Origin of the sequence: Mesorhizobium sp. B2-4-14, assembly GCF_006442155.1 — a bacterium.
In the GTDB taxonomy this organism is placed as follows: domain Bacteria; phylum Pseudomonadota; class Alphaproteobacteria; order Rhizobiales; family Rhizobiaceae; genus Mesorhizobium.
In genome coordinates, this window is record NZ_VFVA01000010.1 from 55,766 (window position 1) to 169,307 (window position 113,542).

94 protein-coding genes and 3 pseudogenes (1 of these 97 only partly in view) are annotated in these 113,542 nt (G+C 62.8%); 62 read left to right on the forward strand and 35 right to left on the reverse strand.

Annotated features, from left to right (window positions below):
* The 8 genes from FJ938_RS11475 to FJ938_RS11510 form a co-directional block, all read left to right on the forward strand.
* Positions 1 to 743 carry the 3' portion of a DUF3095 domain-containing protein gene (locus FJ938_RS11475; protein WP_140610437.1) on the forward strand. It extends 418 nt beyond the left edge of the window, so only the last 743 of its 1,161 coding nucleotides appear in the window; its start codon lies beyond the left edge, outside the window; it ends in the stop codon at positions 741 to 743.
* A gap of 133 nt (positions 744 to 876) precedes the next feature.
* Positions 877 to 2,220, forward strand: a complete 1,344-nt coding sequence (locus FJ938_RS11480; RefSeq protein ID WP_140610395.1) for a nucleotide sugar dehydrogenase — start codon at positions 877 to 879, stop codon at positions 2,218 to 2,220.
* Positions 2,221 to 2,480: 260 nt separating this feature from the next.
* The gene (locus tag FJ938_RS11485; protein WP_140693735.1) at positions 2,481 to 3,821 is read left to right on the forward strand and encodes an adenylate/guanylate cyclase domain-containing protein; all 1,341 of its coding nucleotides are present in this window, start codon (positions 2,481 to 2,483) and stop codon (positions 3,819 to 3,821) included.
* 158 nt (positions 3,822 to 3,979) lie between these two features.
* On the forward strand, positions 3,980 to 5,875 hold the full coding sequence (locus tag FJ938_RS11490) for an ABC transporter ATP-binding protein (RefSeq protein ID WP_140693738.1): 1,896 nt from the start codon (positions 3,980 to 3,982) through the stop codon (positions 5,873 to 5,875).
* Positions 5,872 to 7,770 (forward strand): ABC transporter substrate-binding protein, encoded by a 1,899-nt coding sequence (locus FJ938_RS11495; protein ID WP_140693740.1) that lies wholly within the window; start codon positions 5,872 to 5,874, stop codon positions 7,768 to 7,770. Before FJ938_RS11490 ends, FJ938_RS11495 begins: the two co-directional genes overlap by 4 nt.
* Positions 7,771 to 7,772: 2 nt before the next feature.
* Positions 7,773 to 8,771, forward strand: coding sequence for an ABC transporter permease (locus FJ938_RS11500; RefSeq protein ID WP_140693743.1), 999 nt, complete (start codon positions 7,773 to 7,775; stop codon positions 8,769 to 8,771).
* Positions 8,768 to 9,949 (forward strand): ABC transporter permease, encoded by a 1,182-nt coding sequence (locus FJ938_RS11505; protein WP_140693745.1) that lies wholly within the window; start codon positions 8,768 to 8,770, stop codon positions 9,947 to 9,949. Before FJ938_RS11500 ends, FJ938_RS11505 begins: the two co-directional genes overlap by 4 nt.
* A 209-nt stretch (positions 9,950 to 10,158) precedes the next feature.
* Positions 10,159 to 10,638 (forward strand): class I SAM-dependent methyltransferase, encoded by a 480-nt coding sequence (locus FJ938_RS11510; protein ID WP_140693748.1) that lies wholly within the window; start codon positions 10,159 to 10,161, stop codon positions 10,636 to 10,638.
* A 21-nt stretch (positions 10,639 to 10,659) separates the two neighbouring features.
* Here FJ938_RS11510 and FJ938_RS11515 read toward each other — a convergent pair whose 3' ends face one another.
* Positions 10,660 to 12,075, reverse strand: coding sequence for an adenylate/guanylate cyclase domain-containing protein (locus FJ938_RS11515; protein WP_140610402.1), 1,416 nt, complete (start codon positions 12,073 to 12,075; stop codon positions 10,660 to 10,662).
* Positions 12,076 to 12,366: 291 nt separating this feature from the next.
* Between FJ938_RS11515 and FJ938_RS11520 the strand changes: the two genes are divergently transcribed.
* The gene (locus tag FJ938_RS11520; RefSeq protein WP_140693751.1) at positions 12,367 to 12,891 is read left to right on the forward strand and encodes a GNAT family N-acetyltransferase; all 525 of its coding nucleotides are present in this window, start codon (positions 12,367 to 12,369) and stop codon (positions 12,889 to 12,891) included.
* A 50-nt stretch (positions 12,892 to 12,941) separates the two neighbouring features.
* Complete coding sequence (locus tag FJ938_RS11525) at positions 12,942 to 14,345, forward strand: hypothetical protein (protein ID WP_140610404.1); 1,404 nt, start codon at positions 12,942 to 12,944, stop codon at positions 14,343 to 14,345.
* Between the two features lie 9 nt (positions 14,346 to 14,354).
* On the opposite strand, the gene FJ938_RS11530 is transcribed toward FJ938_RS11525, so the two are convergent.
* Positions 14,355 to 16,127, reverse strand: a complete 1,773-nt coding sequence (locus FJ938_RS11530) for an adenylate/guanylate cyclase domain-containing protein (protein WP_140693753.1) — start codon at positions 16,125 to 16,127, stop codon at positions 14,355 to 14,357.
* A gap of 239 nt (positions 16,128 to 16,366) precedes the next feature.
* On the opposite strand from FJ938_RS11530, the gene FJ938_RS11535 reads away from it, so the two are divergent.
* Both FJ938_RS11535 and FJ938_RS11540 read left to right on the forward strand, forming a co-directional pair.
* Complete coding sequence (locus tag FJ938_RS11535) at positions 16,367 to 19,666, forward strand: adenylate/guanylate cyclase domain-containing protein (protein ID WP_140610406.1); 3,300 nt, start codon at positions 16,367 to 16,369, stop codon at positions 19,664 to 19,666.
* A gap of 19 nt (positions 19,667 to 19,685) precedes the next feature.
* The gene (locus FJ938_RS11540; protein ID WP_140610407.1) at positions 19,686 to 20,366 is read left to right on the forward strand and encodes a redoxin domain-containing protein; all 681 of its coding nucleotides are present in this window, start codon (positions 19,686 to 19,688) and stop codon (positions 20,364 to 20,366) included.
* A gap of 82 nt (positions 20,367 to 20,448) precedes the next feature.
* Here FJ938_RS11540 and FJ938_RS29875 read toward each other — a convergent pair whose 3' ends face one another.
* The 5 genes and pseudogenes from FJ938_RS29875 to FJ938_RS11560 form a co-directional block, all read right to left on the reverse strand.
* Positions 20,449 to 20,808 (reverse strand): polysaccharide deacetylase family protein, encoded by a 360-nt coding sequence (locus FJ938_RS29875; protein WP_246673275.1) that lies wholly within the window; start codon positions 20,806 to 20,808, stop codon positions 20,449 to 20,451.
* 86 nt (positions 20,809 to 20,894) lie between these two features.
* Positions 20,895 to 20,963, reverse strand: a pseudogene (locus FJ938_RS29880) (hypothetical protein); the annotation flags it as partial.
* A gap of 498 nt (positions 20,964 to 21,461) precedes the next feature.
* A complete protein-coding gene (locus FJ938_RS11550; RefSeq protein ID WP_140610408.1) occupies positions 21,462 to 22,433 on the reverse strand; it encodes an SDR family oxidoreductase in 972 nt (323 codons plus the stop codon).
* Between the two features lie 125 nt (positions 22,434 to 22,558).
* On the reverse strand, positions 22,559 to 23,686 hold the full coding sequence (locus tag FJ938_RS11555) for an FAD-binding oxidoreductase (protein WP_140693756.1): 1,128 nt from the start codon (positions 23,684 to 23,686) through the stop codon (positions 22,559 to 22,561).
* A gap of 62 nt (positions 23,687 to 23,748) precedes the next feature.
* Positions 23,749 to 24,756 (reverse strand): SIS domain-containing protein, encoded by a 1,008-nt coding sequence (locus FJ938_RS11560; RefSeq protein ID WP_246671520.1) that lies wholly within the window; start codon positions 24,754 to 24,756, stop codon positions 23,749 to 23,751.
* 95 nt (positions 24,757 to 24,851) lie between these two features.
* Between FJ938_RS11560 and FJ938_RS11565 the strand changes: the two genes are divergently transcribed.
* From FJ938_RS11565 to FJ938_RS11595, 7 genes and pseudogenes are all read left to right on the forward strand, one after another.
* Entirely contained in the window at positions 24,852 to 25,715 is an 864-nt protein-coding gene (locus FJ938_RS11565) for a PfkB family carbohydrate kinase (protein ID WP_140610410.1), read from the forward strand.
* A gap of 158 nt (positions 25,716 to 25,873) precedes the next feature.
* The gene (locus FJ938_RS11570; RefSeq protein WP_140610411.1) at positions 25,874 to 26,710 is read left to right on the forward strand and encodes an ABC transporter substrate-binding protein; all 837 of its coding nucleotides are present in this window, start codon (positions 25,874 to 25,876) and stop codon (positions 26,708 to 26,710) included.
* Between the two features lie 80 nt (positions 26,711 to 26,790).
* The gene (locus FJ938_RS30250) at positions 26,791 to 28,320 is read left to right on the forward strand and encodes an amino acid ABC transporter permease/ATP-binding protein (protein ID WP_140610412.1); all 1,530 of its coding nucleotides are present in this window, start codon (positions 26,791 to 26,793) and stop codon (positions 28,318 to 28,320) included.
* 112 nt (positions 28,321 to 28,432) lie between these two features.
* Positions 28,433 to 29,530 (forward strand): LacI family DNA-binding transcriptional regulator, encoded by a 1,098-nt coding sequence (locus FJ938_RS11580; RefSeq protein WP_140610413.1) that lies wholly within the window; start codon positions 28,433 to 28,435, stop codon positions 29,528 to 29,530.
* Between the two features lie 55 nt (positions 29,531 to 29,585).
* Positions 29,586 to 30,181, forward strand: a pseudogene (locus FJ938_RS11585) (N-acyl homoserine lactonase family protein); the annotation flags it as partial.
* Between the two features lie 24 nt (positions 30,182 to 30,205).
* Entirely contained in the window at positions 30,206 to 31,384 is a 1,179-nt protein-coding gene (locus FJ938_RS11590; RefSeq protein WP_140693759.1) for an alanine--glyoxylate aminotransferase family protein, read from the forward strand.
* A gap of 35 nt (positions 31,385 to 31,419) precedes the next feature.
* Positions 31,420 to 31,677 carry an SDR family NAD(P)-dependent oxidoreductase gene (locus FJ938_RS11595; protein WP_281407040.1) on the forward strand — a complete coding sequence of 86 codons (258 nt, stop codon included), beginning with the start codon at positions 31,420 to 31,422 and terminating at the stop codon, positions 31,675 to 31,677.
* Positions 31,678 to 31,680: 3 nt separating this feature from the next.
* On the opposite strand, the gene FJ938_RS11600 is transcribed toward FJ938_RS11595, so the two are convergent.
* The 5 genes from FJ938_RS11600 to FJ938_RS11620 form a co-directional block, all read right to left on the reverse strand.
* Positions 31,681 to 32,601 carry an ABC transporter permease gene (locus FJ938_RS11600; RefSeq protein WP_140610415.1) on the reverse strand — a complete coding sequence of 307 codons (921 nt, stop codon included), beginning with the start codon at positions 32,599 to 32,601 and terminating at the stop codon, positions 31,681 to 31,683.
* A gap of 31 nt (positions 32,602 to 32,632) precedes the next feature.
* The gene (locus FJ938_RS11605) at positions 32,633 to 33,727 is read right to left on the reverse strand and encodes an ABC transporter permease (RefSeq protein WP_140610416.1); all 1,095 of its coding nucleotides are present in this window, start codon (positions 33,725 to 33,727) and stop codon (positions 32,633 to 32,635) included.
* A complete protein-coding gene (locus tag FJ938_RS11610) occupies positions 33,711 to 35,258 on the reverse strand; it encodes an ABC transporter ATP-binding protein (RefSeq protein ID WP_140610417.1) in 1,548 nt (515 codons plus the stop codon). The genes FJ938_RS11605 and FJ938_RS11610 overlap by 17 nt, the downstream gene beginning before the upstream one ends.
* Before the next feature lie 97 nt (positions 35,259 to 35,355).
* Positions 35,356 to 36,450 (reverse strand): BMP family ABC transporter substrate-binding protein, encoded by a 1,095-nt coding sequence (locus tag FJ938_RS11615; RefSeq protein ID WP_140610418.1) that lies wholly within the window; start codon positions 36,448 to 36,450, stop codon positions 35,356 to 35,358.
* On the reverse strand, positions 36,447 to 37,283 hold the full coding sequence (locus FJ938_RS11620; RefSeq protein WP_140693761.1) for a GntR family transcriptional regulator: 837 nt from the start codon (positions 37,281 to 37,283) through the stop codon (positions 36,447 to 36,449). Before FJ938_RS11620 ends, FJ938_RS11615 begins: the two co-directional genes overlap by 4 nt.
* 251 nt (positions 37,284 to 37,534) lie before the next feature.
* On the opposite strand from FJ938_RS11620, the gene FJ938_RS11625 reads away from it, so the two are divergent.
* The 5 genes from FJ938_RS11625 to FJ938_RS11645 are packed head-to-tail and all read left to right on the forward strand — an operon-like array spanning position 37,535 to position 42,948.
* Positions 37,535 to 38,392, forward strand: coding sequence for an aromatic ring-hydroxylating dioxygenase subunit alpha (locus tag FJ938_RS11625; RefSeq protein WP_140693764.1), 858 nt, complete (start codon positions 37,535 to 37,537; stop codon positions 38,390 to 38,392).
* A gap of 30 nt (positions 38,393 to 38,422) precedes the next feature.
* Positions 38,423 to 39,313 (forward strand): aromatic ring-hydroxylating dioxygenase subunit alpha, encoded by an 891-nt coding sequence (locus FJ938_RS11630; protein ID WP_140693766.1) that lies wholly within the window; start codon positions 38,423 to 38,425, stop codon positions 39,311 to 39,313.
* A 24-nt stretch (positions 39,314 to 39,337) separates the two neighbouring features.
* The gene (locus tag FJ938_RS11635; RefSeq protein WP_140693769.1) at positions 39,338 to 41,104 is read left to right on the forward strand and encodes a Rieske 2Fe-2S domain-containing protein; all 1,767 of its coding nucleotides are present in this window, start codon (positions 39,338 to 39,340) and stop codon (positions 41,102 to 41,104) included.
* Positions 41,105 to 41,113: 9 nt separating this feature from the next.
* On the forward strand, positions 41,114 to 41,764 hold the full coding sequence (locus FJ938_RS11640; protein WP_140693771.1) for a glutathione S-transferase: 651 nt from the start codon (positions 41,114 to 41,116) through the stop codon (positions 41,762 to 41,764).
* 56 nt (positions 41,765 to 41,820) lie between these two features.
* On the forward strand, positions 41,821 to 42,948 hold the full coding sequence (locus FJ938_RS11645; RefSeq protein ID WP_140693774.1) for an S-(hydroxymethyl)glutathione dehydrogenase/class III alcohol dehydrogenase: 1,128 nt from the start codon (positions 41,821 to 41,823) through the stop codon (positions 42,946 to 42,948).
* A 231-nt stretch (positions 42,949 to 43,179) separates the two neighbouring features.
* Here the strand turns inward: FJ938_RS11645 and FJ938_RS11650 are convergent, their stop codons facing one another.
* From FJ938_RS11650 to FJ938_RS11660, 3 genes are all read right to left on the reverse strand, one after another.
* Positions 43,180 to 44,778, reverse strand: a complete 1,599-nt coding sequence (locus FJ938_RS11650; RefSeq protein ID WP_140693776.1) for a DHA2 family efflux MFS transporter permease subunit — start codon at positions 44,776 to 44,778, stop codon at positions 43,180 to 43,182.
* Positions 44,775 to 45,938: an HlyD family secretion protein gene (locus FJ938_RS11655; protein WP_246673277.1), complete on the reverse strand. Its 1,164-nt coding sequence runs from the start codon at positions 45,936 to 45,938 to the stop codon at positions 44,775 to 44,777. Before FJ938_RS11655 ends, FJ938_RS11650 begins: the two co-directional genes overlap by 4 nt.
* 110 nt (positions 45,939 to 46,048) lie before the next feature.
* Positions 46,049 to 46,216, reverse strand: a complete 168-nt coding sequence (locus FJ938_RS11660; RefSeq protein WP_140693779.1) for a peptide ABC transporter permease — start codon at positions 46,214 to 46,216, stop codon at positions 46,049 to 46,051.
* 162 nt (positions 46,217 to 46,378) lie between these two features.
* Here FJ938_RS11660 and FJ938_RS11665 point away from each other — a divergent pair, with 162 nt between their 5' ends.
* Genes FJ938_RS11665 through FJ938_RS11675 form a run of 3 tightly spaced genes read left to right on the forward strand, consistent with a single transcriptional unit; the run spans position 46,379 to position 50,317 of the window.
* Complete coding sequence (locus FJ938_RS11665) at positions 46,379 to 47,011, forward strand: (2Fe-2S)-binding protein (protein ID WP_246671555.1); 633 nt, start codon at positions 46,379 to 46,381, stop codon at positions 47,009 to 47,011.
* Position 47,012: 1 nt separating this feature from the next.
* Positions 47,013 to 48,035: a xanthine dehydrogenase family protein subunit M gene (locus tag FJ938_RS11670; protein ID WP_140610970.1), complete on the forward strand. Its 1,023-nt coding sequence runs from the start codon at positions 47,013 to 47,015 to the stop codon at positions 48,033 to 48,035.
* A 2-nt stretch (positions 48,036 to 48,037) separates the two neighbouring features.
* Entirely contained in the window at positions 48,038 to 50,317 is a 2,280-nt protein-coding gene (locus FJ938_RS11675) for a xanthine dehydrogenase family protein molybdopterin-binding subunit (RefSeq protein WP_140693782.1), read from the forward strand.
* A gap of 67 nt (positions 50,318 to 50,384) precedes the next feature.
* On the opposite strand, the gene FJ938_RS11680 is transcribed toward FJ938_RS11675, so the two are convergent.
* The 3 genes from FJ938_RS11680 to FJ938_RS11690 all read right to left on the reverse strand — a co-directional run bounded on the left by FJ938_RS11680 (position 50,385) and on the right by FJ938_RS11690 (position 54,456).
* A complete protein-coding gene (locus FJ938_RS11680; RefSeq protein WP_140610967.1) occupies positions 50,385 to 52,097 on the reverse strand; it encodes an HAD family hydrolase in 1,713 nt (570 codons plus the stop codon).
* A gap of 255 nt (positions 52,098 to 52,352) precedes the next feature.
* Complete coding sequence (locus FJ938_RS11685; RefSeq protein WP_246671554.1) at positions 52,353 to 53,303, reverse strand: DUF5996 family protein; 951 nt, start codon at positions 53,301 to 53,303, stop codon at positions 52,353 to 52,355.
* A 262-nt stretch (positions 53,304 to 53,565) separates the two neighbouring features.
* Positions 53,566 to 54,456, reverse strand: a complete 891-nt coding sequence (locus tag FJ938_RS11690; protein ID WP_140610966.1) for a LysR family transcriptional regulator — start codon at positions 54,454 to 54,456, stop codon at positions 53,566 to 53,568.
* A 112-nt stretch (positions 54,457 to 54,568) separates the two neighbouring features.
* Between FJ938_RS11690 and FJ938_RS11695 the strand changes: the two genes are divergently transcribed.
* Both FJ938_RS11695 and FJ938_RS11700 read left to right on the forward strand, forming a co-directional pair.
* Entirely contained in the window at positions 54,569 to 55,315 is a 747-nt protein-coding gene (locus FJ938_RS11695; protein ID WP_140610965.1) for a glucose 1-dehydrogenase, read from the forward strand.
* A gap of 113 nt (positions 55,316 to 55,428) precedes the next feature.
* Positions 55,429 to 56,838: a mercuric reductase gene (locus tag FJ938_RS11700; protein ID WP_140693784.1), complete on the forward strand. Its 1,410-nt coding sequence runs from the start codon at positions 55,429 to 55,431 to the stop codon at positions 56,836 to 56,838.
* 426 nt (positions 56,839 to 57,264) lie between these two features.
* Here the strand turns inward: FJ938_RS11700 and FJ938_RS11705 are convergent, their stop codons facing one another.
* Positions 57,265 to 58,593 (reverse strand): aspartate aminotransferase family protein, encoded by a 1,329-nt coding sequence (locus FJ938_RS11705; protein WP_140693787.1) that lies wholly within the window; start codon positions 58,591 to 58,593, stop codon positions 57,265 to 57,267.
* 97 nt (positions 58,594 to 58,690) lie between these two features.
* Complete coding sequence (locus tag FJ938_RS11710; protein WP_181169066.1) at positions 58,691 to 59,668, reverse strand: LysR family transcriptional regulator; 978 nt, start codon at positions 59,666 to 59,668, stop codon at positions 58,691 to 58,693.
* A 121-nt stretch (positions 59,669 to 59,789) separates the two neighbouring features.
* Between FJ938_RS11710 and FJ938_RS11715 the strand changes: the two genes are divergently transcribed.
* The 7 genes from FJ938_RS11715 to fghA all read left to right on the forward strand — a co-directional run bounded on the left by FJ938_RS11715 (position 59,790) and on the right by fghA (position 71,167).
* Complete coding sequence (locus FJ938_RS11715; RefSeq protein WP_140693792.1) at positions 59,790 to 62,246, forward strand: FAD-dependent oxidoreductase; 2,457 nt, start codon at positions 59,790 to 59,792, stop codon at positions 62,244 to 62,246.
* Entirely contained in the window at positions 62,243 to 64,708 is a 2,466-nt protein-coding gene (locus FJ938_RS11720; protein WP_140693794.1) for an FAD-dependent oxidoreductase, read from the forward strand. The genes FJ938_RS11715 and FJ938_RS11720 overlap by 4 nt, the downstream gene beginning before the upstream one ends.
* Before the next feature lie 14 nt (positions 64,709 to 64,722).
* Entirely contained in the window at positions 64,723 to 66,285 is a 1,563-nt protein-coding gene (locus tag FJ938_RS11725; protein WP_140610959.1) for a trimethylamine methyltransferase family protein, read from the forward strand.
* Between the two features lie 243 nt (positions 66,286 to 66,528).
* Complete coding sequence (locus FJ938_RS11730; RefSeq protein WP_181165668.1) at positions 66,529 to 67,494, forward strand: glycine betaine ABC transporter substrate-binding protein; 966 nt, start codon at positions 66,529 to 66,531, stop codon at positions 67,492 to 67,494.
* 97 nt (positions 67,495 to 67,591) lie between these two features.
* Complete coding sequence (locus tag FJ938_RS11735) at positions 67,592 to 68,626, forward strand: betaine/proline/choline family ABC transporter ATP-binding protein (protein WP_140693899.1); 1,035 nt, start codon at positions 67,592 to 67,594, stop codon at positions 68,624 to 68,626.
* Positions 68,623 to 70,152 carry an ABC transporter permease subunit gene (locus FJ938_RS11740; RefSeq protein ID WP_210241966.1) on the forward strand — a complete coding sequence of 510 codons (1,530 nt, stop codon included), beginning with the start codon at positions 68,623 to 68,625 and terminating at the stop codon, positions 70,150 to 70,152. The genes FJ938_RS11735 and FJ938_RS11740 overlap by 4 nt, the downstream gene beginning before the upstream one ends.
* A 172-nt stretch (positions 70,153 to 70,324) precedes the next feature.
* A complete protein-coding gene (fghA, locus tag FJ938_RS11745; protein ID WP_140693797.1) occupies positions 70,325 to 71,167 on the forward strand; it encodes an S-formylglutathione hydrolase in 843 nt (280 codons plus the stop codon).
* A 30-nt stretch (positions 71,168 to 71,197) separates the two neighbouring features.
* Here the strand turns inward: fghA and FJ938_RS11750 are convergent, their stop codons facing one another.
* Positions 71,198 to 72,520, reverse strand: coding sequence for an MFS transporter (locus tag FJ938_RS11750; RefSeq protein ID WP_140693799.1), 1,323 nt, complete (start codon positions 72,518 to 72,520; stop codon positions 71,198 to 71,200).
* Between the two features lie 201 nt (positions 72,521 to 72,721).
* Between FJ938_RS11750 and cyoA the strand changes: the two genes are divergently transcribed.
* The 8 genes from cyoA (at position 72,722) to FJ938_RS11790 (ending at position 81,014) form a co-directional block, all read left to right on the forward strand.
* Positions 72,722 to 73,903, forward strand: coding sequence for a ubiquinol oxidase subunit II (gene cyoA, locus FJ938_RS11755; RefSeq protein WP_140693802.1), 1,182 nt, complete (start codon positions 72,722 to 72,724; stop codon positions 73,901 to 73,903).
* 10 nt (positions 73,904 to 73,913) lie between these two features.
* Positions 73,914 to 75,911: a cytochrome o ubiquinol oxidase subunit I gene (gene cyoB, locus FJ938_RS11760; RefSeq protein ID WP_140693804.1), complete on the forward strand. Its 1,998-nt coding sequence runs from the start codon at positions 73,914 to 73,916 to the stop codon at positions 75,909 to 75,911.
* A 9-nt stretch (positions 75,912 to 75,920) separates the two neighbouring features.
* Positions 75,921 to 76,547, forward strand: coding sequence for a cytochrome o ubiquinol oxidase subunit III (gene cyoC / locus FJ938_RS11765; protein ID WP_140693807.1), 627 nt, complete (start codon positions 75,921 to 75,923; stop codon positions 76,545 to 76,547).
* Positions 76,544 to 76,921: a cytochrome o ubiquinol oxidase subunit IV gene (gene cyoD, locus FJ938_RS11770; protein WP_140693809.1), complete on the forward strand. Its 378-nt coding sequence runs from the start codon at positions 76,544 to 76,546 to the stop codon at positions 76,919 to 76,921. The genes cyoC and cyoD overlap by 4 nt, the downstream gene beginning before the upstream one ends.
* The gene (locus FJ938_RS11775; RefSeq protein WP_140693812.1) at positions 76,918 to 77,739 is read left to right on the forward strand and encodes an SURF1 family protein; all 822 of its coding nucleotides are present in this window, start codon (positions 76,918 to 76,920) and stop codon (positions 77,737 to 77,739) included. Before cyoD ends, FJ938_RS11775 begins: the two co-directional genes overlap by 4 nt.
* A complete protein-coding gene (locus FJ938_RS11780) occupies positions 77,736 to 79,088 on the forward strand; it encodes an ATP-binding protein (protein WP_140693814.1) in 1,353 nt (450 codons plus the stop codon). The genes FJ938_RS11775 and FJ938_RS11780 overlap by 4 nt, the downstream gene beginning before the upstream one ends.
* The gene (locus FJ938_RS11785; protein WP_181169067.1) at positions 79,078 to 79,614 is read left to right on the forward strand and encodes a response regulator transcription factor; all 537 of its coding nucleotides are present in this window, start codon (positions 79,078 to 79,080) and stop codon (positions 79,612 to 79,614) included. Before FJ938_RS11780 ends, FJ938_RS11785 begins: the two co-directional genes overlap by 11 nt.
* Positions 79,615 to 79,748: 134 nt before the next feature.
* Positions 79,749 to 81,014, forward strand: coding sequence for a DUF763 domain-containing protein (locus tag FJ938_RS11790; RefSeq protein WP_140693901.1), 1,266 nt, complete (start codon positions 79,749 to 79,751; stop codon positions 81,012 to 81,014).
* A 16-nt stretch (positions 81,015 to 81,030) separates the two neighbouring features.
* Here the strand turns inward: FJ938_RS11790 and FJ938_RS11795 are convergent, their stop codons facing one another.
* Positions 81,031 to 81,273, reverse strand: coding sequence for a KTSC domain-containing protein (locus tag FJ938_RS11795; protein WP_348642278.1), 243 nt, complete (start codon positions 81,271 to 81,273; stop codon positions 81,031 to 81,033).
* 96 nt (positions 81,274 to 81,369) lie between these two features.
* Between FJ938_RS11795 and FJ938_RS11800 the strand changes: the two genes are divergently transcribed.
* A complete protein-coding gene (locus tag FJ938_RS11800) occupies positions 81,370 to 81,984 on the forward strand; it encodes an alpha-ketoglutarate-dependent dioxygenase AlkB (RefSeq protein ID WP_140693819.1) in 615 nt (204 codons plus the stop codon).
* A gap of 66 nt (positions 81,985 to 82,050) precedes the next feature.
* Here FJ938_RS11800 and FJ938_RS11805 read toward each other — a convergent pair.
* A pseudogene (locus FJ938_RS11805) lies at positions 82,051 to 82,832 on the reverse strand (SDR family oxidoreductase).
* Between the two features lie 101 nt (positions 82,833 to 82,933).
* On the opposite strand from FJ938_RS11805, the gene uxuA reads away from it, so the two are divergent.
* The 5 genes from uxuA (at position 82,934) to FJ938_RS29895 (ending at position 87,602) form a co-directional block, all read left to right on the forward strand.
* Positions 82,934 to 84,118: a mannonate dehydratase gene (gene uxuA / locus FJ938_RS11810; RefSeq protein WP_140610946.1), complete on the forward strand. Its 1,185-nt coding sequence runs from the start codon at positions 82,934 to 82,936 to the stop codon at positions 84,116 to 84,118.
* 260 nt (positions 84,119 to 84,378) lie between these two features.
* Positions 84,379 to 85,725 (forward strand): FAD-binding oxidoreductase, encoded by a 1,347-nt coding sequence (locus FJ938_RS11815; RefSeq protein WP_140693822.1) that lies wholly within the window; start codon positions 84,379 to 84,381, stop codon positions 85,723 to 85,725.
* Between the two features lie 37 nt (positions 85,726 to 85,762).
* A complete protein-coding gene (locus FJ938_RS30255; RefSeq protein WP_281407039.1) occupies positions 85,763 to 85,891 on the forward strand; it encodes a hypothetical protein in 129 nt (42 codons plus the stop codon).
* Between the two features lie 371 nt (positions 85,892 to 86,262).
* Positions 86,263 to 86,952 (forward strand): SDR family NAD(P)-dependent oxidoreductase, encoded by a 690-nt coding sequence (locus FJ938_RS11820; RefSeq protein WP_140610943.1) that lies wholly within the window; start codon positions 86,263 to 86,265, stop codon positions 86,950 to 86,952.
* Between the two features lie 65 nt (positions 86,953 to 87,017).
* On the forward strand, positions 87,018 to 87,602 hold the full coding sequence (locus tag FJ938_RS29895; protein ID WP_246671552.1) for a hypothetical protein: 585 nt from the start codon (positions 87,018 to 87,020) through the stop codon (positions 87,600 to 87,602).
* A 52-nt stretch (positions 87,603 to 87,654) separates the two neighbouring features.
* On the opposite strand, the gene FJ938_RS11830 is transcribed toward FJ938_RS29895, so the two are convergent.
* The 3 genes from FJ938_RS11830 to FJ938_RS11840 form a co-directional block, all read right to left on the reverse strand.
* Positions 87,655 to 88,776: a P1 family peptidase gene (locus FJ938_RS11830; RefSeq protein WP_140693824.1), complete on the reverse strand. Its 1,122-nt coding sequence runs from the start codon at positions 88,774 to 88,776 to the stop codon at positions 87,655 to 87,657.
* A gap of 4 nt (positions 88,777 to 88,780) precedes the next feature.
* The gene (xseA, locus tag FJ938_RS11835; protein WP_140693827.1) at positions 88,781 to 90,412 is read right to left on the reverse strand and encodes an exodeoxyribonuclease VII large subunit; all 1,632 of its coding nucleotides are present in this window, start codon (positions 90,410 to 90,412) and stop codon (positions 88,781 to 88,783) included.
* Positions 90,413 to 90,494: 82 nt separating this feature from the next.
* Positions 90,495 to 91,451 carry a LysR substrate-binding domain-containing protein gene (locus FJ938_RS11840; RefSeq protein WP_140693829.1) on the reverse strand — a complete coding sequence of 319 codons (957 nt, stop codon included), beginning with the start codon at positions 91,449 to 91,451 and terminating at the stop codon, positions 90,495 to 90,497.
* A gap of 177 nt (positions 91,452 to 91,628) precedes the next feature.
* On the opposite strand from FJ938_RS11840, the gene FJ938_RS11845 reads away from it, so the two are divergent.
* Positions 91,629 to 91,919, forward strand: coding sequence for a DUF1127 domain-containing protein (locus tag FJ938_RS11845; protein WP_140693832.1), 291 nt, complete (start codon positions 91,629 to 91,631; stop codon positions 91,917 to 91,919).
* Positions 91,920 to 92,094: 175 nt separating this feature from the next.
* Here the strand turns inward: FJ938_RS11845 and FJ938_RS11850 are convergent, their stop codons facing one another.
* The 4 genes from FJ938_RS11850 to FJ938_RS11865 all read right to left on the reverse strand — a co-directional run bounded on the left by FJ938_RS11850 (position 92,095) and on the right by FJ938_RS11865 (position 96,107).
* Positions 92,095 to 93,087, reverse strand: coding sequence for a DUF937 domain-containing protein (locus tag FJ938_RS11850; RefSeq protein WP_140693834.1), 993 nt, complete (start codon positions 93,085 to 93,087; stop codon positions 92,095 to 92,097).
* A 90-nt stretch (positions 93,088 to 93,177) separates the two neighbouring features.
* A complete protein-coding gene (locus FJ938_RS11855; protein WP_140693837.1) occupies positions 93,178 to 94,551 on the reverse strand; it encodes a glutamate--cysteine ligase in 1,374 nt (457 codons plus the stop codon).
* Positions 94,552 to 94,693: 142 nt separating this feature from the next.
* Complete coding sequence (locus tag FJ938_RS11860) at positions 94,694 to 95,428, reverse strand: 16S rRNA (uracil(1498)-N(3))-methyltransferase (protein ID WP_140693904.1); 735 nt, start codon at positions 95,426 to 95,428, stop codon at positions 94,694 to 94,696.
* A 31-nt stretch (positions 95,429 to 95,459) separates the two neighbouring features.
* Entirely contained in the window at positions 95,460 to 96,107 is a 648-nt protein-coding gene (locus FJ938_RS11865) for a hypothetical protein (protein WP_140693839.1), read from the reverse strand.
* An 88-nt stretch (positions 96,108 to 96,195) separates the two neighbouring features.
* Here FJ938_RS11865 and FJ938_RS11870 point away from each other — a divergent pair, with 88 nt between their 5' ends.
* Complete coding sequence (locus tag FJ938_RS11870) at positions 96,196 to 96,894, forward strand: type 1 glutamine amidotransferase (RefSeq protein ID WP_140693841.1); 699 nt, start codon at positions 96,196 to 96,198, stop codon at positions 96,892 to 96,894.
* Between the two features lie 293 nt (positions 96,895 to 97,187).
* Positions 97,188 to 97,319 carry a hypothetical protein gene (locus tag FJ938_RS30260; RefSeq protein ID WP_013893872.1) on the forward strand — a complete coding sequence of 44 codons (132 nt, stop codon included), beginning with the start codon at positions 97,188 to 97,190 and terminating at the stop codon, positions 97,317 to 97,319.
* Positions 97,320 to 97,356: 37 nt separating this feature from the next.
* On the opposite strand, the gene FJ938_RS11880 is transcribed toward FJ938_RS30260, so the two are convergent.
* The 3 genes from FJ938_RS11880 to FJ938_RS11890 form a co-directional block, all read right to left on the reverse strand.
* Positions 97,357 to 98,127, reverse strand: coding sequence for a metallophosphoesterase (locus FJ938_RS11880; RefSeq protein WP_140610980.1), 771 nt, complete (start codon positions 98,125 to 98,127; stop codon positions 97,357 to 97,359).
* 62 nt (positions 98,128 to 98,189) lie between these two features.
* The gene (locus FJ938_RS11885; RefSeq protein ID WP_140693844.1) at positions 98,190 to 99,326 is read right to left on the reverse strand and encodes an alpha-hydroxy acid oxidase; all 1,137 of its coding nucleotides are present in this window, start codon (positions 99,324 to 99,326) and stop codon (positions 98,190 to 98,192) included.
* Between the two features lie 26 nt (positions 99,327 to 99,352).
* Positions 99,353 to 100,156 (reverse strand): FCD domain-containing protein, encoded by an 804-nt coding sequence (locus FJ938_RS11890; protein ID WP_140693846.1) that lies wholly within the window; start codon positions 100,154 to 100,156, stop codon positions 99,353 to 99,355.
* 209 nt (positions 100,157 to 100,365) lie between these two features.
* On the opposite strand from FJ938_RS11890, the gene FJ938_RS11895 reads away from it, so the two are divergent.
* The 5 genes from FJ938_RS11895 to glcF all read left to right on the forward strand — a co-directional run bounded on the left by FJ938_RS11895 (position 100,366) and on the right by glcF (position 106,705).
* A complete protein-coding gene (locus FJ938_RS11895; RefSeq protein ID WP_140693849.1) occupies positions 100,366 to 101,688 on the forward strand; it encodes a DUF3422 family protein in 1,323 nt (440 codons plus the stop codon).
* A 285-nt stretch (positions 101,689 to 101,973) separates the two neighbouring features.
* Positions 101,974 to 103,470, forward strand: a complete 1,497-nt coding sequence (locus tag FJ938_RS11900) for an FAD-linked oxidase C-terminal domain-containing protein (RefSeq protein WP_140693851.1) — start codon at positions 101,974 to 101,976, stop codon at positions 103,468 to 103,470.
* Positions 103,471 to 103,474: 4 nt separating this feature from the next.
* The gene (locus FJ938_RS11905) at positions 103,475 to 103,984 is read left to right on the forward strand and encodes a DUF559 domain-containing protein (protein ID WP_140693854.1); all 510 of its coding nucleotides are present in this window, start codon (positions 103,475 to 103,477) and stop codon (positions 103,982 to 103,984) included.
* A 181-nt stretch (positions 103,985 to 104,165) separates the two neighbouring features.
* On the forward strand, positions 104,166 to 105,371 hold the full coding sequence (locus FJ938_RS11910; RefSeq protein ID WP_140610928.1) for an FAD-binding protein: 1,206 nt from the start codon (positions 104,166 to 104,168) through the stop codon (positions 105,369 to 105,371).
* Positions 105,372 to 105,379: 8 nt separating this feature from the next.
* Complete coding sequence (gene glcF, locus FJ938_RS11915) at positions 105,380 to 106,705, forward strand: glycolate oxidase subunit GlcF (RefSeq protein ID WP_140693858.1); 1,326 nt, start codon at positions 105,380 to 105,382, stop codon at positions 106,703 to 106,705.
* Between the two features lie 11 nt (positions 106,706 to 106,716).
* Here glcF and FJ938_RS11920 read toward each other — a convergent pair whose 3' ends face one another.
* Together FJ938_RS11920 and FJ938_RS11925 are read right to left on the reverse strand one after the other, a co-directional pair.
* A complete protein-coding gene (locus FJ938_RS11920; RefSeq protein WP_140610926.1) occupies positions 106,717 to 107,637 on the reverse strand; it encodes a bifunctional 5,10-methylenetetrahydrofolate dehydrogenase/5,10-methenyltetrahydrofolate cyclohydrolase in 921 nt (306 codons plus the stop codon).
* 249 nt (positions 107,638 to 107,886) lie between these two features.
* Positions 107,887 to 108,636 carry a L,D-transpeptidase gene (locus tag FJ938_RS11925; protein WP_140693860.1) on the reverse strand — a complete coding sequence of 250 codons (750 nt, stop codon included), beginning with the start codon at positions 108,634 to 108,636 and terminating at the stop codon, positions 107,887 to 107,889.
* A 212-nt stretch (positions 108,637 to 108,848) separates the two neighbouring features.
* Here FJ938_RS11925 and FJ938_RS11930 point away from each other — a divergent pair, with 212 nt between their 5' ends.
* The 4 genes from FJ938_RS11930 (at position 108,849) to hisG (ending at position 113,400) form a co-directional block, all read left to right on the forward strand.
* Positions 108,849 to 109,487, forward strand: coding sequence for a DNA-3-methyladenine glycosylase I (locus FJ938_RS11930; protein WP_140693863.1), 639 nt, complete (start codon positions 108,849 to 108,851; stop codon positions 109,485 to 109,487).
* 503 nt (positions 109,488 to 109,990) lie between these two features.
* Positions 109,991 to 111,490, forward strand: coding sequence for a histidine--tRNA ligase (hisS, locus tag FJ938_RS11940; RefSeq protein WP_140693868.1), 1,500 nt, complete (start codon positions 109,991 to 109,993; stop codon positions 111,488 to 111,490).
* Between the two features lie 90 nt (positions 111,491 to 111,580).
* Positions 111,581 to 112,702, forward strand: coding sequence for an ATP phosphoribosyltransferase regulatory subunit (locus tag FJ938_RS11945; RefSeq protein ID WP_140693871.1), 1,122 nt, complete (start codon positions 111,581 to 111,583; stop codon positions 112,700 to 112,702).
* Positions 112,699 to 113,400: an ATP phosphoribosyltransferase gene (hisG, locus tag FJ938_RS11950; RefSeq protein WP_140693873.1), complete on the forward strand. Its 702-nt coding sequence runs from the start codon at positions 112,699 to 112,701 to the stop codon at positions 113,398 to 113,400. Before FJ938_RS11945 ends, hisG begins: the two co-directional genes overlap by 4 nt.
* Positions 113,401 to 113,542 lie beyond the last annotated feature (142 nt).

Below are 113,542 nucleotides of genomic sequence, written 5' to 3' on the forward strand. Positions count from 1 at the left end.
TCCAGGCCTCCGAAGCGGTCTTCTATGCCATGTTCGCCGGCGGTGGCGGCAGTTGGGCGGAAACCGAGATGAAAGCAGGGCGCTACCGCATCGATCCCGCGCCGGCCGGCGCTCGGCCCGATCTGACCGGCCTCTCCTGCCGCTGGAACCCGATCGAAGCCCGGCATGGCGAAATCGTCTCGATCATAGCTGTACCGGGGCCGTCGCGCGACTTGCGCGGTTTTCAGCTTCTGGCCTCCGATATCATCGCCCTTACCGGCAGGCAGGAACGCGATGGCCACCCGGTGCCGCCGAACGGGCCGAGCTACAGTTTTCCGCCCGCCGGTCTCGATATCGAGGCGCGGGCGATGGCGCCGGCAGGATGGCGGTGGCTACCGAAGCTGTGGATATTGTTCTTGATGACGCTCACGGCGGTCAGCGATCGATATGGCTGGACGATCGGCAGTTTCGATCCGAAGATCTATAAACGCGACGTGGCCAGCAATTCGGATTTCCGGAAGTTCGACGACGGCTTGAAGATGACGGTCGACGTTGACGCGGATGTGTCGCAACGGATCGAGAACCGGCTGAAACAGGCGGAAGAGGCGGGCATCTGCAACTATGGCCTGCACCGCCAGAAATCGGCCTTGATGACATGCCTCGTCGCCTCGCCGCTGCAGCGCGATCACCTTCATTTCATCGATGGCGCGGCCGGCGGCTATGCGATGGCTGCCGCAAGCCTGAAGGCGAAGGTGCTGGTTTGATGACGGCTTGCGGAAATCGATCTTCCGCAATATGCCTCGGCCATTGTTCTTAGGACGAAGTGAGGTTCTCGGGACCAAGTGAGCCTCTCCATAGGAACGGACAGCCTGTCCGAATTGACGGGAAAGCAGATTTTTGGACGCCTCACAATCGATATATGACCGACTTCTGAACCGGATTTCGACGCGCGCCGCGCAAGTCGGCGTAATCGGACTGGGCTATGTCGGCTTGCCGCTGGCGGTTGCGGTCGCACGCGCCGGCTTCCCGGTTTCCGGTTTCGACATCGAAGCCCGGAAGGTCGAGAGCCTGAACAACGGCCGATCCTACATCGAGGCGGTAACGTCGACAGCCCTTGCCAGCCAGGTGGCGAGCGGACGGTTCCGCGCCACTGCGGATTTTGCCGAGCTGGCCGTCTGCGATGTCATCATCATCTGCGTTCCGACACCGCTGACGAAACACCGTGAGCCGGATCTCTCTTTTGTCAGGAACACGGCAGGCACGATCGCGAAACATCTGCGTCTCGGCCAGATGATCGTGCTGGAATCGACCACCTATCCCGGCACCACCGACGATGTGATCAAGCCGATACTGGAAGAAACCGGCTTGCAGTCGAAGACAGACTTCTTCCTCGGCTTCTCGCCCGAACGCGAGGATCCCGGCAATCGCAGCTTTGAAGTCGCGACGATCCCCAAGGTCGTGGCGGGCGACGGCATGGAAGCGGCGACGCTCGTGCAGGCTTTCTACCAAAGCGTGGTCAAGACCGTCGTTCCGGTTTCCACCACGGCGACCGCCGAGGCGGTCAAGCTGACGGAAAACATCTTCCGCTCGGTCAACATAGCTCTCGTCAACGAGCTGAAAGTCGTGCTCGGCGCGATGGGCATCGACATTTGGGAGGTGATCGAGGCGGCAAAGAGCAAGCCCTTCGGCTACATGCCTTTCTATCCTGGCCCCGGACTTGGCGGGCACTGCGTTCCGATCGATCCGTTCTACCTGACGTGGAAGGCGCGCGAGTACGAACTGCCGACCCGCTTCATCGAACTGGCGGCAGAGATCAACACGGCCATGCCGCGTCATGTGGTCGATGAACTGGCGAAGGCGCTGGACCGGCGCTGCGGCAAGGCGCTCAGCCGCTCCCGCATTCTCATCATCGGGCTCGCCTATAAGAAGAATGTGCCTGACATCCGTGAAAGTCCCTCATTGCGGCTCATTGAACTCATCGAGGAGTGGGGCGGCAAGGCGGAATTCCACGACCCGCATGTTACCGAGATCCCGACCACACGGGAGCATATGGCGATCAAGGGGCGCCGCTCGGTCGAATTGACAGAGACGGCCTTGAAGGATTTCGATGCTGTCGTCATCGCAACCGACCACGACGCGATCGACTATCAGACGATCGCTGATCATGCCCTTCTGATCGTCGACACACGCAATGTTTTTGGCCGCCTCGCGCTGGCCCGAGAGACGGTGGTGAAAGCCTGAGGGCGTCTTAGCCGGCGAATTTTTTGCCCGATGTCGGGATAGTGATTGCACTCCGCCGGCAGCTTCGCCACATATGCCACGGGATAGGTGCAGTACGCCTGCTCCTGGCCGCAAGGACAGTCATCCGGGAAATTCTTCGCCGCTTTTGCCGCCGTAGTCGGCCCTGTTGACTTCGAGGGTCTTATCTTTGGGTCGTTGGCGGACTGTGATATGGCGGATCAAAGCATAATGGGTTCGTTTTCGACAGGTTTCGAGATAGCATGAGCACAGCACAAGCAGAAATCTCCACTATTCTCATGGATAAGGTTGCCGATTGGCTGACCCAGTCGGCGCTGGCGGGCAACGACCTGGAAACGTTGATAAAAGGCTTTTGCGAACGGCTGGCTGCTGCCGGCCTGCCGTTGAAGCGGGTGCATTTGAGCTTTTCGATGCTTCATCCGCTTTATGACGCGCTTGGCTTCACCTGGCTTCGCGGCCAGGGCATGGAAGTGGAAGGCTTTCGCAACAAGGCCGGCGCGCCGTCCGACAGATTTCTGACCAGCCCATACTATTATCTGCTCAGCAATAAGCTCGAGCATCTGCGACGTCGGCTCGACCCTTCGGTGCCGTCGGAGTTTCCTGTTTTCGATGAACTCAGGCTTATGGGCATCACCGATTACATGGCTTTCGTCCATCCCTTCAGCGGCAACGCCAGTCAGGGCATGCTGGGGTCTTGGTCCACCGACAGTGCCGCGGGCTTCAGCGACAGCATGATTTCGGCGCTGCTGCGCATCCAGAGCCATCTCGCGATCGCAACCAAGATGGCGGTGCTCACCAAGCTCGCCGACAACATGATGACCACTTATCTCGGCGGCGACGCCGGCAGGCGCGTGCTTGACGGTCAGATCAGGCGAGGCGAGGGCGATACAATCCGGGCCGCACTTGTGATGGCCGATATGCGTGGGTCGTCTAGGCTTGCCGAAACCTCGGGCCGCGAAATCTATATTGATACGCTGAACCAATTTTTCGACGCCGTTGCTGCACCTTTCAATCGCAGAGGTGGGCAGATCATGAGTTTCATAGGTGACGGCTTCATTGCCGTCTACCCTTGCGAAAGACACCGCTCGCAGTCCGAGGTCGCCTGCCAAGCCGCTCTTGCGGCCGCGCACAAGGCCTCCGCGCGCATGATGGATCTCAATCTGCGCAGAAAGGAGCGAGGGTTGAGCGACATACAGTTTGGTATCGGCCTGCATATCGGTAATGTGATGTTCGGCAATGTCGGGCTTACCGACCGGCTCACATTCTCTGTCTTCGGCTCGGCTGTAAACGAGGTCCAGCGCCTCCAGACCCTGACCAAGAAATATCCGCACAGCGTTCTCGCCAGCGAAGACTTCGCCGGCTACTGCGGCGCCAACAGTTGGTTGACGCTCGGCAAGGAGCAGTTGCCGGGCATCAAGCATAAGCTGACGGTGCTTGCCCCCGATCTGTCGGGTGCTCTTGCGCTCGATGAGGACGGTGCGCTGGAGACGATTTACGACCGAATGTCGGACGCCGAGCAGGTCATGCTGCTTCATCGCGATGCCGCGCGGATGTCGACGGGTGACACCAGGAAGATCCAGTAGCCGCACTCTGATCCGAACGCCTTTGGCATGCAGTCCGGTCACGGTTCCGCCAGGGAACTGGCGATCGTTTCGAATCCAAGTTGCTCTAGGCTGGCAATGCGATAGTCTCGTTTACTGGCCCTGCCGCCCGGCAGGCCGCCAGAGTGGGCCTGGTGCGCATGAATTCGGGTGTTGATCTGCTGCGGATCGAAGATGTTGGCATCTCTTTTGCCATTATCGGTGGGCCGTTGCGTGCCGTCAGGCGCGCGAATCTTCGTGTCCTGCCCGGCAGGGTTACCGCGCTTGTGGGCGAGTCAGGTTCCGGAAAATCGGTTCTCAGCCAGGCAGTGATGGGCATTTTGCCGAACACTGCCCATGTTCGCGGCCGTATCCTGTTTTCCGATCCTGAAAAGCCGGGCACGACGCAGGATATCCTGCAGATGTCGCGTGATGGACCCGAAATCCGGGCGTTGAGAGGCAGCCGTATCGGCAAGATCTTTCAGGAGCCGATGACATCGCTGTCGCCGCTGCACACGATCGGCAACCAGGTCAGCGAATCCCTGCAAATTCATACGCCTCTAGCTCGGGCGGAGCGCAAGGCGCGGACCGAGGAAATGCTCAGCCTTGTCGGCTTTCCCAATCCCAAGCGCGCCTACGACATGTATCCCTTTGAACTTTCAGGAGGATTGCGTCAACGCGCCATGATCGCCATGGCTCTTATCTGCAGGCCCGCCCTGTTGATCGCCGATGAGCCGACGACCGCGCTGGACGTCACCATCCAGGCGCAAATCCTGCAATTGCTGCGCGGGCTTCAGACCAAGCTGAACATGGCGATGCTGCTGATCACGCACGACCTCGGCGTGGTCGCCAATGTCGCCGACGAGGTGGTGGTCATGTACCATGGCGAGATCATGGAAGCGGGACCTGTCGAGGCGATATTCCGCCGCCCGGGTCACCCTTACCTGAAGGGTCTGATGGCAGCCGTTCCGCATTTTGACCTGAAGCCCGGCGAAAGACTGAAGGCGCTTCGCGAGGTGCCGGTGAATGTCGGGAACCTGCTCGGCAAGCAGCCGGCGCCGGCATCGAAAGGGCCGGACGACATCCTATTGTCGGTGAGGGACCTGAAAAAGGTCTTCACCATCCGCAAGTCCGGATGGTTCGGCGGGGATCATCAAACCTCTGTTCGCGCCGTGGACGGTGTGAGCTTCGATATCAGGCGGGGAGAGTGCTTGGGTCTGGTCGGCGAAAGCGGCTCCGGCAAAACCACTGTCAGCAAGATTCTCATGCGGGCCGTCACCCCCAGCGGCGGCTCTGTGACCTTCAACGGCCGCGATGGGCCGATCGACGTCTTAAAGGCAGAGGAGGACGCGTTGCGCACACTGCGCGCGAAAATCCAGATGATCTTCCAGGACCCGGTTTCGTCGCTTTCACCCCGCATGACGGTGGAGAACATTTTGAGCGAGCCGCTGGAAATCCATCAACGTGGCAATGCCGCGTCCCGACTCGCCACGGTCAAGAGCCTGATGCAGGCAATCGGGCTCGATCCGCGCTTCATCAAGCGCTATCCGCACAGTTTCTCCGGCGGGCAGCGGCAGCGTATCGGCATCGCGCGCGCGTTGGCGCTGGGGCCTGAACTCCTGATCTGCGACGAGCCGGTTTCGGCGCTCGATGTCTCTGTCCAGGCGCAGATCCTGAACCTTCTGAAGGACCTGCAGAAGGAACTGGGCCTGACCTATCTGTTCATATCCCACAACCTGGCGGTGGTGGACTACATGGCGGACCGCATCGCGGTGATGTGCGGCGGGCGTATCGTCGAGCTTGCGCCGCGCGAAATCCTGCTCAGGAAACCGGTCCACCCCTACACGCGCTCACTGGTCGCCGCGGTGCCTTTCCCCGATCTCGACAGGCCGATGGATTTCAAGACGCTGAAGCTCGGCGGCGCGTCCGACACCAGCGCTTGGGGACCGCAATTCCGCGACGAGGGCGAGGAGAATACGCTGTCGCCGCTCGATCTTGGCGGCGGCCATCTCGTGCTGGCCCGTCGTTCGGCTGATGTCAGCGAGCTGCGCCATTGATCAGCCGGCGCACCGTCCTTGGACTCATGGCTTCGGCGTTTCTGCCGAGCACGTCGCGCGCCGGCGATCTGGAGCCGGAATTTCTTCAGCCCCAGCTGAAGGCCAAGGCGCTGCCGGCACTTGCCGAACGCTTGCCCAAGAGCCCGCGCGCGCTGAATCTCGCCGCGATGGGCCGGCAGCCCGGCCAGTATGGCGGCACACTGCGCACGATCATCGGTAGCCAGAAAGACATCCGGCTGATGACGATCTATGGATATGCTCGCTTGGTCGGCTATGACGAAAAGCTTGAACTGCAAGCCGACATTCTCGAAAGTTTCAACGTATCGAATGGTCGCGTCTTCACTTTCAAGATACGGGAAGGACATAAATGGTCTGACGGCAGCCTGCTGACGCCGGAGGATTTTCGCTATTGCTGGGAAGATGTCTGGCTGAACAAAGAGCTTTCGCAAGGCGGGCTCCCCCCGGCCCTGATGGCCGACGGCAAGCCGCCACGCTTCGAGATCGTCGATCCGTTAACGGTCCGCTATAGTTGGGACGCTCCCAATCCCGATTTCCTGCCCAAGCTCGCCGCTGCTTCGCCGCTATCGCTTGTCCTGCCGGCCGCCTATCTCAAGCAGTTCCACAGAAAATACCAGGATCCATTCCGGCTAGCCGGCCTGATGAAGGAGAACCGGGCCAAGAAATGGACGCTCCTGCATATCCGGATGTCGCGGCAATATCGCCCGGAGAACCCGGAACTGCCGACGCTCGATCCCTGGCAGAACCGGACGAAGCCGCCGGCTGAGCAGTTCGTCTTCGAGCGAAATCCGTTCTTCCATCGAATGGATGAGAATGGCCGACAACTGCCCTATGTTGACAGGATTGTCATGAATGTCAGTTCGTCGGAGATTATTTCAGCCAAGACTGGTGCGGGCGAGAGCGACCTGCAATGCATGGGAATTGACTTCACCGATTATGCCTTCCTGAGGGATGCGGAGAAGCGCTACCCGGTGAAGATGCATCTCTGGAAACGCACACAGGGCTCGCGGCTGGCGCTGCTGCCCAATCTGAATTGTTCCGACCAGGTGTGGCGCGGCCTTCTTCGTGACGTGCGCGTGCGCCGCGCACTTTCGCTCGCCGTGGACAGGCGCGAGATCAATATGGCCGTGTTCTACGGATTGGCGCAGGAGAGTGCCGATACGGTCTTGCCCGAAAGCCCGCTCTACCGGCCGGAATTCGCGAAGGCCTGGGTCGCCCATGATCCTGACCTGGCCAACGCCCTGCTCGACGAGGTCGGGCTTCAGACGCATGACGATGACGGCCTGCGGATACTTCCCGATGGACGCCCGGCGCAGATCATAGTGGAAACAGCCGGCGAAAGTACGCTGGAAACCGACGCGCTCGAGCTCATCACCGATCACTGGCGCAAGATCGGCATCGCCCTGTTCATCCGGACTTCGCAGCGCGACATATTCCGCAGCCGCGCGCTTGGCGGCCAGATCATGATGTCGATATGGTCGGGCATCGACAATGGCGTGCCGACCGCCGACATGAACCCTTACCAGTTGGCCCCCACCACCGACGACCAGTTGCAATGGCCGCTCTGGGGGGCCCACTACTTGTCTCACGGCACGCTCGGTGAAGCGCCCGATCTTCCAGCTGTGGTCGACTTGATGGCTCTGCTGAAGCGCTGGAACGCATCGACCGAAGCCACGGAACGCGCCGAAATCTGGAATTCGATGCTGTCGATCTACACTGACCAGGTGTTTTCGATCGGCACGGTGAACGGAACGTCTCAGCCGATTCTGGCGTCCTCGCGGCTGCGCAATCTGCCTGACAAGGCGCTCTACGGCTACGACCCGACAGCATATTTCGGTGTCTACATGCCGGATGCATTCTGGCTTGGAGAGTCCTGAGCGTGCTTCGATATATTGTCTGGCGCATCGCCGCAATGGTTCCAACGCTGCTTGTCATATCGGCGCTGGTGTTCACGATCATCGAACTCCCCCCGGGCGACTATTTCGACAGCTACGTTGCCGAGCTTAAGGCTCAAGGCGAAGCGGTGGATTCCGACCGCATCGATATGATGCGGAAGGAATATGGTTTCGACAAGCCGCCGATCGTTCGCTACTTCTACTGGGTAGGCGGGATGCTGCATGGCGATTTCGGTTATTCCTTCGAATATGAGCTGCCGGTTCGCGACGTCGTCGGGGACAGAATGTGGCTCACCGTGCTGGTCTCGTTCGTCACGATCATCTTCACCTGGCTCATCGCCTTTCCGATCGGCATGTACTCCGCCACCCATCAATACAGCTGGGGCGACTACGGCCTGACGTTCTTCGGCCTTCTCGGCCTTGCCATTCCGAACTTCATGTTGGCGCTGATCCTGATGTATTTCGCCAACATCTGGTTCGGCACGTCCATCGGCCATCTCATGGACCAGCAATATCTCGGCGAGCCCATGAGCTGGGCCAAGGCGAAGTCGATCCTCGCCCATCTCTGGATTCCGGTCTTTATCATCGGCACCGGGGGCACGGCCAGCATGATCCGGCGGCTACGCGCCAATCTGCTCGATGAACTACACAAGCAATATGTCGTGACCGCGCGCGCCAAAGGCCTTCATCCCTTCAAGGCGCTGGTCAAATATCCGCTGCGCATGGCGCTCAATTTCTTCATTTCAGACATCGGCTCAATCCTGCCGGCCATCATCTCCGGTGCCGAAATCACGGCGATCGTGCTGTCTTTGGAAACGACCGGGCCGATGCTGATCAAGGCGCTGCAAAGCCAGGACATGTATCTGGCAGGATCGTTCCTGATGTTCCTCGCCTTCCTGACGGTCATCGGCGTTTTGATTTCCGACCTGGCGCTGGCGCTGCTCGATCCACGAATTCGTTTGCAGGGCGGCAGCACCAAATGAACACGCAATCCCCGCTGCCTGCTCCGGGTGCCCCTCTGCAACACTACGTTTCCATAGAGCCCTTTGACCTGCAGTCGGTCGAGGCGATGACTCCGGAGCAGTCGAAGGTCTTTCAGGCGTCGCAGTTGCGGCTGATGTGGTGGAAATTCCGACGGCACCGGCTTGCCCTTATGTCAGGCATATTCCTGGCGGCGCTTTATCTCAGCATACTGATCTGCGAGTTCCTGGCGCCCTACAATCTGCACACTCGCAACATGGACTATATCTATTCGCCGCCCCAGCGGGTGCACCTGTTCCACAACGGCCAGTTCATCGGGCCGTTCGTCTACGGCCGCCAGATGATGCTGGACATGGACACGCTCAAGCGGAACTACGTCGACAAACAGGATGATGTTCAGCGGATCCGTTTCTTCTGCAAGGGCGACAGTTACCGGTTCTGGGGCATGATCGAAGGTGACAGGCATTTTGTTTGCCCTGCCGAAAACGGCCAACTCTTTCTGGCCGGCACTGACAGGCTGGGCCGCGATGTGTTCTCGCGCATCATCTATGGCGCGCGCATTTCACTGACAATTGGCCTCGTCGGCATCAGTTTCAGCTTCCTGCTCGGCATAGTCATCGGAGGACTGGCCGGCTATCACGGCGGCATCTTCGACCTGATCGTGCAACGGATAATCGAAGTTCTGCAATCGATCCCCAGCATTCCGCTATGGCTGGCTCTGGCGGCGATCATGCCGATAACCTGGAGTCCGATCCTGATCTATTTCGGCATCACCGTCATCCTCGGGCTGCTCCACTGGACCGGACTGGCGCGGGCCGTGCGTTCAAAGCTTCTAGCCTTGCGTGAGGAGGATTACGTCCTGGCCGCGCAGTTGATGGGAGCCAGCAGCAGCCGCATTATCCGGCGGCACCTCATTCCCGGCTTCATGTCGCATCTGATCGCGACGGCGACGATCTCCATACCCGGAATGATCCTGGGCGAGACGGCGCTGAGCTTCCTCGGGCTCGGCCTGAGGGCGCCGACAACCAGCTGGGGCATCCTGTTAACCGAGGCGCGCAGCGTCAATGTGATCGCGTTCTATCCATGGCTGCTTTTGCCAATGCTCCCCGTCATTCTCGTCATCCTGGCGTTCAACTTCCTCGGCGACGGCTTGCGGGACGCCGCGGACCCCTACAAGTGACATCGCTATTCCGCCGCGCGCCGCGCCGCCACCCACCGGTATGATCCTTGTAGGTAGCCTGTTCGGTTCATTGCAGTGTTCATCGTTCGGCTCTATATGCGGCGAGGCTCGATCCGGGTTTATTACGTCGCGCCCGGGTTTTACCCGCGAACCGTTCCGGTCGCGGGCATTGCCGATTTTTTGAGCTGGTTCAGGACACACGAACGCATATGAGTCGCCTCGAGAGTTTCATCCGCAGGATGACCGCACAGCGCGACATTCTCGATCAAGTCTGCGCGGAGGTGGCGAAGATCGAGGGTCCCGTGCTCGAACTCGGCTTGGGCAATGGCCGGACGTACCACCACCTGCGCGAGCGCCTGCCCAGACGCCGGATCGTGGCGTTCGACCGCGCGCTAGCCGCGCACTCCAGTTCAATTCCCGAAGCTGAAAACCTCGTGCTCGGCGAAATACGTGAGACGGCGGGCAGGTTCATTGGCATCGACGCCGCTCTTGTCCATGCCGACATCGGCACCGGCTATCAAGATCGCGATGCGGTGACCGCTACCTGGCTTCCCGAGCTGGCCGCGCGCCTGCTTCGCGTCGGCGGCATCGCGGTCAGCGGCACGCCGCTCGATCACCCGCTGTTGCAACGCCTCGTGCCGCCGCCTTCGGTGCCGGCCGATCGGTATTTTATCTGCAGGCGCGTGTAAGGACCGAGGCGACCCAAGCCCTCAGGGGATCGTGTATATCGCTATTTCTCGCTCAATACCGCGCAGCGAGACCTCGTGGGGCACGGGCGTCAGCGCGTTTCTGTGCAACAGATCGGCGGTGAGAGTGTCGTCGACCACCGCACGAGTGGCGAAGATCGCCTGTGCATTGGCAAGGTTCTGCACCCGCGAGGCTATGTTGACCGTCTGGCCGAAATAGTCCTGTCGCTCGTTCATGGACACGGCGATGCAGGGACCGGCATGGACTCCGATCTTGAGCAGCAGGTCCTCGCGCCCGCTCTTTTCGTTGAGCCCACGCATGGCTTCGCGAATCCTGAGGGCCGCGGCAATCGCACGATCAGGCGTCGCGAAGGTCGCCATCACCGCATCACCGATCGTCTTCACCACCGCGCCTGCCTCGGCCGCGACGATCTCGTGCAGAACCTGGAAATGCTCGCGCACGAGATCGAAGGCCGAAAGATCGCCCACCCGCTCGTAAAGCGCGGTCGATCCGCGCAGGTCGGTGAACAGGAAGGTCAGGCTGGTGATCTTCAGGCGCTGGTCGATGTCGAGCGTGTCCGCGCGGTAGAGATCGCGGAACGTCTGGTTGGTGAGCAGGCGCTTGGCGGTGAGGAAGGGCCGGCGTTTGCCGAGCAAATCATGCAACGCCTTGCCGGCGATGAAGACCGTCGGCAGCACGCGGGTGTCGGTCCTGTTTTCCAGCGAAATGCGCAACGGGCCGGGTTGCATCTCCAGCGTCTGGCTCTGGACATGATCGCGGTCGAAGACCAAAGAAAGGCTGCGGCGTTCCTTTGTTGGTTCCCCCTTCCCGTCGATGAACTGCACTGAATGGGTGACCGGCTCGAAGACGATGACGAATTCGGGCGGCAGCTGTACCGGCAAAACCGCCTTTTCACCGGGCGCAAGCTCGATATCCTCCAGTGAGATCTCTTCCATCTTTTTCGCGAAATCCTCATCCGGCAGATCGACGCCGGACGCCCAGTAGATCTGGCGGAAATATTCCATCAACGGCAGCTCGTGTGGATTGTGGGCGGCAATCCTGCGTATGCGGGGACTGACGGTGAATGTCACCTCGACCATCTCGTCGAGCGTCGGCGAATATCCCTCGGAGCACAGCGTGCAGGTGTATTCGTCCTTCTGCAGGGTCTTCAGCGTGGCGTTAGTGTCGAGCACGCCGCCGCAGCCGGGGCACAGGACGTTCCAGGAAATGTCGAAGATGCCCACCCGCGCCGCATGCAGGAAGGCGCTTATGGCGCGCTCCTCGTCGAGGCCATGCTTGCTGGCGAAGGCTGGCGCATTGATGCGGCAAAGTTCGCGGTCTCCTGCCTCGGCGATGGTTCGCTCAATCGCGTCGATTGCCCTCGGATCGACATCGGTCGATTGCCGCAGAAGCGAAAACAGATCCTGAGCTTCGTTCATGGTGCAGGCTCCGGAAAATGCGCCCCAAGGCGTGTTGACCAGACCGCCCTTTGGTCCGAGTGTTCCATTTTACTTCGAAATGGACTGTACCGCCATTCGAATAGATAAGCTTGGTGACAGTTCAATTCCGTGCGGCGGATTTCACTGGCCACAAGCGACACCACGCTGCATCAAACTCTACGCCATCTAACGGTATCTTGGCGCAATCGGCATCATGGATTGCAGAGACGGCTGGATTTTCAGGTGAAGTCCGGTACATCGTGGCGAGCCGATTGCCTTTGCCGGAACGCCATGACCAGCACGACCTCGCCATGCTCCGAGAAAATCCAGCCGCTGCTCCGATCCGTCCGGCCAAGCGATGCGGAGGCGCTTTGCGCCATCTTCAACATGCCGGGTTTCCGCTGGGGCACGTTCAGGATGCCCTTCGAGAGGGTGGAGCAGGTGGAGCGGCGCATCGCCAAGTCCGGCCAGGAAACCACCTGGATCGTTGCGGAGTTGGACGGCAAGGTCGTCGGCCATGGCAGCTTGGTCGTGCAGGGTTCGCCGCGCCGTCCGCATATCGGCGAGATCAATATCGGCCTCGACGATGCCTTTGTCGGCAAGGGCATCGGCTCTGCCATACTTGGCGCGCTGCTTGACGTGGCCGACAACTGGAGGGCCCTGAAGCGGATCGAATTGGCCGTCTATGCCGACAACGAACCGGCTATCCGTCTCTACACAAGCCACGGCTTCGAGGTCGAAGGTCGGCATGTGAAGGCCGGTTTTACCGACGGGCAGTACCACGACCTCCTGAGCATGGCCCGGCTGCGGTTCTAGGCCTCGCTGTTTCCCTTGGCGTTTGCACCACAAGCGGCTAGACGGGACCAATGACCGCCGCCTTTGACCGAACCCTTACGCCTCCGGCGGAAATTCTGGCTGTGCTGTCGCTGCTCTGCCCGGAAGTCGTGCGTGACATCGAGCTGAACTGGAATGCACCGGTTTCCGACTATGCCCGCCATCTGTGGCGGCCGGTGGCAAGGCCTGCATCCGGCCCGGCGATCGCTGCCCGCTCGATCCTGCGTGAAGTCCTGCATCAGCGCCTCGGTGCGGTCATGCAACCTGAGGAGGCCGGCAAGGTCCTCGAAGAGTTCGAGCACAGACCGGTGATTCAGTCCGGCCTGCATTGCCTGCTTCTGATGGACCGGATCACCTTCGATGCCCTGCTGCTTGCCTGGCTCGGCGCGGTCGAAAACGGACTGTCCGCGTTTGTCGGCTTCATGGGAACGACGATGACCATGGAGACGATTGGCCGGGAGGGGCCGGGATGGCTCGATGTCGGCGACGCCAAGGTCAACCTGTTTGGCATGGGGCGCCACAAACTGTGCCGCAAAAGCGCCTGCGTGGCCGGTCCCGTCTCCCTCAACAAGCGCGGGCTCGAAGCGGTGGGCGATGAAACGGATGCCAGCCGCTGGCTGGGCACACTGCTTGCCAGTCAGGACAAGGTGTTTGGAACCGCCGCCGATGCACTGACAGCCCTCAACGAGGATCTGTTCGCCAATTGGGACCGTTCTGGCATGGCCCTGCCGGTTTTCATCAACGATCGGCTCGCCGGCGCTGCCATGGCGCGGCATCTGGAATCCGACGGCAACCTTCTTTCCAGGCTGCTCATCGAGCCCGCAAGACGCCAGCGTCTCGACCATGCCTTGCAAGAGGCCGCATCGAGCCCGTTTGGCAGATTCCTGCCCAATGCGACGGACTATTTCTGGGGCATCCGCGAGGAGCGCGTGCGCAAGCTCGTCCTCGACAACGGGAGACTGGTCGAGCCTGACAGGCCGAATGGCCTTTGCATCCCGTTCGAGCGGCCGCATCTCAGGCAGGCGCTGCTGGACGGCGTGCTGCTGCCGAACTTGTTCCTGATGTTCCTCGTTCTTGCCATATTGCCGCGCGTGCGGGTTGTGGGCGGCCTGAGACAGATTGGTTATGTAGCGCTTTTCCACTCGATCCTGCTGGCCGTGCTGGATGAAAACGCGCCGGAAGAGCGCGATCTGGCTGCGGAACTGCAGGTTCGGGAAAATGCCTGGGGCATGGGGGTCATCGATGAAAAGATCTCGGTCCGCGAGCAGCTTGCCGGCCTGCCGGAAGGGGCGCTCTTCCCGGACCTGCTCCGGCAATACCGTTTGCGGACATTCGCCGAGACGACCGACGACCTCAAACTGGTTCGCGAAAACCCCCGATGGCGCAAGGTCGGCCGGGCAGTGATACCTGAGCCTCAAGGCCTCATCCGGACATGACCTCGCCGGTCACTGCACGATTCCGGCCTTGCGCAGCCCGTCCACCACGAGCTCGAAATCGGCAGGGTTCTTGTAGGGCAAGATCTTGCGGCGGTATTCCAGCGAATAGTCGGGATTGACGCGGAGTACCTCCTGCCATGCCGCACGGGCCTCGTCGAAACGGCCCAGATGGCCGTAGCTGGCGGCTAGAAGCGCGCGCGAGACGTCGCTGATGGGATTGCGGCTCAACCGCTGCTGCAACAAGTCGACGGCCGTTTCGTACTTTTCCAGCTGAAACCATGCCAACGCCTGGAAATGCAGGAGCACGTCCGGAAAATAGGGGTTCAAGGCCGCGCCGCGCTCGAACCACTGTAGCGCCTCCTCGGATCTACCCGAATAGTGGAGCGCCTCGCCCAGGCTTACGTGCGCTTCGGCGAAGTTCGGATTGAGGACTATCGCGCGCTCAGCCTCGCTGATGGCTCCGTCGTGCCGACGTGTGTAAAGGTAGACCAGACCGAGCGCCCAATGTGCCAAGGGGTCGCCATCATCCACTGCTACGGCCCGCGTCGCAATCTCGGCAGCTTGCTCCATCGATCTCGGCGGCGAGGCACTCCACCTGTTCAAATAGTCGAGCCCATGAGTGAGAGCCAGAAAGGCGTGCGCCGAAGCGAAATTCGGGTCCAGTTCCACGGCACGTTTCAGAACGTCACGGGCGGCAATATTCGTTTCCTTCGTCAGCCGGTGCCACAGCTCCCGGCCTCGCAGGAAACAATCATAAGCCTCCACATTGTGGGTGTGCTCGGGCGCCAGCCGCTGCCGGTCGCCATCCGCCAAATTGACCGCGAGCGCGCCGACGATGTGCTGCGTCACGTCATCCTGCACTGCGAAGATATCGGTCAGGTCGCGATCGAACCGCTCCGCCCAAAGATGGCCGCCCGAGGTTGCATCGATGAGCTGCGCGGTGATGCGCACCCTGTTGCCCGACTTGCGTACGCTGCCCTCCAGCACGTGCCGGACGCCGAGCTTCGTGCCCACCTCCTGCACATGGACGTTCTGGCCCTTGAAGATGAACGACGAATTGCGGGCTACGACGAACAGCTGCGACAGCTTCGACAGCGCCGTAATGATATCTTCCGAGATACCGTCGGCGAAGTAATCCTGCTCGGCGTCGCCGCTCATGTTGGCGAACGGCAGGACGGCGATCGACAGCTTCGGCGGCGCTGCCGCCGCAGGCCGGACCGCCGCGGTATCCGAAGTCGCGGGCACCTTGGCCCCGGCGGTGCCGACCTGCAGCGAATAGACCCGGATGGGCTCGGCGATGTTCTTGAGCTTGGTGTCGCCGAGATCGTTGACGGAGAGATCGAGCCTCGCCTTGACCTGGCGATAGGCATCTTCTGACAGGCAAATGGCGCCCGGCGCCGCGACGCCCTCCAGGCGCGAGGCGATGTTGACGCCGTCGCCCATCAGATCGCCGTCGCTTTCCTCGACGACGTCACCCAGATGGATGCCGATCCGGAACTCGATACGGCGGTCCTGCGACACGCCGGCATTGCGCTCGACCATGCCGTTCTGCACCTCGACGGCACAGCGCACGGCGTCTACCACGCTGCGAAACTCGACCAGCGCCCCATCGCCTGTGCGCTTGATGACGCGCCCGTTGTGCACGGCGATAGTCGGATCGATCAGGTCGCTACGCAGTGTCCGCAGCCTCGCCAACGTACGATCTTCGTCCGCGCTTGCGAGTCTGCTGTATCCGACCACATCCGCAGCCAGGATTGCGACTAGCCTACGATTCTCGCTCATGGGTCCGTTTCCTCATCTCCACGATAGCAGGAACACGGAGGCAGGAGGGAACTTTCGCAAAAACGGCGGCCACGCAGCCGCCCGATGCGCAGCGCTCCGTTGCCGGATCCACACGGATCGTTCGATGCCCATTTGCGCTGCCGCTTGCCGGCCGACGGCGATCGGTTCATCCTTGTGAGACCGTGGCGGTGTGTACGCAGCGAGATCATGCCGTCACGGCCCCTAGCGAGGTCTGTTCCATGGACTGTTCGGGCTGCGGTTTCGAGATTGAGGGCGGTTACGCCTTCTGTCCGAGGTGTGGCAGGCGCCAGCCCGTGCCATGCGCCAGTTGCGGCTATCCCTGTGCGCCTGATTTCGAGTTCTGTCCGAAATGTGGGGCAAGCGTTGGTGCGCACGCAAAAGCCGTCGAACGGCCTGGCCCGACACCAAGCCGGACCATTGTGCCGCCTTCTCGAACCCCGTCGCTGCTTTCGAACATCGAAAGCGAAGAAGGGCTGCATCCTGTCTCCGACGCCGATCGCCGGACGGTGACGGTGCTGTTCGCCGACCTTTGCGGCTTCACGACACTCAGTGAGCAGCTCGACCCCGAGGTCATGCAAACGCTGCAGAACGAATTGTTCAAGGAATTGACGGCGGCCGTGCGAAACTTTGGTGGTTTCGTCGACAAATTCATCGGCGATGCACTGCTCGCTTTGTTCGGTGCACCGGTCGCGCATGAGGACGATCCCGAACGTGCGCTTCGCGCCGCTCTCGACATGATCGCCCGGACGGCGCGGCTCGGCGAAAGCGCCCCTCACTCCGGCTCGCCTCTGTTGCTCCACATCGGCATAAACACGGGTCCGGTCGTCACCGGCGGATTGGGCATCGGCACCGCCAAATCCTACTCGGTGACCGGCGACACCGTGAATACGGCGCAACGACTGCAATCGCTGGCCGCACCGGGTGAGGTGCTGGTAGGCGAGCTCACTCACAGGTTGACCCGGCATGCTTTCTCTTACGAGTCGCTGGGTGATGTCGTGTTTCGCGGCAAGGCTGGCAGCGTGCTCGTCCATCGACTGGATGCACCGCTTGCGGCGCCGCGTGCAGCACGTGGGCTCGAGGCGCTCGGCCTCAGTGCGCCGATGATAGGTCGTGGTGCGGAGCTCGATAGAATGCTGGCGAGCCTCGACCAGGCGTGTGGCGGCTCGGCCCAACTTGTCCGCCTCGTCGGAGAAGCCGGTATCGGGAAATCGCGGCTGGTGCAGGAGTTCGTGGCCCGCGTCGGCGACGAGGATCGTTTTCGCAGCGTCGCCGTACGGCGGGTCACATGCTCACCGCTGGGCGAACAATCATTTGGCGCTTTGGGCGCAGTGGTGCGCAGCGCTGCCGGGATGATGCAAAACGACAGTGGGGACGAAATGCGCGGCAAGCTCGCAGGCTTGCTTGGCGATCTCGGCCTGCAGGGCGAGGAGGCGAAGCGGCTGATGCCTTTGCTCTACCATGTGCTTGGCCTTGGCGACCCCGATGCCACCTTGCAGCATGTCGAGCCAGAGCAGTTGCGGCGGCAAATTCTCTACGCAGTCCGCACAATCATCGAACGGCGGCTTGCGTTGTCGCCGCTGTTGATTGTCGTCGAAGACCTGCACTGGGCCGACGCCGTGTCGCTCGAGGCGCTACGTTTCGTAATGGACAGGTTGGAACGTACGCGCTTGATGTTGCTGGTCACGCATCGTCCGGCATCGGACCACGGCCAGCTCGACTCAAGTCGGGTCAGTCACACAGCGCTCAGGCTTTCGCCGCTCAACAACAATGACGGACGCACCCTGCTGGCGGCGCTTTTCGGCGAGAGCTGGGTAAACTCCGCAGGCGGGCTTCTCGACCAGATCCTCGAGCGCGCGGGCGGCAACCCCCTTTTCGTAGAGGAGATCGTTCGCGGCCTTGTCGATCGCGGTGTACTGATGCGCGATGGTCAGCAATGGCGGACTGTGGCAGGCGAAGTCGCAACCGGCATTCCCGCCACTATCCAGGCAATGTTGCTTGCTCGCGTCGACCGGCTGCCTCAAGAGGTGCGCCGGTTGGCCCAGGAAGCCGCGGTAATCGGCCCGCGCTTCGATGCCACACTTCTGAGATCCGTGACCGCCGACCCCGGCAAGCTGGAAACCGGCTGCGAACTGCTTTGCGATGCGGAAATCATTGAGGAAGTTGCCGGATCAGGCTCGGTCTCGTCGCAAAGCTACCGCTTTACGCAAACGTTGCTGCAGGACGTGATTTACCAGAATCTGCTCCTGCAACGCCGGACCGACATCCACGGGCGAGTCGGTGCTGCCTTGGAGCAACTTTGCGGCGACAAGCCGGAACGGCTCGAGGATTTGACCGTGCTCGGTCATCATTTCGCACAGAGCGCCGAGCGGGAGAAGGGCGCGCACTACCTGCAGGCAGCGGGCGATCGCGCCCGCATGATATATGCCAACGACGACGCCCTTCGTTTCTACGAGCGAGCGCTGACTGCGCTGGGCACGACCGGGCAGGCACCGCTCAAACTGGCTATTGCAGAGTGCATTGCCGATTTGAGCGGCCCGCTAGGCCGCCGCGAGATCGCGCACCACCACTACGAGACGGTGTTGCAGGCATATCGCGAGTCGGCCAACCATATCGCTTCGGCACGAGTTTTGCGTAAGATCGGTCGGCTGCTCTGGGACGTCGGCAAGCGGGACAACGCAGAATCCCGCTATGCTGAAGCGGCAGCGCTCCTCGATGGGGCGGATGCCCCGGTCGAGCAGGCCCATCTCTGGCAAGAACGTGGCCGACAGGCGTTCCGTGGCGGAGATAACGCTCTCGCGGCAAAATGGGCAGACGCGGCGCTGGATTGCGTACGCGATCTGACAACGGAGCATGTCTCCGAGGCAGGGCGCGATGCCACTCTTGTGACCGCCGAGGCACTCAATACCAAGGCTGTTGCGTTGGCTCGCCTTGGGCGAAACCATGAAGCCGTGCGTCAGGTTGAGCGTAGCATTGAATTGGCCGAAGCCGCCGGCCTGCCGGGCGCGGCCTGCCGCGGCTATACCAATCTCGGCGTGCTTTATACGACCATCGATCCGGCACAGGCGATGGAGGTCTGTCGGCGCGGTCTTGAAGTGGCGCGTCGTATTGGTGATTTGGGTTTCCAGGCGCGCCTCCTCGCCAATCTGGCGGTCGCTTGTTGTACTTTCACGGATCGCTGTCCGACGGAGGGCGTGCCCGCTGCCGAGAAGGCCATCGAGATCGACCGGGCGCTCGACCAGCGTGAGCACCTGCCGGTGCCGTTGATCGTGCTTGGGCAGATCCACCAGTGCAACAGCCGCCCGGAGCTGGCGGTTGGGTTGTTCCACGAAGCACTGGACGTAGCCCGCGAAACGGGCGACCCCCAACTGCTGTTTCCGTGCTATGATGGCCTCGCAACGCTTAATCTCGACCTCGACAATCTGATCGAGGCCGAACGCTACTTTTCCCTGGCGCAGGGTATATGCGCCCAGCACGGGCTCGACCCGGAAGCGCTTGTGGTGCTGCCTTTTCTCGACTAGCCGGGGTTGGAGGTTGCAAATGTCCGCGCAGAGTGACTTGGTGCCGCTTCAACCGGGCGACCGTGCGCCGAATGTTGTACTCGACGCCATTACCCAGGAAGGCAAGATCGCGCTGGACGACTTTCGCGGACAAAAACCCGTGCTGGTCGGCCTGTTTCGAGGTCTGCATTGTGCGTTTTGCCGGCGCCATATCGCCGCCCAGGCGCGGCTCGATCCGGAGCTGCGTGAAAAGGGCGTCGGGAGCCTGACGGTGGTCAACACGCCCATCGAGCGGGCACGTCTCTATTTCCGCTACCACCCGATGCCGAACCTGCTCGCGGCCTCCGACCCTGAGCGCGCTTCACATCGTGCCTTTGGACTGCCCAATCTCGAATTCACCCAAGACGAAACGAGCTGGCCCTACAAGGTTTCGATGGCAACGGCGATGGCTATGCGGGTCGATATGCCAGGCGAGATGCCCGGTCCAATGGATCCTTTTGCAGCCAGCTCATTCCTCGACAAGAAGGACCATTACGAAGTGACCGAAGCCGACGAGCAGATGATGGCAACGGGACACGGACAACTGATCGGTCAGTTCCTGCTGGACCGGCAGGGCATCGTTCGCTGGAGCTTCACGGAGGTTCCAGAGGGTGGGCGATACATGTTCGGGGCGCCAAGCCCGCGGGAGCTGATGTCAGCGGTGTCCCAAGTCGCCCAATAGACTTGTGAACGCGGTAAACGGCGGGACCTGAACAAAGCTGAAGCAATTCAGACGTTGGCCTCGACAAGCCGGACTGTACGGCTCATTCGAGTGCGGCCTCCAGAATGGCGACAAAGTCATCGAGCGAGCGGTCGCCGCGAATCTCGATGCGGGGAAGGTCGATTGGATCGCAATCGAGGTCCGCCGGCCCGTGCCTGCCGCCGAAGCCGGTTCGATAGCCGCACTCCCTGGCCAGCCGGCCAAGCCGCCGGTCGGTGACAGAGAAAGGCGCCGCGAACGTCGTCGTTGGCCGGCCGGTCCATCGCTCGACGAACATGCGTGAGCGCAAAAGTTCGGCGGCCAGGTCGGAGCTCGACAGACCGTCGATGGCGCGATGCGTCGCCATATGGCCTCCGAAGAACGCACCTTCGCCGGCGAGGCGCCGCACCGTCCCGGCGTCCATGAGCGGCGTCGGTGGACCGCAGTCGGCATCCCACTTGGCACTTCCCCCACCAAATCCGTCACCAGGAACACTTCCGCGGTCAGGTCGTTCCCGCGCAAGATCGGCCAGGCATGGTCGGCAAAGTTCTGGAAGCCGTCATCGAACGTGATCAGCACCGGACGGCCAACGAAAGGGTGACGGTTGGCGATGAACTATTCCAGTTGCTCGGACATGATCGCGTGAAAGCCATTGGCGCGCAGCCACCACGATCGAAACCAAGGGATGATGCGCCACGCCGTCTTACCCGCGCCTGGTTCGGAGGTAGAACAGGAGTCCCGACACATAGCCGGCGATTTCCTTCGTCGACCCATCGTCCGCCAGGAACATCGGTACCACACCGCCTACGGTAGCATTGCCCTGGATCATCGAGCTTTCGTTTTTTCGGCAAGAGTCGGCGAATGTTAAAAACGGATGACGGCATCGGACGGCAGCACAGCCCTGTCAAGATCGGGGCGAATTGGAGGCAGGCAAGAAAGACTTGAAGACAGGCTGGAATGGCAAGCACTCATGTCCGACGGCGTAGAGCTGAGATCGATGCGCCCGTGCATTTCCGCCCGCGCTTTCTTCACCGCTCGGGTGAGGATCATCTGGTCTTCGCCACACCAGCCGCTCTGTCAATATCCGCCGACGACCGGCAATATCTCGCCGGTGATGTAGCTCGAGCAGTGCGGCGAGGCGAGGAACACATAGGCGGGCGCGAGTTCTTCCGGTTGCGCCGGTCGTTTCATCGGCGTGTCGGCGCCAAACTTCGCCACATCATCTGCTTCCTTGTCCGCTGGATTGAGCGGCGTCCATACCGGACCCGGCGCCACGGCGTTCACTCGTATACCCTTGCCGATCAGGCTGCCGGAGAGCGCTCGCGTAAAGGCATGGATGCCGCCCTTGGTCATGGAATAGTCGACCAGCGCCTTCGAGCCCTCGATACCCGTGACCGAGCCGGTGTTGATGATGGCCGAGCCGGGTTTCATGTGCGGCACGGCCTCCTGAGCCATATGAAAATAGCCGTAGAGATTGGTCTTCAGCGTGGTGTCGAAATGCTCTTCGGTCAGTTCGCTGAAATCCTGGGAGTGAATCTGGAAAGCCGCATTATTGACCAACACGTCGATCCGCCCGAATTTTTCAACCGTCTCCGCCACCGCCCTCTGGCAATGTTCGCGCTTGCTGACATCGGCCTTCACCAGGATGCAGCTTGCGCCCTCCTTCTCGACAGCCTCCTTTGTCTCTTGGGCGTCCTTGTCCTCCGCCAGGTAGACGATCGCAATGTCGGCGCCTTCTCGGGCAAACAAAACCGCTACGGAACGGCCGATGCCGGAATCGCCACCTGTGATCAAGGCGACTTTGCCGTCGAGTTTTTTCGATCCGAGGTAGTAGGGCGCGTCGTAAAGCGGAGCGGGCTCGATCGCCCACTCATGCCCAGGCTTTGGCTGGTGCTGCTCGGGGAAGGGCGGTTCGGGGTAATTTCGCGCGCCTGCCTGCATGGCGCCTTGCTGTTTGGCTTTGGGTCTCGATTTGTCCTTTGCATCGATGCTGCGCTGGATGTGGCGCTGCTTGGCCGCCTCGCCGGCGATTTCCGATTTCATCCGCATGGCTGTCTCCTGATCTGGAGAACGAACAACTCCCGTCAGACAAAAAGGTTTACGCCGCTCGCATCATTTCCTTTATCGGTCGCTGCTGTCGGCCGCATCGGAGCTGCGGCTCCCTTGTCACCTGTTTAGCTGAAACGGCTGGCGCGGAAGGTTGCGAGCATTGGGTGTGGATTGCCCGAGACGATCTCGCGGGCGAGCAACTCGCCGACAATCAGTCCGAGCGTGGCGCCGCTGTGGCTGAAGGCAACGTGGAGACCAGGGACGGTCTCGAGTTCTCCAAGCACCGGCTCGCCGTCGCCGGGGATAGGCTTCGGGCCGACGGCGTAGGCGGCGAGCTGGAGACGCGGATTGCCGTCGAGCACTGCACTGGCTTCGTCGAGCAGTCCCTGGACGGTCCTGTCGTGCACGGTGTAGGTGCCGTCCGAGTTGGCGACGACCTCTTCCTCCGACCATGCCGAATCCAAAACAAGCGCACCATCGGGCGTTGGCCGCACCGCCACCCGCGGCGTGTTCAGAACGGCACGAAGGTCGGTCTTGATCGGTTGGGTTTTCAGGAGCAGCGAAATCGGCGTGGCGTCGGGGACATGAACGCCAATCTCGGCGAGCGCGGCTGGAGTGGCTGGTCCAACGGCAAGCAGCACTGAATCTGCCTTTAGCGGCTCGCCACCAGCGGTGACGACGCCGCGAGCGCGGCCCCCCATAATATCAATCCGCACGCGTCCGGCATCCTCGACAAGCTTGCCGCCCTTGGCGCGGAATTCCTTGAGCAGCCGATCGATCAGAGCGGGCAAGTCGACCCATCCCTCGCCAGGATTGAAGATCGCGCCCTGTGGACTGATCGCACCGGTATTCACACCGGGCGTCACGGCGGCAACTTCCGCCGGGCTGAGCAACAGGGCGTCATAGCCGATATCCTGCTCCAGTTGGCAGATCGAGACGATCTGGTTTGTGTTCTCGTCCGCATCCCAAGTCAGGCCGCCGTCGAAGCGGAGCCACGATGCCGTTTCCGGCTTTGTGGCAGCCAGCGTGCGATAGCGGTCGATGCCAGCGAGCCTCAAGCGATGATAGGCGGTGTCGGCGCGCCGCGCCGAGTTCAGCCAGGAAAGTGAACGGCCCGAGGCCCCATTGGCCGGCGCACCATCGTTCACGATCGTCACGTCGAGGCCAAGACGAGCAAGATGCAGAGCGGAGGAGACACCAAAGATGCCTGCGCCGACGACGATCACCTGGCGCGGCTTTGAGGATGCGGTCATGGAGAGTTCCTTCTACGCGGAAGAGGAATGGGAATGCCGACATTGGGCGAAGAACGGTAGGTCTAGTAATCCTTCAGCTTCTTCATGTAGCGCCGGCCCTCAAGCATCGGCCGGTCGCGCAGATCGGCCAGCTTGTAGGCAAACCGCCATAGAGTGTCGAAGAAGACCAGGGGCACGAGATAGGGCTTGATCCGATCTGCCATGCCCATGAGGTCGAGTTCCGTTGCGTCCACAAGCAGGATGTTCTCACGGCTGCCATATTGGAAAAGAAAGTCGCGCGCGCGCTCAGTGAGGCGCCGCGTCTCGTCCAGCCCCAACATCACAATGAAGCCTGCATCCTCGTCCACCACCTCGAAAGGCCCGTGGAAGAACTCGTTGGCATGTATGGCCTGCGAATCGTACCACTGCATCTCCATCAGGACGCAGATTGCGTACGAATAGGCCGCGCCATAGCTGGCACCGCTGGCGAGAGTATAGATTGCCTTGCGCGGCGCGAAACGGGGTGCAAAGGCCTGAAACCGGTCGGCATAGATCCGGTGCGCACGATCGATCGCCGGCTGGAGATGGCCGAGGCTGATCAGCAGGTCGGCGGTCAGTCCGGCATTCTCTCGATCGTCGATCAGGCCAGCGAGCACCATGTAGAGCACTCCGTAGTTGCTGTAGGCTGAATCGATTGTTTTGCCGGTCGTGTAGGAAGCCTGGTAGGCGACCGGGTGGTCGACCGCCCCAGCAAGCGGCGATGTTTGGTCGAGTGTCATGCCGATCGTCGTGGCGCCTCGATCCCGCGCATGATTGGCAGCACGCACCGTTTCCCTAGTGGTTCCGGTCTGCGAGCAAAGGACAACGAGCGTATCGGGTCCCAAGCGCCGTGGATCACGGCAGACGAACTCATCCGCATTGTAGATGTCGCAGGCCATCGTGCCGCTGTGACGGTCGACGAAGTATTTTCCTGCCATCATGATGGAGAGCGAGCCGCCGCACGCCACGAGAAATAGATGCGAAAACCGCCTGCCCGCCGTGGCGGCCAGGGCGCGTTCTACATCGGCGGGCAGTGCGGAAATCATGAGCATCCTCGTCTCGTTCGGAAAGCTTGAGGCCGGCGCACAATTGACAAACAGCAGTCATTGTGTGAACGTTCTCATATTCATAAACCGAAAGTTCCGCCATGGTCAAGATTGCCGCGATGGGCGATAACGTTGTCGATTGCTATATTGCCCGGGGCGAGATGTATCCTGGCGGCAACTGCCTCAATGTGTCGGTCAATATCAGCCGCTTCGGCGGGCAGACGGCATATGTCGGAGCGATCGGCGGAGACCGCGCCGGGGACCTGATCCACACCGCGCTGTCATCGGAGCGCGTCGACGTCAGTCGGCTGCGCCGCCTCGACGGGCCCACCGCCTACTGCCTCATAGGTCACCACAATGCCGATCGGATTTTCCTGACCTTCGATCTCGGCGTGTCGATGTTCACGCCGAACCGAGAAGATCTCGATTTTCTCTCGGGCTTTCAGGCCACCCACATCGGTCAGTCTAGCGGGCTCGATGCATGGATACCGGAGATTGCCAATAAATCGCTGGTTTCTTATGATTTTTCGACACGTCGGGAACCGGAGCATCGCCATTCGATCGGACGCTACTGCTATCTGGCCTCGGTGTCGGGTGACGGTCTCGATGACAAGGAATCGGACGCAATTGCATCCGAATTGCTTGCATGTGGTTCCAAATGGGTCCTTGTCACGCGTGGTCGGGCCGGTGCGCTGCTTCGCAGCCACTCCGTCTCCTGCCGCGTCCCGGCGCGACTGGTCGAACCGGTCGACACGCTGGGCGCGGGCGACACCTTCATCGCCCGAACGCTATTCGGCCTTCTTAAGCAAGAGGCACCTCGGGACATTCTCGGCCAAGCCGCCGAGGCAGCGGCGGCTACATGCCAGTACTACGGGGCGGTCGGCCATGCGGCGGCGATCGATATAGGCGTGGTCACGTCCGAAATCCTGCTCCGAGCGCAGCGCCTACAAGACGGAACGGTGTAGTTGCCGGGTTCTCCATGACAATTGACGTAAAGAATTTCCGATGCTAACGTGAGAACGTTCTCATCATGAAACCAGGCGTCGCCTGAGAGCGTCGGTCCGTGGATGAGAGCTCAAGTGGGATCGCAGGCCGAGTACGGCTATCAATGAGAGGAGAAGACATGCAAACGAATTCGAGCAGGCGTCGGCTGATCAAATGTGGTCTGGCCGCGACCATTGCGCTGGTGACCGGATTTGGAACTTTGGTCGCGTCAACGCAGTCAAAGGCGGCCGACAATCCCTACAACCTCATTGATCCTTCGGCGATCAGTGTCGGGACGATGGGCGATGCAAAACCTTATGTCTTCACCGACGCCAATGGCAATTTCACGGGGTTCGACGCGGAACTGTTCCGTGACGTGGCCCACCGGCTCGGTTTCAAGGACGAGCAGGTCGTTTTCACCGGCCAGGAATTCTCGGCGCTGCTGCCCTCCGTTGCCAACGGCCGTTTCGACGTGGCCGTTGCCGCCATCGGCACGACCGCGGAGCGCAAGAAGACCGTGGATTTCAGCGACGGCTACCTCGCTGGCTACCTGTCGATCATCTCGGCCGATCCGGCACTGACCAGCAATGAGAGCACCGCCGGAAAGCGCATCGGCGTGATCCAGGGTACACTGCAGGAAATCTATGCCGAGAAGAACCTGAAGGGTGACATCGTCAAATTTCCCGACAACAACACCGCGGTAGCTGCACTCAACAACGGAACGATCGATGGCCATTTCACCGACTACGAGTCGGCCAAGCAGTATGTCGAGCGCTATAAAAACCTCAAGATAACGATGAACGTGCCATCCTTCGATGCGCCGGCGGGCTTCGTCGTAAAAAAGGGCAATGACACCTTTCGCGAGGCGCTGAATAAGGCGCTGCATGCGGCCATGGACGACGGCACCTGGAAACGGCTGCACGAAAAGTGGTTCCCAGGCACCCCGATGCCGGACCAGTATCTGCCCAAGAAGTAGTCCGCAGGGCGTCTTTCATCGATGCTTTTCGGCCGGGCTCGTGAGCGATGTGCCCGGCCGCATTTCTGGTGGGATTGAATATGAGCTGGCTCGATACATTCACGCGCAGCTTCCTGGACTTCCAGGCGATGGTGGACGTCCTGCCCAACATGATCATGGTGGGTCTGAAAAACACCTTGATCCTGGCGATCGCGTCGACCCTGTTCGGCACGCTGATCGGAATGGTGCTCGCCGTGATGGGGATCTCCGAAAGCTGGCCGCTGAAGCTCATTGCACGATTTTATACCGACATCTTTCGCGGGCTGCCCGCCATCGTTACGATCCTGATCATTGGCCAAGGGTTTGCCCGGCTGGGCCGCGACTTGTTCGGTCCGTCACCTTATCCTTTGGGCATTCTGGCGCTCAGCCTGATTGCCGGGGCCTATATCGGAGAAATCTTTCGCTCAGGGATTCAGAGCGTCGAACGCGGGCAACTCGACGCCACGCGTACTCTTGGCATGACGTATGGCCAAGGCATGAGGCTGGTGGTTATTCCGCAAGGCATCCGCCGCGTGCTGCCGGCACTGGTCAACCAGTTCATCGGCAACGTCAAGGATTCCAGCCTTGTCTACTTCCTCGGGCTTCTCGCTTCGGAACGCGAACTGTTCCGGGTGGGGCAAGATCAGGCCGTCCTAACCGGCAACCTCTCCCCGCTGTTGCTGGCGGGCATATTCTACCTGGTGATCACGGTGCCTTTGACCCACCTTGTCAACTATATCGATGCGCGCATGCGCGTCGGCAAGCGCATCGTCGCTGTGCAGAGCGGGCTCAAGGAAGTCGCCGAGCTTGCCGAAGCGGGCAGGCCGGACGTTGCGAAGTCGTCCGCGGCGGCGACGACGCGTTTCAAGGGCGGCGGCATTGAAGTCAAAAACATAGATATGGCCTATGGCAACCTTCAGGTCCTGCATGACGTCAGTCTGAAAGTAGAGCCAGGGACTGTCACCTGCCTCATCGGGCCATCCGGGTCGGGCAAATCAACGTTGCTGCGATGCCTGAACCGGCTCGTCGAATGTCGCGCGGGCGACATTCTGCTCGATGGCGAAAGCATTCATAGGTCGACGCCTGACCAGCTTCGCCGGCGCGTCGGCATGGTTTTCCAGCAGTTCAATCTGTTTCCCGACCGCAGCGCGCTCGCCAATATCACTTTGGCACTGCGCAAGGTCAAAGGCGTGTCGCGCGAAAAGGCCGACCGCTTGGCCCAGGAACGACTCCAGGAGGTCGGGCTGCTGGAACGCAAGGATCACCGGCCGGCCAATCTTTCGGGCGGACAACAGCAGCGGGTGGCTATTGCGCGGGCGTTGGCGCTCGAACCTGAAGTCATGCTTTTCGATGAGGTCACCAGCGCCCTTGATCCGGAACTGGTGAAAGGCGTTCTGAATTTGATGGCAGACCTTGGGCAAAGGGGAATGACCATGGTCGTGGTCACGCACGAGATGAATTTCGCTCGCAAGGTCGCGAACCAGGTTGTGTTCATGGATGAGGGCCGGATCGTCGAAGCAGGGCGGCCGCAGGATCTTTTCGACAATCCGCAGAGCCCACGCCTTCGGCGCTTTCTGTCTGAGGTGTTGTGATTGCAATGATGTGCGCAACTTCGGGTGAGGTGGTTTTCAACCTTGCGGGACAGGGTCTGCTGCCGCTAGCTCGTCTCTTCACGATGCACCCATGGGCGGCAAGGCTTGGTGAGTGACTTCAAGATCATCAAAAAACCCAACCATCATCGAGGTCGCTCGCCGGGCCGGGGTGAGTTCCGCCACGGCAGGGCGCGTACTTGGTGATTACGGCTACAGCAGCCCCGAAGTTCAGGAGAAAGTGCGCGCCGCCGCCGCCGCGCTGGGCTATCGCCCCAACCGCCTGGCCAAAGGTTTAATCACCGGCAAGACGCAGACCATCGGGGTTGTGGTCGGCGACATCGAAAGCCCATTCTATGCCAGCGTGCTGCGCGGAATAGGGGATGTCGCGCGTAGCGGCGGCTTCGGTGTCATCGTTACGAACAGTGACGAAAATCCCGAACTCGAACGAGAGGCGGTTCAGCTCCTGTTGGAAAAGCAGGTCGACGGACTAATCGTCTCATCGACCTTTGTGGACGAGCCGGATCATCTGCGGGAGGCCGTCGCGGCCCGCTGTCCCGTCGTGCAGTTCGATCGCATCGCGGCGGGTCTGGAAACCGATTCAGTCGTGGTCGACAACGTTTCTGCAACGCGCAGCGGCATCGCGACGATGCTCGCGGCCGGCCACGGCCGCATCGCCATACTGGCGGAACTCGGGCCCGGCCAGCGCGATGATGTCGGCTCCTTTGTGGCAAACACCGATCTCTCCAGCTCTGATGTTCGCTATCATCATCCAAGCTGGCAAAGGCTATTGGGTTATTTGGAAGCCCATCGTGCCGCAGGCATCAAGCCGGATCTGCGATTGATCCGCCGCGTGGCGGTTTATTCGAGCGAGGCAGCCCGCAAGGAGGCGCTCGACCTATTGACGATGCGCAATGCCCCGTCTGCCCTGTTTACCGCCGATGGTGTCATGTCGACTGGGGTTTTGGAGGCGACTTCCGCACTGAAACTTGCGATTCCGGGAGACGTATCGTTGCTTTGCTTCGACGATCTCGACTGGATGCAGTTCGTGGCCCAAGGCATCACCGCCATAGCGCAGCCGGCGCATCTGATTGGAGCGGCAGCCGCGGAACTCCTCTTGAAGAGGCTGACCGAGACCATGATACCTTTCGAGCACCGTATCTTGACGGCCCGTCTGGTGGAGCGCAGTTCGATCGCCGTCTATACCGCATAATCCGCCCTCGCGTCCGACGAGCATGGTGAATTCGTGCGCCGCGCCCTCGACCGGAATCCAGGAAAAGCACCGGGCCATCCCCGGCGCACTGGCGCTGCTCGGGCTCGAGCCGAAGGACATCGACGTCGTCGTCAACTCGCATTTCCATTTCGACCATTGCGGCGGCCACAAGTATTTTCCGCATGCCAAGAAGATCTGCCATCGCACGGAGGTGCCGCAGGCCTGCAATCCGCAGCCTTTCGAGCATCTCGGCTATTCCGACCTGAGCTTCTCGGCGGAGCTGCGGAGGCGCGTGGCGCGACCGCGCAACTGCTGGAGGGCACACGCGCGCCACCTTCGAGGGGATCGAAGGCGACGTCGAACTCGCTAAGGGCGTCAAGCTGATCTCGACGCCCGGCCATTCGATCGGCCATTACAGCCTGCTGGTCGAGTTTCCCAGCGCAAGCCGATCATGTTCACCATCGACGCCGCCTATACCCAGAAATGCCTCGAGACGCTGTGCCAGGCGGCTTTCCACATCGACCGGTCGCCGGCGTCAATTCGATGCGCAAGGTCAAGAAGCCGGCCGAGGATCACGGCGCCGAGCTGATGTATTCGCACGACATGGACAACTTCAAGATCTACAAAACCGGCACGCAGTTCTACGGCTGACCGCCGTCAATCGGAGACAAGACCATGCGCTATCTCGAACACGCCGATCCGGTCATCACCCTGACCACGGGGCCGGTGAACGCCTACGCGGAAGTGCTGCGCGGCCTCAGCCGCACGGTGCTCTACGATTACGACCCGGCATTCCAGCTCTTCTACGAGAAGGTGGTCGACAAGGCGCAAGAGGCGATGCGGCTGTCGAACAAGCCCGTCATCCTGCATGGCGAGCCGGTGCTGGGCCTGGAAGCGGCGGCAGCGTCGCTGATCACGCCCGACGACGTCGTGCTCAACCTTGCCTCGGGTGTCTACGGCAAGGGGTTCGGCTATTGGGCAAAACGCTACTCGCCGCATCTGCTTGAGATCGAGGTGCCCTACAACGAGGCGATCGACCCGCAGGCGGTCGCCGACATGCTGAAGGCGCATCCGGAAATCACGATCGTTGCCGTCTGCCATCACGACACGCCATCGGGCACCATCAATCCGATCGACGCCATCGGCGCGCTGGTTTCGGCGCATGGTGGTTATCTCATCGTCGACGCCGTCTCGTCCTTCGGTGGCATGAAGACGCATCCGGAGGACTGCAAGGCCGACATCTATGTCACCGGCCCGAACAAATGCCTGGGAGCACCTCCCGGCCTGACGATGATGGGCATCAGCGAGCGCGCCTGGGTCAAGATGAAGGCCAATCCCCTGGCACCACGCGCGTCGATGTTGAGCATCGTCGACTGGGAGAATGCCTGGTCGCGCGAGAAGCCGTTCCCGTTCACGCCATCGGTCTCCCAAATCAACGGGCTCGATGTGGCGCTCGACCTCTATCTCAACGAGGGGCCGGAGGCCGTGTGGGCGCGCCACACGCTGACGGCAAGGGCCATGCGCGCGGGCGTCGCCGCCATGGGCCTGTCGATCTGGGCGATCAACGACAAGATTGCGTCGCCGACTACGACCGCTGTCCGGATACCGGATGGCGTCGACGAGAAGGCGCTTCGCCAGGCCGCGCGCGCTCGCTACGGCGTGGTGTTTTCGTCAGGTCGCGGCGAAACGCTGAGGAAGCTGACGCGCATCGGCCATATGGGCCCGACCGCGCAGCCGATCTATGCAATCGCGGCGTTGACGGCGCTGGGCGGCGCCATGAACGCGGCCGGCCAGAAGCTTGCGGTCGGCAAGGGCATCGACGCGGCGCTGGCCGTGATCGACGCCGACGCCTGAGCACAAATCAGATTGCACATTGAGGGAGACATTTCATGACTGAACGGCTTGCGGGAAAGACGGCCCTGGTGACGGGCGCCGCGCAAGGCATCGGCAAGGCGATCGCGGCGCGGCTGGCAGCCGACGGCGCGACCGTCATCGTCAGCGACATCAACGCAGACGGCGCCAAGGCGGCGGCCGCCACGATCGGCGGCAAGACGAAGGCGATCGCCGCCGACATTTCCGATCCCGGATCGGTCAAGGCCCTGTTTGCCGAGATACAGGCGCTGACCGGCGGCATCGATATGGGCTAGGTCTTAGTTTGCCGGCCGAAATGGTTTCGCGAGCGAGGCTGGAAAATGCAGTGCAAGCATTTGACGATTTCGCGAAATAAGGACCAATACGACGATCGTCGCCAGATACGGCAGGGCCGACAACAGTTCGGACGGCACCTCCAGTCCCAGCGCCTGTCCCTGCAGCTGGAGGATGGTCATGCCGCCGAACAGCCATGCGCCAAGCAAGACGCGGACCGGCCGCCATGTGGCGAAGACCACCAATGCCAGCGCGATCCAGCCTTTGCCGGCGGTCATGTTCTCGACCCATAGGGGCGTGTACGCGACCGAAAGATAAGCACCGGCCAGGCCGGCCATCGCGCCACCGAACAGCACCGCCATATAGCGTATCCTGATCACGGGATAGCCGATCGCATGGGACGTCTGTGGCGACTCGCCGATCGTGCGCAGAACGAGGCCGGCTTTTGTGCGGTAGAGAAACCAGCTTATGGCGACGAACATCAGCAGGGCCAGGTAGACCATCGGGTCGAAGCGGAAAAGCAGCGGCCCGACCAGCGGCAGGTCGGACAGAACCGGGATGCTGACGCCGTGCAGCGCTTCGATCGGTTCGCTGCCGAAGCCGCGCCCGAGGAAGGCGGACACGCCGGAGCCGAAAATCGCCAGCGCCAGACCGGCCGCATATTGGTTGGTCAGGAAAGTCAGCGCCAGCACGCCGAACAGCAGCGATGCGGCGGCGCCTGCCAACGCACCGGCAAGGATCGCGACCGGCATGGAATAGCCCGCGGTGACGGCCCAGAAGGCGAGGGCGGCGCCCATCAGCATCATGCCTTCTATGCCGAGATTGAGCACGCCGGACTTCTCGACCACGAGCTCGCCAAGCGCTGCGAATATCAGCGGCGTGGCGGCGATGATGGTGCCGGTGAAGATGGCGATGAAGAGATCCATCAGGCTGTCTCCTGCGCAAACCGAAATTCACTCATCGTGCCATCTCGAGTGCATGCGCATCTCGGGCCGGCCGTACCAGGCGAACGCGGTAAAAAATGAAGAAATCGGCGGCGAGCAGGAAGAACAGCAGGATGCCCTGAAAAATGCGCGTCAGCGCCGAGGGCAGGCCAAGCGTCATCTGCACGCCTTCGCCTCCCAGGAAAAGCAGCGACATCAGCAGCCCGCCCAACACAATGCCGAAGGCGTTCAACCGTCCGATGAAGGCGACGATGATGGCGGCAAATCCGTAGCCCGGCGAAATCTGCGGTGAGAGCTGACCGAGCGGTCCGGCGGCTTCCGCCATGCCGGCGACGCCGGCCGCGGCACCTCCCGCCAGAAGGCCGATCCACACCGCGGAGGACTCGCGAAAGCCTGCATAGCGCGCGGCAAGGGGGGCCGCGCCGCTGACCGACATCTTATAGCCGAGGAAACTGCGGTCCGTGAACAGCCACATCAGAAACACAGCCACGATGGTGACGAAGATCGAAGGATTGAGCCGATAGGCCGGATCGAAGGATCCGAACATCGCCGCCGCCGGCAGCAGCGCGGTTTGCGGATAGTTGAAGCCTGCCGGATCGCGCCACGGTCCATGCACGAGGTAGGACAGGAACAGCGTCGCGATATAGGTCATCATCAGCGTGACCAGGATCTCATTGGTGTTCATGCGCGCGCGCAGAAAGGCCGGGATCGCGGCCCATGCCATGCCGGCCCCCATGCCGGCCACGAACATCAGCGGCAACAGCAGCGCGCTCTCCGGGTTCGGCCAGAACAGTCCGACGCCGCTGGCGGCAACCGCGCCCATGGTGAACTGGCCTTCGGCGCCGATGTTCCAGACATTGGCACGGAAGCCGACCGCCAGCCCGCAAGCGATCAGGATCAGCGGCGAAGCCTTGAGCAGCCATTCGGACAAGCCGTTCATCGAGTTCAGCGGCTCGACGAAGAAGGCATAGAGCGTCAGCAGCGGATCGTGCCCGAGGGAGGCGAAAAAGATCGAGCCGACGGCCAGCGTCAAAACCGCCGCCACAAGCGGCGCGGCGATGCGCATCGGTGCGGAAGGCTCGGGTCTTTGTTCAATCCTGAAGCGCAACGTCGCTACTCCCACCTGCCATCGTATCCATGCTCATCGTTCTGCCAGTCATCAGCAGTCCGATCTCTTCACGATCGGTCGTCTTGCGCATCAGCGGTGGTGAAACCCGTCCTTGGCAGATGACCAGAAGCCGGTCGCAAATCTCGAACAGCTCATCAAGTTCCTCCGACACGACGAGCACCGCCGCGCCGGCGCGGCTGAGGTCGAGGATGGTCTGGCGGATGAAGGCGCTTGCACCGACGTCGACACCCCAGGTCGGTTGCGAAACAATAAGAAGTTTCGGCGCCAGCGCGATCTCGCGCCCGACAATGAATTTCTGCAGATTGCCGCCGGACAGGCTCTGCGCGGTCGCTCCCGGGCCGCTGGCCTTGACCTTGAACCTGTCGATGATGCCGGCGGCGAAACCACTGGCCTTGCGCCGGTTGACCAATCCGTTGCGGACGGTGCCGAAGCGATGAGCGGTCAGCACCGTGTTTTCCCATAATGTGTGCGATGGCACCGCACCCCGCCCAAGCCGCTCCTCCGGAACGAAGGCCAGGCCGAGCTTGCGGCGTTCGTCGGGACGCAGGCGGGCGGCAGCCGTCCCGCCAATCCTGATCGCATCGCGTTGCTCATGCGTGCGTTCGCCGCTGAGCAGGGCAATCAGCTCGGCCTGGCCATTCCCCGAGACCCCCGCCAGGCCGACGATCTCGCCGCCATGCACGGCGAAGGACACGTCCTCCAGGTCAACGCCGAAATGGTCCCCTGCTTTCGCCGACAGGTTCCTGACTTCCAGCACCGGCTTCTCGGTTGGGACAGAGGGGTTGACATGCATTTCCGGCAGCTTCGAGCCGACCATCATGCGGGCGAGCTCGAGCGATGTCGTTTCCTTTGGACGAGCGGTTCCGGTGACCTTGCCGTCCCGCAGCACCGTGGCGGTGTCGCAGAGCTCCTGCACCTCGTCGAGCTTGTGGCTGATATAGACGATGCTGCACCCCTCGGCCGCGAGCTGCCGGAGCGTCTCGAACAGCTTGACCACGGCCTGCGGCGTCAGCACGGATGTCGGCTCGTCGAGGATCAGAAGCTTCGGCGCCTGCAGCAGGCAACGCACGATTTCGACACGCTGGCGCTCGCCAACCGAGAGATCGTGCACCTGGCGGTGTGGGTCGATCGGCATGCCGTAACGCAGCGAAAGCTCGCGGATCTTGTCGGCAAGCGAGGGCAAGTTAAAGGCGCTGCTTGTCGAGAGCGCTATGTTCTCGACCACCGAGACGGATTCGAACAGCGCGAAGTGCTGGTAGACCATTTCGATGCCGAGCGCGCGCGACATCGCCGGATTGTGCGCGGTGATCGGATTGCCGTCGCAAAAAATCTCGCCGGAATCGGCTTGTGCCGCGCCATAGATGATTTTCATCAGCGTCGATTTGCCGGCGCCGTTTTCACCGAGCACGGCGTGGATCTCGCCGGGCTGGATCGACAGCGAGACGTCGTCGTTGGCGATGACGCCCGGATAGCGCTTGCAGACGTTGCGCAATTCTAGTCGCGGATGCATGGCGGGTCCTGCCGTGGCGTGAAGCGAGGTTGGACGGGAACCAGGCAAGGAGACGCCGAAGGTCAGGCTTCGGCGTCTCCCGGCTCTGCGATGGCGATCAGCTCAGCTTGCCGATCATCCCCTTGACGAACCAGTTCATGCCGCGAATGTCGTCGTCGGTCAAAACCGATCCCGCCGCAACCTTGACCTTGCCGTCCTGGTCCTTCAACTCGCCGGCATAAGGATGCACCTTGCCGCTGCCGATGTCGGCTTCGAGCTGCTTGAGCTTGGCCTTGGTGTCGGCTGGCATGCCGTCATTGTAGGGCGCCATCTTCACGACGCCGGCGGCCAGTCCGTCCCAACGCACTTCCGGCTTCCAGCTGCCGGCGGCGACAGCCTTGGCGGCACCAACATAGTCGCTGGTCCAGTCCAGCACGAAGGAGGTCAGCTGCTTGCCCGAGCCGAACTTGGCCATGTCGCTGGCATAGCCGATCGACCAGGCGCCGCCTTCGCCGGCAACCTGGACGCCTGTCGCGGTATCGGTCATCGAACAGATAACGTCGCAGCCTTGCGAAAGCAGCGTCTTGGCCGCCTCCTTCTCCTTGCCCGGATCGAACCAGGAATTGAGGAAAATGGCGTTGCAGGTGGCGTTCGGGTTGACGCTTTGCGCGCCGAGCAGGAGTGCATTGGCGGGGCCGACAATGTCGGGGATCGGAAAGCCGCCGATGAAGCCGATCTTGCCCGATTTCGACATATAGCCGCCCGCCGCTCCGGCGACGAAGGTGCCTTCGTAGTACTTGGCCTCGAAGGTTCCGAGATTGGCGAGATGGACGATGCCCGAGCAATGTTCGAAGGCGATCTTGGGGAAGCGCGGCGCCACCTTCTGCATCGGCGTGCCGTGCGAGAAGCTGGTGCCGAAGATCAGTTGGTTGCCGGCGCTGGCGAGCTCGCGGAAGATGCGCTCCGCGTCCTGTGGCATGAAGATGTTGTCGATGACGGTCAGGGCGACCTTGTCGCCGAATTGCGACTTGATCGCGTCGACGCCAAGACTGTGCTGCTTGGTCCAGCCGATCTCCGCAACCGGCGAGACATAGACGACGCCGATCTTGAGCACCTCCTGGGCCCGCGCGATGGTGCTCAGTCCTCCAGCGCCGATCGCGGCGCCGATCGCGCCGCTGTATTTGAGGAATCCGCGTCTTGTCAGGTCGTTCATGTTGGTAACCCTCTGTTGGTTTTTTTGGTTGATGCCCGGCTTGTCGATGCCCGGTCTGTTTTGGGGAGATGGACGTGCACGTGCCCCGCGCTGTCGCCATTTCCGGATGTCCTTGCTGGCTTCCTTGAGGGAACCAAGGTCGCCCCATCGGCCTTGCCGTCAAGGTAAGGCGCCAGCGCCTCGGCCGGCGTCATCTCCGCAAACACCTCACGGTCCATGATGTAGCCGCGCACCACGGTGCGGTGATGCGTGTCGATCAGGTCCATGGCCTGTTTCAGGCGGCCCTTTTCCAGGAGGTCGACGACCCGCGAATGGTCGTCGAGCAGATTGCAATAGTCGAAATCCGCGGTGATGAGCGAGCGCAGCAGCGTCGTGCGGCGCACGAGCTGTGCATGGATTTCCTGCATCACCTTGTTGCGGTTGAGACGTACGAAAACGATATGGAATTCCTGCCCGAGCACATCCGCCAACGCATCGTTGCCGGCGGCAACCGCCTGGCGCTGACGTTCGACATGCTGGCGCAATTCCGCCCATCCGGCCGGGCCAAGGCGGTCGCTGAGCTGGGCGGCCACGCCCTGCTCGACAAGCGTCAGGGCGTCGTAGATTTCCATCGCCTCCTGCATGCTCGGCTTGGCGACGAAGGCGCCGCGATTGCGCTCGATCTGGGCCAGTCCGTCGTCGGCAAGCCGTATCAAGGCCTGGCGTACCACGATGCGGCTGACGTCGAATATTTCCGCGAGCTCGCGCTCGCCGAGCTTGCATCCCGGAACCAGACGGTGATCGATGATGGCGCGTGTCAGTGTGTCCGCGATCGTCTGGGAACGGCTGGTCAAGGCGCGGCTCTCCGCCATTTCGAGGACATGATCAGCAGGCTTTCCGTGTGACGACGTGCCTCTTTGGGATACGTCATATCCCGGGTTCAGAATTTTCATGTATCGGAAGTCAATCACAGAAATCTGTCAACACAAAAAACAAATTTGGCCGACAAAAAATTATTGATTGATATCCAATCTTGTGATTTCGTCATGTCGAAACGCCGGGCTAGGTTCATGGTGAAGGGCTAGCCGAGTTGGGAGGGAGGCCGATGGCAACCCGCTGCGTCGATCGAGAGCTTCTGAACGACTGGCATATCGTCGCCGACCAGGAATCGCTCAGCCAGGATACGCCATTTCGGACACGTCTGCTGGGGGTCGACCTCGTGGTGTGCAGGCATCGCGACAGGACTGATGTCGTGCGCACCGATACGGGCGCCGCGCTGAGGAGCGCTGAACGCTACAGCTTCATCTGGGCATGTCTGGACAAGCCCTGGCGCGACATCATCTACATTCCCGAGGCCGACGAGGCCGACCGCCATCTCGTCAGTGGCGGGTCGATCGCGGTCAAGGTGTCCGGCCTTCGGGCCGTCGAGAATTTTCTCGACATGGGCCATTTCCCCTTCATTCACACCGGCTGGCTTGGCGAAGAGCCGCATACGGAGGTGGCCCCCTACAAGGTGGAAATCACCGCCCAGGACGAGGTACTGGCGACCGAATGCAAATTCTATCAGCCAATCGCCTCGCCGACCGCCAAGGAAGGATTTGTCGTCGACTACATCTACAAGGTGATCCGGCCCTATACGGTGGCGCTTTACAAGAGCAATCCGATCCAGAAGGACCGGCTCGATGTGATCACTCTGTTCGTGCAGCCGGTCGACGAGGAGAACTGCATCGCCCATCCCTATCTTTGCTATCTCAAGGAAGGCATGGCGGCGGCAACGGTGCGCAGCTTCATGCAGCTCATCTTCGCCCAGGACAAGCCGATCCTGGAAAACCAGGTACCCAAGCGCCTGCCGCTTGATCCGCGCGCCGAAACGCCGATCCGAGCAGATGCCGTCTCGGTTTCATATCGGCGCTGGCTGCGCGATCGGGCCGTCACCTATGGCGCCATACCGGCACAAGCCTGATGACGTCCAACGCCATTCAAAGGTAACACGATGACAAAATGCTCCGATCCTGTGATTCTCAATCTCTGGCATCCTGTCGGTGCGGTCGCCGAGGCCGCTCCTGGAGTTATCCAAGAAACAGTTTTGCTTGAGGAACGCCTCAGTTTCGCAGTCGAGGCGAATGGAGAGCCCGTTGTCTGGCGCTCGCGGCCGGATCTGCGTTGGGCCGATCAGGTTCCGAGCGTCGACAGGCTTCCGGCAAGGAGCGCCTATGGCTACGTCTGGACCTCGCTTGGGTCGCCGCCAGCCGATCTGTTCCCGATCCCCGAATATGGCGAGCCGGATCGCCGCAAGCTCAACGCGGCAACCTTTGGCGTCAATGTCTCGGCGCCCCGCGCCATCGAAAACTTCCTCGACATGGGCCACTTTCCCTATGTGCACACCGACATTCTCGGCGTCGAACCGCATACCGAAGTGAAGGAATACGATGTCGAAATTTCGGTGGATCGCGACGAGATCCTGGCTACCCGTTGCCGCTTCTTCCAGCCGATGGCTTCGACTGCTTCCGATGGTGGCGCCGACGTGGATTATGTCTATCGCGTGCCGCACCCCTATTGCTCGGTGCTCTACAAATCGAGCCCGGTCGACGAGGCCCGGCGCGACGTGATCGCCATCTTCCTGCAGCCGATCGATCAGGAGCATGTACGTGCGCACATGCTGCTTTGCGTGCTCGACGAGGACAATGAAGACAAGGTGATCAAGCGCTTCCAGCAGACGATCTTCGGCCAGGACAAGCCGATCCTCGAGAACCAGGTGCCGAAACGCCTGCCGCTCGATCCGCGCGCCGAAACCCCGATCCGTGCCGACAAGTCCGCCATCGCATACCGGCGCTGGCTCAGCCAGAAGGGCGTGACCTACGGGGTCATTCCGGCCGCGGCCTGACAAGAAATTCTTTGGAGACGACGAATGCTGGAAGTAGCCAAGAGCCAGTGGCATCCGATCGCTGCCGCCCATGACCTGCCCTACCGCCATGTTTTCCATGGCCAATTGCTCGGCCGGGAATTTGCGGTCTGGCGTGCCGATGACGGCTACGTCAACATCTGGGAGAACCGCTGCCTGCATCGCGGCGTCAGGTTGTCGATCGGCATCAATGACGGTCGCGAGCTGAAATGCCAGTACCATGGCTGGCGCTATTCGAACCGCACAGCCGGCTGCACCTATATCCCCGCACATCCGGCCGACGCGCCGGCCCGCACCATCACCAACCGCACCTTTCCGGCAGTCGAGCGCTATGGCCTGGTCTGGTCGTCCGAAGAGCCGCGCGGCGAAGTGCCTGCCATCGCCAGCCTCCCCGAGGGCAAGCTTCTTGCATTGCGTGGAATTCCGGTCAACGCGCCGTCCGACCGGGTCGTTGAACGGCTGAAGGGCTACCGCTTTCAGCCGAATGGGGCGATCGATGGCGATGGTGGCGAAACCCTGGTCGAGGCCGCTCAGGATTTTGCCGTGGCGCTGCATTCGCGCGATGGCAACGCGCAGACGCATGGTGTCTTCTTTGTTCAGCCGGTCGATTCCAACCGCTCGGTCATCCGCGGCGTGCTCGATCAGGATGCCGAGGGGGCTGCGCGCATCGCCATCCTGCGCCACCACAATGAACGGCTGTCGAAACTGCGCGACGAGGCGGAGCGCGAGGCGGCGAACGCGTTGACGCCCGCGCCGCTCGAACCGGTCTATGAAAGGGTGTCGGCCGAGCTTGCCGAAATGCCGGAACTGACCACGCATGGCCGCAGGGCGGCGCTGCGCGTCACGGTGGCGAGGAAATGGCAGGCCGCTGATGGGATCGCGGGTTTCGAGCTTCGCCCGATCAAGGGCCTTCTGCCCACTTTCCAGCCCGGCGCGCATCTCGACGTACACATGCCAAACGGCGAGGTCCGCCAATATTCGATTACCAACGGGCCGGGCGAGACCGACAGTTTCGTCATCGGCGTCAAGCTGGAGCGGGATTCGAAGGGCGGTTCGAAATGCATGCACGAGACTGTGCGCGAGGGCGATGTGCTGGCGATTTCGGAGCCGCGCAACAACTTCCCGCTGCGCCGCGACTCCATCAGGACGATCTTCGTCGCCGGCGGCATCGGCATCACGCCGCTGCTCGCCATGGCGCAGGCGCTAAAGAACCAGGACCTGACGCATGAGCTGCATTATTTCGCGCAAGGCGAAGAGCATCTCGCTTTTGCCGACCGGCTGAAGCAACTCGGCGATGCGCTCAAGCCGCATCTCGGGCTGTCGCCGGATGCGACCGGCGCCGAACTTCGACAGATTCTCGGCGGTTACCGGAACGGCATGCATCTCTACATCTGCGGCCCCGGACCGATGCTGGAAGCCGCGCGCAAGATCGCGGCCGAGCAAGGCTGGCCGGATACGGCAGTGCATTTCGAGTACTTCAAGAACACCAACAAGATCGACGACAGCTCGAGCTTCGAGATCGCTTTGGCGCGGTCCTGCGTCACGCTGCAAGTACCGGCCGGCAAGACGATCATGCAGGTCATGCGCGAGAACGGCATCGAGGTGCCGTCATCTTGCGAGCAGGGCGCCTGCGGCACCTGCGTGGCGACGGTGATCGAAGGTGAGCCCGACCATCAGGACGTCTATCTCAACGACGCCGAGAGGAAGGCAGGGACCAAGATCATGACCTGTGTGTCGCGAGCGAAGTCCGCGCGCCTCGTGCTGGACATCTAGGGGGTGCCGATGATCACGCTTTACGACTACGAACTTTCTGGCAATTGCTACAAATTGCGCCTGCTGATGAGTTTCCTCGGCATTGAGTACAGAACCGTGCCGGTGGACTTCTATCCGGGCCGCGAGCACAAGTCGGAATGGTTCCTGAAGCTCAATCCGCTCGGGCAACTGCCGGTCATCGAGGATGGTGGACTGATCCTGCGCGACGCCCAGGCAATCCTGGTCTATCTCGCATCGAAATACGATCGGTCCGGCACCTGGTACCCGCGAGACAATCCGGACTTGCTTGGCGAAGTCAGCCAGTGGCTGGCTTTTGCCGACGGTATCACCGCAACGGCGTCTGCCGCCCGCCTGCATGATGCGCTGTTCTACGATTTCGACATCGATGCCGCGCGCGCCGGAGCGCATCGGCTATTCCGCATCCTCGACGAGCATCTATGGTTCGGCGAGCAGCAAGGCCGCAACTGGATCTGCCCGGCCGGTCATCCGACCATCGCCGATATCGCCTGCTTCCCCTACATCATCCTGTCGGAGGAGGGGGGCATCCCACGCCAGGATTATCCGGCGATCCGCCGCTGGTGCGATCGCGTCAAGCGCATCAAGGGATTTACCGTTATGTCGGGCGTGTTCCCGGCAGGACCGGCCAGGGCCGCAGCATAATCATTTTCAGAAGAGTCCGGGCACGGCCTGGCAAATGAAGTTTGGGAGATGGAAGAATGAAAACGCGCGCCGCTGTCGCCGTCGCCGCCGGAAAGCCGCTGGAGATCATGGAGGTCGACCTCGACGGTCCTCAGCCCGGCGAGGTGCTGGTCGAGATCAAGGCGACCGGCATCTGCCACACCGACGAGTTCACCCTGTCGGGCGCCGATCCCGAAGGCATCTTCCCGGCCATTCTCGGCCATGAGGGCGCCGGTGTCGTGGTCGATGTCGGCAAGGGCGTCACCTCGGTCAGGAAGGGCGACCACGTCATCCCGCTCTATACGCCTGAATGCCGGCAGTGCCCGTCCTGCCTGTCCAGGAAAACCAACCTCTGCACCGCCATCCGGGCCACCCAGGGACAAGGCCTGATGCCGGACGGCTCGTCGCGCTTTTCCATCGGCAAGGACAAGATCTTCCACTATATGGGCTGCTCGACCTTTTCCAATTTCACGGTGCTGCCGGAGATCGCGGTGGCCAAGGTCAACCCCGACGCCCCCTTCGACAAGATCTGCTATATCGGCTGCGGGGTGACCACCGGTATCGGCGCCGTCATCAACACGGCCAAGGTCGAGCAAGGCGCCACCGCCGTCGTCTTCGGCCTCGGCGGCATTGGCCTCAACGTCATCCAGGGCCTGAAACTTGCCGGCGCCGACATGATCATCGGCGTCGACCTGAACAACGACAAGAAGGAATGGGGCGAGCGCTTCGGCATGACGCATTTCGTCAATCCAAAGGAGATCGACGGCGACATCGTGCCTTACCTCGTCAACATGACCAAGCGCGGTGCCGACCAGATCGGCGGCGCCGACTACACCTTCGACTGCACCGGCAACACCAAGGTGATGCGCCAGGCGCTGGAGGCCTCGCACCGCGGCTGGGGCAAGTCGGTCGTCATCGGCGTCGCCGGTGCCGGCCAGGAGATCTCGACGCGGCCGTTCCAACTGGTCACCGGCCGCAGCTGGATGGGCACCGCCTTCGGCGGCGCGCGCGGCCGCACCGACGTACCCAAAATCGTCGACTGGTACATGGACGGCAAGATCCAGATCGACCCGATGATCACCCACACGCTGAAGCTCGAGGACATCAACAAGGGGTTCGACCTCATGCATGAGGGCAAGTCGATCCGAAGCGTCGTCGTTTACTGAAGACAGCCACACGCCGCCAGCCAGGACCGGCTCGAATCCTACGATTGCCTCCGGGCTCGATGGACGGCCAGGAAATCCGGCGCCTTGCGGGCATAGTCACGGAAACGCCAAGGCTTTTCGCGGCCTCCAGCCTCCCGGCCAGGTCAGCGTGTTCCCAAAGCCCGGCGTCAACCGGCGGCGTTATCGAGGTGCACCCCGACTACGTCGCCGGCGCTGTTTGCGCTCTCCAGGCTAGTGCCCTTGAGGCTTCGGCTTGGGAGATCGGAGCAAAAGCGCCAGGGGAACAAGCAAGGCCGTCGCCACAGCGCAATAACGGAAGACGTCGACATAGGCGAGCAGTGACGCCTGGCGGGCGATGAGCTGGCCGATCCAGCCGATGGCTTGCTGCTTGGCTTCGACCAAGGGCGCGCCTTGGGCGACGAAATGATCGGTCACCTGGCGAAGAACCTGTTGATAGGTCGCGGACGATTGTGCCGTGTGGGCGACCAGATTGGATTGATGCAATTGCGCGTTTTGAGCGATTACGGTGTTGGACAACGACACGCCGACGCTGCCGCCGATGTTGCGGGCGACGTTGATCAGGGCCGAGGCCTGGTTGGTCTGCTGCGGCCCTAGGCCGACATAGGACGCGGTCGAGATCGGAATGAAGAGGAAGGGCAATCCGATCATCAGGAAGACGCGGGCGAAGGCGAAGAAACGGAAGCTGGCGTCCGGCGTCAGCGACGTCATGTGCCATAGCGCGACCGCCACCACCGACATGCCGAACATGATCAGGTATTTGGGCTGGACGATACCAGCGGCAAACCCCGAAACCGGCATCAGCACCAGCATGGCGATGCCGCCCGGCATCATCGACAAGCCCGACAGCGTTGCCGTGTAGTCGAAGGCGGTCTGCTGCAGCTGCGGCATCAACTGCGTGGTGGAGAACAGGACGGCGCCGACCGCCATCATCACCAGGAACGATGTGCCAAACTGGCGGCTGAAGAGCAGCCGTATGTCGACGATCGGGTCGTCGCGGCTCAGTTCCCATGGGATGAGCAGCAGGAACGAGATCGCCGAGATCACGGCGAAAATGGTGATGAAGGTCGATGCGAACCAGTCGTTGCGCTGCCCCTCGTCAAGGAAGATTTCCAGGCAGCCAAGCGCCAGGGCGACCAGCAGGAAGCCGACCCAGTCGATCTTCAGGCCGCCGCGCAGCCTCTCCTGGCGTTCGTCCTCGAGTACCTTAGGCTCAACCAGCAACCACTGGACCAGCGCCACCGACAGGATGCCGAAGGGCACGTTGATGAAGAAAATCCAGTGCCACGAGAAATGGTCGGTCAACCAACCGCCAAGGGTCGGTCCGACCGTCGGCGCGACGATGACGGCGATACCGTAGAGGGCGAATGCCTGCGAGCGCTTTTCCGGTGGAAAGGTGTCGGCCAGGATGGATTGTTCGCTTGGCGCCATGCCCCCGCCGCCGAGGCCTTGCAGGATCCTGAACAGGATCAGCATTTGGAGATTCGGGGCCAGTCCGCACAGCAGCGATGCGAGCGTGAAGGTCGCGACGCAAAACATGTAGTAGCGCTTGCGGCCGACAACGCTGGCCAGCCAGCCGCTGACCGGAATGATGACGGAATTGGCGACAAGGTAGGTCGTGATGATCCAGGTGCTTTCATCCACGCCGGCCGCCAGGCTGCCGGCGATGTTGCGCAGCGCCACATTGGCGATGGAGGTGTCGAGCACCAGCATGAAGGTGGCGATGGAGACCACGATGGCGATGAGCCAGGGATTGCGGCCGCCGGCGGCGGAGCGGCTCTCGTCTTGCCTGCGCGTCGCTTCGCCGGTCATCGCACCTTGACCGTCGGCACCACCGAAAGGCCGGGGCCCAGGAGCACGTCAGGCGCATTGTCGAAGACGATCTTGACCGGCACACGCTGCACGACCTTGACGAAGTTGCCGGTGGCGTTTTCCGCTGGCAACAGGCTGAAGGCGGTGCCGCTGCCGGCCTGGATGCTGTCGACATGGCCATGGAACGTCTTGTCGGGATAGGCGTCGATGTCGATGTCGACCGGCTGTCCGGCCCGCATAAGGTCGAGTTGGGTCTCCTTGAAGTTCGCCTTCACCCAGACCTCGTTGGGAACGAACATCATCAGCACCTGGCCCGGCTGGGTATAGGTGCCGATGGCAGCCGAAATGTTTGTTGCCCGTCCGGCGACAGGCGCGGTTATGGTGGTGCGTGCCAACGCCGTACGGGCCTGGTTCTGGGTGGCTTCTGCCTGCCGGAGCTTGGCTTCGCTGGTTTTGGTCTGCGCCTGCAGCACGGAAACCTGGCTCTTCGCTGCGGCCACGTCGGCCACCGTGCTGTCGAGCGTTGCCTGGTCCTGCCGCAGCGTCGATGCCGCCTGCTGTGCCTGCTGTTGCGTCGCTGTCCCCTTGGCCAGCAATTCGCGATTGCGCTGGTCCTCCGCCTTGGCGAAGTCGACGGCCGCCTGCGCCTGGGCAACCTGCTTCTGCGTCGCGTCGATCTTGGCGTTTTGCGCCTCGATCTGGGCCGCGACATTGGCGATGTCGGCTTGCGCGGCGGCCACGCCGGCGTCGGCCTGGTCGAGCGATGCGCGGTAGTCGCTGTCGTCGATGCGCAACAGGACATCACCCTTGCGCACCGGCTGATTGTCGGTGACGGCCACATCGGTGATGCGCCCGGCGATTTCGGCGCTTACGGTGACCGTACGGGCATCGATGAAAGCATCATCCGTGGATTCGTACTGACGGGCATTGAGCCACCAGACAATGCCCGCCGCTCCGATCAGCAGCAGCACGAGGAAAATGGCGGCCGTCGCGTAGGGATGGCGCCTGGGAAAGCCGCGCAGACTGGTGTCCTGCGGCGGAGCATCCGGCTTTGCCGTGCCGCCATCGCGAGGTCCTTTCTCGCGTACTTGGTCCGGCGCGGCCCGCGTCTCATCAACGCGCTCAGCTTTTCGTTCAGCTCTTTCGATTTTTGTGTCCAAGGGAACAGCCTTCCGGCTACCGATGCCTTCGTCGACGCCAGAGGCGGACGCAAATCAACGATGCGTCCCGGCAAAAGGTTCCTGTTCAAAGGGCGTCCTGCGCTCAGCGCCTAACCGATCGCAAAGCGCAGAACGATTGCCAGCACCACGATGCCGACCAGCCCGGCGATGAAGATGATCCGACGTGTGCGCGTCCTCAGGATGATTTCGCCTTGCCGGGCGTCTTGCGCGGAAAAGATCGGTCCTTCGTTCTCTCGGCGGGTTTCTTGGTCGTTCATACTCGCCTCCTGCTCGGCACAGAACCGCCGCAGAGGGAAGGAGGTTCCCGCCGGAGTAGGCCTGTCAGAGAGGAATTCAATCACAGAGACGTGAGGCGGGGAACCTTGTGACATCTCGCTGGTTCGGGCCGCTCAAGCCAGCCGCCCAGCCGGGAGCCAGCCATGCCCAAGGTCATATCAACCGGCACTTCCACCGTTTCGAAAGTCAGCCGGCGCAGCTTCATGAGCGGGTCCGTTCTTGCAGCGGCGACAATGCCGATCGTTGCCCAGTCGGCGAAAGCCGAGGAGTCGCCATCCGACGGTCAGGACAACGCGCGCGCGCTTGCGGCGGTTTCGCTGCGCGTCAACAGGCAGTCCTATAACTTTGCCCTCGACAATCGCACCAGTCTGCTGGATGCGCTGCGCGACCATGCCGGACTTGCCGGTACCAAGAAAGGCTGTGACCACGGTCAATGCGGTGCCTGCACCGTTCTCGTCGACGGCAGGCGGGTGCTCTCGTGCCTAAGCTTCGCGGTCATGAACGAAGGCCGCGACATTACCACCATCGAGGGGCTTGCCGCCGCCGACGGCAGTCTGCATCCGATGCAACAGGCCTTCATCGACAATGATGCTTTCCAATGCGGCTATTGCACGCCGGGCCAGATCATGTCCGCCATCGGCTGCGTCAACGAAGGCCATGCGGGATCGGAAGATGATATCCGCGAATATATGAGCGGCAATCTTTGCCGGTGCGCCGCCTATCCGAACATCGTCGCGGCTATTGTCCAGGCGCGGGACGAAACGAGGAGGTCCTGACATGCGGCCCTTCGTCTACGAAAGACCTGCCGACGTCTCCGCCGCGGTTGCGATCGCCTCGCGTTTTGCTGACCAGCAGGATCAGCCGACGAAAGCCGACGTTCAGTTCATCGCCGGCGCCACCAACCTTGCGGACTACATGAAACTCGGCGTTGCCACGCCCAAGCGGCTGCTCGATCTGAACGCCCTGAGAGAACCGACCTTGCGACAGATCAAGATCGGTGACGGCATCATCCGTTTCGGGGCATTGGTTCGAATGGGTGAGGCAGCCGACAACGACGATGTCAGACGAATCTGCCCTCTGCTCTCCGAAAGCCTGAAACTCGCCGCCAGCGGTCAGATCCGCAATATGGCCAGCCTTGCGGGCAACGTCTTGCAACGAACGCGATGCGAGTATTTCCGCGAGACCTCTTGGCCCTGCAACAAACGCGATCCAGGTTCCGGCTGTGCGGCAATGGAAGGGTTCAACCGCCAGCATGCCGTGCTCGGCACAAGCGATGACTGTATCGCCACCTATCACGGCGATTTCGCCCAGGCGTTGATTGCGCTCGATGCCACCGTCGAGATCGCGGGAAAGCGCGGCGCGCGCAGAATGGAGTTCGCCAAGCTTCATCGTCTTCCCCGCGATACCCCCGACATTGAAACAAATCTTGCGCCAGACGACGTCATCGTCGCCATCGAGGTGCCTTTCGCGGCATGGTCACGCCGCTCGCACTATCTGAAGATACGCGACCGCGAGTCCTATGCATTCGCCTTGGCTTCGGCGGCCGTCGCCCTCGATCTGGACGGCAATAAGATCAGGCATGCGCGAATAGCCTTGGGCGGCGTGGCGACGGTGCCTTGGCGGGCAAAAGCCGCGGAAGAGGCGCTGCAGGGCAAAACGCTCGATCAGGAGGTGGCCGAGACGGCCGCCGACGCCGCTTTCGCGGAAGCGCAGCCGAGGCGATACAACGCCTTCAAGATACCACTTGGCAAACGCACTTTGGTGCGGGCGCTGCTCGAAACACGCGATATGAAGGTCTGACTATGAACCAAGCCGCTCCCGCGCCGAAGGAGAATATGGGCCAGCCGGCTCCCCGTATCGACGCCCGTCTGAAGGTGACCGGCCAGGCCGGCTATTCCGCCGACCTTGCCGCCGGGAATGTCGCCTATGCCGCGCTTGCAACCAGCACGATTGCCAAAGGCGCGATCCAGGCTCTTCACCTTGACAGGGCTCGAGCCGTCCCCGGCGTGCTCGACATCGTCAGCATCGGCGACATGGATCGGTTCGAAAAGCCGAAATTCGGCAATACCGGCGCTAGTTCGATCGGTCCGTTGCACGACAAGACCGTTTTCCATGACGGCCAGATCATTGCCCTGACGGTCGCCGAGAGCTTCGAGGCAGCCGAAGAGGCCGCGATGCTGATTGAGGCCGACTACGCGCGGGAAAGTCCGAGCGCAAGCTTCGATTCCCAGGGAACCATGATCGAACCGGCCGCCGGCAAGAGCCCGATGTACAAGGAGGACGCCAAGGTCGGTGACTTCGATTCCGCCTATGCCTCGGCCGAAGTGAAGATCGATCAGAAATATTCGACACCCACCCAACATCACAATCCAATCGAGCTCTTTTCAACTACGGCATGGTGGCAGGGTGACCAGCTCACCGTGCATGAACCCAGCCAGAACGTCACCGGCTGGAAGATCGAGCTGGCGAGGCAGCTGAAGATCGATCCGGCCAATGTGCGTGTCATCAGCCCCTATGTTGGCGGTGCATTCGGTTCCAAGGGACCGATGACGGCTCGTACGGCGATCGTGGCGGTCGCCGCTCGTCGTGCGGGTCGGCCGGTGCGCTGCGTGGTCAGCCGCATGCAGGCTTTCGGCACGCAGACCTATCGGGCAGAAACCCGTCACCGCATTCGTATCGGAGCAGGCAAGGACGGTCACATCACCGCATTCGCGCATGAGGGCTGGGAGGTCACGTCCCGGCCTGATCCCTACGTTGTCGGCGGCGCCTCCGCCACTGCCCGCATGTACAACTATGGCTCGGTGCTGACGCATGTCTCGCTGGTCCATGCCGACCGGAACACGCCGGGTTATATGCGATCGCCGCCCGAGACGCCCTATGTCTATGCGCTGGAAAATGCCATGGACGAAATGGCGGTGGCGCTTGGCATGGATCCGATCGAATTCCGACGCATCAATGAGCCGCAGAAAGAGCCGATCGGCGGAAAACCCTTTTCCAGCCGGTCGCTGCTCAAATGCTACGAACAGGCCGCCGGGGCGTTCGGCTGGTCGAGGCGCGAGGCAAGAGTAGGTTCGATGCGCGACGGGGACTGGCTGGTCGGCATGGGATGCGCGACCGCCATTTACCCGACTGCTGTCGCTCCATGTGCCGCCCGCATTCGCCTGACCGCGGATGGCCAGGTCCGGGTGCAGTGCGGCTCGCACGAAATCGGCACCGGCGTGCGCACCGTGGCCGGGCAGATGGCCGCCGAACGTCTCGGCGTCGATTTGGACAAGGTCAGCGTCGAAATGGGTGACAGTGCCCTGCCGCCGGCACCGGTGTCGGGAGGCTCGATCTCCACCGCCAGTGTCTGCTCGGCGGTTCTCAAGGCGTGCGATGCCGTGCGTCAAAAACTGTTTGCGGCCGCCGTGGGCGAGGGTGGTGCGCTGGCCGGTTCCGGCAATGCGAAGCTCGACATGGCAGGAGAAAAGATCGTTGCCGACGACGGCAAGTCGGCAGCTTTGTCGGACGTCTTCAAGACGATGCAGATCGGTGCGATCGAGGAATATGCCGAATTCGCGCCGCGGGGTTCCTCGCCGGAGGCGCTGAAGAAACTCTATGCCGGGGAGTCGGAGTTCCACGGCGGCGACCAGGACAAGGATTCGGTGAAATATGCTTTCGGCGCGGAGTTCGTCGAGGTTCGGATCAACAGCTATACGCGGGAAGTTCGGGTACCACGAATGGTCGGTGCCTTTGCCGCTGGGCGCATCATGAACACGCGAACCGCCCGGAGCCAATTGATGGGCGGCATGATCTGGGGCATCGGTCAGGCCCTTCATGAAGCGACGGAGATCGACCAGCGCCACGCGCGCTACGTCAACCGCGACCTGCAAGACTATCTGGTCCCCGTCAACGCCGACATCAAGGAGGTGGAGGTGATCCTGGTTCCGGAAATCGATCACGAGGTCAATCCAGCCGGCGTCAAGGGACTGGGTGAGCTCGGCAATGTTGGAACCGCGGCCGCCGTGGCAAGCGCGGTCTATCATGCAACGGGAAAACGCATTCGCGACCTGCCGATCAGGATCGAGGATCTTGTCGCTTGACCACGATGCCGGATTGGCATGCCTTGCCGGCTCGTATCCGTGGCAGCACGTGGATGAGCGGTTGAACCTACTCTTCCGGCGCTGTGGCTGGAGCGGTGTAACGCCGGCGCACCGCGTCGAGCACGACCTTGCGGCTCTCTTGCGGCGATAGCGTCTTATCCTTTTCAGCGGCGGCCGTTTCGCGCGCCAGGTCCTTGTCCCTGATCTGGTGGCGAAACCATTCGGAATAGTCGCCGGCGCGTAAATGATAGTCCCAGGTCTTGTCGTCGATGCCCTCCGCCATCTGGGCGAAAATCATCAGATTGTGCGCCCGCAGGTTCATCGCATTGTCGGGACCTTTGAAATAGAAGCTGCCAGCCTCGTCGAGTTGGCCTTCGGCATATTTGCGGCTGTGTCGCCTGAGCGACTGGCGCGGTTCGATCACCTTCACGGTCATTGGTTTCTTGCCCATTTGCGGGCGCCAGAACAGCACGCGGTCGCCCTTTGGCGAAGGCATTTGCCTTGGCGGTTCGGTTCTCGTTTCACGACAGAATGTCTGGATGACGCTCTTGGCTGTTGGGCCAACGCCGATCACCGCCGTCACCAGGCTCAGAACATCCGCCGAGACCGCCTCCGGATGCACGGTGATGAGGATCGTGCCCGGCAATTCCAGGGACAGCACGGCACGGGTATCGTCGCGCCGGCTGGGCAGAAGATGGTGCGCTTCGTCGATGACCAGCCAATGCGGCCTTGCCGTTCGATAACGGAAATTGCCCAGGCCCGGCAGCAGGTCGGCGAAGAAGTCGGGGCGTTCGTCGACACGCAGAGCCAGTCCGTTGACAATCACATTGGTGTCAGGCTTTTCGATCAGATCGAGCACTTGCTGCTTTGTCGGCACGCTCGAACCGTCGCCCAGCCCGACCGCACCTTGAAGGCCGTCATAGTCGCCTTCCGGATCGAAAATGCAGAACTGAAAACCGGCCTCGACGAACCGTTCGGTGAGCGCCGTGGCCAGCGTCGATTTGCCGATGCCGGAACTGCCCGCGATCAGCACCGTATCGGTCGGCGACAGATGGATGTCCTTGCCGCCTGCCGTTCCGAGCAGGATGCCGTCGCGGCCCTCTTTCACGATAGCGCGATCCTGCTTGATCAGTTTGCTGATAAGTTCCTCGACGCCCTTGCCGCGTGCGCCGCGCGTCACGAGATCGGCGGTGTCTTTCACCGCCGGCAGCGCGTTGTCGACGGCGACGCTGCAGCCGCAGGCTTTCAGGAAGGCGTGGTCGTTTTCGGCATCGCCAACCGCCACCACATTGAGCGGCGACAGGCGAAGGTCCTCCAGCACGGCGGCAAGCCCGGTCGCCTTGTTGATGCCGCTCGGCAGGATCATCACCGCGCCCTTGTTGAAGATGATCTCGAGTTCCAGTCCCAGTTTCTTGATGACCTCGAGCACCGTTGCCTGGTGAGGCTCCCAGGTGGCTACGATCGAGCGCCCGACCGAAAGCGGCTTGACGCCGCCCTTCTTCAGCGCGGCGACAAAGTCGGGCGAGGGCGCCGGTGAAATGGTGCGCTCTTCTTCGCTGGCCGGCGTATAGACCAACGCCCCATTTTCGGCGACGACCTTGTCGAACAGCGCCATCTCGGGAAAGACCTGCTTGAGGTCGGGCAATTCGCGGCCGGTGACCAGGATAAGCTTTCGACCGGTCTTTTTCAGCCGCTCGAGCGCGGAGATGGTCTTTTTTGAGACAGTCCCGTTATATGCAAGAGTGCCGTCGTAATCCGTCGCCAAGGCTATGAAATACATCTCACCGACCTTTCACGGCCGCACGCCGACAGGCTGCTGGTCGACGGATCAAAGAGTACCGATTGTTGCGCTGGCGTTGCTTGGCGGCCTAGCCGGCGATTTGCGATTTCATCTGGCATGGCTGTCTCCCGGTCTGGAGAACGAACAACGCCTGTCGGACAAAAAAGTTTACGTCCTTTCACGCCATTCCTTTGTCGGTCGCCCCTGGCGGCGGTGCCTGGACGCGTGATTGCGCAAGGCATGGCCGCCACCAATCTACAGCGGGCGCGGCCGACAGGGCACGCCGACGGAGCATTCCAGTGCGTCGCGATCCCATTTGCCGAGGTCGGCCGCCACCTCGTAGGTGCTCTGCAGAAACAACATGAGCGTGGCTTCCGGATCCCGCGCCCGGCGCACGGCATCGTAGGGCAGGAGGAATTCACCGAACTCCTTGGAAAAGAACGCCTGTGGTGGCTGGACAGCAGCCGATGCATAGCCTTCCGGCGCCGGATAGGCATAGGAATAGAAGGTTAGGTAGTCGATCGGGCCGCCACCCGGCCAAAACCCGGCGCTGCACACCTCGTGCGAATATGCTTCGCGGGCCACCGTGTCCGGCAGGCCGGGCACGCTGCCGGGATGCAGCGGTGCCCGCCTGCCCGAAAAGCGCGTGACCGCGAGGTCGAAACCGCCCCAGAAGAAATGCACGGGACTGACTTTGCCCAGGAATCCCGTGCGAAATCGCGAAAAGACCGCGTGCGTCGAAAGCAGGATGCGCCAGAAGCGGTTGGCATAGTCGCGATCGTAAGCGGCATGAACACGGTCCTGATCGAACGGGATGCCGTCGGCGATCTCGGACGGTTGGGTGAAGATCGGCGTGGCGAGCCCGAGTTCGTCCAGCGCGAGCGTTACTTCGCCATAGAACTCCGCCACGGTTTTGGGTGCGAGCATGATTTGCCGGATGTGACCCTCGCTCGTCCTCAGCCACAGCAGATGGTCTATGAAATCGAAATCGATCTGAAATGCTCGCCCACCCATGGAGATCGGCGAGGTCGTCAAGCCGCGAGCGGTCACGTAAAGCGGCACATGCCAGGAATGGTTCAGCCAGGGCTCGCGCATCAAGCGGATCTTGCCGACGATCTGGGTCCATAAGTGGAGGGTCTCGTAAGTGTCCTTCCAGGCTGCGTAAGGCAGGTCCGGCCAGCGTTCCAGATCATCGGCAGACGACAAGGTCTTCTCCCTTCGTTGAGGCTCCGGACGGGCGCGTGCGTCTCCCGTCGGAAGATAATCCATCTGCCCGCCACGCCCGCTAACCGCAAGCTACGATGGAGGCACTATATGGGGACCGCCCGACGATTGGCCAGCCCGGCACAAGGCGATCGCCACCCAGAACCATGGTGCCGCATTGGCCTCGTTGGTCGGGGAGCAATGCACGTGTTCGCATCTCTCCGGCTTGACTGGCACAGCAATGTGGTCTCAGCGAGCGGTTCGATTACCGTTCGGCCACCAGCACCTGCTCGAGGTAATCGCTGAATGCACGCGCTTTCTGCGAAGGGCGCCGCCCTGCCGGGAAGACCACATATGCGGTTGTAGGCTCGAGCCGATAATCGGCCAGGACCTCCACCAATCTCGCGGAGGCGAGTTCTTCGGCGCACATCCATGCCGAGGCGATCGCGATGCCGAGGCCGGCGCTCGCGGAGGCAACTGCGCCTGTCGCCGAACGGGTCCGCACCCGCGGATCGACCGGGTGGACCTCGATCACCCCATCGCGATGGGCCGTCCAATTCTGCTCGCCGCCGTCGCCCGGGCCGCCGACGAGATGATGCTGAGCAAGGTCGGCAAGGGTCCTCGGCGTGCCACGGCGCGCAAGGTAGTCGGGCGAAGCGACGAAGAGGCGACGGGCGGTGGCAAGCTTGCGCGCCACGAAGCTGGAATCCGGCTGATTGCCGAGACGAAGCGCCATGTCGGCGCCCTCGGCAACGAGGTTCTCGTAGCGGTCGGACATCATGAGATCGATCTTGAGCTGGGGATGCCGATCGAGGAAACCAGGCAAAAGCGGCACGATCTGCCTGGCGCCGAAGGTCGCCGGCAGCGCCACACGCAGAACGCCGGACAGCCTGTCCGCGCCGCGCGCGGCGTTTTCCGCTTCCTCGACGCCCGCAAGCGCCTCGCGCGCCCTGGAAAGCAGCGCTTCGCCTGCATCGGTGAGAGAGAGCTGGCGCGTAGTCCGCGTCAGCAGCTTGACGCCGAGCCGCTCCTCGAGCGCCGCCACCGTGCGCGAGACGGAAGGCTGTGACAACGCGAACTCGCGGGCCACTTTGGAAAAGCTTCCAGTCTCGACCGTGCGGACGAAAATCGCAAGTTGCTGAAGCCGATCATTCATACTGGACACGTATATATCATATGATGCGAGCGGCGCTACTCGCTGCCTGATGCATGATTTATCTCCTGACCAACGCGCCGATTGGCGGCGGTTCACAGGAAGGAGAAAGATCATGGATGAGTTGAAAGGCAAGGTAGCGATCGTCACCGGCGCCTCGAAAGGGATCGGCGCGGCAATCGCCCGGCAATTCGCAAAGGCGGGCGCCGCGGTGGTGGTCAACTACGGCTCGAGCAAGGAAGACGCGGACAGGGTGGTTGGCGACATCCTGCGCGACGACGGCAAGGCCGTTGCGATCCAGGCCGATGTCAGCAAGGGCGCCGACGTGAAGCGGCTCTTCGCCGAGACGAAGGCCACCTTCGGTACGCCCAGCATCCTCGTCAACAATGCCGGCGTATACCGTTTCGGGCCGCTGGAGGAGGTGACGGAAGCGGAATTTCATCGCCAATTCGATACCAACGTGCTGAGCACGATCCTGATGACGCAGGAAGCGGCAAGGGCTTTTGACGGCCATGGCGGCAGCGTGATCAATCTCAGTACGATTTCGAGTGCCAACCCAGTACCGAATTCGGTCGTCTATTCGGCCTCCAAGAGTGCGGTGGACACCGTCACCAAGGCGCTCGCCAACGAACTCGCCGGCCGCAAGATCCGCGTCAACGCGATCGCCCCGGGCATCACGGAAACCGAAGGCCTGGCGGTCGCGGGCATTGAGGGCGAGACCGCCAGGACCATCGGCGCGACATTGCCGATGGGACGGCTTGGACAGCCGGACGACATCGCACGCGTGGCCGTGTTCCTCGCCTCCGACCAGTCCGCCTGGCTGACGGGCGAACGCATCACCGCCTCCGGCGGGCAGCGCTGACGGCTTGCCTGGCGAGCCGGCATCTAGCGCGAAGAGCGGCGGCAGGCGAGCGGACTCGTCCGCTTGCCGTCGGATGTGCCATTATCCTTTCCGGAATGCAGCGGAGAAAGCTCATGTCCCAACCAGAACATTATGATTTCCTGATCCTCGGCAGCGGCCAGGGCGGCAAGGCGCTTGCCTGGCATCTTGGCCGATCCGGCCAGCGCGTCGCGGTCGTCGAACGCCGCTGGGTCGGCGGCTCCTGTCCCGCCGTCGCCTGCCTGCCCAGCAAGAACGAGGTGTGGAGCGCCCGCGTCGCGCACCTCTCCCGCAACGCCGCCCAGTTCGGCACGTCGACCGGTCCCGTCTCGACCGACATGGCCAAGGTCCGCCGGCGCAAGCAGGAGATGGTCGAGCGCGAGATCGCCTTTCATCTCGATGCCTACAAGACCAGCGGCGCGGAACTGATCATGGGCAGCGGGCGCTTCGTCGGCCCGAAGACGATCGAAGTTGCGCTGAACGAAGGCGGCATGCGCCTGCTCAGTGGCGACAAGGTCGTCATCAATGTCGGTACGCATGCGGCGATCCCCAGCATTCCCGGAATCGAGGAAGCCCAGCCGCTCACCCATATCGGTGCCCTTGAGCTGGACGCCTTGCCGCCGCATCTCATCGTGCTCGGCGGCGGTTATGTCGGGCTGGAAATGGCGCAGGCCTATCGACGCTTCGGCAGCCGGGTGACTGTGATCGAAGCCGGACCTCAGCTTGTCGGCCGCGAGGACCGCGACATCGCCGAGGAGATGCAACGGCTTCTCGAGGGCGAGGGCATCGAGTTCCATGTTGGCGCCGAACCTCTTGCGGTGCGCGGCCGCTCCGGCGAAGAGGTCAGCGTGAAGGTGCGCACCGCTTCGGGCGAGCGGACAATCGAGGGCAGCCATCTGCTCGTTGCCGCCGGTCGCATCCCGAACACCACCGGCATAGGCCTCGACGAGGCCGGCGTCATGCTGGACGCCCGTGGCTTTATCCGTGTCAACGAACGGCTGGAGACGGCCGCACCCGATGTCTGGGCGCTCGGCGAATGCGCCGGCAGTCCGCAGTTCACGCATATATCGGTCGACGACTTCCGTATCATCAGGGATAATCTGGCCGGCGGACACCGCAGCACGCGCGACCGGCTGGTGCCCTACACCATGTTTACCGATCCGCCGCTCGCCCGCATCGGCCTGAGCGAGGGCGAGGCGCAACGCCAGGGCGTCATCGTGCGCGTCGCTAGGCTGCCGATGAGCGCTGTGCTGCGCACCGAGGCGACGGACGAAACGCAGGGGTTCATGAAGGTGGTCGTTGGCGGCGACGACGACCGCATTCTCGGCTTCACGATGATCGGCTCCGAGGCCGGCGAGGTTCTGGCGACGGTGCAGACGGCGATGCTGGCGAACCTGCCCTATCCGAAGCTGCGCGACGCCGCCATCACGCACCTGACGATCGCCGAGGGACTTGGGCCGCTGCTGGCCAATGTGCCGCCGAGGTCCGGGCAACATGTCGAATGAGGACGCCGCGCCATAGTCGGGATCCGCCTTCGTGCAATTCTCGATGTGGCGCTGCCTCCCCTCGGCCCTGGCATTGCCCATCCGAAGTCCACCACGTCAATGCTGGCCCGCCCCGGCTGGAGCCGAGGCAGGCCTCTTCGCCCTGTGGAGATCGTTTCCGGGGCGCTATCTGTTGGCGCCGCCGAGTATCCTGACCTTCTCGCAGAATGGAGCGTAGGGCTTGCTCATCGCCGCTTCGTCGCATTTTCCATCAGGAAGTCCTGATCGCTCTTGGACATGCCTCGGCGCTCCTCGTCAGCGGCCCGCACGGTGTTCCGTAAGGATAATGCCGATGACAGGGCTTGGTCTTGGTGCCTCGCGCGACAGGCTGGAACACGGAGGGAGCGTGCGTTCTCATCCCGCCGGACGACGGCGAACGGTTGATCATCAAGCCGTGATGCTCTGGAAGCTCCTGACAAATCGCTCCATCACATCGTCCACGTCCGCCATCGACAGGCAAAGCGGCGGGCACATCCTGATGACGCTTCTATAAGGTCCGGATCGGCTCGCCACGAGGCCGTTGCGCCGGCTTTCTTCGAAGATCGCGAGTGTGGCCTCGGGTGCGGGTTCCTTCGTCGTCTGATCCTTCACCAACTCGATGGCAAGCATGAGACCTTCCCCCCTGATGTCGCCGATCAGGCGAGAATGGTTCTTGAGCTCCTGCAGCCTCGTCTTCAGTGCGGCGCCGACCGTTCGCGCATTCTCTTGCAAGCGCTCTTCGCGGATCACCTTGAGAACCGCGCGCCCGGCGGCACAGGCGACGGGATTGGCGCCGTAAGTATGGAAAAGAAACTTGTCCGCCATGGATTCGGCGACGTCTCGTTTGGCGATGACGGCGCCAAGCGGGATGCCATTGCCGACGCCTTTGGCGACAACGACGATATCGGGAATGACGCCGTGCGACTCGAATGCCCAGAAGGCATCGCCAGTGCGTGCGACGCCCGATTGCACCTCGTCAATGATGCAAAGACCACCGGCCGCGCGCACGCGCTCGAACGCGCCGGAAATGTAGCCGTGGGGCATCGGCACGATGCCGCCATAGCCTTGTACCGGCTCGATGATCATGCCAGCCAACCTGCCGCTGGTCGAACTGGCTATGGCCCGCTCGACCTCGTTCAAATAGGGCTCGACGCCTTCGCCGTGGATACCGCGATACTGGTTGGGCTCGGCCACGAAGGTCACCCCGCCGAGCTGTGGGACGGGATGGCGAAATCCCGATATTCCCGTCAGCGATTGCGCTCCGAAGGTGGCGCCATGATAGCTTGAGGCAAGTGCGAGCATATCGATGTTGCCGGTGTGGCTGCGGGCCATCAGCAAGGCAAGGTCGATCGCCTCGGCGCCGCTGTTGGTGAAATGCACCACCCAATCATGGCCCGCTGGCATCGTCGCCACCAGTTCCTCGGCATATTGGGCGGGAACCGGGTGATAGAACATCGTCGTGCAATGTGTGAGTTCGGCGAGCTGCTCGGTGGTGGCCTTCACCACCTGCGGGTGCGCATGGCCGACAGAAATGCAGAGGTTCATGCCGAGCAGGTCGATGTATTTGCGGTCCTTGTCATCCCAGACATACTGGCCCTTGCCGCGCTTGATGATCAGCGGGTCCTTGTAAGGAACGAACTTGCGCTGCGATGCCGCATAGAAGCGGTTTCGCCGGTCGACGATCGCCTCGCTCGACCAGTCAATCTCCAGATTCGAATGAGCGTGAGGAGCATTCATGCCCGTCTCCTGTGTTGGGAACCCGACAGGGATTGAGCACTGAATGAGGGATGTGTGAACCGCCAAACATATCCATCAGTTTAAATTATGGGGCCGATTAGTCGTGCAATGCGGGGCGGTCGACCACATAGCAATCGGGAGGAAGGCCAGGCAGGCGCGTACGGATCGCATTCGTCAGCACCTCGGCGGTGCGCGTGGCGAAGGCTTCCGGCAGGTTGCCCAGTTCGCGTTCCCGCGCCACCAGCAGGATGTTGCGCGACAGCCCGGTGAACGGCAAAGCGTGCACATCAATCTCCATGCCTTCCGCCAGCCCGTCGATGAGCAGGGTCGGTGTCAGGATCGCAAAGCCCATCCCGGCGGCGACAGGCGCCATGACCACGCTCGAACGGTCGCCTTCCATGGTGCGCGGGATTTCGATGCGCAGCCGGCTCAGATGCTGGTCGACCCGCAGGCCGACCGGCGTTTCCCTGGAAAACCGCACGAAGGCCAGCTTCTTGGAGAGCTTGACGATGTCGCCGACATCGCCGGCGAAGCCCTTCGGCGTTACCAGCAGAAACTTCTCCGTCATGATTGGATAACGCGTTAGCCCCTCGATCTCGAAAAGCTCGCCAGAGGTGACGGCAAGGTCGGCGCGTCGGGCCCGCAACAGCGCGACATGATCGGTCGCCAGGCCGGCGAAGAGACTGAGTTCGGGAATGCCGAAAGTGTTTCGAGCCAGCACGGAAAGTGCCGGGGCCAACGTCGTCGCGATCGAGGCCAGAAGCGCGACACGCAGCAGCGGCAGCGGCGCGGCATTGACCCGCCGCGCGTCGGTGCGCAGCCCCTCCACCTCGGCCAGGATGGCAATGGCGCGGCGATGCAATGCGATGCCTGCCTTGGTCAGTTCGATCGGGCGCAGATTGCGGTCGATCAGGCTGACGCCAAGCGCGGTCTCGAGGTTCTTCAGGTGCTGCGAAGCGGCGGACTGCGTCATGCCCAGCATTTGTGCCGCCTGGGTGACATGCCTTGTTTCCACGACGGCCGCAAAGACCTCGATGGATCGAAACAGATTGAAATCGAAACCGCCGCTCTTCACCCGCCAACTCCAGTGCGCGATATCTTCATAAGTTTTCCTAATGTTGCAAAAATTCGATTGAGTGCAAGAGGCTTGCCGGGAAAAGATCGCGCCGTTCGATCCCAACAAAGGTATTTGCCCGGTGAATGACAGCGCACGCATCGTGATCATTGGCGGCGGCGTCATTGGCCTCGGCATAGCCTATCATCTCGCCGAACTCGGGGTGACCGACGTCGTTCTGCTGGAGCGTCACCAACTGACCAGCGGCACATCCTGGCATGCCGCTGGCATCGTCGGTCCGCTGCGCGCCGGCCTCAATCTCACAAGGCTTGCGCAATATGCGACCGAACTGTTTCCACGCCTGGAGGAGCGGACCGGCCAGGCCTCGGGATATCGGCGGACCGGCGGCCTGTGGCTCGCGCGCAGGCCGGAGCGAATGGACGAGCTGAAGCGTATCGCGCATATGGGCGATGTCTGTGGCCTGACGGTCGAGATGATCGACGGCGCTGGCGTTGCCGGCCGCGTGCGGGGCATCGTCCCGGACGGCATCGAGGGCGCCCTGTGGGTCGAGGAGGATGGGCAGGCCAATCCGGTCGACATCTGCGCGGCCTATGCCAAGGGCGCACGCGCCGCAGGCGTCCGCATCCTGGAAGGGGCCGTCTGCACTGGCTTCGTGACGAAGAACGGCAGGGTCGCCGGCGTCAAGCTGGCGTCCGGCGCCACCATCGACTGCGCGACGGTGGTGAACTGCGCCGGCGCCTGGGCGCGCGACATCGGCGCTCTTGCCGGTGTCCCGGTGCCGCTGCAGGCCGTCGAGCACATGTATGTGGTGACGGAGCCGATTGCGGGCCTGCAGGATCCGTTTCCTATCGTGCGCGATCTCGACGAGGGCATCTACGTCAAGGGCGATTCCGGCAAGCTGGTTCTGGGTGGGTTCGAACCGAACGCCAAGATCTTCGACGTTCGCGGACCGGCTGGCGATAGGCCATTCCTCGAACTGCCGGAGGATTGGGAGCAGTTCGAGCCGTTCATGTCGGCCGGGCTTAAACTTCTGCCGGCGCTGTCGCAAGCCGGCATCAGGCACTTCATGAACGGTCCCGAGAGCTTCACGCCCGATACGCGGCCGTTGATGGGGGAGTCGCCCTACCTGCGCGGCTTCTATGTCGCCGCCGGCTTCAACTCCACCGGCATGATGTCTTCGGCCGGTGCCGGCAAGGCGATGGCCGAATGGATCGTCGACGGCGAACCAGGCCTTGATCTGTGGGCGCTCGACATTGCCCGCTTCGACCGGTCCGCCGCGTCAAGATGCTTTGTCGGCGCCAGGATGGAGGAAGCGGTCGCCGATCTGTTCCGTATGCACTGGCCCTACAAGCAGGCGAGTGCAGGGCGCGACGTCAGGCGTTCTGCCTTCCACCAGACTTTCGCGGCTGCCGGCGCTGTTTTCGGTGCGCCGACAGGGTGGGAGCGGCCGCTCTGGTTCGGCCGCGACGAGGCCGCGCGAGCGGTCCGCTATTCGGTCGGTGCGCAGCCATGGTGGAGTGCTGCGAAAGCGGAAGCCGGCAGCATGGCCCAGGGCGTCGGCCTGTTCGAGCTCTCCCCTTTCACCAAGCTCGACATCGTTGGCCGCGACGCCGCGGCTTTGTTGCAGAGGCTTTGCGCCAACGAAGTCGATGTCGTTGAAGGCCGTGCCGTCTATACGCAGATGCTCAACGCGCGGGGCGGCATCGAGGCCGACGTGACCGTGACCCGCGACGGCGACCGCGCATTCCGCGTGATCTCCGGTGCGGCGACAAGGCAGAAGGATCTTGCCTGGATCAGGCGCCACGCGCAGGATCTTGGCCTCGACGTCTCGATCTTCGACGCGACGTCTTCGGAAGCCGTGCTCGGCGTCATGGGGCCGCGCTCCCGCGACCTGCTTCAAAGCCTGACCGACGCTGATCTTTCCGATGCCGCTTTCCCGTTCTCGACCTCGCACCGCATCGACATCGGCATGGTCAGTGTCCGGGCCACCCGCGTCAGCTTCGTCGGCGAACTCGGCTTCGAGCTCTACGTGCCGGTCGAATGCGCGCAAAGCCTGCTCGCCACGATCGCCGCGGCGGGCGGCGCCCACAGCCTCGTCTTCTGCGGCCATTATGCGCTGGATGGCTGCCGCCTTGAGAAGGGCTATCGCCATTGGGGGCACGATATCGGGCCGAAGGACACGCCGCTGGAGGCTGGCCTGTCCTTCGCGGTCTCCTGGAAGAAGAATGATTTCATCGGCCGCGACGCGCTGCTGGCGCAGAAAGCCGAGGGCGTCAGGCGCCGGCTTGTGCACTTCGCGATCGACGGCGCCAACCCGCTTCTGCTTCATGATGAGCCGATCTATCGGAACGGCAAACTTGCCGGTCTGACCACGTCGGGCGGTCTTGGTTCGCGAACCGGCCTGAGCCTTTGCCTTGGCTATGTTGCCTGCAAGCCGGGTGAGACGAAAGCACAGGTGCAGGCCTCCGACTACGAGATTGCGGTGGCCGGCACGCGCCACATGCTGAGGGCGCTCGACAAGCCGCCCTATGACCCAACTGGAGCGCGGATGCGCGGCTGCGAGGAGACAATTTCATGAGGCAGCATGCCCGTGTCGTCATTATCGGTGGTGGAGCCATGGGCGTTTCCCTGCTCTACCACTTGGCCAAGCGCGGCTGGAACGACGTCGTCCTCGTCGAGAAGCATGAATTGACCGCCGGCTCCACCTGGCACGCCGCCGGCCTTTGCACGCATTTCGCCCACAATGCGACGATCATGGAGATGCGTGCGCATTCGGTGCGGCTCTACCGGGAAATCCTGACCGCCGAGACCGGGCTGCCGACAGGCTTCCATGCCAGCGGCGCGCTGCGCATCACCCGCTCCCGGGATCGCATGGATGAATTCCACCATGTGCAGGGGCTCGGCCGGTTCGTGGGCCATGATTTCCACATCCTGAGCCCGGAAGAACTCAAGCAGATCTATCCGCTCTGCCTGACCGACGGCATTATCGGGGCGATCTACGAGCCCAATGACGGCCATGTCGACCCGACACTGGCGACCAACGCAATGGCGGCCGGCGCGCGCTCGCGCGGCGCCGAGATCGTCCGCCACAATCCCGTTCTGGCGATCGAACGCAAGGCATCCGGCGAGTGGCTCGTCCGCACGACGCAGGGCGACATTGTGGCCGAGCATGTGGTGAATGCCGCCGGCACCTGGTGCCGCGAGATCGGCGCGATGATGGGTCTCGACCTGCCGGTCGTGCCGATGCTGCACCAATATGTCGTGACCGACACGGTGCCCGAGATCGCCGAGCGCATTGCCGCCGGCGCCAAGGAATTGCCGATCATCCGCGATCCGGAAGAAAGCTGGTATCTGCGTCAGGAACGCGACGGCTATATCGTCGGCCCTTACGAAAAGTCAGCCCAGCCCTGGGCAATCGATGGGGTGCCGCCCGAATTCGGCATGGAGTTGCTGCCGCCTGACCTGGACCGCGTCGAGCATATCATCGCACTGGCGATGGAGCGCGTCCCCGCACTTGCCAATGCCGGCATCAAGACGGTGGTCAACGGGCCCATCACCTTCACCCCGGATGCCAACCCACTGATCGGTCCAGCATTCGGCCTTGATAACGCCTGGTTGCTGACCGGCTCGAGCATGGGAGTCATGGAAGGCGGCGGCGCCGGGCGTTTCCTTGCCGACTGGATCGTTGATGGAGCCCCCCGCAGCGACGCACTCGCCATCGACCCGCGCCGCTTTGGCAACTATGCCGACAGGGACTATCGCATCGACAGGGCGGTCGAAGGGTTCGGCCTGCAGTTTGGCATCCACTATCCTTATGAGGAGCGCGAAGCCGGGCGCCCGCGCCGCACCACGCCGGCGCTCGATCTTCAGAAAAGCCAGGGGGCGGTGCTGGGCGCCGCCTATGGCTGGGAGCGGCCGAACTGGTTTGCCATCGGCGGGGTCGATCGCAATCCGCCGCTGACCTTTCGCCGGCCCGGCTGGTTTGAAGCGGCGCGCGGTGAATGTCTCGCCGTGCGCGATGGCGTCGGCGCCATCGATCTGTCCGCCTTTTCCAAGTTCGAGGTTGGCGGCTCCGGGGCGAGCGCGTTCATGGCTTCGCTCGGCACTAATCGTCCGCCAGCGCGCCAGGGCCGCATCGGCCTCGTTCATGTGCTGACGGCAAAGGGCGGCGTCGCGTCGGAATTCACGGTGACCCGCCTCGGTGATGACTGGTTCTACCTGACCAGCGCCGCTGTGGCGGAGCGGCATGACGAAGACCTGCTGCGCTCCCGCGCCTCGGCCTTTGCGAATGTGACAATCGACAATGTCACCGAAAGGCGCGGCGTGCTCGCTATCATGGGCCCTCATGCCCGCGATCTGCTCGAAACGGTGAGCGAGGCCGATCTGTCCAACGCGGGATTTCCCTGGCTTTCCGCGCAGATCATCCGGGTCGCCGGCATCAGGGCGGCGGCGCTCAGAGTGTCCTATGCCGGCGAACTGGGATGGGAGCTTCACGTCCAGCTGGCGCAATTCGGCAAGCTCTACGATGCGGTCACCAGGGCTGGCCGGCGTTTCGACCTGCGCCCGTTCGGCATCCACGCCCTGAACGCGATGCGGCTGGAGAAAGGCTATCGTGCCTGGGGTGCCGACCTGACGACGGAGCGGACACCGCTGGAAGCGGGGTTGGATGCCCTGGTCAAAACCGAGGGGCGGGATTTCATCGGCCGCGAGGCCATGCTTGCACGCGTCGGCGACAGCGCCTGGACAATGGTGCTTCTCGAGATCGACGATGACGCCGAAAGGCTGCCTTTCTACGCCCATGCGGTGTTGCAGGCGGGCCGGCCGGTTGGGATCGTCACCTCCGGCGCCCACGGCTTCCGCACTGGCAAGACCATTGCCCTTGCCTATCTGCGCCCTGGTGTCTCTGCCGAAGGGCTGAGCGTTTCGATCCTCGGAAAAGAACTGGCTGCGCGGGAACTCCGCGAAGCCCCCCACGATCCTGGCAATCTGCGCCCGCGTGGCGTCCATGCCGCGCAACCCGTTGCCTTCACGCTTGCCTGATGTCGGAGAAAAAGATGAACACGGACGCGACAATCACCACCGAAGCTCACGCACCGCGAACCGGGGGCAGGGCTGGAAGGCAGGGCCAGCGCATGGCCCAGCAGGCACCGCGCCGTCCCTACATCAGCCGCCGGATCGGCACCTTCAACATCCTCGACGAGGAAGGGCTGAGCCTGATCGAGGCGAATGCCGACCGGCTGCTCAAGGAGATCGGCATGGAGTTCCATGACGACCCGGAAATCCTCGACATCTTCCGTGAGGCGGGCGCCGACGTGCAGGGCACGAGGGTACGCTTCGAACCGGGCATGTGCCGCAAGATCATCCGCGCCACGGCACCTTCCCAATTCAGGCAGCATGCCCGCAACCCCGCCAACACGGTGATGATCGGCGGTGACAATACCGTGCTGTGCCCGTCCTGGGGACCGCCCTTCGTCCACGACCTCGATCGTGGTCGTCGCTATGCCACGATCGGCGATTTTCGCGACCTGGTAAAGATCCACCAGATGATCCCGCATCTGCATCATTCGGGCGGCGTGGTTTGCGAGCCTGTCGATCTGCCGGCCAACAAGCGCCACCTCGATATGCTCTACACGCATATCCGCCATTCCGACCGGCCGTTCATGGGCGCCTTCATCGGTTCGAAGCGGGCACAGGACGCCGTCGACATGGCCAAGATCGTGTTCGGCGAAGAGTTCGTCGCCAACAACGCCGTGCTCTACAACGTGTCCAACACCAATGCGCCGCTGGTGCTCGACGCCAACATGTCCGGCTCGCTGAAGGTCTATGCCCGCAACAACCAGCCGGTAGCCTGCACGCCCTGGACTCTGGCTGGCGCGATGAGCCCGTGCACGGTCGCCGGCACGCTGGCGCAGGTGCTGGCGGAAGCGCTCGCTAGTCTCAGCCTTGTGCAACTGATCAACCCGGGAGCGCCCTGCCTGATGGGAAGCTTTGCCAGCACCATCTCGATGCAGAGCGGTGCGCCGACCTTCGGCACGCCGGAAGCAGGCAAGATGGTGCTGGCGTGCGGGCAACTGGCGCGTCGCGTCGGCGTGCCGTTCCACACTGTCGGCTCACTGTCGGCATCCAAGCTTCCCGACGCCCAGGCCGAACAGGAAGCGACCTGGGGGATCCTGATGTCGATGTTTGCCGGCGCCAATGTGATCAACCACGCCACCGGCTGGCTGGAAGGCGGACTGGTCACCGGCTTCGAGAAGACGGTCATCGATGCCGATCTTTGCGGCAAGGTCGCGAGCCTGTTCGAGGGCATCGATCTGTCGGCCAACGCACAGGCGATGGAGGCGATCGAAGCGGTCGGACCGGGATCGCATTTCCTCGGCAGCGCGCACACGCAGTCCAACTTCCTCTCGGCCTTCTACCGGTCCACCAGCAGCGACAACAACTCCTTCGAACAATGGAACGAGGATGGGCGCCTCGACGCCGCCCAGCGCGCCAACCGGCAGTGGAAACGGCTGCTTGATGAGTATCAGGATCCGGGCCTCGATCCGGCCATCGACGAGGCGCTGCAGGCTTTCATCGCCGGCCGCAAGGCCAGCGAGCCGGATCAGGCGTATTTCTAGAGCATGATCCCCAAAAAGTGGGAACCGGTTTTCGGGAAAGATCATGCTCTGGCGAAGAGACAGATCAGGATGGCGAAACGTCATCCTGATCTGGTGCCATTCGGTCTGGAGCATGCGGCTGCGAGGGGGTGACCTTATGCGGCTCATCGTTTTTCCTAATGCGAGGAATTTTGGGATGGATTGGCCGCGCGTTCCGCTAACCTGATGGATAGACTGAACGAAATCAGCGCAATGGGGAACATCATGAAACGCTACCTACTCGAAACGGCATTCGGCGCTCTGTTGCTGATGCCGGTGTCTTCGGCGCTCGCCGCGGACGTGACGATGCCTGATCCGAACTACGCCACCGCGACAGCGGTCATGAACGTCATCAAGGACGCCGCCCAACAGGAATTGGGGCTGGAGGTTTCGACGGTGACCACCACCGCCGTCCCGGTGATCTGGGAAGCGATGAGCCGCAACAAGGGCGAGGTGGATATCTGGCCGGACGTCTGGCTGCCGAACCAGCAGGGCCTCGTCGACAAATATGTGAAGGGCGCCGGCACCGTGAAGCTTGCGCAAAATGGCTACGAGGCCAAGCAGGGCTATTGCGTCACCCAGGTCACCGTCGACAAATATGGTATCAAGGATGTTTCGGATCTCGCGAACCCGGACAATGCCAAGCTTTTCGACACCAATGGTGACGGCAAGGGTGAAATCTGGATCGGCGCATCAGGCTGGCAATCGACCAACATCGAGAAGGTTCGGGCGCGCGACTACGGTTTTGCCGATTTCTTCGACCTTCAGGTAACCGATGAAGCGGTGGCGGCGGCTTCGCTTGACCGCGCCGCCAAGGCCGACAAGCCATGGGTCGGCTATTGCTACAGCCCGCACCAGAATTTCGCCCGCTATAAGCTCGCCTTCCTGACCGAGCCGAAAAACGATCCGGCGAAATTTGTCGTCGTGCAGCCCAATGACGACCCGCAATGGTTTGAAAAGTCGAAAGTCTCATCCGCCTATGCTGACACAACCGTGCACGTTGCTTATGCTGCCTCGCTTGCGCAACGCCAGCCGGACCTGACCGCGGCGCTGGAGCGCATCGCCTTCAACCCGGACGACATCAGCAAATGGGCGTATTCAATCATCGTCGACAAGAAACCGGCGGACGATGTGGCCAAGGAATGGATCAAGGCCCATCCTCAGGACGTGGCGAAGTGGTTCGGCCACTGACGGTCGCTCGGCGCACGGTCTGCAGCCTGCATCACCTGTTGGCCCCCAGGCGGGATCGATAAACGTGGACGCCGCCGCCGGTCCCGCCGCCATTGTCATGAACGGTGTCTGGAAAGTCTTCGGCGCCCGCGCGCCGGAGGCGATGACGGCTATCCTGCGCGAGCACCTCGACAAGGACGAGGTGGTCAAGCGCTTCGGCTGCGTGGTCGGCGTGGCCGACGTCAGCATCTCGGTCGCCCCAGGGGAGATCTTCTGCGTCATGGGGCTTTCGGGCAGCGGGAAATCGACGCTGATCCGCCATATCAACCGTCTTCTCGAACCCTCGGCCGGCAAGATTTTCGTCGACGGCGAGGACATCATGGCCAAGACGCCGTCCGAACTCAGGGCGCTGCGGTCCCGCAAGATCGGCATGGTGTTTCAAAGCTTCGGCCTGCTTCCACACCGGACGGTTCGCGACAATGTCGCCCTGCCGCTGGAAATCCAGGCGGCAAGCAAGCAGCGTCGCTTCGACGTCGCCGAGGCGGCGCTCGCCAAGGTCAACCTGTCCGGCTGGGGCGATCGCTATTGCCATGAGCTTTCGGGCGGCATGCAGCAGCGCGTCGGGCTGGCTCGGGCGCTGGCCGCGGATTCGGCGATTCTCTTGATGGACGAGCCGTTCAGCGCGCTTGACCCGCTGATAAGGCGGCAGCTTCAAGACGAATTCCTCGCCCTGTCACGATCGATAGGCAAGACGGTCGTCTTCATCACGCATGATCTCGACGAGGCGATCCGCATCGGCGACCGCATCGCGATCATGAAGGATGGTGTCATCATCCAGATCGACACGCCCGAGGAGATCGTCACCGCGCCGAAGCACGAATACGTGGCAAAGTTCGTCGCCGACATTTCGCGCCTGACGGTCATCACCGCGCGGCGCATCATGGAACCCGTCGAGAGCTTCAGGGCACGGGATCGCTCAATGCTGGATATCGATCGGTTGCGCAAGGTCGCCTCGCAGCAGCCGCTGGCCGAGCTTGTCGAACTCGCCGCCCAGGATGCCGCTCCACTGGCGGTAACCGATGGCGGCGGGATTGTCGGCATCGTCGACAGGCAAGCTCTCCTCGAGGGTTTGAGAAAGGGCGCACGACCGTGAACGCTCATGATCCGGTAGCCAAGCCGATGGTCGGGCACGACCGGTCGTCGGAAGAAGGTCTTGTCCGGGATTTCGTGGTCCAGAATTCGGCCTATTACGTCGAGATGTTCGCCCGCATCAGGGACGCGCGAAATGCCGTCTGGCCGTTCAACGTCGCGGCGGCGCTGCTGGGTCCGGTGTGGGCGGCCGCCCGTGGCACAATGGTGCTGTTCTGGATCGCCTTCTTCCTCGAGATGCTGGCGGTGGTTCAGATCGGCGTTGGCGCGGCTGGTAATCTGGGCGGAGCGGAGATGGCACGGGCCGAACGGCTCACCAAGCAGGCCGAAGCACGCGCCGAGCAGGCGAAAGCCGCGACGGCGGCGGGAGCCGACAATGCCGAAGGCCTGAAATCGTCCGCGGCGGCCTTGGAGAAGGCCGCGAGCGCCGCCCGGCAGCAGGTCGAAACGGCGAGGGCGAAAGTGCCGCTGCTGATCGGAGCGGGTCTCCTCACGCTGTTTGTTGCCAAGCTCATCACCGGGTTTCTCGCCAACAGGATGCTTGAGCGGCGGTTCGCGCGATGGCGCTCGCAGCCCACGCTGCGGCACGGGCTCGATTATCCGCTCGCCACGGGAGCGCTCGTCTTCTGTCTCCTCGCCTACGGGCTTTCCGTCTATCGCTTCGCCGTCGCGGCACCGGCCGCCTGGCTCACCGTCGCGCCGTCCAATCATGACTGGCAGGCCGCCCTGTCCTCCGGACTGGATGGCTTGATGGCGGCGATATCGCATAGCGGAGAAGGCGTGTTCGGCGTGGTCACGGGGGCGATATCCCTGGTTCTCGACGGCCTGGCCTATGCGCTGACGGGAATGCCCTGGCCGGTGACGATGGCGATCATCCTCGTCCTTGCCTGGCAATTGGCGGGGCCGCGCGTCGCCATCTTCACCGCAGCCGCACTGGCCTATCTCGCCGTGCTCGGCTTCTGGGAAAAAAGCCTTGAAACAGTGGCCTTGCTGGGCACTGCCGCGGTCCTTTGCCTGGCCATCGGCATTCCGCTCGGCATCTGGTGTGGGCGCAGGCCGCGTGTCTACACGGCATTGCGGCCGGTGCTGGACTTCATGCAGACCATGCCCGCCTTCGTCTATCTCATCCCCGTGATCGCTTTGTTCGGCATCGGCAAACCCCCCGGCGTGATCGCCACCTTGATCTTCGGCACGCCGCCCGTGGTACGTTTGACGGCGCTTGGCCTGCAAGGTGTGCCGCCGGCCGTCCGCGAAGCCGCACAAGCCTATGGCGCCACAAGGTGGTTTCTGCTGACGCGGGTGGACCTGCCGCTTGCGATGCCCTCGATCATGGCTGGCATCAACCAGACCATATTGATGTGCCTGTCCATGGTCGTCATCGCCTCGCTGATCGGTGCCAAGGGACTCGGCGAGGACGTCTTGAACGCCCTTCAATATGCGGCGGTGGGGCAGGGGCTGCTGGCGGGTTTCGCGATTTTGCTCTGCGCCATGATCATCGACCGGATCGTGCAGGGAAGGCCCAGCCGGTAGCCTCCGGGCTCCTCGCGTTGCGGCCAACTTCAGGACATGCAAGATCGCAACAGCGGCGGCGCAAAAAAATGCGCGCGCCGCCGGTCATGGTCCAATCCACCAGCCTTGCCGTGATCCGGGTCAATGCCTTAGACAGGCGCCCGTGAACAATCCAAAGGCGGAGAAGAACCACATGTCGGACCGGATGAAGACCATCTCCTCTGCCAGGTCGCATGGCGGCGTGCAGGGCGTCTATTCCCACGCTTCCGATGCCTGCTCCTGCGACATGATTTTTGCCGTTTTCGTGCCGCCGCAGGCCCGTGAAAAACCTTGTCCGGTCGTATGGTACCTCTCCGGCCTGACCTGCACCCATGCCAATGTAATGGACAAGGGCGAGTACAGGCGGATGGCCGCAGAGCTTGGCCTGATCGTCGTCTGTCCCGACACCAGCCCCCGCGGCGCCGATATCCCCGACGAGAAGGAGAATTGGCAGTTCGGCAGCGGCGCCGGCTTCTACGTCGATGCGACCCAAGCGCCCTACGCCAGGAACTATCGCATGTATTCCTATGTCACCGAGGAACTGCCGGCGTTGATCACGCAGGAATTTCCGGCCGACATGACGCGCCAGGCGATCTTTGGCCACTCGATGGGTGGGCATGGCGCGCTGACGATTGCGCTAAAAAATCCCGAGCGCTTCAAGAGCTGCTCGGCGTTTGCGCCGATCGTGCAGCCAAGCACCGCCGGCTGGTCGAGGCCGGCCTTCGAGAAATATCTCGGCGCGGATGAGGCGTCATGGCGGAACTGGGATGCCACCTCGCTCATCGAGGACGGTCACCGCTTCCCGGAGTTCCTCGTCGATCAAGGGAAGTCGGACGGATTTCTCAATGATGGGCTGAGGCCGTGGCTCCTGGAAGCAGCCTGCGCCAAGGCCGGCATTCCCCTGATACTGCGCATGCAGGACGGCTATGATCACTCGTATTTCTTCATTTCGACGTTCATGGACGACCATCTGAAGTGGCACGCCCAAAGGCTCTGATCCGGGGCCAACGTCCGTCGTCGTGCCTGGTCAGTCGGCCCGACGGTCCGCGACTGGGCGCCGCCCGTCGATCCACAGGGCAAGCAATGTGCAGCCCGCGCCCGAGAGCAAATAAGCACCGGCGGCGATGAGGCCGAAATTGCCGGCCAGCAGCAGCGCTGCGAGCGGCGCGAAGCCGGCGCCGAACATCCATGCCAGATCAGAGGTTATCGCCGAGCCGGTATAGCGATACCGCCGGGAAAAGCTCGATGCGACGACGCCGGACGATTGCCCGAAACTCAGCCCCAGGAGGATGAAACCCAGCACCATGAACAGGGCCTCGCCGATGGTGCCGCCATCGAGGAGCTGCGGGGCAAAACCGCTGAATGTCGCGATCGCGATCGCCGAGCCGCCGAGCAGCGCGCGGCGTCCGACGCGGTCGGCCAGCGGCCCCGATGCGACGATGGCCGCAATGCCGAACAGCGCGCTCACCGCCTCGATCACCAGGAAACGCGCTGGTCCCTCATTGGTGAACAGGAACACCCAGGAGAGCGGAAACACCGTCACCATGTGGAACAGGGCGAAACTCGCCAGGGGTGCGAAGGCGCCGACGACGACGTTGCGGCCTTCGGCCCTGATCGTGTCCCTGATGCGGGTCGGCTGCAGGTCCCCGCTCTCGTACAATCTTGCGAATTCGGGTGTGACGACGATGCGCAGCCTGGCGAACAGGGCCACGACATTGATGGCGAAGGCGACGAAGAAGGGATAGCGCCAGCCCCACGAGAAGAAGTCGTCGGCCGACAGGTTGGCGACGAAGAAGGCAAAAAGGGAACTCGCCACGATGAGGCCGATCGGCGCGCCCAGTTGCGGGATCATGGCATAGAAGCCGCGCCGGTTCCGCGGCGCGTTCAGCGCCAGCAGCGAGGGCAGCCCGTCCCATGTACCGCCAAGCGCCAGCCCCTGTCCAATGCGGGCCAGCGCCAGCAGCCAGACGGCGACAGCACCTATGTCGCCATAGCCAGGCAGAAACGCGATGGCGACGGTCGACGTGCCGAGCAGGAACAGCGCGATCGTCAGTTTCGCGCCGCGGCCATGGGCGCGATCGACCGCCATGAACAGCACGGAGCCGAATGGGCGCGCGACGAAGGCCAGCGCGAAGATGCAGAAGGAGTAGAGCGTGCCGACGAGCGGATCGTGCGCCGGAAACATAAGCTTGGGAAATACGATGACGGAGGCGATCGCATAGACGAAGAAGTCGAAGAATTCCGACGTCCTGCCCACGATCACGCCGACCGCGATATCGCCCGCGCTGACCTGGCCATGATCCGAGCCGATCAGCCCGCTGTTCGTTTCGGCACTCGAAGTCTGAGCCATTTGTCCGTCGCCACTGAGTGGAATGAGGTGTCTGGGACCTAATTCCCGGGATCCCATCGTGCGCCGCACACTGTGCTAAAGCCACCCCGGCTGGGCATTGGACAAATTGTCCAATGTCACCGCGCGTCGGCCGGCAGTAGCCCTTGATCGATACCGCATTGCAACATGAGTGTTGCCGCGATCCATCGAGGGCAGCGTTTGATGAAACGATTTGGAGCCTTGCTTCTGTTTCCCGTGGCCGGGCTGTTGAGCGGCTGCGATTTGGTCGTGCTGGCGCCCGCGGGCGACGTCGCGGCCCAGCAGCGCGACCTGCTCGTGGTCTCGACCTTGCTGATGCTGGTCATCATCGTGCCGGTCATGGCTCTGACTGTCTTTTTCGCCTGGCGCTACCGGCAATCCAACGCGTCGGCGACGTATGCACCGGACTGGGATCATTCGACGAAACTGGAACTGGTGATCTGGGCCGCCCCTCTGCTCATCATCATATGCCTTGGCGCGCTGACCTGGCTCGGCACGCACCTGCTCGACCCATACCGCCGGATCGACCGGATCGAGTCCGGCCAGCCCGTCACCCAACTGCACAAGCCTCTCAAGGTCGAGGTCGTGGCGCTCGACTGGAAATGGCTCTTCATCTATCCGGACTACGGCATCGCCTCCGTCAACGAGCTGGCGGCGCCGGTCAACCAGCCGATCGATTTCCGCATCACCTCGTCGGCGGTGATGAATTCCTTCTATATTCCGGCACTTGCCGGACAGATCTATGCCATGCCCGGCATGGAGACGAAGCTGCACGCCGTCATCAACCAGCCGGGCACCTATAGCGGCTTCTCGGCCAACTACAGCGGCGCCGGTTTTTCGGGGATGCGTTTCGCCTTCCACGGTCTGTCCGACCAGGCTTTCGACCAATGGGTGGCGCAGACCAGGACCGCGTCGGCGGCGCTCAACCGCGACAGCTATCTCGAACTCGAAAAGCTGAGCGAGAACGAACCGGTCCGCCACTACGCTTCCGTCGATCCCGACCTTTATGGCGCCATCCTCAATTTGTGCGTCGAGCGCGGCAAGATGTGCATGAACGAGATGATGTCCATCGATGCCAAGGGTGGCCTTGGTCTCGCGGGCGTCCGCAACACGCTGCCGCTGCAATATGACAAGCTCGCCCGGCGCGGCGCGATATTCGGCAACGATCCGTCCTATGTCGCCAGCATCTGCACGGCGGAGGAGGCTGCCGCCGCGGCGCGCGCCGCCGGCGATGCCACGCCGACAAACTGGCCGGCGAAGGATCTTTCCCCACTACGCGGGGCGGGGCTGCTGCGCCCCGGGACCGAGAGCCGTCGCGCCGAAGCGGGTACGCCGCCGCTCGGCCTGTTGCGGCGCGAATTGTGAGAGATAGCCGATGCCCGACTCTTTGACCAAGTTCATCTTCGGCCGTCTCACCTGGGAATCGCTGCCCCTGCATGAGCCGATCGTCGTCGCCACCTTCGTCGCGGTCGCGCTCGGTGGCATCGCCCTTCTCGGCGCGATCACCTATTTCAAGCTGTGGGGCTATCTCTGGCGCGAGTGGTTCACCAGCGTCGACCATAAGAAGATCGGCATCATGTACATGGTGTTGGGACTGGTCATGCTGCTGCGCGGCTTCTCGGACGCCATCATGATGCGGCTCCAGCAAGCCATCGCCTTCAACGGCTCCGAGGGCTACCTCAACTCGCATCACTACGACCAGATATTCACCGCCCATGGCGTGATCATGATCTTCTTCGTGGCGATGCCCTTCGTCACCGGGCTGATGAACTTCGTCGTGCCGCTGCAGATCGGCGCGCGCGACGTCTCCTTCCCCTTCCTCAACAATTTCAGCTTCTGGATGACGGTCGGCGGCGCTATCCTGGTCATGGCGTCGCTGTTCGTCGGTGAATTCGCCCGCACCGGCTGGCTCGCTTATCCGCCGCTCTCCGGCATCGGCTACAGTCCTGACGTCGGCGTCGACTATTACATCTGGGCGCTGCAGGTGGCGGGCGTCGGCACGACGCTGTCGGGCATCAACCTGATCTGCACGATCATCAAGATGCGCGCGCCCGGCATGACGATGATGCGCATGCCTATCTTCACCTGGACGTCGCTTTGCACCAACGTGCTGATCGTGGCGTCCTTCCCGGTGCTGACGGCGGTGCTCGCGATGCTGTCGCTCGACCGCTATGTCGGCACCAACTTCTTCACCAACGACTTCGGCGGCAACCCGATGATGTATGTGAACCTCATCTGGATATGGGGTCACCCGGAAGTCTACATCCTCATCCTGCCGCTGTTCGGCGTTTTTTCCGAGGTCACCTCGACCTTCTCCGGCAAGCGCCTGTTCGGCTACACCTCGATGGTCTACGCCACGGTGGTCATCACCATCCTGTCGTATCTTGTCTGGCTGCACCACTTCTTCACCATGGGCTCCGGCGCCAGCGTCAATTCCTTCTTCGGCATCACCACGATGATCATCTCGATCCCGACCGGGGCGAAGATCTTCAACTGGCTGTTCACCATGTATCGGGGCCGCATCCGCTTCGAACTGCCGATGATGTGGACGGTGGCCTTCATGCTCACCTTCGTCGTTGGCGGCATGACCGGCGTGCTGCTGGCGGTGCCGCCGGCGGACTTCGTGCTGCACAACAGCCTGTTCCTGATCGCGCACTTCCACAACGTTATCATCGGCGGCGTGCTGTTCGGCCTGTTCGCCGGCATTGCCTACTGGTGGCCCAAGGCCTTCGGATTCAAGCTCGATCCATTCTGGGGCAAGGTCTCGTTCTGGTGCTGGGTGGTCGGCTTCTGGTTCGCCTTCATGCCACTTTACATCCTGGGCCTGATGGGCGTGACGCGCCGCATGCGCGTCTTCGACGACCCTTCGCTGCAGATATGGTTCGTGATAGCTGCCTTCGGCGCGGTGTTGATCGCCCTCGGCATCGCCGCTTTCCTGATCCAGATCTTCGTCTCGATTCGCAGGCGCGCCGAACTCGTCGATGTCACCGGCGATCCGTGGGGCGGTCGCACGCTCGAATGGTCCACCTCCTCGCCGCCGCCGGCCTACAACTTCGCTTTCACGCCGGTCATCCGCGACAACGATACCTGGTGGGACATGAAGAAAGCCGGCTATCGGCGCCCGCTTTCCGGCTTCAGGCCGATCCATATGCCTGATAACACCGGCACCGGCATCATCTTGGCGGCGTTCAGCGTCGCGCTCGGCTTCGGCATGATCTGGTACATCTGGTGGCTGGCGGCGCTGAGCTTCATATGTCTGATCGCCACCGCGATCGGCCACACCTTCAACTATCACCGCGACTTCCACATTCCGGCGGCCGAGGTCACACAAACGGAAGAGGCGAGGACGACGCTTCTCGCCGCTCAGGTCTAGGGTTTGAGCATGCTATCGAGGACAATCACGGCCGGCACCGAACCGGTCTTCCATCTGGAAGAAGAGCATGCGCATGCCGAAGGCAGCAGCACCATGCTTGGCTTCTGGCTCTACCTGATGAGCGACTGCCTCATCTTCGCGATGCTGTTCGCCGCCTATGGCGTGCTCGGCGGCAACTACGCGGCCGGTCCCGCGCCCAAGGACCTGTTCGATCTCGATCTGGTGGCGGTCAACACCGCCATGCTGCTCTTCTCCTCGATCACCTATGGCTTTGCCATGCTGACCATGGACAAGGGCCGCGTGGCCGCGACACAGGCCTGGCTCGCCGTCACCGGCCTGTTCGGCCTGGCCTTCCTGTCGATCGAGCTCTACGAATTCGCCCACATGATCCATGAGAGTGCCACGCCGCAGCGCAGCGCCTTCCTGTCGTCCTTCTTCACCCTGGTGGGAACGCACGGCCTGCATGTCACCTTCGGCACGATCTGGCTGGTGACGCTGATGGTACAGGTCGCGAGATTTGGCCTCATCGAGGCGAACCGCCGCCGCCTGACGTGCCTCTCGATGTTCTGGCACTTCCTCGACGTCGTCTGGATCGGCGTCTTCACCTTCGTCTATCTGATGGGGATGTTGCGATGAACGCTCACGATCACGCCGCCGATCACGGCCACGCGCATGGCGGCGCCGCGCACGGAACGCCGAAAACCTACCTGACCGGTTTCGTCCTGTCGGTGATCCTCACCGCCATCCCGTTCTGGCTGGTCATGACCGGCGCCATCGATAACAAGCAGGCCACCGCTATCGTCGTCATGGCTTTCGCGGCGGTGCAGATCGTGGTCCACATGGTCTTCTTCCTGCATATGAACACCGCCTCGGAAGGCGGATGGTCGATGCTGGCGCTGATCTTCACGCTGATCCTGGTCGTCATCGTACTGACAGGCTCGCTCTGGGTGATGTACCACCTCAACGCCAACATGATGCCGGGGCTTCACGACATGCGCGAGATGCCATGAGCCCGCCGCCGGGCGCGGGGAGGACCACTATCGAGGCACGGGACGGCCAAGCTGGCATCCGTCTGCGCACCGCGCCCCGCAAGGACGCGGGCAGATCGCCCGCGTCGCGTCTTTTCCTCCTGCTGCTCGGGATCCTCGGTGTGCTGGTGTTTGTCGGGCTTGGCATTTGGCAGCTGGAAAGGCGCGTCTGGAAACTCGATCTGATCGCCCGCGTCGATCAACGTATCCATGCTCCCGTCGTCGATGCGCCTGGCCCAGTCGGTTGGAACGGCTTGACCGCGGCCGGGTCCGAATACAGCCATGTGCGACTGGCCGGACGCTTTCTGGGCGGCGCCAGCACGCTGGTGCAGGCGGTGACGGAGCTTGGCGGCGGATACTGGGTGCTGACGCCGATGCGAACCGACCGCGGCTTCGTCGTGCTGGTCAACCGCGGTTTCGTGCCCGTGGAGCGCAAGGCCGAGTTCGAGCGGGAGAGCGGTGATGGCTTCACCGCGCCGGTCGTCATTGACGGGCTGTTGCGCATGAGCGAGCCCGGCGGCGGCTTCCTGCGCAAGAACGACGTCGCGGACAATCGCTGGTACTCGCGGGACGTTGCCGCCATCGCGATCGCGCGCGGCCTGACTGACGTCGCGCCCTATTTTGTCGATGTGGGAGCGTCCGGCACGGATGGCTGGCCGCGCGGCGGTTTGACCGTCGTGAATTTCCGCAACAGCCATTTGGTCTATGCTTTGACCTGGTTCACGCTCGCTGCGATGCTCGCGGCAGCCTTGGCCGCGCCGATATTCGGACGCCGCCGGCGGCAAGGACCGGCAAGATGAGCATCCCGACACAAGCACTTCGCAACGACAAGTCCTTCGCGGCGGCGTCCCCTGTCGGCAAGGGTGGCGCGGTCGCCAATCCCGACGCGGCGAACAGGAAGAACCTGCTTCTGCTCATCCAGTTGCGCTGGCTGGCGGTGGCGGGCCAGGTGCTCACCATTCTGGTGACGGAATATTGGTTCGCCATCCCGCTGCCGTTGCCGGAGATGGCCGGCGTCGTGCTTTTCCTGATCGGGCTGAACATCTTCAGCCTCCTTGTCTTGCGCGGCCAGCGGCCGATCAGCAACGCGCAGCTGTTCGTCGCGCTGATCTTCGACATGGCGGCATTGACGACCCAGCTTTATCTGAGCGGCGGTGCCTCGAATCCCTTCGTATCGCTCTACCTGCTGCAGATCACCCTCGGCGCCGCGTTGCTGACACCGTGGTCCACCTGGATCCTGGTGGTGGCCGCCTCCGCCTGCTTCGTCTTCCTCATCTTCCAATTCCTGCCGATCGCGATCCCGCATCACGGCGGCAGCGACCTGTTGGCCTTGCATTTGCGCGGCATGTTCATCTGCTTCGTGCTGGCGGCCGGCCTGATCGTGATCTTCATGACCCGCATCAACCGAAATTTGCGTGAACGCGATGCCTATCTCGCCGATCTGCGCCAGCGCTCGGCCGAGGAGGACCACATCGTGCGCATGGGCCTGCTGGCCTCGGGTGCCGCGCATGAGCTGGGCACGCCGCTTTCGACCATCTCCGTCATCCTCTCCGACTGGCGCCAGATGCGAAGCGTCACCCGCAACCGCGAGCTGGCCGGCGACGTGGCCGAAATGCAGGCGCAGATCGAGCGCTGCAAAAGCATCGTGTCGGGCATTCTCATGTCTTCGGGGCAGGCGAGGGGCGAGGGCACGATCCGCACCAGCATCCGCCATTTCCTCGACGATCTTGTCCAGGAATGGCGCGTCAGCCGCCAGCCGCTCAATCTGGATTACAAGAACGATTTCGAACCCGATGAGCAGATCGTGTCCGACACGGCGCTGAAGCAGGTCATCTTCAACGTGTTCGACAACGCCCAGGAAGCATCGCAGGATTGGGTCGGCGTCACCGCCGAGCGGCAGGGCGAGAAATTGGTGATTGCCGTGCGCGACCGCGGGCCAGGTTTCGACGAGGGTATTCTGGCCGCGCTCGGCCAGCCCTATATGTCGAGCAAGGGACGGCCCGGCGGTGGCCTTGGTCTTTTCCTGGTGGTGAATGTGGTTCGAAAGCTGGGAGGCGACTTTTCGGCGCGCAACATGGAGCAGGGGGCTTGTGTCACCCTTTCGCTGCCGCTCGCGGCGCTGACCGATGGAGATGATCATGAAGCCTGATCGATCCCTGTTTATCGTCGAAGACGACGCGACCTTCGCGAAAACGCTGAAGCGCTCCTTCGAAAAGCGCGACTACGACGTGATGGTCTGCCACGGCAGGGAAGACTTGGCTCGCGCCCTCGAAACCGCTGTTCCGGCCTACGCCGTCGTTGATCTCAAGCTGGGAGCCGGCGGCTCCGGGTTGGAATGCGTCAAGCTCCTGAGCGCCCGTGATGCTTTGATGAGGATCGTCGTGCTGACCGGCTTCGCCAGCATCGCCACGGCGGTCGAGGCGATCAAGCTTGGCGCATGCCATTACCTGGCGAAGCCCGCCAACACCGATGACATCGAAGCCGCCTTCGGCCGGGCCGAAGGCGACGTTTCCGTTTCGCTGAGCAGTCGTCCCACCTCGATCAAGAACCTCGAATGGGAGCGCATCCACGAAACGCTCGTCGAGACCGGTTTCAACATCTCCGAAACGGCGCGCCGGCTTGGCCTGCACCGGCGCACTTTGGCCCGCAAGCTCGAGAAACGCGTGGTGAGATAGCCGGAACGCCGTGCCAGCGGACCGGCCGAAAACCGTTTTGGCCTATCGACCACTTGAGACGCGAGCACTCAATGCTTCCCTCTGTGGCCTGGGATACTTATCTGTCGGGACAGACACCGGAACGGGCAACAGGCGTGGCGCAACGATCGGGCAGTGCTGATCTTCCACTTCATGGCGGACGTGTGCCGAAATGGCTGGGCGACCGCATGACGCGTCTTGGCGCCGTGATGTGCGAGGCGATCATCCATCACTATGGCCGCAACGAATTGCTGCGGCGGCTGGCGCATCCGTTCTGGTTCCAGTCCTTCGGCGCCGTCATGGGCATGGACTGGCACTCGTCCGGCATCACGACCAGCGTTGTCGGCGCCTTGAAACGCGGCCTCACGCCGCTGTCTGGCGAACTCGGCATCCACGTCTGCGGCGGCCGTGGCGCGCATTCGCGCAAGACCCCGCACGAGCTTGCCGCCATTGGCGAGCGCATCGGCTTCGACGGCGCGCGCCTGGCCACCGTCAGCCGGCTTGTCGCCAAGGTGGACAGCGCCGCGGTCCAGGATGGTTTCGATCTCTATCTGCACGGCTTCATCGTCACCGATGACAGCGACTGGGTGGTGGTGCAGCAAGGCATGAACGGGGACAGCAAGGTGGCACGCCGCTACCATTGGCTCTCCGAAGGCCTTAAGAGCTTCGTCGATCAGCCGCACGCCGCCATTGAGGGCGCCAACCAGGGCGAGATCGTCAACCTGACCGACCATCGTGCCGAGGCCTCGCGTCTGGGCCAGCTGGATTTGCTTCAGGACCTCGGCCCGGACCGCATCCTGCGGGAATTCGCTGCCCTGAGTTCTGGCACCACATCGGCTCCGGAGCAGCCGCTGCTGCCGCATCTGGTCATGCCGGCTCACCATGATGTTCGCGAAAGCGATGTCGTTATGCGCCGCCTGCATGGAAACATGGCGGCGGCGGCCGAACGCGGCCCGGCGGATTTTTCCGAGCTTCTGCTGGTGCCCGGTGTGGGCGCGCGTACGGTGCGCGCATTGGCGCTCGTGGCCGAGGTGGTGCATGGCGCGCCGTGCCGTTTTTCCGATCCCGGCCGTTTCTCGCTCGCGCATGGCGGCAAGGACAGGCACCCGTTTCCTGTTCCGCTCAAGGTCTATGACGAGACGATAGGTGTGCTGAAGTCGGCCGTGCAGAAGGCCAAGCTTGGTCGCGAAGAGGAAATCGGCGCTCTGAGGCGGCTCGACGATCAGTCGCGGCAGGTCGAGCGGTATGTCACCGGCCCCAGCCTGAAGGAGATTGTCGCCGGCGAATTCGACCAGTCGCATCTGCTTGGCGGCCGCAGTGTCTTTGGCTGGGAGCTGGCGCCGGACAAGACGCCCGCCGAGCGAGACAAGACAGGGAAGTAGCGTCGGACGCATCGCGTCATGCCACGCGACGATACCTATAGTGATCCCGGATGAATTTGTTGAAGAAGCTGCCCTTGGAGGAAGACGTCCTGAACGCGGCATAAGTCGCAGCGGCAACGTCCATGTAGTCGTAGCGATGGCCGGTGGGCACGAACCAGACGGAGAGGATCCTGGTCGCGGGATCGTATTGTATGTTTCGGATTGCGGTCGACGGCATCTTGGCAACCTGACTGCTCAGCCAGATAAATCCGCAAGCCATGGTCTGGTTCCCTGCCGCGCTGCGCCCAGCTATCCGTCACGCAGGGAAGCGCGAGCCAGTATTGCCTCGTGGTCCGCTCCTCACCATCTAGGCGGGATGTCGCCGCTCAAATCGAAAGCTACCGCCCGCAACGTCGCACTCCAGCACGATCTCTTTGGCGATGCCTCGGATCTGCCGGAGGGGTTTGCCTATCAGGCGGGATTAATCACGCCGCAGGAAGAGACACAGCTCGCCCGGCATCTGGAAGAACTGCCTTTCCAGGCGTTCGACTTTCATGGCCACCTCGCAAACCGGCGCGTCGTCGGGTTCGGCTTGCGCTACGATTATGACCGGCGCGAAGTCGTCGAGGCGCCGCCGATCCCCGACTTCCTGTTGCCTTTGCGCGAGAAGATCGCGGCCTTTGCGCGCCGGCCTGCCGAGGCCTTCGCGCAGGTGCTGATCAATGAATACCGGCCTGGTGCCGGCATCGGCTGGCATCGCGACAAGCCGCATTTCGAAGATGTCGCTGGCGTCTCGCTGCTTGCGCCTTGCGGCTTCCGGCTTCGGCGAAAGAACGGTGACGGATGGGACCGCCGGACCATCCTGGTCGAGCCAAGGTCGGCCTATCTCATGACGGGGTCTTCGCGCACCGAATGGGAGCACAGCATCCCGCCGTTCGCCGAGCACCGCTATTCGATCACCTTGCGGACATTGCGTTCCCAAAACAGCTGAGCCCGACCGGCCAAGCGGAAATCGTCCAGGGCGAACGATCCCCGGCCAGGACCGATCGTCGTGATTCTACTTCACGCCGATCCCGGCGGTCAGGCCGCCATCGATCTTGTAGTCCGCGCCGGTACAGAAGCCTGCCTTCGACGAGCACAGGAAAGCGATGAGTTCCGCCACTTCCTCCGGCTCGCCGATCCGGCCTAGCGGATGGGCGGCGCCGAAGCGCCTGTAGGCCTCTTCGACATCGGCATCGCTGCCATTGTCGCCGCGTGCGGCTCGCTCGAGAATTGGGGTGCGGATCGAGCCCGGGCTGACCGAATTGACCCGGATGCCGGCGGCGGCGTAGTCCAGCGCCAGCGAGCGCGTGTATGGATCGCGCCCTTCGTCGTGGCATAGGCGGCTACGTTCCGCTGGCAGGCGAAGCCCTGTACCGAGGCGACATTGACGATGGCGCCGCCGCCGCGCTTGACCATCTGCGGGATGCCGAAATGCGCTGTCAGATAGATCGATCCGACATTGACGGTCATCGCCCGGTTCCAGGTTTCCCAGTCGGTCGTCGTCGCGGTTCCGTAGGGATGGACAGCCGCTGAGTTGACGATGACATCGAGGCCGCCAAATCGCTCGACCCCGTCCGCGATCGCGTCGCGGACCTGATCGGAAACCGAGACATCGACGTCCAGGATCCGCGCGGCGTGCCCGAAGCTTTCCAGTTCCGCCTTCATCGCCGCGTTCGCGGCCCGGTCGATGCCGCAGGCGATGATCGCGGCACCTCCAGCCGCAAGGCGTCTGGCGGTTGCCAGGCCAATACCGGTCGTCCCCGTCACCAATGCCACCTTACCGTCGAAATCCTTCATCGTGGGAGCTCCTTCATGCGCTATGGGAAACCGGTTCTTGGTTTGACACTCATCGTGATCAAACAATAGGTTGCCGGTCTCTTGCAAAAAGGAAAGTGGCAATGGAACAGTGTTGGCGCTGGTATGGGCCGGATGATCCGGTGACGCTTGAGCACATCAAGCAGGCTGGCGCCACCGGCGTGGTTTCAGCACTTCACCACATCTACGATGGCAGGGCCTGGCCTGAAGCCGATGTGCTCGAGCGCAAGCGCATCATCGAGGCCGCCGGCCTGACATGGTCGGTTGTCGAGAGCATCCCGGTCCACAATTCCTTCAAGATCGGCGCACCCGAACGCGAGCGCTATGCCGGCTATTATCGTGACAGCATCCGCGCGCTCGCCAGGGCCGGCATCAAGACGATCTGCTACAATTTCATGCCGGTGGTGGACTGGACCCGCACCGACCTCATGTACCGTTTGCCGACGACGGGCTACGCGCTGCGCTTCGACGCCATCGACTTTGCCGCCTACGATCTTTTCGTGCTGCAGCGCAAGAATAGCGCCGCCAGCTATACGCCGGCGCGCATTGCCGAGGGCGAGAAGCGGCTGAAGGTGCTGACGCCAGAGCGGATCGACCAGATCGAGCGCAACCTCATCGCCGGCCTGCCGGCGACCGAGCGCAGCTATAACAGGGACAGTTTTCGCGAGGCCTTGGCTGAATATGATGCGATCGGACCGACGGAGTTGCGCGACAACCTTGCCTGGTTCCTGCGCGAGATCATTCCGGCGGCCGAAGACGAGGGGGTGCGCATGTGCATCCATCCCGACGATCCGCCATTCTCGCTCTATGGCCTGCCGCGTGTCGTTTCGACTGCTGAGGATGCGCGTTTCATTCTCAATGCCGTCGACAGCCCGGCCAATGGGCTGACCTTCTGCACCGGCTCCTACGGCACGCGTGCCGACAACGACATTGTCGCCATGATCAAGGAATTCGCCGAGCGCATCCATTTCGTGCATCTGCGCAACATCACCATCGAGGAGGACGGCTCGTTCTACGAGGCTGAGCATCTCGAGGGTGGCACCGACATGGCGCACGTCATTCTTGCGTTGATGCAGGAAGAGACGCGTCGTCGCGGGAAAGGCCGTGCCGATTGGCAAATCCCGATGCGGCCGGATCACGGCCATCTGCTCGCCGACGATATCGGCAAGAAGAAGATCAATCCCGGCTACTCGTTGATCGGGCGGCTCAAGGGTCTCGCCGAACTGCGCGGCATCATGCGCGCCGTGGAGCGGTTCGGGCTGGCGTGAGCCATAGCGAAGCGGGCTGTTGTCTGCTTCTCTGGCCAGCCTGTTCCATCCCGATCTTCCCAGATTTCCCTTCCGGATCGTGCTCAGCCTGGCTCGGTGGCCAACAATTTCATTGTGCTGGCACGCAAATTTCCGAGTTCGGCGGTGTAGTGCTGACCAGCGCTCTCTGCACGCGTGCCGGCGTCCCAGGGGAGCGACTCTCGCGCCGCCAGGACCAGCCATCGGTGCAGGGCCGTGGCGTACCAGAAGGACAATGCTCTTTGACGACCTTCCCCTTCACCGAAGCCACTCCAATCCAGTTTCAGGCGCCGCTGCCGAAGACGTCGGATGTGGTGATTGTCGGCGGCGGCGTCATCGGCGTGACCGCGGCGCTGTTTCTGGCGCGGCGCAACATACCGGTGACTTTGCTGGAGAAGGGGCGCATCGCCGCCGAGCAGTCCTCGCGCAACTGGGGCTGGATACGCCAGCAGGGCCGCGACGCAGACGAACTGCCCATCGTCATCGAAGCGCAGCGTCTCTGGCGGCAACTGGCCGAGGAAAGCGGCGAAGACATAGGCTTGACACAGACGGGCGTCACCTATCTTGCGCGTACCGACAAGGAAATGGCCGGTTTCGCCAAATTCCTGAAGATAGCCGAAGCTCATGGCGTCGACACGCGTCTTCTCGACCAGGGTGAGACCGCGAGGCTGATCCCGACCATGTCACGCTCCTTCAAGGGCGCCATGACCACGCCGTCGGACATGCGTGCCGAGCCCTGGGTCGCTGTGCCGGCGCTTGCCCGCCTGGCCGCTCGCCAGGGTGTCACCATCATCGAGAACTGTGCCGCACGCATGCTCGATATCTCCGCCGGGCGCGTCAGCGGCGTCTGGACCGAACGAGGCCGCATCGCCACGTCGAGCGTGCTTGTCGCCAGCGGCGCGTGGACATCGCTATTCCTGCGCGCGCACGGAGTTTCGATCCCGCAGCTCAGTGTCCGAACGACCGTCGTGGCGACCGCGCCGATGCCGGAAATCTACGCGGGCGCCGCCGCGGACGAACACATCGCATTCCGGCGCAGAAAGGATGGCGGATACACGCTGGCGGCAGGAGGCAGCCATCTGCTCTATGTTGGGCCGGACGCTTTTCGCCACGCACCGAAATATCTGCCCGCCCTGAAGGAAAATCCGTTCGGCACGCGCTACCGGCCGGCGGCACCCCGTGCATATCCGGACGCCTGGTCGACCCCACGCAAATGGGATGCGGACAAGGAAAGCCCGTTCGAAAGGATGCGCGTTCTCAATCCTGCTCCCGAGGCCAAGGCCCTTCGCGCCATCGATGCCGGCTTCAGGGGCCTTTTCCCGCAATTCAGCGCGGTGCCGCTCAAGGCGAGCTGGGCCGGCATGATCGATGCGATGCCGGATGTCGTGCCTGTTGTCGACCGTGTGGCCGCGGTTCCGGGTCTCGTAATCGCGACAGGGATGAGCGGCCACGGCTTTGGCATAGGCCCTGGCATGGGCCGCATCCTATCCGAGTTGATCCAGGGCAACGAGACAGGACACAGCCTTCACAGGTTCCGTCTATCCCGGTTCAGCGACGGCAGCCCCATCCAGTTGGGGCCGTCGCTCTAGACCTGGCTTGTTGACTGGCCTCTGCCAGGATGTCGACATGCTGGCCGACCCTGACGAACCGCGAGACCAGCGCGGCATGATCGCGATCAGCTTTCCCTCGCGAGTGGAAAGAAATATCCCGTTGCGGCTGCAACGAAGGGCTGATTTTTCCTTCCCGGCAATCTGAAGTCGATGAGACTTGCGGGCAATGACGGCCGTCACTACGAGGATCTGCTGGAGCCGGAAATCCGGGGCGGCTGACTTTCTACCGGAAAGGACAGGATTTTCGCAGTATCGTCAGATCTTTAGAAAATCATTCGTCGTATCCGGCCCGAAATCGGTCCAAAAGAAAAAAATCCGTTCGGTGTTTTCCTCCCATTTCGCCGGACGGTGTTCCCCTCTGAAGGTTATGACCTTCTTTTTTGGCCGGGCCGCTTTCGCGCCCGGCCATTTTTCTGGGCGCCGTGCACGTTGCCGGCGCCGCGCTGATCGGGCAAGCTTCAATAAAGGCCATGCGCCAGCCATTGGCCGCAATCAGTGGAAAGAAGGAGAGGTCTCATGACATCCAAAGTCGCCGTCATCGCCGGTGCAGGCTCCGGCTTGAGCGCCTCGCTCGCGCGTCTTTTCGCGAAGGAGGGGTTCCATGTGGTCCTGGCTGCCCGCAACGTTGAAAAGCTGGAAGCCTTGCAGGCGCAGACAGGCGCGCAGGCTGTGGCAACGGATGTCTCCGACCCTGCGTCGGTGGCGCGTCTGTTCGATGTCGCCGACAAGGCCGGTCCGCTCTCGCTGGTGGTCTTCAACGCCAGCGGACGCGCCCGTGGACCGATCGCCGAGCTCGATCCCGAGACCGTCCGGCAGGCTTTGCTGGTCGGGGCTTATGGCGGTTTCCTGGTCGGCCAGCAGGCGACCCACCGGCTCCTCGCCCAGGGGGCGGGCTCGATCTTCTTCACCGGAGCGACGGCAAGCGTGAAGGGGTTCGCGGGCTCCGCCGGTTTTGCAATGCCCAAATTCGGCTTGCGCGGGCTGGCGCAGTCCATGGCGCGTGAACTGGCGCCGAAGAACATCCACGTCGCGCATTTCATCATCGATGGCGCCATTGGCTCAGCCGCGTCCGGGCAGGATTCCGAGCCGCAGGATCGCCGGCTGTCACCCGATGCGATCGCGCAGGCCTATCTCTCCATCCATCGCCAGCACCGCAGCGCCTGGACCTGGGAAATGGAACTCAGGCCCTGGGTTGAGACCTTCTGACAGGACTGGCGCAATGTGCGACTTCCGAGCGTCCTGCGGGCTCGGTTCAGAGGAGTCGACATTGCATGAGGATATCACTATATAGCGGCGGCCTCGCGGGCTCGCGTCTTGAAGCGCAACGTCCAAAGGCGGCTGTAGCGACAGCCATTGAGATGCGAAACGGACTGAAAGCCGTAAAAGATAGAAGCAATTGCTCGGAGCGGGACCGATCCCGCCAACGGTACAGTCCTTCAGAACCAGAAAATGTTCTTCATCTCTCGATTTCCTTCGGCTCTGTGGACCTTGGACGGCATCGACTTGCCGGCTGGCCGCGACTCGGCTGGAATGGGAGCATGCATCCTTTGTTGGATGCCGACGTTTATGATTACCAACCGGCTTTGCCGCAAGGGAACAGCAATATGAGTGAACACGCGATCGAATTCTTGCGGGGATGGATCGGCGAAAAGGTCCATTGCCAAGCCCATGCCAGGATCGAGAAGCAGGCCGAGACACTGGCCAAGGAATGCGCCGCCAAGGCGGCCGAGGTCGGCATCCCGTTGGAGGACATCCAGGAGGAAGTCGGCGATATTCAGGAGTTGATCGCCTCCAGGCTCGAGGAAGCCGCCGAGGCCGATGAACACCAGCAGCCTTCCAGCAAGGCCGCGGAATAAATTGAGGGTCGAAGCTGCCTGAATGCGCGGGCCATCTGGCCCGCGTTTCGTATCAGCCGAACTTTTCCTTCAGCCACGCCTTCGGCAGTGCCGGCACGAAATTGCCGTCGCGCCCGGTCATGTCGTCATTGGCGACAAGGGCGTTGAGGATCGATTCTTCCACGGTCTGGATCACCGCGTCGAAAAACGGATCGATGTCCGTATCGGGGATGAAATCGGCATTGGCGATGCGGCCCGATGGCGCCAGCGCCGCGTCGGGATTGGCTGTCGAGAAGGCGAGAAAGATATCGCCCGAGCTGTGATAGCCGAAGCCGCCGGTCATGGCGACGCCGAGCGGCACACGGCGAGCCAGCCGCTTCATCTGGTGCGGCAGGAACGGCGCGTCGGTGGCGATGACGGCAATGATGGAGCCCTTTTCGGCGCGCGGCGTTCCCTCGCGGACAGCTGGCTCGATAAGGTCCGGTCCGGCACGCAGGCCACGAAGGGTAAAATTGCGCCGCTTGCCGAAATTCGACTGCACGAAGGCGCCCACCGTGTAGCTGCGCCCTTGCCATGCGACGATGCGTGACGCCGTGCCGGAACCGGCCTTGAAGCCGAAAGTGATCATGCCGGTGCCGCCGCCGACGCTGCCTTCCTCGACCGGGCCGCCCGCCGCGCCATCGAGCGCCTCGGCGACATGCGCAAACGTCAAATGGTGGCCGTTTATGTCGTTGAGGAACCCGTCATAGGTCTCCGCCGCCACCGGCAGGTCCCAGGCACTGTCGATTGCGGCCGGCAGCGCCTGGTTCATCCAACGCAGCGTGCCGTCACGCGAAACCCCGCAGGAATGCGTGTTGGTGATGGTGATCGGGAAGTTGAAAGCGCCGGTTTCCTCGACGATATGCGAGCCGGTCAACTCACCATTGCCATTCTGGCTGAAGATGCCGGCGAAAACTGGCGCGGGCAATTCGGCACGCGGCCTCGGCAGAATGGCGGTGACGCCGGTGCGCACCGGCCCCTTGCCGACGACGAGCGCGCCATCGCCCGATATCAGCGTCGAATAGCCGACCGCGACACCGGGCACGTCGGTGATCGCATTGAACGGCCCGGGCGTTCCGTCAAAGCCGATGCCGATGCTTCGCGCGCGCGGCTTGCCTGACGGCGTTGCCAAATGATGATGCGGATTGTCGGTCATGATCTCAGAACAGCGATCCCTGTTTGCCGGGTTCCTTGGTCTTGGCCGCCGGCCTGGCAGCCGGCCTTGGCCGCGCGGTCCCGCTGGTTGCCACCGCATCCGCCGTGCCGTCCGCGAACTCCAACGACAGCGCCATCCCCGACGCCACGTCGGCCGCCTGCTTGATGACGGCGCCGTCGGCGTCCTTCACCAGCGCGAAGCCACGCGCCAGGACGGCCTTGTGGGAAAGCGTCGCCATCAGCCGGTCGGCCTGGCCAATGCGGCCGCGCAGCCGCTCCAGCCTGAGCAGTACCGCCTGGCTGCCACGTCTGGTCAGTGCCGTCAGCAAATCCCTCTGCACACGTTGCCGCCGTGCTGTCGGCTCGATGGTGATGCGACCCTGCAATAATGCCAACTGCTGCCTGTGACGCTGCAACGACGCCTTGGCGCATTTTGGCAACTGATCGGCGGCGCGGTTCAGTTCAGCGCGCCGTGCCCTCGTCAGCGCGCGCAGCGCCCCTTGCGCCCGCAAAAGGTTCCGATCGTTGGTGCGCCGCGCCTCGGCAATCCTCTGTGACAGCATCGCCGGCGTCAATTTTACGGCGAAGAATCGTGCCCGCTTGCGTTCGGTGGACACCATCAGGCCCCGGCCGAGCCGGCTCGTCGCATCATCGAGGCGCCGGCGCGGCAGCGCCAGCAATTGATCGGGCGAGGGCAGTGCGCGCGCCGCCGCGCGGGCTGCCTGCCGCTTGCGCTCGAAATTGCGCAGCACCGCGGCCTTCAGCCGCGCGCCGAGACTGGCAAGCGTCGCTTCGAGATCGGCCTTGACCGGCACGGCGATTTCGGCGGCACCCGTCGGTGTCGGCGCCCGCACATCCGCGACAAGGTCGATCAGCGTCCAGTCGGTCTCGTGGCCGACGGCGGAGATCACCGGAATGCCGGAGGCGGAAACTGCCCGCGCCAGTGTCTCGTCGTTGAAGCCCCACAGATCTTCCAGGCTGCCGCCGCCGCGCGCGACGATCAAAAGGTCGGGGCGCTGGATGGGGCCATCCCATGCCAGCGCGTTGAAGCCGGTGACGGCATTGGTCACTTCCGCGCTCGCGGTTTCGCCCTGCACGCGCACCGGCCAGACGAGCACATGCAGCGGAAAGCGGTCCTTGATGCGGTGGATGATATCGCGGATGACGGACCCGGTCGGCGAGGTGACGACACCGATGACGCACGGCATGAACGGCAGCCGGCGTTTGCGGCCCGGGTCGAAAAGCCCTTCCGCCTGCAGCCGGCGCTTGCGCTCCTCCAGCAGCGCCATCAGTGCGCCGGCGCCGGCCGGCTCGAGATTGTCGATAACGATCTGGTAGTTGGACTTGCCGGGATAGGTGGTCAGCTTGCCGGTGGCGATCACCTCCATCCCTTCCTCGGGACGGAATTTCAGCCGGCTCATCGTGCCCTTCCACACCACGGCGTCAAGCCGGGCGCGGTCGTCCTTCAGTGCGAAATAGGCATGGCCGGAGGAATGTGGGCCGCGATAGCCCGAAATTTCGCCGCGCACCCGCACATTGCCGAAGACGTCCTCGACCGTGCGCTTCAGCGCGCCGGAAATCTCGCTCACCGTGTATTCGGTGGCGTTGGTGCGTGATTCGGATGCTGCTTCGCTCATCGGCCGATTGGGGGCTGGTTGGCGCCCCACGTCAAGACGCCCATGTCAGGCCAGCCATTCATGACCTGGTGCCTGATCCTTTCTACCAGCCTGGCAGGATCTGGTTCGGCCTGGTCCGCTTCATCTTGGTGAAGGCGAGGGCGGCGAAGTCGAAGGTTCCCGCCTCTTCGCCGAGGGGCACCGAAATATTGTCCAGGCTTTCCGAAATATGGCGGGCAAGCGCGTCGACGATCTCCGGCCGCGACGTCTGGCCGCGCATGATGCCGATGCGGCAATCGGGCAGTGCGCCGAAGCCATCGGCTTCGCCCAGCACGCGCATGCCGGGCCTGAGCGCGCATTCCGGCAGCACGGATATCGCGAGGCCAGACAGCACCGCGGCGGTGATGACGGTTGCCGAGAAGCTGGTGAACAGGATGCGATACTCGCGGTTCTGCTGGTCCAGCACATCGACGGCGGCGCGCCGCCAGATGCAATTCGGCCGGCCAAAGGCCATCGGCAGGATTTCCTGCTCGTGCGTCGCATGGTTGGCCGAAGAAACCCACAGCAGCGGTTCGCGCCGCACGACTTCCGATTGGCCGCGGACATCATTGTGCGTCACCAGCGCCAGGTCGAGATTGCCGCGCTTGATATGCTCGACCAGCCCCGGCGTCGGCTCGCAGATCACGGTCAGTTCGACCCGCGGATTGGAGCGCGTGAAGCGCGCCATGATCTCCGGCAGGAAACGGTCGGCATAGTCGTCCGGCGTGCCGATGCGGATCGTGCCTTCGAGCCGCTGGTCGTCGAAGGCGGCGAGTGTTTCGCGGTTGAGATAGAGCAGCCGTCTTGCGTAGGAGAGCAGCTTGTCGCCTTCCTCCGTCAGCCTGTTGCTGCGCCCGTCCTTCTCGAACAGCGGCTTGCCGATCCGCTCCTCCAGCCGGCGCATCTGCATCGACACGGCCGACTGGGTGCGATGCACATCTTCCGCCGCGCGAGTGAAACTGCCGGTATCGGCGATCGAGATGAAGGTCTGCAACTGATCGAGATCGAGTGGCGCTTTCATCGAGATGATCCATCATTGATGTTGATGCCTAGGATTAGAAACATTCGTTAGATTAATCAATCGGTCGATGGCAAATTGGCATTGTCCACATGAAAGCATGTGAATCGAGACCGGAGCGGCACCTGTGACAGGCGCCGCTTGCCCGGCTTCGTCCGCTCGACTCCGAAGGAGGCTGACATGACCACGATCGATTTCGCCACCGAGACCTCGCGCATCGTCACGCGTCCGGCCGTTGCGACGCGCGTGGCGAATACCGTCTCCAACGCCTACCGCGCCTGGAAAAATCGCCGCGCCTTCTATCGCCTTGGCGAGATGTCGGATGCCGAGCTCGCCGATATCGGCCTGACGCGCGCCGACCTGCATGTCGCCATCGACGTGCCGTTTGGCCGCGACCCGACGGTGATCTTGCGTGAAATTGCCAGCGATCGCGTCGAAACGATCGAGGACATCGCCCGCAAGGTGGCCTGATTGGTTCAGTTTCGGTCTCGTTGAACCTTTTGAGAGGTCAGCACGACCAAGGTTCTGCAGGCTCCCCACTCCCTGCCGGTTCCCCGCCGGCCTGCCTGCACATTGCCCGGTCCTCCCAAGGATCGGGCTCTTCTTTTTCGGCTTGCTCGAAAATGGTGGGTTGTAGCGTGGCGCCCTACCGGCGGTCCATGTCCCGCTTGAACTGGTCAAAGATCGTTTCCACGCCTTTCTGGTACTCGTCGCGCTGCTGCGCGCCGGTCTCGAACATCTTGCCGAAGATATCGTCGAATGGATTCCTCGGCCTGCCGCTCGGGTTGGTCTGCGGCTGTGGTGCCTGACGCTGCTGCGGTGCCTCGGGCGTCGGCTGTTCGCCGCCAAATCCACCCCCGCCGCGCAGCATCTCCTCGAACATCTTTCCCAGCGGGTTGTCGCCGTAGGGGCTCTGTGTCTGCTGCGGCTGCGGCCGGTTCTGTGGTTGCTGGGCAGCGCCACCGAACATGTCCTGCAGCACCTTGCCGAGCGGATTGTCGCCATAGGGATTGGGAGCCGGCTGCTGCCGGCCTTGCGTTTGCGGCGTGCCGCCAAACATATCCTGCAAGACCTTGCCAAGCGGGTTGTCCATCGGGGCCTGGGGCGGCGGCGCCTGCATGCCGCCGCTCTGCCGCATCATCTGCTCGATGATCTGGCCGAGCGGATTGTTGCCGCCGCCGAAGCCGCCTGCGGGCTGCATCGGACCTCCCGTCAACTGGTCCGTCGTCTGCTTGAACAGGCCGCCCATCACCATCGAGGCGATCGCGGGAAGCATCTGCTGCAGGATCTGCTGGCTGACGCCGCTCGCTTGCGCTGCCTGGCTGGCGACGGCGCGCGAAAGCTCTTTCGAGCCGAACAGGTGTCCCAGAATGCCATTGCCTTCGTCGACGCCTTGCGGCGAGAAGGCGCGCGTCGCATCCTCGAAATACTTGGCGTGCTGGCCGCTGGCCATCGCGGTCATGAAGGCGCCGAGCCCGTAGGGATCGGCGGTGTTGCGCTGCAACCCTTGCGAAAAAGCCGGCAGCAGCGCGGCGACCGCCGCCTGCGTCTGCTGCATCGAAAGCCCGTATTGCTGAGCAAGCGCCTGCATGCCGTTGCCGTTCTGGGCCTGCGTCAGCATGTCGAACAAGGTGGGCATCGGCTTCTCCTCCGGGAAATCCCCAGCTGAGAGCCTAGTTCGTTTCATCACTCTATTGAAGCGGGTTTTGCCGCTCCTCGACGCGCCGGGTCAGTAGGCGTATTCCATGAACACCGGTTCGATCGAGCCGCCCCAGCGCGTGTGGTAGGCCGACAGCATCTCCTCGGCGCTGGTGGTGCCGCGCGCCACGACCTCGTCGAGCGTGTTGAGGAACGAGGTCTCGTCGTAGCCGTCGCGGTTCTTCTTGCCGCGGTTCTTCAGCCCCAGGCGCGAAATGGCCAGCACATCGCGCGCCATCTCGCGCAGCGTGGCGTTGCGGAAGGGCGCGGAAATACCCAACTCCGGCACGGCGTTGCGCATTGCCAGCACTTCCTTGTAGGTCCAGCTGGAGGTCAGCGCCTCCGCCGCGTCGAGCGCCGCCGGGTCATAGAGCAGCCCGACCCAGAAAGCCGGCAACGCGCAGATGCGCCGCCACGGCCCGCCATCGGCGCCGCGCATCTCCAGGAAACGCTTCAGCCGCACATCGGGGAACAGGGTCGACAGGTGGTTCGCCCAGTCGCCCATCGTCGGCAGACCGTTGGGCACTTCATTGCGCGCGGCGCCGGCCATGAACTGGCGGAAGGTGATGTGCGTCATATCGTGATAGCGGCCGTCGCGAATGACGAAATACATCGGCACGTCGAGCGCCCATTCGACATAATCGGCGAAACCGAAATCGGGCGAGAAGCAGAATTCGAGCAGTCCGGAGCGCTGGTTGTCGGTGTCGCGCCAGATGTCGCCACGCCAGCTCTGCAGGCCGTTTGGGCGGCTCTCGGTGAAAGGTGAGTTGGCGAACAGCGCCGTCGACAGCGGCTGCAGTTTCAGCGACACCTGCATCTTGCGGCGCATGTCGGCTTCGCTCTCGAAGTCGAGGTTCACCTGGATCGTGCAGGTTCGGTACATCATGTCGAGGCCCTTGGTGCCGACCTTGGGCATGTAGCGCGTCATGATCTCATAGCGCGACTTCGGCATTTTCGGCGTCTCGGCCAGCGACCATTTCGGGCTGCCGCCAAGGCCGAGGAAGCGGATACCCATCGGCTCGGCGATCTCGCGCACCTGCGCCAGATGGGCATTGCCCTCGCGACAGGTCTGGTGGATTGTCTCCAGCGGTGCGCCGGAAAGCTCGAACTGGCCGCCGGGCTCGAGCGATATCGCCCCTTGTCCCGTCGGCTCGACCAGGCCGATGATGCGGCCATCATCGATGATCGGGTCCCAGCCGAGCTTGTTTTGCATGCCTTCGAGGATGGCGCGGATACCGCGTTCGCCGCCATAGGGCACCGGTGCGTTGCCATCGACATAGAACGGAAATTTCTCGTGCTCGGTGCCGATGCGCCACTTGTCACGTGGTTTGTTGCCCTCGGCCAGGTGCTCGACGAGTTCGTCGACGCCTTCGATGGGCCGGAAATCGGTTGTGTCGCGCGCCATGATCAAGCCCTCAAGAGCAGCCGGAGGGCCGCCGGGGGTAAATGGACGAAATGTCAGCAGCCGATCAAGCGAAAAATCCTGAGCCAGAGGTCAAGAGGAATTGAAGAGCGCGCCTTCTTGCTCGGAGGGAGAAAGAAGAGCCTCACCAATCTCCGATCGTTGCCTGCATGACGGCAAGTGCGGCCACGGCCGCCGTGTCGGCGCGCAGGATGCGCGGCCCGAGCGGAATGGCGGTCACGAAGGGCAGAGCGCGCAGCATCTTGCGCTCGTCATCGGAAAAGCCGCCTTCCGGCCCGACCAGCAGCGCCAGCTTCTTCTCCTTCAATTGCTGCAAGGCCGGCAGCGGATTGTTGGTCGAGGCGTCCTCGTCGCAGAAGATCAGCCGCCGCTCCTTGTCCCACCCGGTCAGCAGGCGTTCGAGCTTTTCCGCCTCGCGAAGCTCCGGCACCGCCAGGATGCCGCACTGCTCGGCGGCCTCGACGACATTGGCGCGCAGGCGATCGATGGACGGCTTGGCCACTTGCGTGTGCTGGGTGATGACCGGCTGCAAAATACCTGCGCCCATCTCGACCGCCTTCTGCACGAGATAGTCGAGGCGGCCCTGCTTCAACGGCGCGAAACAGTAGATGAGGTCGGGCAGCGGCGGTTGCGGCCGCTGTTTCTGCACGACCTTGAGCTTGATAGCCTTCTTGGATTTGGCGGCAATGGCCGCTGACCATTCGCCGTCACGGCCGTTGAACAGCAGGACTTCCGCGCCTTCGCCGAGCCGCAGCACGTGCATCAAATAGTGACTTTGCTGCTGGCTGGGGTCGAGCTCGATATCTGACCCGAGATCATCAGGCACAAACAGGCGTTGCATCTTGTAATTGGCGCGCATGGCCGAGGAATGGGCGAGCCGGCCGCTGGCGTCAAGCCTCGGCGCACGGATGCCACACCGGGCGAAAGCCATGATGCAGGACGGCAAGCGTCGTCGCCGGTGTCAGCAATGAAAGTGCCTTGCCTTCGAGCGAACTGAAATCAGTGGGTGGACCATATCCACCAAAGGACCAACGCAAGCCGTTGCCCCCGCGCAGGGCATAAGCGTTGCTTCCCTCCGCCACCATTGCGCCGTCCGGCAGGCGGGCAAGGTCTTCGATAGTAACCATCGGCGGCCTGCCACCCGAAGCCAGCCGCTCCTTGTGCAATCGCTTGTCGACCTGCGGGGCGCGCGGTTCGGCAATACCGAAGGCCTTGCCGAAGTGGCCGACAAAATCCCTGGCCCGTTCGCGCTGGCAGAAGAAGCAGGGCCGGTGCCCCGCAGCCAACGCCGTGACCTCGTCCAGGAAAAACAGCTCGGTCCAGCCGGTCTTGCCACCCGGCCGGTTGCGGCCCATCGGCTCGCGCCGTACGTTGCGGAACTGGCACACGCAGATGATCCAGGCCTGCAGGGCCCAGCGTTTCTTCAACAGGGTCTTCGTTTCGGGATCATGGATGATGCCGCGATTGCCGGTGAACAGGCCGCGCTCTGGCACGGCGCGGATGGCGCCGAACGGATCGACCCGGTTCTGCAGTGGCATAGTTCTCTCCCAGGATACGCATCTTGGCTGCAACGCTGGCGGCATGGTATCGCTCCCCGCATCATTTTCATGTCAGCAGGGTTTGCGGATGCGGGTGCTGGTGGTCCAGAACTACGACAATACCGGCCTCGGTCAGGTTGGTGCCGCCCTTGCGGAAGCGGGTGCCGATCTCGATGTGCGCCTGCCCTACAAGGGCGATCCGTTGCCTGACGATGCAGCCGGGCACGATGCCATGGTGGTGCTCGGCGGCGGCCAGAATGCATTGGCCGACGATGAATATCCCTATTTCCCCGCGCTGCTCGAACTGACCCGCGATTTCGCCGGCAAGGACCGCGCGGTGCTCGGCATCTGCCTCGGCAGCCAACTTGTCGCCCGTGCCTTCGGCGGCGAGAACCGCATCGGCGGCGCCAACGAATTCGGCTGGCACGGCGTTTCGCTGACGCCGGACGCCAAGGCCGATCCGGTATTGGCCGCGCTGCCGGAAAAGTTCCCGATCTTCCAGTGGCACGATGACACGTTCGAACTGCCGGAAAACGCCGTGCGGCTCGCCGGCAATGACGTCGCCGAAAATCAGGCGTTTCGGGTCGGCCGCGCGGTCTACGGCTTCCAGTTCCATTTCGAGGCCGACCGGCCGATGGTCAAGGACTGGAGTTCCTTCTTCGCGCCTGTTATCGCCGCGCGCCATCCCGACTGGGCCGGCAAGCTGGACGGCGAAATGGCCCGTAACGGCCCCGACGCGGATGCCGCCGGCCTTGCCATTGCTCGCGCCTGGGTCGCGACCATCTGAGCATCCGCCCTCCGCAGCCCGCCGCGTGACATAATTGGCACGCGGCCCTGAATCAGTCTGGGGAAAACACTTTTCATCCTTGGCTTGTGTCCGCCCGCTATCCTAGAAGGCGCGCGCTCTGCATCGGCTGTGCAACCGCGATGAACCTTTTGTGTGACCCGTGCGACACACCTCCGATACAGAACATGCCTAGAAGCCCGAAATCGCCGAAAATTTGAAGCGAATTCTCCGTTTCAACGCATTGGTAACTGTCCCGTGCACAGATGCAGAAAGCTCAACAAGAGATGACTTCCGTGAAAGCAGCGCTTCTGTCCTTTGCCATGCTGTCCGCCATCGTGCTTTGCGGTCTGGGTATCTATGCCGCGGATGCAGCCAACAACCACAACGCCGTCGACGGCTACGGCGTCACCGCCTCCCTTCGCTAGAGCCGGAGCCTCTCTCGCGTCCTCTAGCGCGCGCCGCTCAAGCTTCCTTTATCGCCATTTCCAGGATGCGTTTGTCCGCTCCGTCCACGACGAGCGCGGTAAGCTTGCCTGACTGCCAGGCAAGCGTGTCGACATTGACGCGGTTGACCATCACTTCGGCTTCCGGCACCGGCGTGTGGCCGTGCACCACGATCTTGGGATAAAGGCCGGAATGGTGGTGGAAGAGGTCGCGGATCCAGATCAGATCCGCAGGGCTTTGCTGGTCGAGCGGAACGCCCGGCCTTATGCCGGCATGGCAGAAGAAGAAGTCACCGAAGGTCACTGAAAACGGCAGCGAGCGCAGGAAGTCGATATGGCTCTGCGGCACGGCGTCGACCAGTGCCGCGTGGCCCTGCCGTAGTGCCGCCTCGGCCCTGCCGAACCAGCCATTGCCAGCGGAAAGCGTCACGCCATAGGACTGCGCCGTCTGGATGCCGCCATTGCCCATGAACAGGCCGTCCGGCTCGGGAACGTCGAGAAATTCGAGGAAGCCGATGTCGTGGTTGCCGGCGAGCATCAAATTGCGCGGATCGCGCTTTTGCGCCTCGATTAGGAAATCGATGACGCTTTTGGACTCCGGCCCCCGGTCGGTATAGTCGCCGAGATGTATGATGCGCCAGTCGGACGACGGCGCGTATTCCAGCTCGTTCTCGATCCGGCGATGCATGGCGCTGAGCAGGTCATATCGCCCGTGCACATCGCCGATGGCGTAGAGCCGCATGCCGTCCGGTCCACGCGCGTCGAGAAAATGAATGCCGCTCTGCGTCAAGGCTGGCGTCGTCTCCATGATCGGGCCGTCACGTGGAAGCTACGGCCAACGAATGAACGGTCCTAGCGCCGAAGCTGGTCCTTGCCCACGTCCGTCACCAGCCGCTTTCCGCACAGCGCCAGCGTTATGTCCATCTCCTTGCGGATGATTTCCAACGCTTTGGTAACTCCTTCCTTGCCGAGCGCGCCCAGGCCGTAAAGAAATGGCCGGCCGATATAGGTGCCCTTGGCGCCGAGGCAAAGCGCTTTCAACACGTCCTGGCCGGAGCGGATGCCGCCATCCATATGGACCTCGATCTGATCGCCGACCGCATCGGCGATTTCCTCAAGCACCATGATCGACGATGACGCACCGTCGAGCTGACGCCCGCCATGGTTGGAAACGACGATGGCGTCAGCGCCGGTTTTGGCCGCCATCAGCGCATCTTCCTTGTCGAGGATGCCTTTCAGGATCAGCTTGCCGCCCCAGCGCTCCTTAATCCACGCCACGTCCTTCCACGACAACTGCGGATCGAACTGCTCTGTCGTCCAGGACGATAGCGAAGAGACGTCGCCGACGCCCTTGGCATGGCCAACGATGTTGCGGAAGGTGCGACGCTTGGTGCCGGCAATGCCCAGGCACCAGCGCGGTTTGAGGGCCAGGTCTATGATGTTGGTCAGCGTCATCTTGGGCGGCGCCGAAAGCCCGTTGCGGACATCCTTGTGGCGCTGGCCGAGGATCTGCAGGTCGAGCGTCAGCACCAGCGCCGAGCATTTCGCCGCCTTCGCCCGGTCGATCAGGTCGAGCACGAAATCCTTGTCGCGCAGAACATAGAGCTGGAACCAGAACGGCTTCTTCGTCACCGAGGCGACGTCCTCGATCGAACAGATGCTCATCGTCGACAGGGTGAAGGGCACGCCGAATTCCTCGGCCGCCTGCGCCGCCAGCATCTCGCCGTCGGCGTGCTGCATGCCGGTCAGGCCGGTCGGCGCCAGCGCCACCGGCATCGACACTTTCTGGCCGATCATGGTTGATTCCAGCGAGCGGTTGCTCATGTCGACCAGCACGCGCTGGCGGAACTTGATCTTCTGGAAGTCTTCCTCATTTGCGCGATAGGTGCTTTCGGTCCAGGCACCGGAGTCGGCATAGTCGAAGAACATCTTGGGCACGCGCCGGCGCGCGAGATCCTTGAGGTCTGCGATGGTGAGAATGTCGCTCATGATGGTCCCCGCTTGAATCGAATTGACTAGGAGCGTCTGCGCGCCGGTTCGGTGTCGCCGGCTTCCAAACGTTGCCGCAGTCTGAGCCGCGACACGCGTTGCCAGTCGCCGCTGCGCTCGGCTTCCGCCATCGACCGCTCGACATAGGTCATATGGTCCATCGCCGCTTGCCGGGCTCCGGCCGGATCGCCGGCTTTCACCGCGGCATGGATCGCCCGGTGTTGCGCAAGCAGCGCCTCGCGCGCGCCGGGCACGGTGAACACCAGCAGCCGGTTCTGGAACACGCCTTCCGACAGCAGCCGGTAGCAGGAGCGCAGCGTGTGCAGGAACAGGATGTTGTGCGCGCATTCGCAGATCGCGTGATGGAATTCGACGTCGATTTCGGCCTCGTCGTCGAAATCGCCGGTGCGATGCGCCTCATCCATGCGCGCCATGATGCGGTCGAGCAGCGCAAGATCCTCGGGGGTAGCGCGCCGCGCCGCATATTCGGCGGCTATGCCTTCGATCTCGCGGCGGTATTCCAGATAGTCGGTCACCGCCTTGCGATGCATCGAGATCAGGTCCGCCACCGGTTTGGTGAACAGCTGGCCGATGATGTCGGCGACATGCGTGCCGCCGCCTGGGCGCGTGGTCAGCAGGCCACGTCCTTCGAGCGCCTTCAGCGCATCGCGCAGGATCGGCCGCGACACGTCGAACTGGCGTGCCAACTCGCGTTCGCCCGGCAACCGGTCACCCGTGCGCAGCACGCCTTCGAGGATGAGGCTCTCGATCTGCTGCACCACCTCGTCGGCGGTGCGCGAATGCTCGATCCTGGAAAAAATATCGCTCAACAGATTGCCTGGAAGGTGAACCGGTGTCACGCACGATAAAGCCTGCGTCGCCAACTGGTCAAATTATTTATCCAATTGGTCAGGGTGGGCCGGCATTGCCGCGCGCTGTTCCATCACCTTCGGCTAAACTTTGCTGTTTGCGTCATCAGGCGATTGGCCCTAGAGGGACGCGACTGCAAGAGGGTCAAGGAAACCCCGGGGGACCAGCCGTGTCAGACGACCCGTCCAATCTCGAATTCCAGCCGCGTGCCAAGGGCAGCGTCATGGGCTTCCCCGCGCATGAGGGCCGGCCCGGCGCACTGGGGGAGGTGCATGCCCGGCCGCATCCGCTGATCGAAAAGCCGCGCGTCCTGGTGCAACTCGCCTTCATGACCGAAGGCGGTTCCGGCGTCGATCATGCCGTGCTTTCCGAACTGTCGCGGCGCCTTGGCATTGCCGCGCCCGACCGCCAGGCGCGTCACCACGCCATGAAGTGGGGCAAGGGCTCGCTGCGCTGGGAGCGGCATACGGAATTCTCGACCTATCTGTGGGAAGGGCCGCTTTCCGAAAACGGCAGGGGGCAGGAGGATTCGCCATTCGGCAACGGCTTTTCGCCGCCGGGCACCGTCATTTCGGGCATCCGGCTCGAGATCCGCAAATGGACACAGGTGAGCGAGCGGTTGATCGCCGATTTCGACCCTACCAGCCTGTGCTACTCGCTGGTCGAGCGCGGCAACGCGGCAATCGTCACCGATTTCCGCCAGGATGGTGACGGCATGACCCGCATACTGGTGCTCGATCGCGGCCTGACGCCGGCGCGCACCGGGGCGCTGTCGCAGCGGCTGATCGACATCGAAACCTACCGCACGCTCGCCATGCTCGGCCTGCCGCTGGCGCTGACCTTGTCGGGTCGCGCCCGTCGTATCGAGGACAGGCTGGCCCTGACCACGCTGGAGATGAAGGTCGCCGAGACCCGCGACAGCCAGACGCTGCTCGCCGACCTGACCGAACTTGCCGCGGAACTGGAGGCGGACGCGGCCTCGAGTCTTTACCGCTTCGGCGCCAGCCGCGCCTATGATGGCATCGTCGTCGAGCGGCTGGAGGCACTCGAAGAGGAAGCCGTGCCCGGCTACGACACCTGGGAAGGGTTCCTGCAGCGTCGCGTCGCGCCGGCGATGCGGACCTGCCGCTCGGTGGAAGAACGGCAAGCCAACCTGTCGCGAAAACTCACCCGCGCCACCACGCTGCTGCGCACCTGGGTCGATGTCGAGGTCGAGAAGCAAAACCGCGACCTGCTCGCTTCGATGAACAACCGCGCCCGCCTGCAACTGCGGCTCCAGCAGACCGTCGAAGGCCTCTCGGTCGCCGCCGTCTCCTATTATGTCGTCGGCCTGATCGGCTATGTCGCCAAGGGCGCCTCGATCTTCGGTCATGCCTTCGCGCCGGAGATCGTCACCGCCGCCTCGGTGCCGGTCGCCATCCTGCTGGTCTGGTGGGGCGTGCGCCGTGTGCGCCGGATGCATTCCGAGCCCGGCAAGCACGCCGGCGAATAGGCTCGCAATCTCCCCCCTCAAGGTCGCCGAAGGCGACAGAGGGGGTCGCCTCGCGTAGAGCGCCAGCGCTCGTTTCGCGCCAGAGATGAAGTCGGCGATCTAGGTGAGACGACCCCCTCCGGACGCTTCGCGGCCACCTCCCCCTCAAGGGAGGAGGGTAGCGGCAGATTGCCGCTGCGGAAGCTCGTCTCGGCCTCGACTTGCGGTCTCAACCAAAGCAGGATTTGCAACGGGCGTGCCGGACTGGTAAAAGATTTTGACCAGTCAACCAGAAAGAGGCTGCTGATGTCCGACCTGGCCATGCCGCAACCTGACGATGCCACGATGCGCCATCGCGACGAGATCGTCGCCGACATGCGCATCATCGTGCCGGGCGAGGGCGTGGTCGATGCTGCCAACGTCATGCGGGCCTTCGAGAGCGATGGCCTCACCGCCTATCGGCAATTGCCGCTGGTCGTGGTGCTGCCTGAAACGGTGGCGCAGGTGTCCCGCCTGCTGAAATACTGCAACGACCGCAACATCCGTGTCGTACCGCGCGGCTCCGGCACCTCGCTGTCGGGCGGCGCACTGCCGCTGGAAGATGCTGTGCTGCTGGTCATGAGCCGCTTCAACCGCATCCTCCAGGTCGACTATCCCAATCGCATCGTCGTTGCCCAACCGGGCGTTACCAATCTCGGCATCACCACCGCCGTCGAGCAGGAGGGCTTTTATTACGCCCCCGATCCATCCTCCCAGATCGCCTGCTCGATCGGCGGCAATGTCGCGGAAAACTCCGGCGGCGTCCACTGCCTGAAATACGGCCTCACCGCCAACAATGTGCTCGGCATCGAGATGGTGCTGATGAACGGCGAGGTGGTGCGGCTGGGCGGCAGTCACCTCGATGCGGAAGGCTATGATCTGCTTGGCGTCATGACCGGTTCCGAAGGCTTGCTCGGCGTCGTCACCGAGGTCACCGTGCGCATCCTGAAGAAGCCGGAGACGGCGCGCGCGCTGCTAATCGGCTTCCCGACCAGCGAGCAGGGCGGCCAGTGCGTCGCCGACATCATCGGCGCCGGCATCATTCCAGGCGGCATGGAAATGATGGACCGCCCGGCCATCCGTGCGGCCGAGGATTTCGTCCATGCCGGCTATCCGCTGGATGTCGAGGCTTTGCTGATCGTCGAGCTCGACGGGCCTGTCGTCGAGGTCGATCATCTCATCACCGCGGTCGAGGCGATCGCCATCCGCAACGGCTCGACCACTTGCCGCATCTCGCAGTCCGAGCAGGAACGCTTGAACTTCTGGGCCGGCCGCAAGGCAGCCTTCCCGGCGGTCGGCCGCATCTCGCCCGACTATTACTGCATGGACGGCACCATCCCGCGCAAGGAACTGCCGCGCGTGCTGCACGGCATGCGCGAGTTGTCGCAGAAATATGGGCTCGGCGTCGCCAATGTCTTTCACGCCGGCGATGGCAATCTGCACCCGCTGATCCTCTACGATGCCAACGTGCCGGGTGAACTCGACAAGGCCGAAAGCTTCGGCGCCGACATTTTGCGGCTCTGCGTCAAGGTCGGCGGCGTCCTCACTGGCGAACATGGCGTGGGCGTCGAGAAGCGCGACCTGATGCCGGAAATGTTCAACCAGATCGACCTCGACCAGCAGATGCGCGTCAAATGCGCCTTCGATCCCAACCACCTGCTCAATCCGGGAAAAGTCTTCCCGCAGCTCCGCCGCTGCGCCGAACTCGGCCGCATGCACGTGCATCGCGGGCAGGTGGCGTTTCCCGACATTCCGAGGTTTTGAGGTGATGTCGTCTCAGAATAGGGGTTCCTCGCCCCCGCAAAGCGGGGGAGAGGTGGCTCGGGCGCAGCCCGAGTCGGAGAGGGTGACGCCCGCACCAAGCCGCCGCTCGCCTGAGAAGATTGCGCGTGCTCGCACACTTCGTCACGGCGACAATCAGGCTGAAGCGTTACTCTGGACCGAGCTAAAGGCCAGAAGGCTCGGCGGGTACAAATTCGTACGGCAGATGCCGATCGGACCATACTTCGCCGATTTTACCTGTCGTAGCGAAAAGCTGGTCGTCGAACTTGACGGAAGTCAGCACTCCGAGAATTCCTATGACCGGCGACGCGACGAGTTCATGCGCGGTGAGGGATTTTCGGTGCTGCGTTTCTGGAATGTCGACATTCTCAAAACTCGCCGGATTGTCTGCGAGACCATTCTCGCGGCACTGGAGGGGCGAATAGCCGAAGACGTGGTCGCCACAGATCTGAGGTTTGTTTTCGTGCCCAAGAAGATTGGGGGCGACGTTCTATGATTGCCCCTCTCCGTCTCGGGCTCCGCCCGAGCCACCTCTCCCCCGCCTTGCGGGGGCGAGGAACCCAAGCTCTGCCGAAGTCTGATTTGCTGTTCAAACAATTCTCGCTCGACAGGATCGCGCGCAAGGAAGTGACGCTCGCTTTTCGCCGCTGGAAGCGGCTGGCTGTCGGTGCAGCACCTTGACCACCTTCACCCCCTCCACCTCAGACGAAGTCCTCTCCACCGTCGCCTGGGCGGCGGCGGAAGAGTCGCCGCTCGAAATCCTGGGCCATGGCTCCAAGCGTGGCGTCGGCCGTCCGCTGCAGACGGAGCACACGCTCGACCTGTCGAGGCTCACCGGCGTGACACTTTATGAACCCGCCGAACTGGTGCTGTCAGCGAAAGCCGGCACGCCGCTGGCCGAGATCGAGAAACTGCTGGCGGAGAACGGCCAGCAACTGGCGTTCGAGCCGATGGACTATGGTCCGTTGCTGGGCGGCGAGCCGGGCAAAGGCACGATCGGCGGCGTGCTCGGCGCGAACTTGTCCGGTCCGAGGCGGCTGAAGGCCGGTGCGGCACGCGACCATATCCTCGGTATCAATGGGGTCTCCGGCCGGGGCGAAGCCTTCAAATCCGGCGGCCGCGTGGTCAAGAACGTCACCGGTTATGATCTATCGAAGCTGATGGCCAACAGCTGGGGTACCTTGGCCGTTTTCACCGATGTCACCTTCAAGGTACTGCCTGCGGCCGAAGCCGAAGTCACCCTGGCGATCAGAGGATTGCTTGATGATGCGGCGGCCGCCGCGATGGCGATGGCACTCGGCTGCAGCGCGGAAGTGTCGAGCGCTGCCTATTTGCCGGAGCGCATTGCCGCGCGCGTCGCCGGCGGCGCGCTCGGCAGTGACGCCGCCACGTTGCTGCGCGTCGAGGGCTTTGGCCCGTCCGTTGCCTACCGTATTGCAGCGCTGAAGACGCTGCTTGGCAAGGCTGGGCCGCTGGAGGAAATTTCCGGTGAGGCCTCGCGGCTGATCTGGCGCGACATACGCGATATCAGGCCCTTCGCCGATGGCGGCGAGAAACCGGTCTGGCGCGTGTCGATGGTGCCTTCGCAAGCGCACCAGATGGTCCTGACCTTGCGCATGCAGGCCGCTGTCAGCGCCTTCTATGACTGGCAGGGCGGACTGGTGTGGCTGCGCATGGAAGAGGGCGACCCGGAAGCGGCTCTGTTACGGGGGCTTTTGCGCAAACATGGCGGCGGCCACGCGACGCTGGCGCGCGCGGCGCCCGCCCATCGCACGGCGCTGCCGGTGTTCGAACCACAGGCGCCGGCGCTTGCCGCGCTCAGCCTGCGCCTGAAGCAGGAATTCGACCCGAAAAACATCCTCAATCCCGGCCGCATGGCCTAGGACATCAGATGCAGACGAATTTCTCATCCGCCCAGCTTGCCGATCCGCATGTCGCTGAATCGGAAAAGATCCTGCGCAAATGCGTGCATTGCGGTTTCTGCACCGCCACCTGTCCGACCTATGTGACGCTTGGCAACGAGCTCGACTCGCCGCGCGGGCGCATCTATCTCATCAAGGACATGCTGGAAAACGGCCGTCCCGCCGACAAGGAGATCGTCACCCATATCGACCGCTGCCTGTCGTGCCTGGCCTGCATGACCACCTGTCCATCGGGCGTCAACTACATGCATCTTGTCGACCACTCCCGCGCCCATATCCAGGAGACCTACAAGCGGCCGCTGCTCGACCGGCTGACCCGTTCCATGCTGGCCTTTGTCTTGCCCTACCCTCAACGCTTTCGCGCCGCGCTCAAACTGGCGAAACTGGGCAAGCCGTTCATTGGCTTGTTCGAGAAGATCCCGGCGTTGAAGCCGCTCGGCGCGATGCTTAAGCTGGCCCCGGCATCGATCCCCGGGGCTTCGCCGATGGCCTCGCCGGGCATTCATGTCGGGCGGGGCACGAAAAAGGGGCGCGTCGCCATCCTTACCGGCTGTGCGCAATCGGTACTCGACCCCGCCATCAACGACACGACGATCTCTCTGCTGACGCGGCTCGGCGTCGAGGTCGTGGTGCCCAAGGGCGAAGGCTGCTGCGGCGCGCTGGTTCATCACATGGGACGCGAGGAGGCAGCGCTTGCTTCGGCAAGGCAGAATGTCGACGCCTGGACACGCGCCATCGAACAGGGCGGTCTCGATGCCATCATCATCACTGCCTCAGGCTGCGGCACGACGATCAAGGACTACGGCTTCATGCTGCGGCTGGATCCGGCCTATGCCGACAAGGCCGCGCGTGTGTCGGCGCTGGCCAAGGACATCACCGAGTATCTCACCGCCATCGATCTGCCCGAGCCGGTGCGCAAGCCGGGCACCGTTGTCGCCTATCATTCCGCCTGCTCCATGCAGCATGGTCAGAAGATCATCCGCCAGCCGAAGGAGTTGCTGGCCAAGGCCGGTTTCATCGTCCGCGAGCCGCGTGAAGGGCATCTCTGCTGCGGCTCGGCCGGCACCTACAACATCCTGCAGCCCGAGATTTCGGCCAGGCTGCGCGACCGCAAGGTGAAGAACATCGAGGCGACCGGCGCTTCGATCATTGCCACCGGCAACATTGGCTGCATCACCCAGATTGCGTCCGCCGCGAAGCTGCCAGTGGTGCACACGGTAAAATTGCTCGACTGGGCCTATGGCGGACCGAAGCCAGACGGTGTGCTCGAGGACAGCCTCGTCGCGGCAGAATAAGGACCGGGAGCCTACTCCGCCGCGAGCCTGTCCGCCGTACCGTAAGTCGCCTCGTAGAGCGCGCGCTGCCGGCTGAGCGCCACCATCGTGTTGCGCAGCAGGATCGCCACCGTGATCGGGCCGACGCCGCCTGGCACAGGCGTGATCCAGGAGGCGACCTCGCGCACGCTTTCGGTGTCGACGTCGCCGACAATGCGGCTCGCCCCATCCGGCCCGATTTCGGAATTGATGCCGATGTCGATGACGGCAGCCCCTGGTTTCACCATGTCGGCCTTGATCAGCCGCGGCTTGCCGACGGCGACGAACAGCGCATCGGCGCGGCGTGCATGGGCGGCGACCGAGCGCGTCATGTGGTGGCAGACCGTGACGGTCGCGCCTTCGCTCATCAGAAGGAAGGCGATCGGCTTGCCGACGATTTCCGAATGGCCGACGACCACGACTTCCAGGCCCTTGAGATCGAGGCCTGTCTCCTTCAGCAACTCGACCGAGGCGGCCGCCGTGCAGGGCGCCAGATCGAGCTGGTTGTAGACGATGTTGCCGATCGAGGCCGGATGCATGCCCTCGACATCCTTCAGCGGATGCACCGCCGCCTGCAGCGTCTTGATCGGGATATGGGCGGGAACCGGCCGCTGGATGATGATGCCGGTGACGCGCGGATCGGCGTTCAGGCCATGGATTGCCGCTTCCAGCTCGCCTGAAGTGATAGTGGCGGGAAAGCGCCTTTCCTCGAAATCGATGCCGGCGAGCTGAGCCTTGGCGCGCTGGTTGCGGACATAGACATCGACGGCATCGGTGTCGCCGACGGTGATCGAGATCAGCTTGGGCGGAAAACCCTCGGCTTTGGCAATCGCCGCATCCTGACGCACGGCGGCGATGATGCGCTGGGCAACCGGGCCGCCCTTGAGATAGCGGCTGTCGTCGGACAGGGACATGGGTGGACTCTTTCTCTCGTTGGCGCCGACATAGCAAAAGAACATCGGAAATGTCAGCACGAAAGCGAACCGCGATGCCTTTTTTGCGCGACGCAACGCCGCGGAACGCCTCCTACCCAACCAAAAAGGAAGGGCAGCGCGGTTCCCCGCACTGCCCTTCCTGACCGACCGCATCCCCATACGGCCCGTCCCCCTTATTTCTTCCGACCCCGGAAAACGATGCGTCTCCGGATCAGGTGATTCGCGAAATTATATCACCTCGACCGTGGTTCCGACATTGACCCGTTCATAAAGGTCGACGACGTCCTCGTTGCGCATGCGAATGCAGCCCGACGACACCGCGCCACCGATCGTCCAGGGCTGGTTGGTGCCATGGATGCGATATTCGGTCGTGCCGAGATAGAGCGCGCGGGCGCCGAGCGGGTTCTCGATGCCGCCAGCCAGATAGGTCGGCAGGTAGCGGCCCTTGGCCGCTTCGCGCTTGATCATCTGCGCCGGCGGGCGCCAGTCCGGCCAGACACGCTTGTTGGTGATCTTGTGCGTGCCCGACCATTCGAAGCCCGGCTTGCCGGTGCCGACGCCGTAGCGCCGCGCCTTGCCGTTCTTCTCGACCAGATAGAGGAAATTCTCGCGGGTATCGATCACGATCGTGCCTGGCTTCTGCCCACCGTCATAGTCGACTTCCTGCGGCAGGTAGATCGGGTTGATCTGTGGGCGCATCACCATGCGCTTGGCCGGCGTCTGCACGGCGGCCGTCTGTACGCGGTCGGGCTGTGCTTGCGGCTGCGCATAGCGCAGGCGCGGCTGCTGCTGCGCGACCGAACGGTTCTGCCGCACGATGCCGGGCGCATGGCCAAGCTGCAGCACCCACGGGGCGGAAAGGTCGGGGCTCACCATCACGGGCGGCCTGTCGGCATAGCGGTCGCCGGCGGTGGATGGCGTGACGCCGGCCGCAAACACAGCCACGGCGCCGAGCAAGGGAAACAGGACTCTCTTCATCGGGAACGCACCTTGATCGTCTGATACAACCGGGTGGAAACGCTCCCCGGTTCGGCGATCATTGGCGCGCCAGCAGCAACCGAAACATGAATCGGAATGCTTAAAATTCGGAACTGTCAGTAAACCTTTTGGTGTGGTTACCGCCGCGTTCAGGAATCTGGTAAAGCCACGGTAAAGCAGCGCAAAAGCGCGTTAAGGAATGGATTTTAGCCATGCAACAAGAAAACACCGGCCTGCTCGCCGGTCCCGATGGTGTCGCGCGCTGCTTCTGGCATGGCAATCTGCCCGACTATCTGCACTATCACGATCATGAATGGGGCCGGCCGGTGGCCGACGACCGCAGGCTGTTCGAAAAGATCTGCCTCGAGGGCTTCCAGTCGGGCCTGTCGTGGCTGACCATCCTGCGCAAGCGCGAGAATTTTCGCGAGGCCTTCGCCGGCTTCGACTTCGACAAGGTCGCTGCCTTCACCGACAAGGATGTCGAGCGCCTGCTCGGCAATGCCGGCATCATCCGCCATCGCGGCAAGATCGTCTCGACCATCAACAACGCCAAGCGCGCTCGCGAAATGGCCGACGAATTCGGCTCGCTGGCCGCCTGGTTCTGGAAGTTCGAACCCGGCAAGGCGGAGCGGCCCGAGATCGTTGATCTCGCCCATCTGCGCGCCAACCCGACCACGGCGGTCTCGGTACGGATTTCGAAGGAATTGAAGAAACGCGGCTGGAGCTTCGTCGGCCCGACCACGGTCTACGCCTTCATGCAGGCCATGGGCCTGGTCAACGACCATCTCGAAGGCTGTGTCTGCCGTAAGGAAGTTGAGAAGGAACGGAAGGCATTCAAGCGGCCGAAGTAGCGGCGGCGCCTACGCCCCGGCGCCGGCCTATCAGGCGCCGATGGTTCTGGACATGTAAAGCCCGGCGAAGATGGCCGCCACGATGGCAAGGGCAGGGTAGATCACCAGCAGTCCGGTTACTAGCGCATCGCGCATGGTGGGCCCGACGGCTTTACCGCATGTCGGCTCGAATGGGCCTGCCGCGTGGCTGGTCATCGTATGAGTGTGGGTGTTGGCAGGGCGTAGATGCGCACATACGTCGCTGGCGTCAACGATATCGAATTTCCGTCCCGTCGCCATCGCCAAATCCCCTTGTCTCCGCGCGATTTGTCGGCTGCGATTGTGGCGGCACAATGCTGCGCTTGTGGCGGAATTGGTGCACTTGCGTAGTGGTTTGGTGCGGCTTGCCGAAGCGGCCTTCGCCCGGCCTTGCCGCACCAATCAGCATCGGTTAGGACACGCGCGTTGCGAAAACCGCAACATTGTTGACCTGCAAACATCACGAAACACCGGGCAAAGATCTCATGGCCGACAAATCGGAAAAGACGAAAGCGCGGCTGCCGCGCGGGTTTGCCGACCGCAGCGCCGAGGACATCCGCGCCGTCGAGAAGATGATGGCGACGATCCGCTCGGTCTATGAGCTTTATGGTTTCGAACCCGCCGACCAGCCGCTGATCGAATATACGGATGCACTGGGAAAATTCCTGCCCGACCAGGACCGGCCGAACGAAGGCGTGTTCTCCTTCCAGGACGATGACGATCAGTGGTTGTCGCTGCGTTACGACCTGACCGCGCCGACCGCGCGTTTCGTCGCCGAGAATTTCGAGCGCCTGCCCAAACCCTACCGCAGCTACCGCTCGGGCTGGGTGTTCCGAAATGAGAAGCCCGGCCCCGGCCGCTTCCGCCAGTTCATGCAGTTCGACGCCGACACGATCGGCACGCCGGGCGTCGCCGCCGATGCCGAAATGGCGATGATGATGGCCGACGTGATGGAAGCGCTCGGCATCAAGCGCGGCGACTACGTCATCCGCGTCAACAACCGCAAGGTGCTGGATGGGGTGCTGGAGGCGATTGGCCTTGGCGGCGACGAGAATACGGGACGCCGGCTGACGGTGCTGCGCGCCATCGACAAGCTGGACAAGCTGGGGCCGGAAGGCGTGCGGCTCCTGCTTGGCCCGGGGCGCTGGGATGGCGGCAAGGAAGGCGAGGGCGACTTCGCCAAGGGCGCCGGGCTGAACGACGCACAGGCCGAAGCCGTTCTTCTTGCGACAGCAAAGGGCCAGGCTCGCCAGGATTCCAACGTCGGCGCGAACACGACCTACCAGGAGGGCGTTGGCGAACTCGCGACGATTGAAGCCCTGGTCAGGGCCGCGGGATATGGCGAGGACCGTATCGCCATGGACCGCTCGGTTGTGCGTGGCCTCGAATATTACACCGGCCCCGTCTTCGAGGCCGAACTCCTTGCTGAAATCCCCAACGAGGACGGCCAGATCGTGCGCTTCGGTTCGGTCGGCGGCGGCGGGCGCTATGACGGTCTCGTCTCGCGCTTTCGTGGTGAGCCGGTGCCGGCAACCGGCTTTTCCATCGGCGTCTCCAGGCTGGTGACGGCGCTGAAGAATCTCGGCAAGCTCGACAGCACCGATGTGATCGCGCCAGTGGTCGTGCTGGCGATGGACAAGGATACGGAAAGCCTCGGCCGCTACCAGAAGATGGTGGCGGAGTTGCGCGCCGCCGGCATCCGTTCCGAAATATATCTTGGTGGCGCCGGCATGAAGGCGCAGCTCAAATATGCGGACAGGCGCGGCTGCCCGGTCGCAATCATCCAGGGCGGCGACGAACGCGCCAAGAGTGAACTGCAGATCAAGGACCTGATCGAAGGCGCGCGCATGTCGGCCGAGATTACCGACAATGCCGAATGGCGCGCGGCGCGGCCGGCGCAGGTGACGGTCGCTGAGGGTGATCTGGTTGCGGAGGTGAAGAAGATTTTGGCGGCGCAGGCCGAGGAGAGGGCACGTGGCAAGTAGAGGCCGCGTTCTGTCGCGCCGTGGAGCGCCGACCTTCGGTCGACCCACTGATCTCAAACCAGAGGGTCGTGCGATGCGAGGGCGCGCTCCATGACCTCCCGCTACCCCGTCATCTCAACCGACATCACCAACCTCTTCGCCGCCCGCGACACGCACGCGGTCGAGGTCGCCGTCCTCCAGCCGGCGGACCCCTTCCTCGACATGGCCGGCGAGGATTTGCGCCGCCGCATCTTCCTCACCGAAAGCGAGACCGGCCAGACACTGTGCCTGCGGCCGGAATTCACCATCCCGGTCTGCCTCGACCATATCCGCTCGCAAGCCGGGACGCCGCGCCGTTATTCCTATCTGGGCGAAGTGTTTCGCCAGCGCCGCGAAGGCGGCAACGAATTCTTCCAGGCCGGCATCGAGGATCTCGGCGATCGCGACACGGCGCAAGCCGATGCCCGCTCCGTGGCCGACGCGCATGCGCTGCTCACGCTGGTGCTGCCCGGACAGTCGCTAGCGGTCACGCTCGGCGACCAAGGCATTTTCGAGGCGGTGCTCGCCGCCCTCGGGCTGCCGCGCGGCTGGCGCATGCGGCTGGCCCGTGCCTTCGGCTCGGCGCCGATGTTGCAGGCAGCCCTTGCCGATCTCGCCAACCCGCCCCGTAACGGCCAGCTTTCCGGTCCGGTCGCCGCACTTGTCCTCGACGGTGATCTCGAGGGCCTCTCGGCGCACATTGCCGGTGGCATGGAGGAAGCGGGGCTGTCGGCATCGGCCGGCCGTTCGCCGTCCGACATTGCGCGGCGATTGATCGAGAAAGCCGAATTGCGCAGTGTGCGGCTGTCAAACGAGGCCTTCGCGGCGCTGAAGGGATTTTTGGCGATCGACGTGCCGCTCGATGGCGCGGCGCGGGCGCTGGAGACCTTCGCCGACGGCGCCGGGCTTTCGCTGGGCGCCGCGCTTGAAAAGTTTGCTGCCCGCGCCAGGGCGATCGAGGCGCATGGTTTGCCCGCGGGAAAAATCCGCTACGACGCCGCCTTCGGCCGTCCGCTCGATTACTACACCGGTGTGGTCTTCGAGATCGCCGCGCAGGATGGCGAGCGTCCCTTGGCCGGTGGCGGCCGTTACGACCGGCTGCTGACGCTGCTCGGCGCCAGGACCGCGATCCCCGGTGTCGGCTTTTCCGTCTGGCTCGACCGCATCGAAGCGTTGCGGGAGACGGCACGATGATCACGCTGGCGATCCCGTCGAAGGGCCGGCTGAAAGAGCAGGCGCTGGAGGTGCTGGCCAAGGCTGGCCTTGCCATCAGCCTGCCCGGCGACGAACGCAAATATCACGCCCGCGTCGAGGGCCTGGACAATGTCGAGGTCGCCTTCCTGTCGGCTTCCGAGATAGCCGGCGAGATCGGCCAGGGCGCGGTCGATCTCGGCATCACCGGCGAGGACCTGGTGCGGGAAAATCTCGGCGATTGGGAGGTCCGCGCCGAGATCGTGGCCCGCCTCGGCTTCGGCCATGCCGATGTCGTGGTGGCGGTGCCCGAAATCTGGCTCGATGTCGACACCATGGCCGACCTCGACGACGTCGCCGCCGATTTCCGCCAGCGCCATGGCCGACGCCTGAGGATCGCCACCAAATACTGGCGGCTGACGCAGCAATTTTTCTCGCAGAAACACGGCATCCAGGTCTATCGCATCGTCGAGAGCCTCGGCGCCACCGAAGGCGCGCCGGCCGCCGGGCTTGCCGATGTCATCGTCGACATCACCACCACAGGCTCGACGCTGCGTGCCAACCATCTCAAGGTGTTGAGCGACGGCGTCGTCCTCAAATCGCAGGCCTGTCTGGTGGCATCGAAGAAGGCCCGCGCCGCCAGCGATGAAGCCATCCTGCGCGACATCGTCACGAAAATGAGCGCTCTCCCTCCCCCTTGAGGCTAGCGTGCGCACACATTTGATTTGGCGGTGGTCAGTATGGATTTGCAAGAACGAAGCCCTCGACAATGGCGTGGAAGCGTTTGAGGCCGTTGCTGAAGGTGACCGGGCCCGGCGGGCGCTCCTTTGGATAGCCGTTCCA

Coding starts and splice junctions, on each gene's coding strand:
- FJ938_RS11650 (WP_140693776.1), bottom strand. CDS start 44,778: ATGACCGGCGAAGCGACGCGCAGGCAAGACGAGAGCCGCTCCGCCGCC.
- FJ938_RS11515 (WP_140610402.1), bottom strand. CDS start 12,075: ATGAACGAAGCTCAGGATCTGTTTTCGCTTCTGCGGCAATCGACCGAT.
- FJ938_RS11795 (WP_348642278.1), bottom strand. CDS start 81,273: ATGGCTTGCGGATTTATCTGGCTGAGCAGTCAGGTTGCCAAGATGCCG.
- FJ938_RS11525 (WP_140610404.1), top strand. CDS start 12,942: ATGACCGCCGCCTTTGACCGAACCCTTACGCCTCCGGCGGAAATTCTG.
- FJ938_RS11600 (WP_140610415.1), bottom strand. CDS start 32,601: ATGGATCTCTTCATCGCCATCTTCACCGGCACCATCATCGCCGCCACG.
- FJ938_RS11640 (WP_140693771.1), top strand. CDS start 41,114: ATGATCACGCTTTACGACTACGAACTTTCTGGCAATTGCTACAAATTG.
- FJ938_RS11900 (WP_140693851.1), top strand. CDS start 101,974: ATGTCCGACCTGGCCATGCCGCAACCTGACGATGCCACGATGCGCCAT.
- FJ938_RS11520 (WP_140693751.1), top strand. CDS start 12,367: ATGACCAGCACGACCTCGCCATGCTCCGAGAAAATCCAGCCGCTGCTC.
- FJ938_RS11535 (WP_140610406.1), top strand. CDS start 16,367: ATGGACTGTTCGGGCTGCGGTTTCGAGATTGAGGGCGGTTACGCCTTC.
- FJ938_RS11865 (WP_140693839.1), bottom strand. CDS start 96,107: ATGCCACTGCAGAACCGGGTCGATCCGTTCGGCGCCATCCGCGCCGTG.
- FJ938_RS11820 (WP_140610943.1), top strand. CDS start 86,263: ATGACATCCAAAGTCGCCGTCATCGCCGGTGCAGGCTCCGGCTTGAGC.
- FJ938_RS29875 (WP_246673275.1), bottom strand. CDS start 20,808: ATGGACGCCGGGACGGTGCGGCGCCTCGCCGGCGAAGGTGCGTTCTTC.
- FJ938_RS11635 (WP_140693769.1), top strand. CDS start 39,338: ATGCTGGAAGTAGCCAAGAGCCAGTGGCATCCGATCGCTGCCGCCCAT.
- glcF (WP_140693858.1), top strand. CDS start 105,380: ATGCAGACGAATTTCTCATCCGCCCAGCTTGCCGATCCGCATGTCGCT.
- FJ938_RS11855 (WP_140693837.1), bottom strand. CDS start 94,551: ATGGCGCGCGACACAACCGATTTCCGGCCCATCGAAGGCGTCGACGAA.
- FJ938_RS11870 (WP_140693841.1), top strand. CDS start 96,196: ATGCGGGTGCTGGTGGTCCAGAACTACGACAATACCGGCCTCGGTCAG.
- FJ938_RS11510 (WP_140693748.1), top strand. CDS start 10,159: ATGAGTCGCCTCGAGAGTTTCATCCGCAGGATGACCGCACAGCGCGAC.
- FJ938_RS11930 (WP_140693863.1), top strand. CDS start 108,849: ATGCAACAAGAAAACACCGGCCTGCTCGCCGGTCCCGATGGTGTCGCG.
- FJ938_RS11680 (WP_140610967.1), bottom strand. CDS start 52,097: ATGTATTTCATAGCCTTGGCGACGGATTACGACGGCACTCTTGCATAT.
- FJ938_RS11625 (WP_140693764.1), top strand. CDS start 37,535: ATGGCAACCCGCTGCGTCGATCGAGAGCTTCTGAACGACTGGCATATC.
- FJ938_RS11670 (WP_140610970.1), top strand. CDS start 47,013: ATGCGGCCCTTCGTCTACGAAAGACCTGCCGACGTCTCCGCCGCGGTT.
- FJ938_RS11885 (WP_140693844.1), bottom strand. CDS start 99,326: ATGAGCGACATTCTCACCATCGCAGACCTCAAGGATCTCGCGCGCCGG.
- FJ938_RS11785 (WP_181169067.1), top strand. CDS start 79,078: ATGAAGCCTGATCGATCCCTGTTTATCGTCGAAGACGACGCGACCTTC.
- FJ938_RS11730 (WP_181165668.1), top strand. CDS start 66,529: ATGAAACGCTACCTACTCGAAACGGCATTCGGCGCTCTGTTGCTGATG.
- FJ938_RS11850 (WP_140693834.1), bottom strand. CDS start 93,087: ATGCCCACCTTGTTCGACATGCTGACGCAGGCCCAGAACGGCAACGGC.
- hisG (WP_140693873.1), top strand. CDS start 112,699: ATGATCACGCTGGCGATCCCGTCGAAGGGCCGGCTGAAAGAGCAGGCG.
- cyoB (WP_140693804.1), top strand. CDS start 73,914: ATGCCCGACTCTTTGACCAAGTTCATCTTCGGCCGTCTCACCTGGGAA.
- FJ938_RS11925 (WP_140693860.1), bottom strand. CDS start 108,636: ATGAAGAGAGTCCTGTTTCCCTTGCTCGGCGCCGTGGCTGTGTTTGCG.
- FJ938_RS11780 (WP_140693814.1), top strand. CDS start 77,736: ATGAGCATCCCGACACAAGCACTTCGCAACGACAAGTCCTTCGCGGCG.
- FJ938_RS29895 (WP_246671552.1), top strand. CDS start 87,018: ATGAGGATATCACTATATAGCGGCGGCCTCGCGGGCTCGCGTCTTGAA.
- FJ938_RS11530 (WP_140693753.1), bottom strand. CDS start 16,127: ATGAGCGAGAATCGTAGGCTAGTCGCAATCCTGGCTGCGGATGTGGTC.
- FJ938_RS11705 (WP_140693787.1), bottom strand. CDS start 58,593: ATGAATGCTCCTCACGCTCATTCGAATCTGGAGATTGACTGGTCGAGC.
- FJ938_RS11675 (WP_140693782.1), top strand. CDS start 48,038: ATGAACCAAGCCGCTCCCGCGCCGAAGGAGAATATGGGCCAGCCGGCT.
- FJ938_RS30250 (WP_140610412.1), top strand. CDS start 26,791: ATGAGCTGGCTCGATACATTCACGCGCAGCTTCCTGGACTTCCAGGCG.
- cyoD (WP_140693809.1), top strand. CDS start 76,544: ATGAACGCTCACGATCACGCCGCCGATCACGGCCACGCGCATGGCGGC.
- FJ938_RS11945 (WP_140693871.1), top strand. CDS start 111,581: ATGACCTCCCGCTACCCCGTCATCTCAACCGACATCACCAACCTCTTC.
- FJ938_RS11565 (WP_140610410.1), top strand. CDS start 24,852: ATGGTCAAGATTGCCGCGATGGGCGATAACGTTGTCGATTGCTATATT.
- FJ938_RS11830 (WP_140693824.1), bottom strand. CDS start 88,776: ATGACCGACAATCCGCATCATCATTTGGCAACGCCGTCAGGCAAGCCG.
- FJ938_RS30255 (WP_281407039.1), top strand. CDS start 85,763: ATGCTGGCCGACCCTGACGAACCGCGAGACCAGCGCGGCATGATCGCG.
- FJ938_RS11800 (WP_140693819.1), top strand. CDS start 81,370: ATGTCGCCGCTCAAATCGAAAGCTACCGCCCGCAACGTCGCACTCCAG.
- FJ938_RS11595 (WP_281407040.1), top strand. CDS start 31,420: ATGACTGAACGGCTTGCGGGAAAGACGGCCCTGGTGACGGGCGCCGCG.
- hisS (WP_140693868.1), top strand. CDS start 109,991: ATGGCCGACAAATCGGAAAAGACGAAAGCGCGGCTGCCGCGCGGGTTT.
- FJ938_RS11560 (WP_246671520.1), bottom strand. CDS start 24,756: ATGCTCATGATTTCCGCACTGCCCGCCGATGTAGAACGCGCCCTGGCC.
- FJ938_RS11540 (WP_140610407.1), top strand. CDS start 19,686: ATGTCCGCGCAGAGTGACTTGGTGCCGCTTCAACCGGGCGACCGTGCG.
- FJ938_RS11660 (WP_140693779.1), bottom strand. CDS start 46,216: ATGAACGACCAAGAAACCCGCCGAGAGAACGAAGGACCGATCTTTTCC.
- FJ938_RS11725 (WP_140610959.1), top strand. CDS start 64,723: ATGAACACGGACGCGACAATCACCACCGAAGCTCACGCACCGCGAACC.
- fghA (WP_140693797.1), top strand. CDS start 70,325: ATGTCGGACCGGATGAAGACCATCTCCTCTGCCAGGTCGCATGGCGGC.
- FJ938_RS11570 (WP_140610411.1), top strand. CDS start 25,874: ATGCAAACGAATTCGAGCAGGCGTCGGCTGATCAAATGTGGTCTGGCC.
- FJ938_RS11485 (WP_140693735.1), top strand. CDS start 2,481: ATGAGCACAGCACAAGCAGAAATCTCCACTATTCTCATGGATAAGGTT.
- cyoC (WP_140693807.1), top strand. CDS start 75,921: ATGCTATCGAGGACAATCACGGCCGGCACCGAACCGGTCTTCCATCTG.
- FJ938_RS11860 (WP_140693904.1), bottom strand. CDS start 95,428: ATGCGCGCCAATTACAAGATGCAACGCCTGTTTGTGCCTGATGATCTC.
- FJ938_RS11905 (WP_140693854.1), top strand. CDS start 103,475: ATGTCGTCTCAGAATAGGGGTTCCTCGCCCCCGCAAAGCGGGGGAGAG.
- FJ938_RS11590 (WP_140693759.1), top strand. CDS start 30,206: ATGCGCTATCTCGAACACGCCGATCCGGTCATCACCCTGACCACGGGG.
- cyoA (WP_140693802.1), top strand. CDS start 72,722: ATGAAACGATTTGGAGCCTTGCTTCTGTTTCCCGTGGCCGGGCTGTTG.
- FJ938_RS11645 (WP_140693774.1), top strand. CDS start 41,821: ATGAAAACGCGCGCCGCTGTCGCCGTCGCCGCCGGAAAGCCGCTGGAG.
- FJ938_RS11720 (WP_140693794.1), top strand. CDS start 62,243: ATGAGGCAGCATGCCCGTGTCGTCATTATCGGTGGTGGAGCCATGGGC.
- FJ938_RS11550 (WP_140610408.1), bottom strand. CDS start 22,433: ATGCGGATGAAATCGGAAATCGCCGGCGAGGCGGCCAAGCAGCGCCAC.
- FJ938_RS11695 (WP_140610965.1), top strand. CDS start 54,569: ATGGATGAGTTGAAAGGCAAGGTAGCGATCGTCACCGGCGCCTCGAAA.
- FJ938_RS11555 (WP_140693756.1), bottom strand. CDS start 23,686: ATGACCGCATCCTCAAAGCCGCGCCAGGTGATCGTCGTCGGCGCAGGC.
- FJ938_RS11700 (WP_140693784.1), top strand. CDS start 55,429: ATGTCCCAACCAGAACATTATGATTTCCTGATCCTCGGCAGCGGCCAG.
- FJ938_RS11920 (WP_140610926.1), bottom strand. CDS start 107,637: ATGTCCCTGTCCGACGACAGCCGCTATCTCAAGGGCGGCCCGGTTGCC.
- FJ938_RS11610 (WP_140610417.1), bottom strand. CDS start 35,258: ATGCATCCGCGACTAGAATTGCGCAACGTCTGCAAGCGCTATCCGGGC.
- FJ938_RS11615 (WP_140610418.1), bottom strand. CDS start 36,450: ATGAACGACCTGACAAGACGCGGATTCCTCAAATACAGCGGCGCGATC.
- FJ938_RS11630 (WP_140693766.1), top strand. CDS start 38,423: ATGACAAAATGCTCCGATCCTGTGATTCTCAATCTCTGGCATCCTGTC.
- xseA (WP_140693827.1), bottom strand. CDS start 90,412: ATGAGCGAAGCAGCATCCGAATCACGCACCAACGCCACCGAATACACG.
- FJ938_RS11735 (WP_140693899.1), top strand. CDS start 67,592: ATGAACGGTGTCTGGAAAGTCTTCGGCGCCCGCGCGCCGGAGGCGATG.
- FJ938_RS11750 (WP_140693799.1), bottom strand. CDS start 72,520: ATGGCTCAGACTTCGAGTGCCGAAACGAACAGCGGGCTGATCGGCTCG.
- FJ938_RS11840 (WP_140693829.1), bottom strand. CDS start 91,451: ATGAAAGCGCCACTCGATCTCGATCAGTTGCAGACCTTCATCTCGATC.
- FJ938_RS11505 (WP_140693745.1), top strand. CDS start 8,768: ATGAACACGCAATCCCCGCTGCCTGCTCCGGGTGCCCCTCTGCAACAC.
- FJ938_RS11845 (WP_140693832.1), top strand. CDS start 91,629: ATGACCACGATCGATTTCGCCACCGAGACCTCGCGCATCGTCACGCGT.
- FJ938_RS11690 (WP_140610966.1), bottom strand. CDS start 54,456: ATGAATGATCGGCTTCAGCAACTTGCGATTTTCGTCCGCACGGTCGAG.
- FJ938_RS11490 (WP_140693738.1), top strand. CDS start 3,980: ATGAATTCGGGTGTTGATCTGCTGCGGATCGAAGATGTTGGCATCTCT.
- uxuA (WP_140610946.1), top strand. CDS start 82,934: ATGGAACAGTGTTGGCGCTGGTATGGGCCGGATGATCCGGTGACGCTT.
- FJ938_RS11775 (WP_140693812.1), top strand. CDS start 76,918: ATGAGCCCGCCGCCGGGCGCGGGGAGGACCACTATCGAGGCACGGGAC.
- FJ938_RS11665 (WP_246671555.1), top strand. CDS start 46,379: ATGCCCAAGGTCATATCAACCGGCACTTCCACCGTTTCGAAAGTCAGC.